Below are 112,022 nucleotides of genomic sequence, written 5' to 3' on the forward strand. Positions count from 1 at the left end.
CCGTTGACCGTACCGTCCTGGAGCATGATGTTGTACTCCTTGCCGTCGGTTTCTACCTGTTGCAGGCGGACCAGCAGGTAATCCCAGTCCTTGGCGAACCACAGCACAGTGATGCGCTTGCTTTGTGTCGGGTCGCGCACGCGTTCGACTTTGATCGCATCGATCTGGCCAGCCTTGGTCTCGACTTTTTCCGAGCCCAACACGCGGAAGTCATAAGTATCGACTTCACCGTCATCGACCACCTGATAGCTCATGGTCTTTTTGCCGGCGGCCACGTCATGCTGCAGCGCCAGTTGGTAGGTCGACTTGTCGACCATGCCACGGTTCAGCGGGATCTTCACCGCGTCGCCACGGTCGGTGCCGGTGACCATCTTGCTGGTCCAGTCGAAGTCCAGATCAGCCTTTTTCGCTTTACCCAGACCACCACGTTCGAAGTGATAGGACTGTGGCAGCAGGGTGTCCTTGTCCAGCGTCAGTGTGCTTTCTTCAGTCAGGCTGGCGATCATCATCGACGCCTTGAAGCTGAGTTTCCAGACGCCGTTGGCTTCCTTGGTCAGGCTGCGTTCGGCAGTGCCGCTCATGGGCAGCTGCTTCCAGTCGGCGGTGTAGCTAGCGGAGAACGGTTGAAGGTCTGCCGCCTGCGCGAAGGGCAGGGTGAGCAGAGCGCAAGCGAAGAGCAGGGCGCGACGCATAAAATCTCCTAGTGTCGAATCAAGTGGCCGCTGGCCGCGAGTAGCTGGCCGTCCAGTAAGGCACCTTGTTCACCGAGTACCAGTCGGCCTTCGCCAAACCAGCGTACCGCCATCGGGTAGATCAAGTGTTCCTGGACATGCACTCGCTGCGCAAGTGTCTGCGGCGTGTCGTGCAACTCTACCGGTATTACTGCTTGTACGACCAGTGGTCCACCATCGAGTTCCTCGGTGACGAAGTGCACAGAGCAGCCGTGTTCCGCGTCGCCGGCCTCCAGCGCGCGCTGATGAGTGTGTAACCCTTTGTATTTGGGCAGCAGCGACGGGTGGATATTGAGCAGGCGACCCTGGTAGTGACGCACGAAGTCAGCGCTGAGAATGCGCATGAAGCCGGCCAGCACCACGAGTTTCGGTTTGAATTCGTCGATCAGTTCGATCAGGGCGGCATCGAAGGCCTCGCGACCTTCGAAGGCCTTGTGATCCAGCGAGCGGGTGGCGATACCCGCGTCGCTGGCGCGTTGCAGGCCGTAGGCGTCGGCACGGTTGGAAATCACCGCAGCGATGCGGACCGGGCTGTCGCCGGTCCGCGTGCTGTCGATCAGAGCCTGCAAGTTACTGCCGGTGCCGGACAACAGCACCACGACATCACAGGTTGCGGACATTAATGAGCCTTAAGGTTCTGCAGATCAACCTGAGCAGCGCCTTCGGCAGCGGCAGCGATCTGGCCGATGACCCAAGGCTGCTCGCCGGCATCACGCAGGGTATTCAGGGCCACTTCAACGTGCTCCTGAGCCACGCAGATGACCATGCCCACGCCGCAGTTCAGTACGCGGTGCATTTCGGTCTCGTCGACGTTGCCTTTCTCTTGCAGCCAGTCGAAGACCGCCGGGCGAGTCCAGCTGGCCACGTCAACCACGGCCTGAGCGCCTTTTGGCAGAACGCGCGGAATGTTGTCCAGCAGGCCGCCACCGGTGATGTGGGCCATGGCTTTGACCGCGCCGGTGTCTTTGATCAGCTTGAGCAGCGGCTTCACGTAGATGCGGGTCGGGGCCATCAGCAGTTCGGTCAGCGGCTTGCCGTCGAGCTGAACGGTTTCAATGTCGGCACCAGACACTTCGATGATCTTGCGGATCAGCGAGTAGCCGTTCGAGTGCGGGCCGGACGATGGCAGGGCGATCAGCGCGTCACCGGTGGCGACCTTCGAGCCGTCGATGATTTCGGCTTTTTCCACGACGCCGACGCAGAAACCGGCCAGGTCGTAGTCTTCGCCTTCGTACATGCCAGGCATTTCAGCGGTTTCGCCGCCGACCAGGGAGCAGCCAGCCAGTTCGCAGCCTGCACCGATACCGGTGACCACGGTGGCAGCTACATCGACGTTCAGCTTGCCGGTGGCGTAGTAGTCGAGGAAGAACAGCGGTTCTGCGCCGCATACCACCAGATCGTTGACGCACATGGCGACCAGGTCCTGGCCGATGCTGTCGTGCTTGTTCAGGTTCAGCGCCAGGCGCAGCTTGGTGCCGACGCCATCAGTACCGGAAACCAGCACCGGCTGTTTGTAACCGGCCGGGATCTCGCAGAGGGCGCCGAAACCGCCCAGGCCGCCCATGACTTCCGGGCGCGCAGTGCGCTTGGCGACGCTCTTGATGCGTTCGACCAATGCTTCACCGGCGTCGATGTCTACACCGGCGTCCTTGTAGCTCAGGGAGGGTTGCTTGCTCATGATCCAGGCCTTTAGGGGAGGGGATTCAGGGGTAACGACCGAGTTCAGCGGGAACGCCAAAAGCGGTGGGGCGATAGCCTCACGCGAATTTCGGGGTGCCCGGCTGTTGCCGGTCTGCGAAGGCGCGCGATTTTATCAGGCTTGAGGGGCAGCGGCCATCCTCGCGCCGACGGGCAGGGGCATAATCGACTGAAATTTTTTGCAATTGTGCCGGGCGGCTGCCTGTATAAGGTGTGCCGATTAACCGTCTATCGTTATCACTGTGCAAAAACTTACCGCTAGCGTGTGAATGTTTTGCGATGGCAGATTGTCACAGCCTTGCTAAACCGGTTCACGCGGCCTGTTCCAGCCGCTCCTGTCGACAGGAATTTTCCATGCGTTTTTGTAAATTGTTGGTTGTGGGTTGTTTGTCGTTGGTCAGCCTGGCGAGTCATGCCGAAAACCTCAAGGGTCTCTATCAAGTGCGCCAGCCAGTCAGCAGCCAGGCGCCGGAAGAGCGTGATCGCGCCACGCAGGCGGCGCTCGATACGCTGGTGTTGCGCCTGACCGGCGACCCCAAGGCGCCGCAAAATCCCGGGCTGGCGGCGATTCGCAAGGATCCGCAGCAGATCATCAGTCAGTTCGGTTTCGATGCCGGGCCGCCGGAGGTGCTCAAGGTCGATTTCGATCCGGCCACCACCGAGCAGGCGCTACGTCGGGCCGGACTGTCGTTGTGGGGGGCGAGTCGGCCGTCGATTCTGAGCTGGTGGCTGAACGATTCGACTGAAGGCTCGAGTCTGATCGGCGACGGTCAGGCAGCGGCCGCACCACTGCGGTCTGCGGCTCAGCATCGCGGCTTGCCGCTGCGTCTGCCACTGGCGGATCTGAGCGAACAGCTGGTGGCCACCGCGCCAGTGCTGGATGGCAGCGATCCCGCGCCATTGCGCGGTGCTTCTGAGCGTTACGGCGCGGATGCCTTGTTGGCGGTGCATGCGCACGAAGAGGGTGGGCAGTGGCAGGCCAAGTGGCGTCTGTGGCTGGGCGATCAGAAAGAGGCCGGCAGTGTGCAGGGAACCGATCAGGCTAGCGTGGCCGATGCGGTGATGCTGGCGGTGGCCGAGCGTCTGGCGCCACGCTTTGTCGCCAGACCTGGCGCTTCGGGCCAACAGACCCTGGAAGTGCAGGGCATGAATCTTGAGCATTACGCGGCGCTGCTGCGGTTACTCGAACCGTTCGGTGTGCGTCTGCAAAGTGTCGATGGTGATCGCATCGTGTATCGGGTCAACGGCAGTGCCGATCAGTTGCGTGCGCAGTTGTCGCTGGCGAAGTTGCAGGAGTTGCCGGCTGAGGCGCCGACCCCGGTGGCCGCGCCGCAGCCTGCAGTGGCAGGTGCAGCGCCTGTTGCAACACCGGCGCCTGCACCGGTAGCACCTTCGTTGCGGTTTCACTGGTAAGTCTTTCCTTATATAGAAGCAGTAGGAGTGGTACATGGCCGATACGCGGCGTTGGTTCTGGCTCGGTGGGGTAGTCCTGCTTTGCGCGTTTGTGTGGTTGCTGCACCCGATCCTCACGCCGTTTCTGGTGGCGCTGCTGCTGGCGTATCTGTTCGATCCGCTGGTGGATCGCCTGGAACGGCTGGGCCTGTCGCGCACTTGGGGCGTGATCGCAGTGTTTGCCTTGTTCACCCTGATCGTCACGGCGCTGATGCTGGTGCTGGTGCCGATGCTCGCCAAGCAGTTGCTGCGCTTGTACGAGCTGGCCCCGCAAATGCTCGACTGGTTGCAACACACGGCGGTGCCGTGGGCGCAGTCGAAATTGGGTTTGTCTGACGGTTTCTGGAAGTTCGACAAGGTCAAGGCGGCGATCAGCGAACACATGGGGCAGACCACTGACATCGTCGGTGTGGTGCTGAGTCAGGCTACGGCATCGAGTCTGGCACTGATCGGCTGGCTGGCGAACCTGGTGCTGATCCCGGTGGTGAGTTTCTACCTGCTGCGCGACTGGGACGTGATGATGGCCAAGATCCGCAGCCTGCTGCCGCGTGATCGTGAAGAAACCATCGTCTCGCTCGCCGGTGAGTGCCACGAGGTGCTTGGCGCGTTCGTGCGCGGGCAGTTGCTGGTGATGCTGGCGCTGGGCGTGATCTACGCCGCGGGCCTGATGATTGTTGGTCTGGAGCTGGGGCTGTTGATCGGCCTGATCGCAGGTCTGGCGGCCATCGTGCCGTACATGGGCTTTGTGATCGGGATTGGCGCGGCACTGATTGCCGGGTTGTTCCAGTTCGGTGGCGATCTGTATCCGATGATCGGGATTGTCGCGGTGTTCATGGTCGGGCAGGCGCTTGAAGGCATGGTGCTGACGCCGCTGCTGGTCGGCGACCGGATCGGCCTGCATCCGGTAGCGGTGATCTTCGCGATCCTGGCCGGCGGCGAGCTGTTCGGCTTTACCGGTGTCCTGCTGGCACTGCCGGTGGCGGCGGTGATCATGGTGCTGGTGCGTCATGTGCACGATCTTTACAAGGATTCGGATATCTACAGCGGGGCAGATGAGCCTGAGTTGTAAACCGATCGCAGGGCGGCCCGGCATTGTGCCGGGTTGGCCCGTGTTTTGCGGCGGGGTGGTTCGATCCGCGTCAGAGAAACTGTCATAAAACCAGCGTGTTAACGCAAACCTTTGATTTTGCTTGGGGTCTGTCGCATTGTGCGCTCAGCTTCACGGGTATAAACTTCGCAAACTTTACACAGAGGCCACTAACGGTTCCTTGAGAACTGTTCAGTCAGCATGAAACCGATTCAGCTGCCCCTAGGTGTGCGTCTGCGTGACGACGCCACCTTCATCAACTACTACCCAGGCGCCAATGCCGCTGCACTCGGCTATGTCGAGCGCCTATGCGAAGCCGACGCCGGCTGGACCGAAAGCCTGATCTACCTGTGGGGCAAGCATGGGGTAGGGCGTACGCATCTGTTGCAGGCCGCGTGTCTGCGTTTCGAGCAGATGGGCGAGCCGGCGGTGTATCTGCCGCTAGCTGAGTTGATGGATCGTGGCATCGAGATCCTCGACAACCTTGAACAGTACGAACTGGTCTGCCTGGATGACTTGCAGGTGATTGCCGGCAAGCCGGACTGGGAAGAGGCGATGTTTCATCTGTTCAACCGCCTGCGTGACAGCGGACGGCGCTTGCTGATTGCTGCTTCAACTTCGCCACGCGAACTGCCGGTGAAACTGGCTGACCTCAAATCGCGCCTGACCCTGGCGCTGATTTTCCAGATGCGTCCGCTCTCCGATGAAGACAAATTGCGTGCTCTGCAATTGCGCGCGTCGCGTCGCGGCCTGCACCTGACCGATGAAGTCGGACACTTTATTCTGACTCGCGGCACCCGCAGCATGAGTGCATTGTTCGACTTGCTCGAACAGCTGGATCAGGCCTCGCTGCAGGCGCAACGCAAGCTGACGATCCCGTTCCTGAAAGAAACTCTCGGCTGGTAGCCAGCCCTTGAAATACGCGGCTTTGACCGCGTTTCGACATATTTCAGACGTCAGAAAATCCGCTTTTCCGCAACGTGTACAGACCGCGTATCGACTCAAATGGGCTTAAGCGCTTAGATGTAAACGAGAAACCGGGAAGTCACAAAAGGATCGATTGAATTTGCAAATGAGGCCGATAGCGGGCATAGTCTCGGCTTCTTTACAACTTCAGCCACGGTCGTGCCCATGCTAAAGCGCTTCGCACCCCTCGTGCCTCTCGCACTCGTCACCCTGTTGTTCGGTTGCGCTGCTCATTCTCCAGTTCAAGAGCAGCCTCAACAGGTTAAAAATTCTGCAACTGCCCAGTCTTCCGTTATTTACCAGGAAGAGCTGGACACCGAAAAAGAACTCTCGGACTTCAACAAGAAGCCGTACGAGCTCCCGGTTCTGGCCGACAGCATCCTCGAACGCGGCATGTCCCTGATCGGTACCCGTTACCGTTTCGGCGGTACCTCTGAAGCCGGTTTCGACTGCAGCGGTTTCATCGGTTATCTGTTCCGCGAAGAAGCCGGCATGAATCTGCCGCGCTCCACCCGCGAAATGATCAACGTCGATGCTCCTCTGGTCTCGCGCGGCAACCTTGAGCCGGGCGATCTGCTGTTCTTCGCCACCAATGGTCGTCGCGGTCGTGTAAGTCACGCCGGGATCTACCTGGGTGACAACCAGTTTATCCATTCCAGCAGTCGTCGCAGCGGCGGTGTTCGCATCGACAGCCTGGGTGACAGCTACTGGAGCAAGACCTTCATCGAAGCCAAGCGCGCCCTCGCGATGGCACCGACCGTGGTCACTGCTCGCAAGTAATTCCCCCGTTGTCGCCACGTTCGTGGCGACAAAAACGGTTCCGGCAGGGAAGTAGACCTAGACTTTACAAGGTGAAGTTAAAGTCTTACTTGAAGTTTGCCGCGTAGCCGCTAGAATCCTGTATCTATATTGATGGCAAACCGCCTGCGTGCTGCGCAGGCGGTTTTGTTTCTGTCCATTCGGCAGAGAAAGCCGCAGCCAGATCAGGATGTTCTGCTTATGACGATGTCGGCCCGCCTCACGTTGATCTTCTTCGCAGCGCTGCTCAGCGCCTGCGCCAGCCGCACTCCGCCGCCTGCGCCCGTCGTACGCGCTCCGGTGGTGTTCGGGCCTTCCCAAGCTTTTTCGCCGGCTGCTGAAGACGTGCTGTTTCGCGCGCTGGGCCTGGTCGGCACACCTTATCGTTGGGGCGGCAACACACCGGACTCCGGGTTCGATTGCAGTGGTCTGATCGGTTTCGTCTACCGCGATGCGGCCGGCATCAGCTTGCCGCGTTCGACGCGCGAGATGATCGTGATGCAGGCGCCGAATGTCGGCAAAGAGGGTTTGCAGACCGGCGACCTGATCTTCTTCGCTACCAATGGCGGCTCGCAGGTCAGCCATGCGGGGATTTACGTTGGGGAAGGGCGCTTCGTGCATGCGCCGGCAACCGGCGGCACGGTGAAGCTGGACAGCCTGTCGAAGGCGTACTGGCAGAAGGCGTATCTGAGTGCCAAGCGGGTGTTGCAGCCGGAGCATCTGGCGCATAACCCGTAACCGCTGAAGATTTAAATGTGGGAGCGGGCTTGCTCGCGAATGCGCTGTGTCATTCAACTACGATGTTGAATGACTTGACGCTTTCGCGAGCAAGCCCGCTCCCACAGTTGTTTTAGGGTGTGTCAGATTATTTGGCGGACGACACTCGCCAAACCTTGTTCCCCACATCATCTGCCACCAGCAAACCACCTTGCTGGTCGATCACCACGCCCACCGGGCGGCCAAGTGCGTTTTCGTCCTTGTCGAGGAAACCGGTCAGCACATCCACCGGTGCTCCGTTCGGCTTGCCGGCGGCGAATGGTACGAAAATCACTTTATAGCCACTGTGCGGTTTGCGGTTCCACGAGCCGTGCTGGCCGATGAACGCGCCCTCCTTGAACTGCGCCGGCAGGCTGTTGCCTTCAGCGAAAGTCAGGCCCAGCGACGCGGTATGCGGGCCGACGGCGTAGTCCGGGGCGATAGCTTTGGCCACCAGATCCAGATTCTGCGGCTTCACCCGCACATCCACGTGCTGACCGTAGTAGCTGAATGGCCAGCCATAGAAGCCACCGTCCTTGACCGAGGTGATGTAGTCCGGCACCAGGTCGCTGCCGATCTCGTCACGTTCGTTGACTGCTGTCCACAGCGCGCCTGTGGTGGGTTCCCACGCCAGGCCGTTGGGGTTGCGAATGCCTGAGGCGAAGATCCGGTGGTTGCCGGTGGCGCGATCCACTTCCCAGATCGCCGCACGTCCTTCTTCTTTATCCAGACCATTCTCGCCGACGTTGCTGTTCGAGCCGACGGTGACGTACAGCTTGTTGCCGTCCTTGCTGGCGATGACGTTCTTGGTCCAGTGATGGTTCAGGGTGCCGCCCGGCAGGTCGGTGACTTTGATCGGCTGCGTCTTGATCTCGGTCGCGCCTTGCTCGTAGTGGAAGCGCAGCAGGCGATCGGTGTCGGCGACGTACAAATCGTTGCCGACCAGGGTCATGCCAAACGGCGAGTTGAGATTCTGCAGAAACACCGTGCGGGTCTCGGCCACGCCGTCGTGGTCGGCATCGCGCAGCAGGGTGATGCGATTCGGGCTCGGCACACCAGCGCCGGCCTTGCCCATGACTTTCTTCATCACCCAGCCGCGAACACCACTGCTGTCATCCGGTTTGGGCGGGGCGTTGGTTTCCGCCACCAGCACATCACCGTTGGGCAGTACGTAGAGCCAGCGCGGGTGATCGAGGCCTTCGGCGAATGCCGCGACTTGCGTGCCGGCCGCAGCAGTCGGTTTGCCGCCCGCAGGCCAGCCGACCGCCGGGGCGATGTTCACCGTCGGGATCAGGGTTTTGTTCGGTTCAGGCAGTTTCGGTGACGGGCCGGTGCCGTCAGAAACTTGCAGGCTGGAGGATTCACCGCAGGCGGCGAGCCCTCCGGCGAGGGCGATGACGAGAGCGAGTTGGGTTTTGCGCATTACTGATCTTCCCTATGAATGCTTGCCTAATCATAGAGGAGCTTGCGCACCCGATGGTTCAACCGCTCAACCGCGGGCCTCTTTGAACAGCACGGCGACGCCCGGGTGATAGTTGCCCGCTTCGCTGCGCAACTTGCGGTAGGCGTAGGGGAAATACCAGGCCACCGCGCAGCAGTGTTCCTTTTGCAGGTCGTCGACCATGTCCTGCAGTTCTTCGGGGCTGGCGCTGTGCTGGGCCTTTTGCGGGGCGACGAACAGGCAGCCGAGTTTGAGATCGCTGGCGAAGCTGATGCGTTTGGCATCGCTGGTGATGTCCAGCAGGGCCTGGGTCAGATTGAGGTTGTTGACCCGTGGCCAGCGCTGGGTGGCCTGGAGGTAGGCGCGGTCTTCGGCGCCGGCGATGAACAGGTCGGCGCGGGCATTGCGTTCGCCTTCCTCATTCTGTTTACGGGTGGGGGTGTCGCAAAGGGTTACCAGTTCGGCCATCCATGCCGCAGCGGAGAGCAATCCGAGATTGGCTTTCTCGTCATGCCAGTAAGGGGTGTCGTTGTCGCCGCGAATGGCGTTGTAGCGGTCGATACAGTCAAACCAGCGTTCAAGCATCGGGCGCAGGAATTCCAGGCGCGGGTTGCTGATGATCATGCCTTGCATCGTCATCATCCTTATTGTTGTAGTGTGCTTTTTCAAACAAAAGCATGGCTCTTTGATATCACTTGTCTCAGTTTGGCACAAGATTGGCGTCAGTTAATTGATCGACGGCAGTTATTCGCCCGCCGGCCCCCTCTTTAATTGACGCTCCACCCCCAACCCTCTAACCTTCGCGGCTTGTTTCAGGTGCTCTGTGACCTGTGTCGACAGAGTGAAACAGGGAAGCCGGTGAGGGTTGTCTTCAGGCGAAGAACGATCACGATCCCGGCGCTGCCCCCGCAACGGTAAATGAGTAAAAGCTGCGCCTTGAGCCACTGCCTCGACAGAAGCGGGAAGGCGCGCAGCCAGGCGATTCGCCGCTCATGAGCCCGGAGACCGGCCTGATCCATCCAGCGGCATCACGGTGGGCGATGCCAGGCTTTTTGCCGTCTATTCTTGTGCCTGCCCGCCGTTATCCAGCCTCAACGGAGAGCTCCCCCATGACCGATTCCCCCGAGCGCGACGAACGCCATCTGGCGCGTATGCAGCGCAAAAAAGCCGTGATCGACGAACGCATCGCCAATTCGCCTGACGAATGCGGCCTGGTGCTGGTGCTGACCGGCAATGGCAAAGGCAAAAGCAGCTCGGCGTTCGGCATGCTCGCCCGCGCCATGGGCCACGGCATGCAGTGTGGCGTGGTGCAGTTCATCAAGGGCCGCAACAGCACTGGCGAAGAACTGTTCTTCCGCCGCTTCCCCGAGCAAGTGCGTTTTCACGTGATGGGCGAGGGTTTCACTTGGGAAACCCAGGATCGCCAGCGTGACATCGCCGCCGCCGAAGCCGCGTGGGCAGTGTCCCGCGAGCTGCTGCGCGATCCGTCGATCGGCCTGGTGGTGCTGGACGAACTGAACATCGCCCTCAAGCACGGCTACCTCGATCTTGATCAGGTGCTCAGCGACTTGCAGGCGCGTCCGCCGATGCAGCACGTGATCGTCACCGGTCGCGCGGCCAAGCCGGAAATGATCGAGATGGGAGATACCGTCACCGAAATGGGCATGCTCAAACACGCCTTCCAGGCCGGCATCAAAGCGCAGAAAGGCGTCGAACTTTGAATCAACCACGTCACTGCCCGGCGGTACTGATTGCCGCGCCGGCCTCCGGTCAGGGCAAGACCACCGTCACCGCCGCGCTCGCTCGCTTGCATCGCAACCAGGGGCGTAAGGTGCGCGTGTTCAAGTGCGGCCCGGACTTCCTCGACCCGATGATCCTCGAGCGCGCCAGCGGTGCGCCGGTGTATCAACTGGACATGTGGATGGTCGGCGAGCAGGAAAGTCGCCGTCTGTTGTGGGAAGCCGCCGCCGAAGCCGATTTGATCCTGATCGAAGGCGTGATGGGCCTGTTCGACGGCACGCCATCGAGCGCTGATCTGGCGCGGCATTTCGGCGTGCCGGTGCTCGGCGTAATCGACGGCACCGCCATGGCCCAGACCTTTGGCGCCCTGGCACTGGGTTTGGCGAAGTATCAGCCGGACCTGCCATTCGCCGGCGTGCTGGCCAACCGTGTCGGCACCTTGCGTCATGCACAGTTGCTCGAAGGCAGCCTCACCGAAGGTCTGCGCTGGTACGGCGCGCTGTCCCGCGAGACCGGGATCGAGTTGCCGAGCCGGCACCTCGGTCTGGTGCAGGCCAGCGAACTGAATGATCTCGACCTGCGTCTCGACGCCGCCGCCGAAGCCTTGGCCAGCAGTTGCGAGGTAGCGCTGCCACCGGCCGTGGAATTTGCCGCACCTGAAGTGATCCCTGCCGAACCGCTGCTCGACGGCGTGCGCATCGCCGTCGCTCGCGATGAGGCCTTTGCCTTCACCTACGGCGCCAGTCTCGACCTGCTACGGGCGATGGGCGCCGAGTTGAGTTTCTTCTCGCCGATCCGCGATACGCAATTGCCCGAGGCCGACAGTCTGTATCTGCCCGGTGGTTATCCGGAATTGCACCATGTCGCGTTATCGCAAAACACCGCGATGCTCGATGCGATCCGTGCGCACCACGCCGCCGGCAAGCCGTTGCTCGCCGAGTGCGGCGGCATGCTCTACCTGCTCGACGCGTTGACCGATGTCGACGGCACCCGCGCCGAACTGGTCGGGCTGCTGCGCGGTGAGGCGGTAATGCAAAAACGTCTGGCGGCACTGGCACTGCAAGCGGTGGATCTGCCGGAAGGTTCGTTGCGCGGCCACACCTATCACCATTCCCTGACCACCACTGAGTTGACGCCGATCGCCCGGGGCCTGAGCCCGAATGGCGGACGCGGAGCCGAGGCGGTATATCGGGAAGGTCGGATGACGGCGTCGTACGTGCATTTCTACTTTCCGTCGAATCCTGCGGCTATCGCGGCACTGTTTGTGCCAGATCTTGAGGCCGCTTTCGCGAGCAAGCCCGCTCCCACATTGGATCACCTAACCCCTGTGGGAGCGGGCTTGCTCGCGAAGAGGCCATGACCGACAACGCATTCACTGAAGCCGAGCGCACAGCGGTTTATAAAGCCATCGCCGAACGCCGCGACATGCGCCACTTCACCGGCGGCACGGTCGAGGCGGAGCTGCTGCGCCGCCTGCTCGAAGCCGCGCATCAGGCGCCCAGCGTCGGCCTGATGCAGCCATGGCGTTTCATCCGCATCAGCGATCGCGGCTTGCGCGGGCAGATCCAGAACCTCGTCGAAGAAGAGCGCGTGCGTACCGCCGAAGCCCTCGGCGAGCGCAGTGACGAGTTCATGAAGCTCAAGGTCGAAGGCATCAATGACTGCGCCGAAGTGCTGGTCGCGGCACTGATGGACGATCGTGAAAAACACATTTTCGGCCGTCGTACGCTGCCGGAAATGGACATGGCCTCGCTGTCCTGCGCGATTCAGAATCTGTGGCTGGCCTCCCGTGCCGAAGGACTGGGCATGGGCTGGGTGTCGCTGTTCGAACCGCAGGCACTGGCCGATCTGCTGCGGTTGCCGGCCGGGGCCAAGCCGCTGGCGGTGTTGTGCCTGGGGCCGGTCAAGGAATTCTATCCGGCGCCGATGCTGGTACTCGAAGGGTGGGCGCAGGCGCGGCCGCTCAATGAGTTGCTGTACGAAAATTTTTGGGGAGTGAATCAATGAGTGTGGCGTTGTTGAGTGTCGCCGCGGTCGCGCTGGATGCGCTGCTGGGTGAACCGAAACGCTGGCATCCGCTGGTAGCGTTCGGCAATTTTGCCGGGCGCATCGAGTGCCGTTTAAATGCGGGCGGGCGTGGCTGGCGCAGTCACGGGGTCACCGCGTGGGTGATCGCGGTGCTGCCGCTGACCTTGCTCGCCACCGCGTTTTCCTGGACGCCTTACGTGGGCTGGATCGTCGAGATTCTTGCGCTGTATTGCGCCCTCGGCATGCGCAGCCTCGGTGAGCATGTCGCGCCGGTAGCCGCCGCCTTGCGCGCCGATGATCTGGAAGAGGCGCGCAAACGCGTCGGCTATCTGGTCAGTCGCCAGACCAGCGAACTGGACAGCACCGCGGTCGCCCGTGCCGCCACCGAATCGGTGCTGGAAAACGGCAGCGACGCGGTGTTCGCCGCGCTGTTCTGGTTTGTCGTGGCCGGCGCGCCGGGCGTGGTGCTCTATCGCCTGAGCAATACGCTCGACGCGATGTGGGGTTACCGCAACGAACGCTTTGAGCGATTCGGCTGGTGCGCGGCAAAAATCGACGACGTGCTCAACTACATTCCGGCCCGTTTGGTGGCGCTGACCTACGCGCTGCTGGGCAACACCCGGCTCGCCTGGAAATGCTGGCGCAGCCAGGGCCCGCAATGGGACAGCCCGAATGCCGGCCCGGTGATGGCGGCCGGTGCCGGTGCGTTGAATGTCGAACTGGGCGGCCCGGCGATCTATCACGGTGAACTGCATGAGCGTCCGCAACTGGGCGAAGGTCCGCCGGCGGATGCCGATTCGATTGATCGCGGCTGGCAATTGGTTCAGCGCGGGGTATGGTTATGGCTGCTGATTCTCTGCGTGGGGGCTGAATTCTATGCTTGAGCACGGTGGCCGGCTGCGCAAGGCTGCACTCGATTACGGGATTGCCGAGGCTGACTGGCTGGACCTCTCCAGCGGCCTTGCGCCGTGGCCGTTTCCGGTCCCGGAGATTCCGCTGCGCGCCTGGGCACGCTTGCCGGAAACCGATGACGGGCTGGAGCAGGCCGCGTGCGATTACTACGGCGCCTCGCAGGTGCTGCCGGTGGCCGGTTCGCAGATGGCGATTCAGTTGCTGCCGCGTTTGCGCCGCGCCGGCAAGGTCGGCGTGTTGTCGCCGTGTTATGCCGAGCACGCCGAAGCCTGGCGCCGCAGCGGTTACATCGTGCGCGAAGTGCTGGAGCAGGAAGTCGAATTCTTCCTCGACAGCCTCGACGTGCTGGTGGTGGTCAATCCGAACAACCCCACCGGCCTGAGCCTGACCCCGGCGCGGCTGCTCGACTGGCACGCGCGGCTGGCTCAGCGCGGCGGTTGGCTGGTGGTCGATGAAGCGTTTATGGACAACACGCCGCAGTTGAGTCTGGCGTCGCAGACCCATCAAGTTGGCCTGATCGTGTTGCGCTCGTTCGGCAAGTTTTTCGGTCTGGCCGGGGTGCGTCTGGGCTTTGTGCTGGCCGAGCGCAAATTGCTCAGATTGCTCGCGGAGCAGGTCGGACCCTGGGTGGTCAGCGGGCCGACGCGGGTGCTCGGTCAGGCGTGTCTGCAAGACACCGAAGCGCACACCCGGCAACGCATTCGCAGCGATGAAGCCAGTGAACGTCTGGCTTTGCTGCTGGAGCGCTACGGCTTCAAACCCCACGGTGGTTGCGCGTTGTTCCAGTGGCTGATCACCGAGCGCGCGCCTGTGCTGCACGAATTCATGGCCCGACGCGGCATCCTCCTGCGCATCTTCACCCACAACAGCAGCTTGCGTTTCGGCCTGCCTGCCAACGCCGCTGAAGAAGCGCGTCTCGAACAAGCGCTGCAAGCTTTCGCCAAGGAAAACCAATGACAACCTTGATGGTTCAAGGCACCACGTCCGACGCCGGTAAAAGCACGCTGGTGACGGCGCTGTGCCGCTGGGCCACCCGTCAGGGCGTGGCGGTGGTGCCGTTCAAGCCGCAGAACATGGCGCTCAACAGCGCAGTGACCGCCGACGGCGGCGAGATCGGCCGGGCGCAAGCGGTGCAGGCACAAGCGGCGCATCTCGAACCACACACCGACATGAACCCGGTGCTGCTCAAACCCAACAGCGACACCGGCGCGCAGGTGATCATCCATGGCCGCGCGGTCACCAGCATGAACGCGGTGGCGTATCACGACTACAAAGCCATCGCCATGCAAGCGGTGCTCGCGTCGCACCAGCGACTCAGCGCGGCGTATCCGCTGGTCATGGTCGAAGGCGCTGGCTCGCCGGCCGAGATCAACCTGCGTGCCGGTGACATCGCCAACATGGGCTTCGCCGAAGCGGTGGATTGCCCGGTGCTGCTGATCGCCGACATCAATCGCGGCGGCGTTTTCGCGCATCTGGTCGGCACGCTGGAGTTGCTGTCGCCGAGCGAACAGGCACGGGTCAAGGGCTTCATCATCAACCGTTTTCGCGGTGACATCGCCTTGCTGCAACCGGGCCTCGACTGGCTGGAACAGCGCACCGGCAAACCGGTGGTCGGCGTGTTGCCGTATGTGATGGATCTGCATCTTGAGGCCGAGGACGGCATCGATCAACGTCAGACCGACAAGGCCGAGCAAGTACTGAAAGTGGTGGTGCCGGTGCTACCGCGCATCAGCAACCACACGGACTTCGATCCGCTGCGACTGCATCCGCAGGTCGATCTGCAATTCATCGGCCCGGGGCAGGCTATCCCTGCCGCCGACCTGATCATCCTGCCCGGCTCGAAAAGCGTGCGCAGCGACCTCGCGTATTTGCGTGCTAATGGCTGGGACACGGCGATCAATCGGCACCTGCGTTATGGCGGCAAGTTGCTGGGGATCTGTGGCGGTCTGCAGATGCTCGGTGAGCAGGTGCACGATCCGCTGGGCCTCGAAGGCGCGCCTGGTTCCAGTGCCGGCCTGGGTTTGCTGGCATTCGAAACCACGCTGGAAGCCGAGAAGCAATTGCGCAATGTGCGCGGACGTCTGGCGCTGGAAAACGCCGAGGTCAGTGGCTATGAAATCCATGCCGGCGTGACGGTGGGGCCGGCGCTGGAGAATGCGGCGGTGCATCTGGGTGACGGTCGTTGCGACGGCGCGCAGAGTCTGGACGGGCAGGTGTTCGGCACTTATCTGCATGGCTTGTTTGAATCACCGCAAGCCAGTGCCGCGTTGCTGCGCTGGGCCGGGTTGAGCGCTGTGCAGGAGGTGGATTACCACGGCTTGCGCGAGCGCGATATCGAGCGGCTGGCGGATCTGGTGGAGAAGCATCTGGATACCGATTTGTTGCGTCAGCTCTGCGGGATTTGAGGTGGATTCATCGCGAGCAGGCTCACTCCTACAGGGGAATGCGATCTTCTGTAGGAGTGAGCCTGCTCGCGATGACTGAAGTCGGTACACCGCTAATTTGAAGGAATGAACCATGCTCCAACTGATCCTCGGCGGCGCCCGCTCCGGCAAAAGTCGCCTGGCGGAAAAACTCGCCAGCGACAGCCATCTGGCGGTCACTTACATCGCCACCAGCCAGCCGCTGGACGGCGAAATGAACGAGCGGGTCGCCCATCACCGCGCCCGGCGTCCGGCCGAATGGGCGCTGATCGAAGAGCCGCTGGAACTGGCCCGCGTCCTGCGCGAGAACGCCAGTGCCGAGCGTTGCCTGCTGGTCGACTGCCTGACTCTATGGCTGACCAATCTGCTGATGCTCGATGACGCCGCGCGTCTCCCCGCTGAGCGTGAAGCCCTGCTGGACTGCCTGGCGTCATTGCCGGGGGAAATCATTTTTGTCAGCAACGAGACCGGAATGGGTGTCGTGCCGCTGGGCGAATTGACTCGCCGCTACGTCGATGAAGCCGGTTGGCTGCATCAAGCTCTGGCCGAGCGTTGTCAGCGAGTCGTCCTGACGGTCGCCGGCCTGCCCCTGACCCTGAAAGGACCTGCGTTATGACTCAAGCGTGGTGGTTGAACCCGTGCCAATCCGTGAATGCCGAGATCGTTGAACAGGCGGCGGCGCGCCAACAGCAACTGACCAAACCGGCCGGTTCCCTCGGTCGCCTCGAAAGCGTGGCGGTGCAACTGGCCGGGTTGCAGGGGCAGATCAAGCCGACCCTTAAGCAGGTCTGGATCGCGATTTTTGCCGGTGACCACGGGGTGGTCGCGGAAGGCGTTTCGGCGTTCCCGCAGGAAGTCACCGGGCAGATGCTGCTCAACTTTGTCAGCGGCGGTGCGGCAATCAGCGTGTTGGCGCGGCAGCTCGATGCGCAGCTGGAAGTGGTTGATCTGGGCACTGTGACGCCGTCGTTGAATCTGCCGGGCGTGCGCCATCTGAACATCGGCCCGGGCACGGCGAATTTCGCCAAGGGCGCGGCGATGACCCAGGTACAGGGCGAACTCGCCTTGCAGGCCGGTCGTGATAGCGTGCTGCGCGCCAAAGCGGCCGGCGCACAGCTGTTCATCGGCGGCGAAATGGGCATCGGCAACACCACTGCCGCCAGTGCGCTGGCGTGTGCCTTGCTCGATTGCCCGGTGGTGCACCTGACCGGTCCCGGCACCGGGTTGAATGCCGAAGGCGTCAGCCATAAAGCGCAAGTGATCGAGCGCGCACTGGCGCTGCACGCGGCGCAACGTGGCGATGCGCTGCAAACGCTGTTCAACCTCGGCGGTTTTGAAATTGCCGCATTGGTCGGCGCGTATCTGGCCTGTGCGCAGGAAGGCGTCGCGGTGCTGGTCGACGGCTTTATCTGCACGGTCGCTGCGTTGGTCGCGGTGCGGCTGAATCCGGCCTGCCGCGAGTGGCTGCTGTTCGGTCATCGTGGGGCCGAGCCAGGCCATCGCCATGTGCTGGAAACCCTCAATGCCGAACCGCTGCTGGAACTCGGTTTGCGTCTGGGCGAGGGCAGCGGGGCGGCGTTGGCCGTGCCGCTGTTGCGTCTGGCCTGCGACCTGCACGGGCAGATGGCGACGTTCGCCGAAGCCGCGGTGGCGGATCGTCCGGCATGACGTTGCGTCTGGATCTGCTGCGCCACGGTGAGACTGAACTGGGCGGCGGTTTGCGCGGCAGTCTCGATGATGCGCTCACCGAAAAAGGTTGGGCGCAGATGCGTGCCGCCGTGGTCGCGGGCGGGCCGTGGGATCGGCTGATCAGTTCGCCGCTGCAGCGTTGCGCACGGTTCGCCGCAGAGCTGGGCGAGCAACTGAATCTGCCGGTGCAGCTGGAAAATGATCTGCAAGAACTGCATTTCGGGGCCTGGGAAGGCCAGAGCGCAGCGGCATTGATGGAAACCGATGCCGAGGCGCTGGGGTTGTTCTGGGCCGATCCGTATGCGTTCACGCCGCCGCAGGGTGAGCCGGTCAGTGAGTTTGCGGCCCGTGTGCTGGGCGCGGTTTCACGGTTGCATCAGGCCCATGCCGGTGAGCGCGTTCTGCTGATCAGTCATGGCGGCGTGATGCGTCTGTTGCTGGCGCAGGCCCGTGGTTTGCCGCGTGAGCAGTTGCTCAATGTCGAAGTCGCGCATGCTTCGCTGTTTGCGCTGAGCGTCGAAGCCAATGGCGTGCTCAAGGAAGGTTACTGACATGCTGCCACTGTGGATCGCCCTGCAATTTCTCAGCAGTTTGCCGATTCGTCTGCCGGGGATGCCGGAGCCGCAACAGCTGGGGCGTTCGCTGTTGTTTTATCCGCTGGTGGGGCTGCTGTTCGGGGGGATCCTCTGGGCATTCAACCTGGCGTTGGCCGGCGCGCCGTTGTTGCTGCATGCGGCGCTGTTGCTGACGGCGTGGGTGCTGCTGAGCGGCGCGCTGCACCTCGACGGACTGGCCGACAGCGCCGATGCCTGGCTCGGTGGTTTCGGTGATCGCGAGCGCACGCTGATGATCATGAAGGATCCGCGCAGCGGGCCGATTGCCGTGGTGACGCTGGTGCTGGTGTTGCTGCTGAAGTTCTGCGCGTTGCTGGCGCTTATCGAGCAGGGGCACGCAGCGTTTTTGATCATCGTGCCGTTGTTGGGGCGTGCGGCGCTGCTGGGGCTGTTTCTGACCACGCCGTATGTGCGGGCGGGAGGGTTGGGGCAGGCGTTGGCTGATCATCTGCCGCGCCGGGCCGGTTGGTGGGTGCTTGGGGCGAGTGCGCTGGGTTGTTTGTTGATCGGTGGGGTGAAAGCGATTGTAGCGCTGGTTGTCGCGTTCGTCGGGTTTGTCTGGCTGCGGCGGGTGATGATGCGGCGGTTGGGCGGGACTACGGGCGATACGGCGGGGGCGTTGCTGGAATTGCTGGAGATGGCGGTGTTGGTGGGTGTGGTGTTGGTCTGAGATATTGTGTTGCCTGTTCTGGCTCCATCGCGAGCAGGCTCACTCCTACAGGGGAATGCGGTCAATTTGTAGGAGTGAGCCTGCTCGCGATAGCGGTCTGTCCGGCACCGGAACTACTACTGAAAAAACACATGTAACTTGATTTAACACAGTCGCGGGTATATACACGCATCATGCTTCCTTCTCAGTGTTTGTGCACCAACCTGCGTCGCGCCGCTCGTGGCGTCAGCAGGCATTACGACGGCGCTCTCGACGGCTTCGGGATCAACGTTGCCCAGTATTCTTTGCTGTGCAATCTGCAGCGTCTGGATCAACCGAGCATCTCGGAGCTGGCCGAAGCCATGGGGCTGGATCGCAGCACCCTGGGGCGCAACCTGCGGGTGCTCGAAGGCGAGGGCCTGGTGGCGCTGGCCGAGGGCGAGGACATGCGGAACCGCATCGTCCGGCTCACCGAAACCGGTGCACAGCGCCTTGCGGCGGCGCTGCCGGCCTGGGAAGCGGCGCAACAGCGATTGATTGATCGTCTGGGCGCCGAGAAGCGTGAAACCTTGCTGCGACTGTTGGACGAACTGGCCTGAGGGCCGGTTTTTCCGGTTTTAAGCGGGTATATACCCGCGAACGGAGAATAACAATGACATCGATGTGGCGTACGTGCGGTTGGGTGTTGCTGGGAAGTGCGCTGATTCTGGCGTTGTCATTGGGCGTACGGCACGGCTTCGGCCTGTTCCTGTCGCCGATGAGTGCGCAATTCGGCTGGGGGCGCGAAGTGTTTGCCTTCGCCATCGCTTTGCAAAACCTGATCTGGGGCCTGGCGCAGCCGTTTACTGGTGCGCTGGCTGACCGCTTCGGGGCGGCGAAAGTGGTGCTGGTAGGCGGGGTGCTGTATGCCGTGGGTCTGGTGTGCATGGGCCTGTCCGATTCGGCGCTGACCTTGTCGCTCAGTGCTGGTCTGTTGATCGGTATCGGTCTCTCCGGCACTTCGTTCTCGGTGATTCTCGGCGTGGTCGGTCGTGCCGTGCCGCCGGAAAAACGCAGCATGGGCATGGGCATCGCCAGCGCCGCCGGCTCATTCGGTCAGTTTGCGATGTTGCCGGGCACGCTGGGTTTGATCGGCTGGCTCGGCTGGTCGGCGGCGCTGTTGGTACTCGGTTTGCTGGTGGCGCTGATCGTGCCGCTGGTGAGCATGCTCAAGGACAAACCGCTGCCGGTACTGGGTCATGAACAGACCCTGTCCGAAGCGCTACGCGAAGCCTGCTCCCACTCGGGGTTCTGGCTGTTGGCGTTCGGATTTTTCGTCTGCGGCTTCCAGGTGGTGTTCATTGGCGTGCATCTGCCGGCCTATCTGGTCGATCAGCATCTGCCGGCGACGGTCGGCACCACGGTGCTGGCGTTGATCGGGCTGTTCAATATCTTCGGCACTTATACTGCCGGCTGGCTCGGTGGGCGCATGTCCAAGCCGCGTCTGCTGACGGCGTTGTACTTGCTGCGGGCGGTGGTGATCGTGCTGTTTTTGTGGCTGCCGGTGACCACCACATCTGCCTACCTGTTCGGCATGGCTATGGGCTTCCTGTGGCTGTCGACGGTGCCGTTGACCAACGGCACGGTGGCGACCTTGTTTGGCGTGCGTAACCTGTCCATGCTCGGCGGTATCGTGTTCCTCTTTCATCAGATCGGCTCGTTCCTCGGCGGCTGGCTGGGCGGGGTGGTGTATGACCGTACCGGGAGTTATGACTTGATCTGGCAAGTGGCGATTCTCTTGAGCCTGCTGGCGGCCGCGCTGAACTGGCCGGTGCGCGAGCGTCCGGTAGCGCGTCTGCAGCCGGCGGTTGGCGCGGTATGAAGCGCTCCTGGCCGCGAATCGCCTTCGCCACACTCGGCGTGCTGTTGCTGGCGCTGGTGTGGTGGGGCTGGCATCAGGGCGGGCTGGCGCTGATGCAGTTGGGCATGGGTGCTTGCTAGACCGGCGGGAGGGCGAGTAACGTCGGGGTCTGATGACTGCTCAAGGATGCCCCGACATGCTCATGCGCTGGTGTGCTGTACCCGCGTTGCTGATGGCGTTGACCGGACTGGCCCAGGCCGCTGATTGTCCGGAGGCGCTGCAAGGTTCGTTGCCCAAGTTGCGCGCCAAGGAATCTGTCGATCTGTGTCAGCGCTACGCCGACAAACCGCTGGTGGTGATCAACACGGCCAGCTTCTGTGGCTTCGCGCCGCAGTTCGAGGGCTTGGAGGCGCTCAATCAGCGCTACAAGGCCCGGGGCCTGGAAATGCTCGGTGTACCCTCCAACGACTTCAAGCAAGAGTCCAAGGACAGCGCCGAAACCGCCAAGGTCTGCTACGCCAACTACGGCGTGACGTTCACCATGACCGAACCACAGAAGGTGCGAGGCGACGACGCGACTCACTTGTTCCAGGTGCTGGCCAAGCAGAGCAGCGCGCCGAAGTGGAATTTCTACAAATACGTCATCGACCGCCAAGGCAAGGTGATCGCCAATTTCTCCAGCCTGACCAAGCCGGATGATCCAGAGTTCATTGCGGCAGTTGAAAAGGCCATCGCCTCAAAACCGCTCAACTGATAACACACGCTTTTTGCGGGAGCGGGCTTGCTCGCGAAGGCTGCGGATCTTTCAGCACTTGTTTTGAAGGTCAGACCGCATTCGCGAGCAAGCCCGCTCCCACATTTGATCTGTGGTGTTTGAACAGGCACAAAAAAGCCCCGCTTTCTGCAAAGAGAGCGGGGCTTTTTTGTGGGCGAGGGTTTAGCCTCGCCGTACAGCATCAGAAGCGATAGGTCGCGCCAACACCGAAACCGTTTGCCGAGTTTTCATACTTGGCGTCGTAGCTCTGGCCACGATTGTTTTCGTTGCGAATCTTGACCGACTCTTCCTTCAGGTACGAGTAAGCCACGTCGATGGTCAGGTCTTCGGTCGGGCTCCAGCCGGCGCCGAGGCTGAAGATCGTGCGGTCGCCAGTTGGAATGCGTGGCGAACGGTCGACGTTATTGGTCGGCGACTGGTCGAAGGTCAGACCGGTACGCAGTACCCATTCCTTGTTCAGCTGGTACGAAGTACCCACGGCGTAAGCCCAGGAGTCGTGCCAGTTCTGGTCTTCGGTGATCTCGCCAAACTGACCGGCCAGCAGCGGCTGCACGCCGGAGTTCTTGACGGTGATCTTTTCCAGCTGGCTCCAGCGGGTCCAGGTGCTACCGGCGTAGACGTTCCAGCGATCGTTGATCGCCTGAGTGACCGAGAAGTCCACGGATTCAGGTGTGGTGATCTTCAGCGAAGCGTCGTACTTCTGGCTGGCGCCCAGGCCAACGGCAGCCAGTGCGCCGTAGTTGACCTTGGTGTTGCCTTCGAGCTTGTAGTCGACTTTCGAGTGGTAGGTCAGACCCAGGCGGGTGGTGTCGGTGGCTTGTACCAACACACCGATGTTGTAGCCCAGTGCGGTGTCGTCACCCTTGATCTTGACCTTGCCGTCCGGCGCCAGCTGAGTCACCGATAGGTTGGACTCGAGGGTGCCATCGATGCGGTTGATGGTCGGACCGAAACCGATCGACACCACGTCGTTGAACTTGTAGCTGACAGTCGGCTGGAAAGTGATGACTTGTACTTCCGACTTGCTGCCGAAGTAGCGGCCGGCGAAGCCGTTTTCGTAGTCGGTAATCAGGCCGAACGGCACGTAAACGCCGAGGCCGAATGCCCAATGCTCGTCGATCGGTTTGACGTAGAAGCCCATAGGTACGGAGGTGAAGGGCACCATGTCGCCTTTGTTGCTGCCGCCGTTAGGGCTGGAGCTGGCGTCGCTGATATCGGTCTTGGCATCGAGAAATGCAACACCGCCAGTCACTTGTTCGCGCGTGAGGCGCGACATGCCGGCAGGGTTGCCATAAACAGTGCTTGCGTCGTCGGCAGAAGAAGATCGCCCGGCATAACCAGTACCCATCCCGCTGATGCTGTGTTCGTTGATGGCAAAGCCAGCTGCGAAGATCTGGGTGGATGCCATGGCAACGGCGAGGCTAAGGGTGGTTTTGAGCATGACTTTTTTCATTATTAGAACTCCTGGTGATCACCGGGGCGAAAATTACCAACATTTTCGCCCCAGCGCTATAGTCCGTATGCCTTGAGTTAGAGCGGTTTTGTAGGACAATCCGACCAGATTCGCGACCTGTTGAGCGATCTTCTAAAACTCGCCAGTCAACACGCGACCTGATTCATCGGTGAAACACAGGTTTGCCAGGCGCAGGTGAAGTCGCGCAGACGTCCCTGAGGCTGGAAGGTCTGACGCCAGATTCGCGCCATGCCCAGCAGATCGTCCGGGGCGGGGAGGGTGGGGTGTTGTTCCTCTACCAGCAGCCAGGCGATGGCAGTGGCGTAACGCAGGTTGACGGTCAATTCCAGGTGCGGGCCACTGAGAAAGGCATGCTGGCTGGCGAGGCCGCGGACCAGGCTGGCACGCTCAGGATCAAGCGCCAGATAGTGATCCCAAAGGGCCTGGTGACGGTGCTCCGCAATCCGGTAGAGGCCGTGGCCCCGGCGGTCATGCAGGGCGGAACCGAGGGCGGACTGGCTGGCCGCTATCCCCAGCAGCAGGGATTCGGCGGTTGCGCAGTGGCGTCCCAGATAGATCAGTGTGGGACGGATCACATAGCGGCACAGTTCGCTGGCAGCGATACCCATAAAACCCTCGGATCTTGTAATGGGGCGGCGATACCTGAAGGGGCCTTGGCAGCGGTGGATCGACTCAGGCTCGCCGGAAGCGGATCAAGCCGCTTGAGTTGAAGTGTAGTGTCATATTTACGACGTAAAGGCCTGTTTTTAAAATATTTCCGGCAGCGAGCCGCAGCCTTTATATCCGAAAGCGCTTAGGCATGAAGGGTTAAAAGCGAAACATCAGGCAATAAAAAGCCCCGCATTGTGTGCGGGGCTTTTGCTTTTGCAGCCTTTTCGGCTCTCAGGCAATCAAGGCCTGACGCGTACGATCAATAATTGCCTGCAGCGGTTCGGCGCTGGAGTATTGATCGGGGTACAGACGCTCGCTGTGGCGGGCGATCCCGTGTTCATTGACCACGGTGAAGCTGAAGCAGCCTTTGCGAGCGGCCATGATCAGGCAGTTCATAGGGGCAAAAGCGTTGGTTAGGGTGCGAATGGCATCCTGAGTCTGGATTTGAGTAGACATAGTTATTAGGTGTTCCTACAAATGACACGGATAAGAACCGTGCAACGTTAAAACGTTCCAGTAATGTCGACCACCATTGGTCGAACAAAGAACCCGACTGGAACAAAGCAGCCAGTTTGAAGCGCTATTAAGTTGGCGCGCTTGGGCTGGCAGGTAGGTACTTAGGAGGACAGGCAACACATCGAGGGCAAAGGTTCTGGGCCCGGGGTGAAGATCCTGATCAATTTGCAGGTTGGTTCGGTCAGAGTAAGTGGTCTTCGCAACACCCTTTGCATTCATTCAAAGGCAGTGTCGGCGCAAGATTTACCTGGAAACCATCGAGGGGTCGTTCCCGCTTTTTTCGGTGAAGGGCTTCTGGGAAGAAGGTTGACCGTGGGGATGTGTCGACCGGAATTGACTTTCAGCTTGGTACTAACGCCGCGGATAGTAACGGAACGTTCTGGGCAATGCAAACCCCGTCGTAAAAAAGATTTCGTGAGTCGCCAAGCATTGAGGTGGTGTCCCGCTTCTTCGCGAGCAGGCTCGCTCCCACATGGGAAACACCATCCAGTGTGGGAGCGAGCCTGCTCGCGAAGGGATCACCCTGATCAACCGCCGGTCGCCACAAAAGCGTGCAGCCATGCCCATCGCCAACCCGCTTATCCTCAGTTCGAGGCGCAAAACGAGCCAAAAAAGCGCATCGATATAACCGGGTAACAGGTACTTGTGCACATTAGTTGCGCAAGCTGTAACCACACTGTCATACCGATCCTGACTCGCATGGCTGCCTGTATCAAAAGTTTAAGTCAATGAAAAATATCGTCTTTTTTTGTTGGTGAAAAAATCGTCAGTTTGACTGCGAGCCCCATTCCACAAGGCTTTGCGGAGGTTCGGGAGCGGTTGTCCACTGAGTTATCCACAGCTTCTGTGGATTGTCCCTAGCGCTTGCTCTAGGACGGGCGTGCCGGGTTTTTTTCGACTTTACCTGTACCAAAAAGAGAGTAGAGTGGCGCGCCTTCCGATCTGTCCCACAGTGTTTTATGAAGTTTCGCTCAGTATCAGACTCTGTTACCTCCGAACACCCTCGTGTTACCTCCCCCAAGCGATTTTCCGTGCGTGTGGCCGAATGGCTGCTCGACAGCCCGCGTCTGGGCGATAGCCGTAATGCCAAGCATCTGGCGGGGCGTCTGCTCAAGCAACCGGCGCGCGAAGGCGTGGTCGCGGCGCAAAGCCGTCTCGGTCAGTTGATGTGCCGCGAGTGTGGCAACGCCCGGGACCGGCGTATCGGGCAGGATCTGCTGCGCCAGGCCGCGCGGGCCGGTGATCGACGTGCGCAACAGGAACTTGGTCTGCTCGAAGACTGAGCTGTCCAACGCCTCACGCCTTGGTTAACCTTCAGGCTTTATCGAATTGGCAGGAGTGGCTATGGCTATGGACTTGACCAGCGTGTTGCTGGGTCTGGCGGGCGCGGGATTGCCGCTGCTGGCGCTGGCCTGGCAACTGCAGCGGCGGGCCAGCGACCGGCAAGCCGAGGTCGCCTTGCTCGAAGAGCGCCTGGCCATGGCGCAACTGGCGCAGGACGGACTCAACGCCCAGCTTGAAGCCAGCCGTGATGAAACCGTCGATCTCGCTCAGGCCAACGCCGCCAAGCAGGCTGAACTGGCGGCTCTGCGCCGCGAAGTCGAGCTGCTGCAGATCGAGCGCGATGATGCCCGTGACGCTTCCCACGCCTGGAACATCGAGCGTGCCAACAAAGAAGCCGAATTGCGTCGCCTCGACGCCCAGGCCGCGTCGCTCAACGCCGAATTGCGCGAGCAACAGGAAAGCCATCAACAACGCCTCAACGACCTGCAAGGCTCGCGGGATGAGCTGCGCGCGCAGTTCGCCGAGCTGGCAGGGAAGATCTTCGATGAGCGTGAACAGCGCTTTGCCGAGACCAGTCAACAGCGCCTCGGGCAGTTGCTCGATCCGCTGAAAGAACGCATCCAGTCCTTCGAAAAACGTGTGGAGGAAAGCTATCAGGCCGAAGCCCGCGAGCGCTTCTCGCTGGCCAAGGAACTGGAGCGTCTGCAAGCGCTGAATCTGCGCCTGAGTGACGAAGCGACCAACCTGACCCGCGCCCTCAAAGGCCAGAAGACTCAGGGCAACTGGGGTGAACTGATTCTAGAGCGGGTGCTGGAACACGCGGGCCTGGAGAAGGGCCGCGAGTACCAGACCCAGGTCAACCTCAAGGGTCCGGATGGCGAGCGCTTCCAGCCCGACGTGATCATCTACCTGCCGGGCGACAAGCAGGTGGTGGTCGACTCCAAAGTCAGCCTCACTGCCTATCAGCAGTACGTTGCCGCCGAAGACGACAGCATCGGCCAGATCGCGATCAAGCAGCACGTGCTGTCTCTGCGCAGCCACGTCAAGGGCCTCGCCGGCAAGGATTACAAGCGTCTGGAAGGCCTGCACAGCCTCGATTTCGTCTTGCTGTTCGTGCCGATCGAAGCGGCGTTTTCGGCCGCATTGCAGGCCGAGCCGGCGTTGTTCCAGGAGGCGTTCGACCGCAACATCGTGATCGTCAGCCCGACCACGTTGCTGGCGACATTGCGGGTGATCGACAGCCTGTGGAAGCAGGAGCGGCAAAGCCAGAACGCCCGGGAAATCGCCGAGCGTGCCGGCTGGCTGTACGACAAGTTCGTGCTGTTCATTCAGGATCTGGACGAAGTCGGCAATCGCCTGCAGCAGTTGGACAAGGCCTACAGCTCGGCGCGCAACAAACTCACGGAAGGCCGCGGCAATCTGGTCAGCCGCAGTGAGCAGCTCAAACTGCTTGGCGCGCGGGCGAGCAAGAGTCTGCCGGCGGATCTGCTGGAGCGGGCGATGACCGATGTCGATGGCCTCGTCGAAATCCCGGAATAACCCGAAGAGCTTCGCGAGCAGGCTCGCTCCCACAGTGAAATGCATTCCAAAGGTGGGAGCGGGCTTGCTCGCGAAGGCGTCAGTGGTAGCGCTGCGACATTCAAGTCAAACGGTTACAGCGGCACATACCGACTCAACAACGCCCGCAACGCCGCCGGTTTCACCGGTTTGGCCAGATAATCCAGCCCCGCCGCATGCACCTGCGCCACCGTCTCCGGGCGACCATCGGCACTGATCACCACCCCCGGCACCGGCTCACCCAGCGTGGTGCGCAACCACGCCATCAGCTCGGTTCCGGTATCGCCGTGGTCGAGGTGATAGTCGACCAATGCCAGTTGCGGCCGCACACCCTCATTCAGCAACGCCGCGCATTCCTCGCGATTACGCGCCGTCCACACCTGGCAGCCCCAACGGGTCAGCAGGCTGTTCATGCCAATCAGAATGCTGTCTTCATTGTCGATGCACAGCACTCGCGCGCCGCTGTGCAACTTGCCATTCAATTCTACCGCAGCGTGCACCGGCACCGACTGCGCCCGGGCCAGCGGCACGCTGACACTGAACACGCTGCCACGCCCCGGCCACGAACGTACGCGCAGGGTATGGCCGAGCACGCGACATAAACCGTCGGCAATCGCCAGGCCCAGCCCGAGGCCTTTTTCGGCGCGGGTCTGATGGCTGTCGAGGCGCTTGAACTCCTCGAAAATCACTTGTTGCTTGTCTTCCGGAATCCCCGGCCCGCGATCCCACACTTCCAGACACAGCTCGCCGCCGCGTCGGCGCACGCCCAGCAGCACCGGGCCCTTGGCGTAGCGGAAAGCGTTGGTGAGGAAGTTCTGCAAAATTCGGCGCAGCAGCTTGATGTCGCTGTCGATGCGCAACTGGCTGCCGCGCACACGGAAGGTCAGACCTTGTTCCTGGGCCAGCGCCTTGAATTCGGCGCCGAGCGTATCGAATAGCTCATTGAGCGCGAACGGCTTGCGATCGGGGTTGATCTTGCCGTTTTCCAGACGGGAAATATCCAGCAGGTCGCTGATCAGGTCTTCTGCCGAACGTAGCGAACTGTCGAGGTGTTGCACCAGTTTCTGCGCCTCGCTGCTCAAGCCGTCGTCCTGATGGGAGAGGGCGGCAGAGAACAGGCGCGCGGCGTTCAGCGGCTGCATCAGGTCATGGCTGACGGCGGCGAGGAAACGGGTTTTCGACTGGTTGGCGGCCTCGGCATGGCCCTTGGCTTCGGTCAGTGCGACGTTGAGCTGCGACAGCTCCTGCGTGCGCTCGCTGACCCGTTGCTCCAGGCCTTCGTTGGCCTCGGTCAATGCCTGCTCGGCTTCGCGGAACGCGGTGATGTCGGTGAAACTCATGACGAAACCGCCGCCGGGCATCGGGTTGCCGATCAGCTCGATTACCCGGCCGTTGGGGAACAAACGTTCGGAAGTGTGCGCACGGCCCTGACGCATCCAGTGCAGGCGCCGGGCGACGTGGACTTCCGCTTCGCCGGGGCCGCACAAGCCGCGTTCGGCGTTGTAGCGGATGATGTCGGCAATCGGTCGGCCGACGCTGATCAAACCGTCCGGGTAGTTGAACAGTTCCAGATAGCGGCGGTTCCAGGCCACCAGTTTCAGCGACTGGTCGACCACGCTGATGCCCTGGGTGATGTTCTCGATCGCGCCTTGCAGCAAAGCGCGGTTGAACTGCAGGACTTCCGAGGCTTCGTCAGCGATACGGACGACGTCCTCCAGCTGCATTTCCCGGCCTTCAATCGCGGCTTTTACCACTGCGCGCGTCGACGAAGCGCCGAGCACGCCGGCCAGCAGACGTTCGGTGTGGGCGATCCATTCGCCGTCAGCATTCTGGTTCGGGTTGAAGCCTTTGCCCTGGCGGTAGGCGAAACGAATGAAGCTCTGCCGCGCGCGTTCTTCGCCGACAAAGCGTGCCGCCAGTTGCAGCAAGTCGTCGATCTGCACTGCGAGCATCGAACGCGCACTCGGCCGGGCGCTGATTTCCTGACCGATGAAGCGACCGGCCTGCCAGTGTTCCGAGACTCGCGTGCGCGACAGCACCGAGACCCAGGCGAACAACGTGAAGTTGCCCGCCAGCGACAGCACCACGCCTTGGGTCAACGGAGTGATCGGCAGGTTCAGCGGGTTGCTGTGCAGCCACGCCAGACCCGGGAAGGTGCTCAGCGACCAGCCGAGGCTGTGCGCGGCAATCGGCAGGACCAGCGTGTAGAACCAGAGAAAAGTACCGGCGGCCAGACCGGCAAACACTCCACGGCGGTTGGCCTGTTTCCAGTACAGCGCGCCGAGCATCGCCGGGGCCAGTTGGGTGACGGCGGCGAAGGCGATCTGGCCGATGGTCGCCAGGCTCGCGGTGGAGCCGAGCAAGCGGTAGCTGACGTAGGCCAGCAGCAGAATCAGCACGATGCTCACCCGGCGCACTGAGAGCATCCACTGGCGAAACACTTCGAACGGGCGCTCGGCGTTGTTACGGCGCAACAACCACGGCAACAGCATGTCGTTGGAGACCATGGTCGACAGCGCCACGCTCGCCACAATCACCATGCCGGTGGCCGCCGACGCACCGCCGATAAACGCCAGCAATGCCAGGGCCGGATGGGCCTGGGCCAGCGGCAGGCTGATCACGAACGAGTCGGGCAGTACGTGACTCGGCAGCATCATCTGCCCGGCAAGGGCAATCGGCACCACGAACAGCGCGGCCAGCGCCAGATACGCCGGGAACACCCACTTGGCCAGGCGCAAGTCCTGCGGGTCGATGTTTTCTACCACGGTGACGTGAAACTGCCGTGGCAGGCAGATGATCGCCATCATCGCCACCCCGGTCTGCACCACCATCGACGGCCAGTTGATGGTTTCCTTCCAGTATTCCTCAAGCCGTGGCGCGAGCATCGCCTGATTGAACAGGTCGTCAAAACCGTCGTACAGCCCGTAGGTCACGAACGCGCCAACGGCGAGGAAGGCGAACAGCTTGACCAGCGATTCAAACGCAATCGCCAGCACCATGCCGCGGTGGTGCTCGGTAGCATCAAGGTTGCGCGTACCGAAGACGATGGTGAACAGCGCCAGCACCAGCGAGACGATCAGCGCGGTGTCCTGGGCGCGGGTGCCCATGGCGTCGGCACCGGCGCCGATCAACAGGTTCACGCCGAGGACGATGCCTTTGAGTTGCAGAGCGATATAGGGTAGGACGCCGACCAGACAGATCAGCGCCACCACCACCGCCAGCGATTGCGATTTGCCGTAGCGCGCGGCGATGAAGTCGGCAATCGAGGTGATGTTCTCCTGCTTGCTGATCATCACCATTTTCTGCAGAACCCACGGCGCGCCCAGCAACAAAAGGATCGGCCCGAGGTAGATCGGCAGGAATGACCACAGCTGTTCGGCGGCCTGGCCGACTGCGCCGAAGAATGTCCAACTGGTGCAATAAACCGCCAGAGAGAGGCTGTACACCCACGCGCGCACCCGCGGCGGCAACGGCGCGCTGCGACGGTCGCCGTAGAAGGCGATGGCGAACATGATGGCCATATAGGCCAGGGCGACGGCGGCGATCAGCCCGGTGGACAACGACATGCAACACTCCCGACAAAAGACTCCCCGGCAGTCCTGCCCGGGCGGACAGTCTCGCATGAGTATGGCGGTTAGTCAGTGTCGACCAAGGTCGTGGCGTGGCGGGGTGTCGCAGGTTTGAAACCGGGTGGTTTTATGGTGACTCATCAGGCCCCATCGCGAGCAGGCTCACTCCTACAGGTGGAACGCATTCCAATTGTAGGAGTGAGCCTGCTCGCGATGGCGTCACTCCTGTTGCAGTGCGATATCAATCAACCGATGCAGCTCATCCACCTCCAGCGCCGCCGCCGAAAACAGAATCCGGAACACCACCGGCGCCACCACCAGGTTGATCAGATGATCAACGCTCGGCGCCGTTTCATCCGGGTAGCGGTCAATGATGATCTGCAACTGCGCGCCAAGGATCGTCACGCAATATCCCGGCGTGGCACTGGCCTGCACATCGCGCATCATATTGCGCCCCGGCTCCGAACTCATTTCGTCCAGATATTGCTCGGCCCAGGCGCGAATATCACCGCGCAGGTCACCGGTCACCGCCGGTTCGCTGTCCGGGCGCATGCGGGCGAGGGCGACGTCTGCGAGCAGCGCCGCCAGATCACCCCAGCGTCGATAGATGGTCGACGGCGTAACCCCGGCCCGCGCCGCAATTTGCGGGACGGTCACGGTGCTGCGCTCCTGTTCTTGCAGAAGTGCGCGGACTGCCGAATGAATCGACTCTTGCACCCGGGCACTGCGGCCACCGGGGCGTAAACCTTCTTTAATAGCCATGCGTCAGACCTTAACACAAAGAATTTGCTTTAAGCCAAAGCCGAGAGCACACTCCGCAAAAGCAAAAAATTAGCTTTTGCGGAGTGTGCCCATGACCAGCCTTGCTTCCAACCGTGGCAGCCTGATTTTTCTGGCGATCACCTTACTCAGTTTTCTCGCCGCTTCTACAGCGCCGACGCCGTTGTATCACCTGTATCAGGATCAATTGCACTTCTCGGCAGCGGTGCTGACCCTGATTTTCGGCGTGTATGCGCTGAGTCTGCTGGCGGCGCTGCTGACGGTCGGCTCGCTGTCCGATCATTTGGGACGCAAACCGGTGATTTTCACGGCAGTACTGCTCAATGCACTGGCGATGTTGCTGTTTATCGGCGCCGACAGTGTTGCCTGGCTGATCAGCGCCCGCGTGCTGCAAGGTTTCGCCACCGGCATGGCCACCGCCGTTTTGAGCGCGACGCTGCTCGACACCGATCGCCAGCAAGGGCCGTTGATCAATAGCGTCGCTCCGTTGCTCGGCATGGCGCTGGGCAGCATGGGCTGCGGCTTGCTGGCCGAGTTCGCCCCGGCACCGTTGCAACTGACTTACTGGCTGCTGCTGGCGCTGTTTGTGTTGCAGGCGGTGTATGTCTGGCGTCTGCCGGAAAGCGTCACCCCGCAAGCCGGGGCCTGGGCTTCGCTGCGGCCGACCCTGCATGTGCCGGTTCAGGCGCGTTCGACCTTGTGGCGTGTGCTGCCGCTGAACACCGCGACCTGGGCCCTCGGCGGCTTTTTTGCCTCACTGGCGCCGTCGCTGGTGCGCACCGCCACCGGCTCGACTTCGAACCTGATCGGCGGCGCGACCGTCTCGGCGTTGACCGTGACCGGAGCGCTGATGATCTTCACTTTGCGCAATCGTCCCGCCGGCAAAGCCCTGCAAATCGGCGCCAGCCTGCTGCCTGTCGGCGTGCTGCTGATTTTGCTTGGCGTGCACAGTGCCAGTCTGGCGCTGTTTTTCCTCGGCACACTGGTCGCCGGTTGCGGCTTTGGCTCGGGTTTCCTCGGCGCGGTGCGCAGCCTGGTGCCGCTAGCCCTGCCGCATGAGCGGGCCGGTTTGATGTCGGCGTATTACGCGCTGAGTTATCTGGCGTTCTGCTTGCCGGCGTTGCTGGCTGGGCATTTGACCCGCACCTACGGCTTGCTTTCGACCACCGACGGCTACGGCGCCGGATTGATCGTCCTGGCCGTCGCCGCGCTGTTGCTCAGCCTGCGCCCGCAAACGGTCAAAGCTTGCAGCGCTCCATAAACGCCTTGGTTTCAGTTACCTTTGGCCGGCCTTCTTTTCACGGATCGACCGATGAAGATTATCCGCAGCAAATCATTCACCGCCGAGCGTGCCTGGGGCGCGCTGGACATCGCCAACATGAACGGCATCACCACGCGCCTGCACTGGACTGATCAGCCGTACAAATGGCACGTCAACGATGGTGAAGAAGTGTTCGTGGTGCTCGATGGTCAGGTGCAGATGCGCTATCGCGAACAGGGTGAAGAAAAGCAGGTGCTGCTTGAGGTTGGCGATATCTTCTACGCCTCGGTCGGCACCGAGCACGTGGCGCATCCGCAGGGCACGGCGCGGATTCTGGTGATCGAGAGCGAAGGCAGCGTTTGACTGCTTATCTGTAAAATAGATAACAGATAGAGAAATTACCCGTTATATAGATATTCGATTCGGTTCTACCATGGGCTCAACCTCACCAGAGGACAGGAGTTCATGATGACTTGCCCCAACTTAGCCAAACCCGGCATCAAGCCGTTCAGCCAGCTTCAGCATCCGCGTGAAGTAATTCGTCAATTCACCCCGAACTGGTTCGCCGCGACCATGGGCACCGGAGTGCTGGCTCTGGCGCTGGCGCAACTGCCGGTGGCAATCCCCGGGTTGCACGCCGTGGCCGAAGGTTTGTGGCTGTTCAACATTCTGTTGTTCGCCCTGTTTACCTTCGCTTATGCCGCGCGCTGGATTCTATTCTTCGATGAAGCGCGGCGGATCTTCGGTCACTCCACCGTATCGATGTTCTTCGGCACCATTCCCATGGGCCTGGCGACCATCATCAACGGCTTTCTGCTGTTCGGTCTGCCACGCTGGGGCGAGGGGGTGATTCATCTTGCCGAAGTACTGTGGTGGCTCGACGTGGCGATGTCGCTGGCCTGCGGTGTGTTGATCCCTTACATGATGTTTACCCGCCAGGAACACAGCATCGACCAGATGACGGCGGTCTGGCTGTTGCCGGTGGTGGCGGCGGAAGTGGCGGCGGCCAGCGGCGGCTTGCTCGCGCCGCATCTGGCCGATGCCCACGCGCAACTGGTGGTGCTGACCACCAGCTACGTGCTCTGGGCATTTTCCCTGCCGGTGGCGTTCAGCATTCTGACTATCCTGTTGCTGCGCATGGCCCTGCATAAACTGCCTCACGAAAACATGGCCGCTTCGAGCTGGCTGGCCCTCGGTCCGATCGGTACCGGTGCGTTGGGTATGTTGCTGCTGGGCGCTGATGCACCGGCGATCTTCGCCGCCAACGGCCTGCCGGGCATCGGTGAAATCGCTGCGGGGCTGGGGCTGGTCGCCGGTATCACGCTGTGGGGCTTCGGCTTGTGGTGGATGTTGATGGCGCTGCTGATCACCGCGCGTTACCTGCGTGACGGCATCCCGTTCAACCTCGGCTGGTGGGGTTTTACCTTCCCGCTGGGCGTGTATTCGCTGGCGACCCTCAAGCTCGCCAGCACGCTGAACCTCGGTTTTTTCAGCGTGGTCGGCTGCATGCTGGTGAGCCTGCTGGCGATGATGTGGCTGATCGTCGGTAAACGCACCGTGCAAGGCGCGTGGCGCGGGGAGTTGTTTGTCTCACCTTGTATTGCAGGGTTGAAGAAATAACCTGAAAAGTTTAGGTAAGGTGTGGCCTGGATCGCCGATCGAGATTCCAATAAGCAGATCCAGGCCATTCTCTACCGACCTCAGGGAAACACGGAAGATGAGTCACCCCTCACAGTTCAACCTGCTTCGCACCCGGCGCTTCCTGCCGTTTTTCATCACGCAGTCGCTGGGCGCGTTCAACGATAACGTGTTCAAGCAGTCGCTGATCCTCGCCATTCTGTATCGGCTGACCATCGAAGGTGATCGCTCGATCTGGGTCAACCTGTGTGCGCTGCTGTTTATCCTGCCGTTCTTTCTGTTCTCGGCGCTCGCCGGGCAGTTCGGGGAAAAATTCGCCAAGGACGCACTGATCCGTCTGATCAAACTCGCGGAAATCGCGATCATGGCCGTAGGATCGATCGGCTTTCTGTTCGATCACCTGTCGCTGATGCTGGTGGCGCTGTTTGCCATGGGCACGCATTCGGCGCTGTTCGGGCCGGTGAAGTATTCGATCCTGCCGCAAGCGTTGCGTGAGGATGAACTGGTCGGCGGCAATGGGCTGGTTGAGATGGGTACGTTTCTGGCGATCCTTGCCGGGACCATCGGCGCCGGGATCATCATGTCCTCGACGCATTACGCGCCACTGGTGTCGATCGCGATTATCGGCATTGCGGTGCTCGGTTATCTCGCCAGTCGCAGCATTCCGCGCGCTGCCGCCGCATCGCCGGAAATGCGCCTGAACTGGAATATTTTCAGCCAGTCCTGGGCCACGCTGAAGCTCGGGCTGGGCCAGACGCCTGCGGTGTCGCGCTCGATTGTCGGCAATTCGTGGTTCTGGTTTGTCGGGGCGATTTATCTGACGCAGATCCCGGCCTACGCGAAGGAATGGATGCACGGCGACGAGACCGTGGTGACGCTGATTCTCACGGTGTTCTCGGTAGGGATTGCGCTGGGTTCGATGCTGTGCGAGAAGCTCTCCGGGCGCAAGGTCGAGATCGGTCTGGTGCCGTTCGGTTCGTTCGGTCTGACTGTGTTTGGCCTGCTGCTGTGGTGGCATTCCGGCGGAATCCCAGAGAGCGTCACCGGCCACAGCTGGATCGAAGTGCTGGGCTTTGCGCATACCTGGGCGGTGCTGGTCGACATTCTCGGCCTCGGCATTTTTGGCGGTTTCTATATCGTGCCGCTGTACGCGCTGATCCAGTCGCGCACCGCCGAAAACGAGCGGGCGCGGGTGATTGCCGCCAACAACATTCTCAACGCCCTGTTTATGGTGGTCTCGGCGATCGTTTCGATCGTGTTGCTGAGTGTGGTCAAACTGTCGATTCCGCAGTTGTTCCTGGTGGTGTCGCTGCTGAACATCGGCGTCAACGCCTACATCTTCAAGATCGTCCCCGAGTTCAGCATGCGTTTCATGATCTGGCTGCTCAGCCATTCCATGTACCGCGTCGAGCACCGCAACCTCGAGGCGATCCCGGACGAGGGCGCGGCGCTGCTGGTGTGCAACCACGTGTCGTTCGTCGATGCGCTGCTGATTGGCGGTGCGGTGCGTCGGCCGATTCGCTTTGTCATGTACTACAAAATCTACAACCTGCCGGTGCTGAACTTTATCTTCCGCACGGCGGGAACAATTCCGATTGCCGGACGCAACGAAGACATCCAGATCTACGAAAAGGCCTTCACCCGGATTGCCCAGTATCTGAAGGACGGTGAGCTGGTGTGCATCTTCCCCGAAGGCAAGTTGACCACCGATGGCGAGATCAACGAGTTCAAGGGCGGGCTGACGCGGATTCTCGAAGAAACCCCGGTGCCGGTGATTCCGCTGGCGTTGCAGGGGTTGTGGGGGAGTTTCTTCAGTCGCGATCCGAACAAGGGCTTGTTCAAACGGTTGTGGTCGCGGGTGACGTTGGTGGCGGGTTCGGCGGTCGAGGTTGAGGCGGCGCAGCCGGCCAAATTGCAGGGGATGGTGGGGGCGTTGCGCGGGGCAGTCAGATAGTCGCTGACTTCAAGGGACCCTTCGCGAGCAAGCCCGCTCCCACATTTGAAATGCATTCCAATGGGGGAGCGGGCTTGCTCGCGAAAAAGCGGTAGCGGCCTAAGCGCTGACCTTGAGCCCGATCAACCCGGTAATGATCAACGCCACACTAGCCAGCCGAATCAACGCCATCGACTCGCCAAACAGGATGATCCCGGCAATCACCGTGCCCACGGCACCGACCCCGGTCCAGATCGCATAAGCCGTACCCAGCGGCAATTCCTTCATTGCCAGACCCAGCAGGCCAAGGCTGATGGCCATGGCCGCAACGGTCAGGACGGTGGGGAGCGGGCGGGTGAAGCCGTCGGTGTATTTCAGGCCGACGGCCCAGCCGACTTCGAACAGGCCGGCGAAAAACAGAATGATCCAGGACATGAGAGACCTCCATCGATTGACGGGGCCGTCCCCGGATTGATAACTCGATCGAGCCGCAGGGTCGTCCCCGCGTAGCGCAACAGTCTGCCGAGCATCAATCCGGGGATCAAGTTTCCCGCTCAGTCTGCCGGCTGCTGTGCCAGCGTTTCACGGTCTTGTTTCTCGCTCATGCGCCGGAACCAGGTCGAGAGCAGCGCTCCGGAAATATTGTGCCAGACACTGAACAGCGCGCTCGGCACTGCCGCCAGCGGCGAGAAATGTGCACTGGCCAGCGCGGCGCCCAACCCCGAGTTCTGCATGCCGACTTCCAGCGCCAGCGACTTGCGCTGCGCCAACGGCAACTTGAACAGGCGTCCGGTGAAGTAGCCCAGCAAATACCCGAAGCTGTTGTGCAGCATCACCACGGCCATGATCAGCAGGCCGGATTCGGCGATCTTCGTCTGACTGGCGGCCACCACGGCGGTGACGATGATCACGATGCTGACCACCGACACCAGTGGCAACACGTCCACCGCGTGGCGCACCTTGTCGCCGAGCAAGCGTTGCGCGACCACGCCGAGCACGATCGGCAGCAGCACCACTTGCAGAATCGACCAGAACAATTCCATGAACGACACCGGCAACCACGCCGAAGCCAGCAGCCAGATCAGCGCCGGGGTCAGCAGCGGGGCGAGGAGGGTGGTGACGGCGGCAATCGCCACCGACAGCGCCAGATCACCGCGGGCCAGCCAGGTCATGACGTTGGAAGAGGTGCCGCTTGGGCAGCAGCCGACCAGAATCACCCCGACCGCGATTTCCGGTGGCAGATGGAAGATCTGGCAGAGCAACCACGCCACACCGGGCATGATCACGAAATGTGCGACCACGCCCAACGCCACACGCCACGGATGGCGGGCGACGGCAGCGAAGTCATCGAGTTTGAGGGTCAGGCCCATGCCGAACATCACCAGCCCCAGCAGCGGCACGATCGCGCCCTTGAGGCCGAGGAACCACGCCGGTTGCAGAAACGCGATCACGGCGAAAATCAGAACCCAGTAAGCGAAGGTATTGCCGACAAAGCGGCTCAGTGCAGCCAGTGTGCGCATGGCCTGTTCCTTATTATTAAATGAGCACCACAAAACAACTGTAGGAGTGAGCCTGCTCGCGATAGCGGTTGTTCAGTCAACATTTGCGTTGAATGTCAGTTCCTCATCGCGAGCAGGCTCACTCCTACATTTTGTACATCACAGGTATTTAGATCCCCTGCGGCGTCTCTTCACCGCCCAACGCTTCCACCAGTGCCGGCAGGAAGTCGCCGAAGGTCAGCATCATCAGGGTGAAGCTGGCGTCCAGTTGGCCCAGGGCCTCGTCGCCACCGTCCTGTTCCGCCTGATCCTGCAGCAGGTCTTCGAACTTCAGGCGTTTGACGGTCATCTTGTCGTCGAGCATGAACGACAGCTTGTCCTGCCAGGCCAGCGACAATTGGGTGACCACTTTGCCGGTGCTCAGGTGCAACTGGATTTCTTCGCTGGTCAGGTCCTGACGCTTGCAACGCACAATGCCGCCGTCTTCGTGGGTGTCGCGCAACTCGCACTCGTCCAGCACGAAGAAGTCCGGGGCGGCTTGCTGGGTGGTGACCCACTCGGTCATCACCGCGGTCGGTGCGGTTTTCACGGTCAGCGGACGCACGGGCAGGGTGCCGAGCACTTCACGCATTGTGGAAAGCAGGTCTTCGGCACGTTTCGGGCTGGCCGAGTTGACCAGGATCAGGCCCTGTTTCGGCGCGATCGCGGCGAAGGTCGACGAACGACGGATAAAGGCGCGCGGCAGGAACGCCTGGATGATTTCATCCTTGATCTGATCGCGTTCCTTCTTATAGACCTTGCGCATCTGCTCGGCTTCGATCTCTTCGACCTTTTCCTTGACCGCGTCGCGCACGACGCTGCCCGGCAGAATGCGTTCTTCTTTACGCGCAGCGATCAGCAGGAAGTCACCGCTGACGTGCACCAGTGGCGCATCTTCGCCTTTGCCGAACGGCGCGACGAAACCGTAGGTGGTCAACTCCTGGCTTGCACATGGACGCGCCAGTTTGGTGGCCAGTGCAGTTTCCAGCGCCTCGGCATCGACAGGCAGGTCTTGGGTCAGGCGATAGATAAGCAGGTTTTTGAACCACATGGGGTGAGTCTCTCCTTTATACAAAGGGGGGCATTATTGTCTTCGCCGGGTCATAGGCCAACCCTTCTCTAAGCCTTTGGAAGGCCTGAGAAAATTAATTAAAAAAGTGCTTGCCAGAGGTTGGGTCGCTCCGTAGAATGCGCGCCACACCGAAGCGAAGGGTGATTAGCTCAGCTGGGAGAGCGTCTGCCTTACAAGCAGAATGTCGGCGGTTCGATCCCGTCATCACCCACCATTCGTTTCAAGTGTTTAGCGCAGCGGTAGTTCAGTCGGTTAGAATACCGGCCTGTCACGCCGGGGGTCGCGGGTTCGAGTCCCGTCCGCTGCGCCATATTCGGTAACCTGGACCACTGAACGCCAGGTCACTACGGAAAAACCCGCTAAAGCGGGTTTTTTTCTGCCTCACGTTTGTACCTTGTTCCATCGGGGTTGTGTCGTTTCACTGGTTTTCGGATTTTTTTGAAAAAACTTCAATTAAATCAACACATTACGAAAACTTGTGGCATAATGTGCCCCGTAACGAAGCGAAGGGTGATTAGCTCAGCTGGGAGAGCGTCTGCCTTACAAGCAGAATGTCGGCGGTTCGATCCCGTCATCACCCACCATTCGTTTCAAGCGTTTCGCGCAGCGGTAGTTCAGTCGGTTAGAATACCGGCCTGTCACGCCGGGGGTCGCGGGTTCGAGTCCCGTCCGCTGCGCCATATTAGGTAACCTGGACCCACTGAACGCCAGGTCACCACAGAAAGCCCGCCAAGTGCGGGCTTTTTGCTGTCTGCGATTTGATAATTTCTGCAATGCCTCTGTGGTGAGGGGATTTATCCCCGATGGCCTGCGCAGCAGGCCCAAAGTCTTTAAGCTGGGGCTGCTTCGCATCCCATCGGGGATAAATCCCGTCACCACAAATCATCTTCTCGTCTTCTCACTGTTCAGCATTGCGGCTATGCCGATAATCGCTCACCGCCTCATACACCGCTTTGCGCAAGCGGTTGATCCCGCCAATTGGCCGATGCGCCTCGATACCAAACCACGGGTTGAACGACAGGTTGTCACACGCCAGATTCAATGCCGGTGTGTCGAAGTCCTGCGCAGGCAGGGTAGTCCGCGCCACGGTTTCGAACGGTGAATCCTGCTCGCGCCATTCGATGCTGGTGTCCTCAATCGGCATGTACTTGTTCGCATCCTGACGCTGAATCTGCAGCACAAAACACGCCGGTACTCGATCCGTCGATAGTTGCTGGTTCAAGGCGCTGCGTAGGAAATTCGGCAGGTCGTGGTTTTGCGGGGGCAGGGCATATGCCGGGCAATTGTCCGGATCCGGCGCAACGCGAAACTTTGCATTGGCCTCACCGAACTTGTAGGGCGATACCGAAAAGTACGTAGTCCCGGTCGGGCTGTCCGGCGCTGGCGACAGGGTCGCCAAGGCGATGAACAGGTGGCGGATTTGCCAGGTGCGCGGATCCCAGCCAGGAAAGAACGCCATGATCTTTTTGCCATCAGCCTGAGCCGCCACATTCTGACGATACTCGGCGACATCGCTGACAAAGAAATTCGGGTGGCTGAACATCACGAAGTCTTGCTCGTGGCGCTGCTGACGGTCGCCGAGCAATGGTTTGCCGGGCACATCGAGCAGTTTGATCGCCATGCCCCGAGCGTCGCGGATGCTGTCGAACTGCGGGTAGGCGTTGCCATTGGACAGGCGAATCATCGCCTGCCAGGTTTTGCCCGGTTCGCTGAACACCCCTTGGCGCAGCGCTGGTGCCAGTTCCGGCAACACCGTCACTTCGGCTTTCACGCAACCATGGGCCTTGGCATGCGCGTCACGCAGATAGCGCGTGCCTTCGCGGTGCTGATCGACGATGCGTACGGCGGTCTGGATCACGTCCTGGGTCATCGCCGCTTCACCGGCGGGAATCTGTTCCTGCGCCGACACCGGACCACGCTGCTGCCAGGCGAACCACGCGCTGGCGATGGCCCAGCCCAGCAGGCCGACAATCAGCAATGCCAGCAGGGCTTTGCCCAGCAGGCGCCCCAGCCATAACCAGACGCGGGCGAACATCGACGGTCTTTTGTACGGGTTGATCATCATGGCAATTGCGCCTCCAACGGTCCGCCCAGTACTTTCAGGTATTCCAGCAAGGCCCAGCGCTCCTCTGGTTGCAGCAGTCGGCCGATGACCCCACTGCCGCGCTCGCCGGCGCGGAATTCGTGACCGCTGTTGTGGTTGCCGCTAATCCGTGTGTCGAACAGAAAGCCATTAGTAAAGGCTTCGGTGCGATACCCCAGATGGCGCGGGTCGTATTCGAACGAACCTTTATAGAACGTCGTGGCGCGCTCATCCTGCGGTGACAGCAGTTGATAAATACTCGGTACCGAACCGTTGTGCAGAAACGGCGCGGTGGCCCAGATGCCGGCCAGCGGCCTGGCCTTGTACGCGACCTTTTCGCGCACGCCGATCGGCAGGCCGAAACCGTCGAGTTGTGGCTTTTCCTGCGGGGTGACGCCAGCCTCGCGATAGGCGCGGTTCTCGACGAACGCGGTGACGTAGGCCAGGCCCTTGGCGACCGATAACTGGCTCAGATTCAGTGGTTCGGTGGGCGTCGGATGCAACTTCACATCCATCTGCTCCAACTCCTTCAGGTCCCATTGCAGCGGCGACAGGTCGAAACGGTGGGTGGCAATGTTGGTCGCGGCATTCGGATCGGTGCCGATCACCTCCACCGGCAGCATGTGCAAATGCTGCACCCAGCGCTCGCCCTCCTGAGTCTTGCGCGGCACGTGGCAACCGGCGCAGTTCTCGGCAAACAGCGCGCGGCCCTTGGCGGCCAGCGGTTTGTCGATGGCGCCCAGGACATCCTCCGGCCAGGCCGGAGGTTGCAGGCGTTGCAGGGTTTCTTCGATTTTATGCAGATCGCGCACGCGCACACTTGAGGCATAACGCGCATCGCCCTGCAGTGGCTGGCCGTTGCTGTCGAAGAAATTCAGCGTGGCGCCGACCCCCAGTGCCTCACCGATATTGCGCGCCATCGGTTGCTGCGCCGAGCCGTTCCACTGCACCCAGTCGAACGTCCACATGTCCCACAGTTGCGGGTAGTCCACCGGTGCGTTGGCCACGCGGTAGTTCGCGGGGGAGATCGCGTCGCCGAAGGTGGCGTTGGCGATGCGGCCGAACGCATCGGTGCGCCCCGGGCCTTCTTCGGTCGGGTAGAGGCCGCGATGTGTGTCGTTCCATGCGACTTTGAGGAAGGTGTTCAGCGATTGCTTGAAGTCTTTGCGCAGTTGCTCGTGGCGTTTCTCGTAGTCATCGCCCAGAACATTTCTGGCGAAGCGCTCGAATTTCCACGGGTTGTAGTAAGTCGAGGCCAGACTCGCGACCAATGCCTGTCCGAAACTGCCACCGCGTAATGTAGGAACACTGGAAGGCAAGACATGCTGCGCCGAACCGCCGTCAATTCGTACGGCCTGGCCGTTGAAGCGCAATTCGCCGGTGTGACAGGCGGCGCAGGTGATATCGAGATATTGCTCGGTGCCACCGGGATTCGCGTGGCGGGCAAAGCCGACCGGCAGATTGCCGGGGTTGTTCGACGTAGCTTTCTGCTGTGGATCAACCAGAAAACCGAAGCGTGCGAGGTATTCCGGGGACGCGAAACGCTGCTGCGAGAAGGGCAGTTCCAGCGCCTGGAACCATTCGTAGCGCAGGCCTTTGACCTGCGTGCCTTGCGGGGTGAAGTAGTAGGTCTGGCGTTCCTCCTCGCTCCACTGCTGCAGGTAATGCACCTGTTGGGCGGGGGTGTAGAAGGGCAATTTCGGATTGGCGACGTAGTACAGAACCACTGCCAGGGCGAGGCCCAGCAGCACAATGAACAGTGCCAGCACACGGTATAAGAGGCGCAAGATAAACATCCTTGTCGAGTTGTTGCCTTGTTATGCCTCAGCTATTGCTGGTGCGGCAAGTGGCCATTACGCCAACTGTCGTAGGAAGTCTCATCAGTCGTTGTCAGCTCCAGATGACAGAAGCTTCATCGTCCCTTGGCCCGAATGCGTTTTAATCCCTGAACTTATCAGACATTTCCTGCTCTCATGCCGGTAGCCATTGGTCGTGGCGGCCTGATAAGCTCGCGGCTTTACTCGATTGCCCTTTCGGCGCATGAACAAGGAAATAGCATGAAACAGCATCGGTTGGCGGCGGCGGTAGCCCTGGTTAGCCTGGTCCTCGCGGGTTGTGATTCGCAGACCAGCGTAGAGCTGAAAACCCCGGCGCAAAAAGCTTCCTACGGTATCGGCCTGAACATGGGCAAGAGCCTTGCTCAGGAAGGCATGGATGATCTGGACTCCAAAGCGGTAGCCCAGGGCATCGAAGATGCCGTTGGCAAGAAAGAACAGAAGCTGAAAGACGAAGAACTGGTTGAAGCCTTCGCCGCGCTGCAAAAGCGTGCTGAAGAGCGTATGGCCAAGATGAGCGAAGAGTCGGCAGCCGCCGGCAAGAAATTCCTCGAAGAAAACGGCAAGAAGGCCGGCGTGACCACGACTGCTTCCGGTCTGCAGTACGAAGTGGTCAAGAAAGCCGACGGCCCACAGCCTAAGCCTACCGACGTCGTGACTGTTCACTACACCGGCAAGCTGACTAACGGCACCGTGTTCGATAGCTCCGTTGAACGCGGCAGCCCGATCGATCTGCCGGTCAGCGGTGTGATTCCGGGTTGGGTTGAAGGTCTGCAACTGATGCACGTTGGCGAGAAGTACAAACTGTACATCCCTAGCGATCTGGCTTACGGCGCGCAATCGCCTAGCCCGGCAATCCCGGCCAACTCGGTTCTGGTCTTCGACCTGGAACTGCTGGCCATCAAGGATCCAGCCAAAGAAGACGCCGCCGCCAAGTAATCGGCTGTAGCTTCGACGACAACGCCTCGCTTATGCGGGGCGTTGTTGCATCTGGACGATGCTGGCGGTAAACAGAGCGAACGGATGGCGCTTACAGCAGTCCTAGAGATTGAGGCCGCCAGCGCTAGACGCCCTGAGCCGCCAAGTCAATGAAATATTGGGGTTTTTTATGTGAGTAAAAAACGCCCGATCTGAGCGCGGCCCTTATAAAACGGGGCTTGCAGCGCTGAAATGCAGCTCTGTTCACAAGGTTATCCACAATTTGTGTGGATAACATTTCAACGGGAGAAATAGATGAAAGCGCCGTGGAATTTCGCCCGATTTCTGCCCCTCGCCGGTCGATTGCTGGCGCGTGGCCGTCTGCCGACTCTGTTGTTCGCGGTGGCGAGCAAAGGTGCCGCACAGGGTAATCGTCTTGGCAAACTCAAGGATGATCTGCGTTTGCTCCAGGCGCTGTGTCTGGCTTACTGGCGTGGCGAATACCGGGCGATCAGCCCGAAAGCCATCGTTTCGGTGGTGGCGGGCCTGATGTATTTCCTCAGCCCGGTGGATGCGATTCCGGATTTCATCCCGATGTTCGGTATGCTCGATGACATCGCTGTGCTGGCCTGGCTGATGAAAACCCTCGACGACGAACTCGCTGCGTTCCGCCTCTGGCGCAACCGCCAGCAGCCGGAAAAACTCGCAGTGGTCGAGCGCCTGCCTGATACCCCCGAGCAACTTCAGCTTCAGGGCCCGAAAAAGCCCTGATTCACTTCGCCTGCAGACAGATAGATACCCCCCGCGACCTTGGCCGCTGTTAGGATTACACTTCTAGGGAAAAGTGCCGACTCGCTAAGTGTTGTTGTCCTACGGGGTAGTCATGGATATTCAGATAATTGCACGCGATGGCGAACCCGAATATGCGGTTCTGCCATGGGTTCAGTATCAGGCTCTACTGAAAGCAGCAGGCATCAACGAAACACCGCAGCAGCAGGCGCCAGCGCCGGCCGCCGCAACGCCAGACCCGATTCTTCCAGGTCTGGATCAACTACGCAGTTTGCGCGAAGGGAAGGGCATCGCCATTGAGGCGCTTGCCCGCACGGTAGGCATCAGCCCGTCTTATCTGGCCATGATCGAAAGCGGCGAGCGTCAACCTGACGCCGCGATTCGTCGCAGCCTGGCCTGGGAACTGACGGTGCCGGGTTGGAGGGATGAATCGTGAGCGTACGCATCAGTCGTCAACATTGGGACGGACTGCTGGGGGAGCTGGATCAGGCGCGCAGGCAGCGCCATCTGTTGACCTATCGAGCCTTGCTCGAACGTTTGCAACTGCCGACGCCGGCGATGCAGACGCTGACCGCGGCACTTGAGCATCTGGCCGCACTCGACGCCAAGGCCGAACAGCCATTGCGCAGTTCGCTGGTAATCAGTCAGGGGGCCAGCCGCTTGCCACGTACCGGCTTCTTTGAATGTGTCGAGCGTCTTGGACGCTTTTCCGGGCCGTCCGATGGCGTTGCGGCTGCCTCCTGGCATGCGTCGGAAGTGGTCAGGGTTTTCGAATACGAGTACCCGGAATCGGCGGAGGCCTGAGTGTTCTTACGACTCAAGGCGTCGGCCAGTTACTGGTTGGCCCGTAGGCTGTTTCACTGGTCGTGGTTTGTTCGCCAGCCTAGAGGCTGGCGCTGGCTCGAGGGGCAGTTTGCGCGCATGGCCAATCTTGGCGATGTCGGCGCGCAAAGCTTTTATGGGCACATTCTGACGTTTCGCGGGGTTGGCCTGGGTGCCCGCGAAGAGGGTGTGCGGCTGTTGCGTCTGGCGGCGCTCGCCGGCGATGGCAAAGCGGCCTATCAGGTCGGCGTGATCAGCTTGGCCGGTACTCCGAGCAAAGCGCCGGACCCGGCAGAAGCGGCGCGCTGGTGGACGCTGGCCGCCAAGGCCGGTCACCCGTTGGCCGAGCTCAAGCTCAAAGAGTTGAGCGCTCGGGATTAAACCCGGTAAATCATTTTGTATCGCTCGATAAACGTGGCGTGAGGGAAACCTCACGCCACGTTTGCGTTTATCGCTATACGTTTTGTAGTAATTGGTCTTTTGCAGATTAGTCCTACAGTAAACGCCTACTCGCCTGACTTCTTTCCTGATTGATCCCCCGCAAAGTCCCCGCGCCTAATTTTTGCGCGAGGGAACGCTCATGTTTGACCCGGTTTTTCATTCCACCCCGCATCGTTGCGTGCGCTGATGGAAGCCGTCAGCCGTATCGAGCAGGAACTCGACAGCTTTCCCGACACCCTCAGCCTCTATCGCCAGCAACTTGAACACTGGCTCAGCGGAGCGGCCGACCAGGTCAGCCACGCGGCGGATCTGCCGTCGCTGATGGGCATGGAGCGGGTCATCCGCTTTGGTGAGCGCGTCACCGCGGTCAGCACGGGCGACAGTGAGTTTGCCTCCGGAGTCGTGCAGTGCCCGAAAAACGGGGTGCTGGCGATCGAGAGCAAATTCGAGTCGGTGTACGACATTCCGCTGGGCGACATCGTGGTGGATGTGGTCGCGGTGGATGATGGCCAAACCTCCCCCGTCGCACTTGATGCGCAAGGCCGGGGAACATTCAGCGGTACGCCAGGCAAGTTCTATCGCGTGCAGGTGCACAGCGACGTTACCCCGGAGCAGATCAAGGCGCTGTTCCAGTCCTACGACGGCTTGACCGGCGAGCTGGATGGCTGGCTGCGCAGCGAGTGGCAGGGGTTCAAGCCGCAGTGGTCGCAGTCGGTGGCGACGGCGGCGGGCAACGGCATGCTCGCCGGGAGCTGGGCGGCGATCGAGGGGGTGTGGGACAGCCTCGGCATGCTGTCGGAGATTCTGCAGGATCCAGGGGCGTTTGCCGATCGCCTTGGAAGCGGCGCGGCCGATCTGATCCGCCTCGCAGAATCAGCTCCGGATGTCATGCAAAAGCTGCAGTTGCTGGTCAGCGATGAGGCGGCGCTGTGTTTGCTGCTGCGCAGTGCGAGTCTCTGGCTGGAGATGCTGCCGCCCAGTCAGATCGCCGGTAAAACCGCTGAAACGGCGTCGATGATGATCGTGCAGGTGCTGATCGATGTGCTGATCGGCGTTGTGTTGACATTCGTCGGGGCTGGCGCAGGAATCGCTTATCTGACGCTACGCCTGGCGGATCGCGCCGCCCAGTTGCTCTCGGTTGTGAAACGCCTGGTCAAGGCGATGTTCGGCATCATCAACACGTTCATTCATTACGTTGACCAGTACAAAAGTGTCGCCGCGCGGGGCATTGCCGCCGGAGTGAAAAAGGGCCGCATGCAACTGCGCTGGGATGCGAAACGCAATGCCGCCCTGAAGAAAAACGAGCATCACGACGACGCTCCCGATCAAGCGCAAAACCCCAACGGCGACAGCGCCGACTGCGCGCCGCTGACCTGCACCAACGGCTGCCCGGTGTCGATGGTCACCGGCGAAGAGTTGCTGACCCTGACCGACGGCACGCTCGATGGCTTGCTGCCGTTCGAGTTCACCCGGTTGTACCGCACCAGCGCGGTGGAAATCGATGTCGGGCTGGGGTTTGGCTGGAGTCATTCGCTGGCGCATCGGCTGGAGTTTGATGGCGATGCGGTGGTCTGGGTCGATCACGAGAACCGTCGCACACGGTTTCCGTTGCCCAGCGTTGAACGCCCGGCGATTCACAACAGCCTGTCGCGGGCGGCGATTTTTCTCGGGGATGAGCCGGAGGAACTGATCCTCGCGCTGGCGGGAGATGTGGCGCGGTTTTATCACTTTCGTGCCGGGCGGTTGGTGGCGGTCAGTGATGCGTATGGCAATCGGCTGACGGTGCATCGCGATTTTTCCGAGCGTGTGCAGCGCCTGGATAACGGGACCGGGCGGTCGCTGTTGTTGCGTTACGACCGGGCGCATCTGGTCGCGGTTGATTACCAGGTGCTTGAGACTGATGGCTGGCGCACCGAGCAAACGCTGGTCAGCTTTTGCTACGACGCCCGTCAGCGTTTGTTGGCTGCGACCAACGCGGTCGGTGACAGCGAGCGTTACGACTACGACGATCAGCACGTCATCCTGCAGCGGCAACTGACCGGCGGCGCGAGTTTCTTCTGGGAGTGGGAGCGCTCGGGCAAGTCGGCGCGTTGCGTGCGCCATTGGGCGTCGTTCGCGCAGATGGACACGCGTTACGTCTGGGCCGATGACGGCAGCGTCGCGGTGCACTATGTCGATGGCAGCGAAGAAACCTACGTCCACGACGACAGCGCGCGGCTGGTGCGCAAGGTCGAGGCCGATGGCGGTGAGCACCTCAAGGCTTATGACGATCAGGGCCGGCTGATCGCCGAGCAGGATCCGCTGGGCGCGGTCACCGAATACCGTTACGACGACGTCGGACGGCTGATCGCGCTGCTTCCGCCGGACGATGAGCCAACGTCCTACGAGTACCGCAACGGTTTCCTGCACAGCCGTTCTCGCGGCGAGGCGGTGTGGACCTTTCGGCGCAACGCCGAGGGCGATGTCACCGAGGCGGTCGATCCTGACGGGCTGGTCACCTATTACTACTACGACACCCGTGGGCAGTTGCTGTCGATCCGTCATCCGGACACCAGCCGGCACATTTTTGTCTGGAACGACCTTGGCCAACTGATCGAGGAAACCCTGCCTGACGGTGGTGTGCGGCGTTTTTCCTACGATGCGCTGGGGCGGCGGACGACCACTTGCGACGAACACGGCGCGATCACCCAACAACAGTGGGACGCCGTTGGCCGACTAATTCAGACGACCTTTCCTACGGGCGCCACCCGCGCCTACAGCTACGGCGCCTACGGCCAGGTCACCGCCGAGCGCGACGAACTCGGGCACATCACCCGCTACGAGTATGACGACGACCTGCACCTGGTCTCGCGCAAGATCAATCCCGACGGCACGCGGGTGCAGTACCGCTACGACCATGCGCAGTTGTTGCTCACGGAAATCGAGAACGAATCCGGGGAAAAGTACCGACTGGACTACACGCCCACCGGATTGATCCGACAGGAAACCGGCTTCGACGGCCGACGCACCGCTTACGCCTACGACCGCAACGGGCACCTGCTGGAAAAGACCGAGTTCGGCGATGATGGCTCGACGCTGGTCACCACTTACGCGCGTGATGCGGCCGGACGTCTGCTGCTGAAAACCCTGCCCGACGGGATTGAGGTGGCTTACACCTACGACCGCCTGGGCCGTTTGACCGGGGTCGATGATGGCCAGAAACATCCACTGGCCTTCGAATACGACCTGCAGGATCGGCTGATCACCGAGCATCAGGGCTGGGGCACCTTGCGTTATGCGTATGACGCCTGCGGCCAGCTCAAGCGCCAGCGTTTGCCGGACAACAGCAAGCTCGATTACCACTACGCCAAGGGCGGCGCGCTGACCGCCATCGACCTTAATGGCACGCGGCTGAGCAGCCACGTCTATCAATCGGGTCGCGAACAACAACGCCAACAAGGCCTGCTGCTCAGCGACTATGCCTACGACGAGCAGGGCCGTTTACTCGCCCACGCTGTAGGTCATCAGCACGAATCGCTGTACCGCCGCGATTACGCCTACAGCGCCAACGGCAACCTCGAGCACATTGCCGACAGCCGTCAAGGCCAGCGCACCTACGGTTACGACGCCCTCGACCGCTTGATCCGCGTGCGCCACTCACGCGACGAACTCCCCGAATCCTTCGCCCACGACCCGGCCGGCAACCTGCTGATGCAGGATCGTCCCGGCCCGACCCGGATCAAGGGCAACCGCCTGCTGATGCAGGGCGACCGGCACTACGACTACGACGCCTTCGGCAACCTGATCCGCGAACGCCGTGGCCGCGACCAGCAACTCGTCACCGAATACCGCTACGACTGCCAGCACCGCCTGATCAGCCTGACCCGCCCCGACGGTCAAACCGCGACCTATCAATACGACGCCTTCGGCCGGCGCGTCCGCAAAACCTTCGACGGCATCAGCACCGAGTTCTTCTGGCAAGGCGACCATCTCGTCGCCGAAAGCAGCCCGAGCCACCACCGCAGCTACGTCTACGAACCCGGCACCTTCCGCCCGCTGGCCCTGCTCGACGGCAAAGGCCCGAAACGCGCCTGCCCCTTTTATTACCAACTCGACCACCTCGGTACCCCGCAGGAACTCACCGATTACAGCGGCGAAATCGTCTGGTCAGCGCAGTACGACGCCTACGGCAAAGTCGCGGCGATCACCCTCGCCGGCGAGGACTACCTGGATCAGCCGCTGCGCTTTCAGGGGCAGTATTTCGATGCGGAAAGCGGGCTGCATTACAACCGGCATCGGTATTACGACCCGAGGTTGGGCAGGTATCTGACGCCGGATCCGGTGAAGCTCGCAGGTGGGCTGAATCAGTACCAGTACACGCCGAATCCGACGGGGTGGGTGGATCCGTTGGGATTGAACTCCAATTGTCCGCCGCCGAATAAGCCAGGTTGTGAGGTGCCGGGTGGGATTGGCGGGGCTAAGGTTGATGAGGGAGAGCCTGAGCTTCCGAAGCCGAAATTAAGCGCAAGAGAGGCCGCGAAGAAAGAGGTTGAGAGGTTAAATGACAGTCAGGGGATGCATATGGTTGGTAAGCATGGCCCTGAGCTGCCAGATGAAAAATTTAAACAAAGGGCTATTGATGGAACGGACCCTATTACTGGTCAACCAAGAAGAGGTCGAAATGCTGGTGAAGGTAATCCAAGTTCCAGATTTTACAGTTGGGAAATCATGCTTGAAGCCTATGTCCTCGCAACCACCAGGGTTGAACGCGGATTTCCTCGGTACACCGGACAGGATCGGCAGGGCGCAAACGTTGTAAAGATGAGGCTTCCGGACGCAGGGGAAGGTTATAAGCCAAATAGAAGGGACAAAGAAAACCCTCGATTAATTACCAATATGGGAGGGTTCGAAATGAAGTTCGATCCCATTACAAACGTACCATTTACTCTTTATCCGACGGAGTGATTCTATGTACATTGATCCTGAAACGTCGATGCCTTATCTGCCGACTCCCGCATATTTTTTGTGTTGTTTTGATGTTTATGATCGCGAAGAAATATTGGGGGTGGAACTTGAAAAATATGATCCGAACATTGCCGTAGATAGGGAGGCGCTTATTTTAAAGTATTGCATGCCTATGAAGCGATCTTATCGGCAAAAATTCTTGCTTGTAGAGTGTCTGAAGTGCGCATTGCATGATGAGAGGTACGTTTTTAGCACTTTGTTCCAATATGATCCTGAGGCTTATTGTTCATTTCCGGATGGTTGGGATGAAATGGTCGATCCAAGAGCTTTTTTTGAAGATATATATCAAATAGCTATAGTTGAGTGGGAGGGGGAATTGAAGAAGGCTGGTTTGGAAGACCAAGCTACTTGGTAAATGCGTTTAGATTATTATGACGTTGGTGAGGAGTGATAATAGAAGATGTTTAGAGGTGTTTATAGTTCGCGGTTTTTAACTCATCGAGCGCAGCTGAATGCTTTGAACGAAGCGATGACGAGAGAAGTGAGGAAGATGTCGCGATTCACGGGAGAAGACAGCATGGGTAATTTGGTTGTGAGAATGGCAGCCGAAAATGTGGGGGAAGGGTACGAACCTAACCCATCAGATCCATCAGAACCCCGCTATATTCAAAAGATGAATGGTTTCGAAATGAAATTTGACTTTGAAACATTGCAGCCCTTCGCTCTATATCCGGTGGAGCAAGTTTAATGTTGATGCATCCCTATCTTGACGTACCATATAGTCCTAAATTGAAGCACTTTCTTGGTGGGTTTGATATATACGATCGCGAAGAGACGCTGGGCGCAGAGTTGGCGGAGTACGATCCTGAGTGTCCTTCAGATAGAGCAGAATTGATTTATAAATTTATTGTGAAAAGATTTTCGGGTTTGACTTATCGGCACAAGTTTGTCTTGTTTTTTATATTGGGTGAGGCTCTGGATGGCGAAACGAGTAAGCTCTCTGAGGTTTTTAAACATGATCCTTTTTCTCATTCATTGCTTCCACTTGGCTGGAATGAAATAAAAGATCCCAGGAGTTTTTTTGAGCATGTGTACTCTATCCTCTCCGAAGTTTGGATTGATGAGTTGTATCTCGCCAGTCAGGAAGACTGCTCCACGTGGTAGCCGGCATTAGAAGCGGAATCTTGAGTGATGCTACTGACCCCTTCGCGAGCAAGCCCGCTCCCACAGGGATTTTCGTCGTATGGGGAGTCAGCGTTGGCCAATCAGTTGCGGCAGTTGAAGGTCGGCAGCACTGAGGCTATCAATCACATGCACGCTATACCCCGGAACATTCTTCGCATGATGTTTCGCCTGCGAAGCCATCTCCGCCAGTTGACTCGCATCCAGTTCTGCGCAGGCCTCGGGTTGCAGGTAGACTACGCCGATCGATAACGATAGAAGTGGAAACTCCTGCCGCACACCCTGGCGATTCGGCGCGATGAAGCAGCCGGCCTCAAGATGCTCAGGGCGATAGAAGCGGCGGCATTGGCTCTGGAAGTCGTCGAGCAGTTGGTTGAGGCGTTTGCGCCAGTCTTCCGGGCCGAGCACCAGCAGGAAGTCGTCGCCGCCGATGTGGCCGACGAAGTCGCGGGACGGGTCGACGCGTTCGTTCAGACATTGCGCGAGGCACAGCAGGACTTCGTCGCCACGGCCGTAGCCGTAGATGTCGTTGAAGGGTTTGAAGCTGTCGATGTCGACGTAGCAGATGATTGATTCGCGGCCCTGTTGCAGCAGGCGGGTCAGGCATTGCTGGATCGGCACGTTGCCGGGCAGCAAGGTCAACGGGTTGGCGTAGCGCGCCTGCTGGATTTTCAGTTCGGTGATCAGTTTGAGCACGTCGATCACCCGGCCCAGGCCGAGATAACCGCCGTTGAGGGTGATGATGAAATCTTCTTCGATGCGCTGCCGCGCGCGGCTGGTGATCAGGCGGCTGACCTGTTGCAGCGACTGGCTCATTTCTACGGCGAGGAAGTCGTCGTTCATCAGGCGGCTGATCGGTTTGCGTGCGAACAGGTCGGTGGCGAACGGTTTGAGCAGTGCGTCGGACAACGAATGGCGATGGACGATGCCGCACGGCTGGCCCTGTTCGTCGAGCACTGCCAGTGAATTCAGATTGGCCTGGCGGCGGAAGGCTTCCAGCACCGTGGCGGTCGGTGTGTCGCGATGCACCGCCGGTTGGTCGTTGAGCAGGGCGCTGAGGTCGCTGCCTTCGTCGTTCAATGCCACGGCGCTGCTGTCGTGTTTCGGCATCAAGGCCCGGGCGTCGCGGGGTGGATGTTCCTGTGGACGACCGAGCAAGTAACCCTGCACCAGATCGACGCCCATCTCGGTCAACACTGCCAGTTCTTCCGGCAACTCGATCCCCTCGGCAATCACCTGCGCCCGCGAAGCCTTGGCGATCTGCAGGATCGAGCCGACAAACTCGCGTTTCAACGCATCCTGATGAATGCCGTCGATGAAGTGGCGGTCGATCTTCACGTAGTCCGGGCGTAGCTCCGACCACAGGCGCAAGCTTGAATAACCGGCACCCAGGTCATCCAGTGCGATGGAAAAGCCCATCGCCCGATAGTGATGCAGCGCGGTTTGCAGCAACTGGAAATCGTCGATCGGCGTCTGTTCGGTGAGTTCGATCACCACCTGGCTCGGCGGAATGCCGAAGTCCTGCAACAGTTGCAGAGTGCGCCCCGGTTGGTGCGCGGCTTCGAGCAGGGATTCCGGAGAGACGTTGAGGAACAGCTTGCCCGGCAGTTGCTGTTCGTTGAAACGACGGCAGGCGGACTGGCGGCAGGCAATTTCCAGTTCGCTCAGGCGGCCGGCCTGACGCGCCACGGCGAACAGCGCGATAGGCGAGTGCAGAGGGCTGTTGGACGGGCCGCGGGTGAGGGCTTCGTAACCGAGAATGCGACGCTCGGAGAGACAGATGATCGGCTGGAACAGACTGTGCAAACCGCTTTGAGTCAGGATCGAGCTCAAGGCACTCAGCTGTTCGGTCGTGGTCATGGCAATCTCTGGCGATAAAAAAAGGACTGGGAGCGCTCCCGATGAAGAGAGTCGCTCCCAGTCCTTTATTTCACGACAGAATGATGACTGTTTGATGACGCTCCGGAGAGCGTCAGCACTAAATTGCCATCATCTTACTTCTTGGCCACCTGATTGCTCAGCTTCAGGTAATCCAGCAGCACGCGCCCGGTTTCGCTCAGGTAGGCGTCGTCTTCTGGTTTGACCTTGTCCGGCTCAGCCGCAGCCAGCGCGTCTTCATCTTCTTTCTTCAGCTCTTTGAGCGGCTCTTCGCCTTTGGCTTTGCGACGGATGTTTTCCATCGCCAGTTGCTTGGCGTCGATGTCCGTGTGCTGGGCACGGCGGTCGGCTTCGTTGAGGCTGACGGTTTTTTCTTCCATCAGCTTCTGCGCCAGGGCCAGCTTGTCGCGGATGAACACGAACTCGGCGTCCTTGGCGGTACGAGCGTCATGCTCGGACTTGAGCTGCGCCAGGTACGGCTTGAACGGATCGGAAGCCGGCTTGATCGCTGCCTTGATGGTGTCCCACGGCATGGCTTCCGGCAGGGCGCTTTCGCCGATTTCCTTGGTGTCGATGATCGACGGGTAGTCGATGTCCGGCAACACGCCCTGATGCTGGGTGCTCTGCCCGGAAACCCGGTAGAACTTGGCCAGGGTCAGTTTCAGTTCGCCATGGTTCAGCGGCTGAATGGTCTGCACGGTGCCTTTGCCGAAGGTCTGGCCACCGATGATCAGTGCGCGATGGTAGTCCTGCATGGCGCCGGCGAAGATCTCCGATGCCGAGGCGGACAGGCGGTTGACCAGCAGTGCCATCGGGCCTTTGTAGAACGCGCCCGGATTTTCATCTTCCAGCACATCGACGCGGCCATCGGCGTTACGCACGAGGACGGTCGGGCCCTTGTCGATGAACAGGCTGGTCAGCTCGGTGGCCTCCTGCAGAGAACCGCCGCCGTTGTTGCGCAGGTCGATGACCACGCCGTCGACTTTCTCTTTCTGCAGCTCGGTCAGCAGCTTCTTGACGTCGCGAGTGGTGCTCTTGTAGTCCGGATCACCGGCACGGAACGCCTTGAAGTCGAGGTAGAACGCCGGGATCTCGATGACACCGAGCTTGTAGTCCTTGCCGTCCTGTTTGAGGTTCAGCACGGATTTTTTCACCGCCTGGTCTTCAAGCTTCACTGCTTCGCGAGTGATCGGCACGATCTTGCTGGTCTGGTCGTTCGGCGCATTGCTGGCCGGAATCACTTCCAGGCGCACCACGGTGCCTTTCGGGCCGCGAATCAGCTTGACCACTTCGTCCAGGCGCCAGCCCACCACGTCGACCATCTCTTTGTTGCCTTGGGCAACGCCGATGATCTTGTCGGCCGGTGCGACCTGCTTGGTCTTGTCGGCCGGGCCTGCCGGCACCAGACGCACGACTTTCACCTGATCGTTGTCGCTCTGCAACACGGCGCCGATGCCCTCCAGGGACAGGCTCATGTTGATGTCGAAGTTCTCCGCGTTATCCGGAGACAGATAGTTGGTGTGCGGGTCGTAGGACATGGCGAAGGTGTTGATGTACGCCTGGAAGATATCTTCCGCGCGGGTCTGATCCAGACGCGCCAACTGGTTTTTGTAGCGCTTGGTCAGGGTTTCCTGAATCTGCTTGGAGTCCTTGCCGGCGATCTTCTGCCGCAGCACTTCGTCCTTGACGCGTTTGCGCCACAGGTCGTCGAGTTCAGCGGTGGATTTGAGCCAAGGGGCGTCCTTGCGATCGATCAGCAAGGTCTCCTTGGTGGTGAAGTCCATCTTGTCGACGCCCTTGTTCAGCTCTGCAATGGCGAAGTCCAGGCGCGCCTTGACGCGATCCAGATAGCGCTTGTAGATGGTGAACCCGGCGTTGAGGTCGCCGCTTTTGAGGAAGTCGTCGAACTGGGTCTTCCACTTGTCGAATTCAGCGATGTCGCTGGCCATGAAATAGCTGCGCGACGGGTCCAGCAGCTTGATGTAGCTGTCGTAGATGATCACCGAGCGCGCATCGTCGAGCGGCGGCTTGCTGTAGTGGTGACGCTTGAGCAACTCGACGACGTTGAGGCTGGCGATCACTTCGTCGCGATCAGGCTGCAACTTGTCCCAGCTGTTGGCTGCGAATGTAGTGCCCGACACCGGCAACAAACCGATACCGATGAAAAGAGCGAGGGCGGTGCTGGGGAGCAGATGCTTCATGCTGATTCGACGCGGGGACAATTGATAACGCATATTAGGCCGTCTTTGAAGTCGCCGGTTCTACGAGAGCCGGTCGCATAATGCAAAAAGCCCGGCGCTACAGCTTCGGGCTCAGTCCAGACTCACTATGGAGGCACTGTGAAGGCATTGCAAGGCGTTGAAGGTCAAGTGGCATGGGTTGAAGAGCCGAGCCCGGCGTGTGATGTAGGACAAGTGCGCATTCGTGTGGCGGCCGCCGGCCTCAATCGCGCCGATTTATTACAGAAAGCCGGGCTTTATCCACCGCCGCCCGGCGCCAGTCAGGTGCTCGGTCTGGAGTGTTCCGGGGTGATCAGCGAAGTCGGCGCCGGCTCGTCCTGGCAGGTCGGCGATCGGGTCTGCGCCTTGCTGGCCGGGGGCGGGATGGCTGAAGAGGTGGTGGTCGACGGACGGCACGTGCTGCCGGTGCCCGAGGGCGTTTCGTTGATCGAAGCCGCGGCATTACCTGAGGTTTATGCAACGGTCTGGCTCAACGTGTTTCAACTGGCGGCGCTGAAACCGGGCGAGAAAGTTTTGCTGCACGCCGGTGCGAGTGGAATTGGTTCAGCCGCCATTCAGCTGTGCAAGGCGTTCGGCAACCCATGTTGGGTCAGCGTCGGTTCGGCCGAACGTCTGGCCTACTGCGAAGCGCTCGGCGCCCAAGGCGGCGCGGTGCGCAGCGATGATCTGGAGAGCCTGCGCGACTTCGGGCCGTTTGACGTGATCCTCGATCCGGTTGGCGGTAACTATGCAGCGCTGAACCTCAAGCTGACCGCGCTCGACGGGCGTTGGGTCTTGATCGGCCTGATGGGCGGGCGTGAGGCGAAACTGGATCTGGCACAGGTTCTGGCCAAGCGCGTGCAATTGCTTGGTTCGACGTTGCGCAGTCGTGATGATCAGTTCAAGGCGGATCTGTTGAGTGATCTGGGGCAACAGGTTTGGCCGCTGTTTGCCGAAGGGCGGTTGAGTCCGCAACTGGCGAAAGCCTTCCCGGTGAAAGACGCCGAAGCGGCGTTTGCCGAGCTGGCGAGTAATACGGTGTCGGGGAAAGTGGTGCTGGTGATTGACGACAGCCTCACCTGACACCCAAAACCCCTGTGGGAGCTGGCTTGCTCGCGAAAGCGGTGAATCAGACACGAATTTATCGACTGACACTCCGCCTTCGCGAGCAAGCCCGCTCCCACAGTTGGATCGATGTTTAGCCGGATTTTTCGGCAAGCTCCTTGCCACAGTCAATAATCCATATTTGGATCTTTGGTTATTTCCAGAGATGGATCGGCCAGCCTGCTTTTTCGGCATGCTCCAGCAGCACCGGATCCGGATTCACCACATGCGGGAAATCCACCTTCAGCAGCAACGGCAAATCATTGCGTGAGTCGGAGTAGAAACTCGCGCCTTCCAGATTCTCTTCCTCGGCGTCCAGCCATTCCAGCAGGCGAGTGATCTTGCCTTCGCGGTAGGTCAGCGTGCCGACGGTCTGGCCAGTGTAAACACCGTGCGCGACTTCCAGTTCGATGCCGAGAATTTCGTCGATGCCCAGGCGCTCGGCGATCGGTTTGACCAGGTGCGTGCCGGAAGCCGAGATCACCAGGATCCGGTCGCCGGCCTTGCGGTGAGCGGCGATGGTTTTGGTGGCGTCGCTGAAGATGATCGGTTCGATAAAGTCTTCCACCCACGGGCCGACCAGGTGTTCGACTTCTTCCGGGGTACGGCCGATCATCGGTTCAAGGCTGAACGCCATGAAATCTTCCATGCGCAATTTGCCATGGCTGTAGGCGTCCATCAGCTCGTTGTTCTTGCGCATGAACGACTCGGGATCGACCCAGCCCAGGCGCCCCATCTGCTCGCTCCAGAGGGTGGCGCAGTCGCCGTGGATCAGGGTTTCGTCCAGATCAAAAATTGCCAGGGCCATCAGTGCAGTTCTCTCTTCAACGTCAGCAAAATCATCAGGCTACCTCACACAGGGCCGTCGGATCGATGGAAAGCGCCAGACGCTGACCGTCGGGATGCAGATCCGCCGCCGAGCGGTTGAGCACGTCCACCACCAGTTCCACGCCACGCGCCTCGACTCGATAGCGGATCACGTTACCGAGCAGGCTGTGGCTGCGGATCTGCGCATCGAGTTCGCCATTGAGGCTCAGTTCGATGGCTTCCGGACGAATCGCGATGCGGTGGTTGATCGGCCGTTGCAGCAGCTTCGAGGCGCTGTCCGCGTCGAGCAGGTTGTAGTTGCCGATGAAGCCGGCGGCGAACACATCGACCGGCGCGGTGTAGAGGGTTTCGGCATCGCCGCTCTGCACGATTTTCCCTTGGTTCATCAGGAAAATCCGGTCGGACATGGTCAGCGCTTCTTCCTGATCGTGGGTGACGAAAATCGTGGTCAGGCCGAGTTCGCGCTGGATCTGCCGGATCTGTTCACGCAGGTGTTTGCGGATACGCGCATCCAGCGCCGACAGCGGTTCATCCAGCAGTAACAGGCGTGGACGGGTCACCAGCGAGCGGGCCAGGGCCACGCGCTGGCACTGGCCGCCGGAGAGCTGATGCGGATATCGGCTGGCGAAGTCGTTGAGTTCAACCAGTTTCAGCACCTCGGCGACACGTTTGTGGCTGTCGTCGGCATTGACCTTTTGCATGCGCAGGCCGAAGGCAACGTTCTGTTCGACGGTCATGTTGGGGAACAGCGCGTAGCTCTGGAACACCATGCCGATCCCGCGTTTCTGCGGACTCAGCGGCACGATGTCGACGCCATCAAGGAGGATCTTGCCGCCATCCACCGGCGTCAGTCCGGCGATGCAGCGCAGCAGGGTGGACTTGCCGCAACCCGACGGGCCGAGCAGGGTGACGAATTCGCCCTTGTTGATTTCGCAGTTGATGTCGCTGAACACGGTGGTGCCCGCGTAGTTTTTCTGCAGGTGTTGGACGCTGACATAGCTCATTCGCTTTTGTCCTTGTTCAAGATGTTGGCGATCCAGGTCAGGACCAGCACGAAAAAGAAGTACGAGATCACCAGCGCACTGGTGAAGTGGCCGCTGCTGTTGCGCATGTTGTTCAGGTACACCTGCAGGGTTTCGTAGCGCGTGCCAACGAGGATGTTGGCGAACACGAACTCACCGAACAGGAACGAGAACGACAGCAGCAACGCGACCATCAGGCCCTTGCGCAGGTTCGGCAGCACCACCAGAAATGCCGCCTGAAAGGTGCTGGCGCCGAGCAGTTGCGCAGCGTCCATCAGGTCGCGCAGGTTGATCGCCTGCAGGTTGTTGGTGATCGCCCGGTACATGAACGGCAGCGCCACGGTGAAGTAGCAACCGATCAGAATCCACGGTGTGCCGACCATCGCCAGCGGCCCGGAACCGTACAGTTGCAACAGACCCACCGACGACACCACCGGCGGCACCGCGAAGGGCAGCAGGATCAGGATGTTCATCAGCGCATCGAGTTTCGGGAAGTGGTAATGCACCACGAACAGCAGGGGCAGGATCAGCACCACTGACAGCACCAGCGCACCGACGCACACCAGCAGCGACTGGCCGAAGGCGTGCAGGAAGCGCGGATCGCTCCACAACTGGAGGTACCACTTGAAGGTGAAACCGCTGGGCAGGATGGTCGCCGACCAACTGCTGGCAATCGAGTAGATCAGCGTGCCCACCAGCGGCAGCAGCAGAATCGCGAACAGCAGATAAACCACGACGCGGTGGTAGACGCCGGCCGGGCCGGATTCAGCGCGAGACATGGTAGCTCCTCTTCAACAGCAGTTGATGCACGACGGTGACGATAGTCATCAACGCCACCAGCACCACGGCCAGGGCGCTGGCCAGATTCGGATCAAGGGAAATGTCCCCGGAAACCATTGCCGCGATGCGGATCGGCAGCACGTTGAAGTTGCCGGTGGTCAAGGCGTACACCGTGGCATAGGCGCCGAGGGCGTTGGCCAGCAGGATCACGAAAGTGCCGAGCAGGGCCGGGGTCAGCACCGGCAGACCGATGTGGCGCCAGAACTGCCAGCCGTTGGCGCCGAGCAGCGCGGCGGATTCGCGCCAGTCTTCACGCAGGGCGTCGAAGGCCGGGTAGAGCAGCAGCACGCCGAGGGGAATCTGGAAGTAGGTGTAGAGGATGATCAGGCCGGTTTTCGAGTACAGGTTGAAGTCCTGAATGATCCCGGCCTGCTTGAGCATGATCGTGATGCTGCCGTTGAAGCCGAGCAGGATGATGAACGCGAAGGCCAGCGGCACGCCGGCAAAGTTGCTGGTCATGTTGGCGAAGGCATTCACGAAGTTGCGCAGTTTCGAGTCGACCCGGCGCAGTGAATACGCACCGAGCACGGCGATGATGATGCCAAATACGCTCGACCAGAAACTGATCTCCAGGCTGTACTGAATCGCCTGCAGATAGAACTTCGAATTGAAGATCTTGCTGAAGTTGGCGAAGCCCCAGCCGAATTCTTCCGACTGCAGGCTATTGATCATCACCCAGACCAGCGGGGCGATTTCGAACACGATAAAGAACAGCGCGAACGGCACCAGACACAGGGCCGCCAGCCATTTGCCGCGAGTCATGGCATTCACTTGAGCAGCTCCCGGCACACAGGTTTGTCGTGAGGTACGCCGAGCAGTTCGCAGACCGTGCCGCAGATCTCGGTCTGCTTTGGCGCGGCGTCAGCATTCAGGCTGAAGGCGTCGCCGAGGACGAACAGCGGCACCTGGCGTTCTTCCGGCAGCAGGCCGTTGTGCGAGCGGTCGTTGTTCATGCCGTGATCGGCAGTCACTAGCACTTGATAATCTGCGTCGAGCCAGCCTTGCAGGTAGTCGGCGAGGATGATGTCTGCCGAGCGTGCGCTGTTGCGGTATTGCGCGGAGTCGAGGCCATGCTTGTGCCCGGCGTCGTCGATGTTCATCGGGTGGATCAGCAGGAAATTCGGCGCATGGCGCAGGCGCAGGTGTTCCGCGTCGGCGAACAGGTGCGAATCCGGGTAGTGATCGTTCCAGTAGAAATGCCCGTGCTGGATCGGTAGCGCTGGATCGTCGGTATGACGGTCGCGGGCCGGTACGAACGGTGAGCGGTTGTACAGCTCGCTGACCCAGTGATAAGCCGCTGCGGCGGTTTTCAGGCCGGCGTCGCGGGCGTACTGATAGATGCTGCGCTGATTGGACAGGCGCGCAACGTTGTTGTGGACGATGCCGCTGTCGATCGGCGGCACGCCGGTAAGGATGCATTCGTAAAGCGGTCGGGACAGGGCCGGCAACTCGCACTCCAACTGATAGAGCGCGGCGCGTCCTGCGCCAACGTAAGCCTGCAGATGCCCCATGGCGTGACGCGCGACCTCATGGCTGAGGCCGTCGAGCACGACAAGGATGACGTTGTGCTTCATAGGGGCAAAAACTCCGCGAAAACAGGAAATGTCAGATTCAACCTTGATCCCCTGTGGGAGCGGGCTTGCTCGCGAAGGCGCAGTGTCAGTCGATAGATTCTTGACTGATCCACCGCATTCGCGAGCAAGCCCGCTCCCACATTTGGATCTCCAATGGATCCCGAATCGGGATCTACAGGATTACTTCATCTCGACGATGACTTCTTCGTTCCACTTCTGCGGCAGGGCCTTGGAGGTTTTTTCCCAGGCATCGGCGTCCTTGATCGGCGTGACCTTTTTGTACTGCTCGTTCGGCAGCAGCTTGGCCTTCACGTCTTCCGGCAGTTGCAGGTGTTCGGCACGGATCGGACGAGCGTTACCGCGTGCGAGGTTGGTCTGGCCGGCATCGCTGAAGATGTATTCGCGGGTCAGCTTGGCGGCATTCGGGTTTTTCGCGTATTTGTTGATGATCGTGGTGTAGCCGGAAATCACCGAGCCGTCGGACGGGATCAGCACCACGTAGTCATCCGGGTTGGCCATCTTGGCCTTGTAGCTCAGGCCGTTGAAGTCCCAGACCACGCCGACTTCGATCTCGCCTTTTTCCATGGTGGCGATGGTCGGGTTGGCCATCGACAGGCGACCCTGCCTGGCGATGTCTGCAAACAGCAGCAGGGCCGGCTGGATGTTCTTCTCGTCGCCACCGTTGGCCAGGGCAGCGGCCAGTACGCCGTTGGCGGCTTGCGCGGCGGTGCTCACGTCACCAATGGAAACCTTGTACTTGCCGCCCTTGAGGTCAGCCCATTTGGTTGGTACTTCGGAGCCGTGCAGCAGCTTCTTGTTGACGATGAAGGCGATGGTGCCGGTGTAGGCCAGTGCCCAGTTGCCGTCCTTGTCCTTGGCCCAGTCCGGGACTTGATCCCAGGTGCTTGGCTTGTACGGCTGTACCACGCCTTGTTTGACCGCGATCGGGCCGAAGGCCGCGCCGACGTCGCCGATGTCGGCAGTGGCGTTGTCTTTTTCGGCGGCAAACTTGGCGATTTCCTGGGCCGAGCTCATGTCGGTGTCGATGTGTTTCAGGCCGTAGGTTTTGGCCAGGTCTTCCCAGGTGCCTTTCCAGTTGGCCCAGTCATCGGGCATGCCGACGCTGTTGACGGCGCCTTCCGCTTTCGCAGCGGCTTCGAGGGTTTTCAGGTCGGTACCCGCCGCCATGGCGCCGGTGCACATTGCAATGGTCGAGCCTAACAGTGTTGCCAGGAAAAGCTGTTTCATTCCGAAGCTCCTTGGTCGTGTTCAACGCTGCGATTGCGGTTTGTGTTGGTCTAGGTCAGCAATACCTGAGCCAATTTAAGGGGGCTGGATGACACTTTGATGTCGGTGCTCGCCCGGCAGGCCTTTTATTGGCCCGGTTTCGGCGCTTGCCGGGTAAGCGTAGACCAAGGTCAAAGCCCCGACTGGCAAGGGACTTGGCCGATGTATTGCAAGTCGTGAGGACGACCGTCGGGCGGGTTTGTCATCTCTCGGTCATCTGCACTGCCTAGGCTTGCAACACATGGAAACGGCTTGCAGGCCGTGCGATTTTTGCCCCGAAACAGTGCTGGTCTAGTCCAGATAGGTAACGTTGATGCGCGATGAGGCAACAAAAGCGGTGACAGCGATTGGTCAGGTGCTGCAGGAGCAACTTGATCACGGTCTGCTCGCGCCCGGGAGCAAGTTGCCGGCCGAGCGCAAGCTCAGTGAGTTGTTCGGTACTACGCGCATTACGGTGCGTGAGGCCTTGTTGCAGCTGGAGGCGCAGGGGCAGATCTATCGCGAGGAGCGCCGTGGCTGGTTCGTTTCACCGCCGCGTCTGGCGTACAACCTGATGCAGCGCAGTCACTTTCACGCGATGGTCAGTGCGCAGGGGCGGGTGCCGTCGACCGAGGTGATTTCGGCGCGCCTGCAGCCGGCTTCGGCGGCGGTGTGTGCGTGGTTGCAGTTACCGGCGTTGTCGAGCGTGATTCAGATTTGTCGGTCGCGGCGGATTGATGGGCGGCTCGTTCTGTATGTGGAGCATTATCTGAATCCGCAGTATTTTCCGGGGATTCTGGGGTTTGATTTGAATCAGTCGATGACCGAGCTTTATGCGCGGCATTACGATTTGCACTATGGGCGGGTGCGGTTCGAGATTGTGCCGACGTCGTTGGCGGTGGATGCGGCGGCGGCTTTGCGGGTTTCTGTCGGGAGCCCGGGATTAAAAATTGCTCGGGTTAATTATGATCAGCATGAGCGGTTGATTGATTGTGATCTTGAGTTTTGGCGGCATGATGCGATTCACGTTGGTGTAGATGTTGTTTGAGCTTTTGGCCTTGGCGGCCTCTGGGCCGACCAGGCTGTTGGGTTCTGTGTGAATATCCGTTTCTTCGGGTGCTGCCGCTGACGGTTTCGCTCTTACAGCGAGTCACTTTGGCAAACGCCCCAAAGTAACCAAAGGTCTTGGCCCCGGCGTACGGCCCTCGCTTAGGCTCGGGTACCTTCGTTACGGGGTTCATCCGGGGGCATCGCCTCCGGTTTGCTTCGCTGCACCTCCTCTCGATGTGTTTGGCTGCGCCAAACGGTCGCTGCGCTCCCACCCCCGGATAAACCCCTCCACTCAGCCTGCCGAAGGGGCCGGCACGGCAAGATCAAGAGCTGCAGCCGAGCTTGCGCTCATCCTGTTGAGTGGTGAAAAGCGTGCGGTCGGCTTTGCTTTTCTGTAGGAGTGAGCCTGCTCGCGATGGCGGCCTGACAGCCGACCAATCTCCCACTGCCTGCACCCAATCCCAGTGTGGGAGCTGGCCCGCCAGCGATAGCGGCCTGAAAGCCGACCAATCTCCCACTGAATACACCCAATCCACTGTGGGAGCGGGCTTGCTCGCGAAGGCGGCCCCACAATCACCCCATTTCTATCTGGCCACCTCAGCATTTCCATACAAATAATCCGTCGCCAACGACGCCATCGTCCTCACCCCAACCACCAGCGCCGACTCGTCCACAAAGAACCCCGGATTGTGATTCGGCGCGGCCTTGCTCATGTCCTGATCCCGTGGTGTCACCCCGAGGAACACAAACAGCCCCGGGACTTCCTTGGCGAAGAACGAGAAGTCTTCCGCACCGCCCACCAGCGGTGCGTTGACCACGTCATCCTTGGCTGCCCACTTCAACGTCGGCAGCATTTTTTCCGTCAGTGCCGGGTTGTTGATGGTCGGGTCGTATTTTTCGATGATGGTCACGTCGGCTTTCGCGCCGCCGCTTTCGGCGATTTTTTCGATGGTCTGGCGCACATCGGCGTGAAGTTTCTGGCGGATGCCGTAGTCGTAGGAGCGGATGGTGCCGCTCATGTCGACGGATTCGGGAATGATGTTGTAGCGGGTGCCGCCGTTGATGGTGCCGATGCTGACCACCGACGGGTAGGACGAAATGTCGGTGCGGCGGCTGACCACGGTTTGCAGGCCGACGATGGTTTGTGCACCGACGGTGATCGGGTCGATGCCGTCCCATGGGCGGCCGGCGTGGGTTTGTTTGCCGAGGATTTTGATGCGCAGGTCGTCGGAGCTGGCCAGGGTGGCGCCTGGGCGGTAGGCGATCTGGCCGGCGGGGACGCCGGCCCAGACGTGGAGGCCGAAGACGGCGTCGGGTTTGGGTGATTTCATCACGCCTTCCTGCACCATCATTTTCGCGCCCCAGGTGTTTTTGCCATCGGGGATGAAGTCGCTCGGGCCTTCTTCGGCGGGCTGGAAGTAGAACACCACGGTGCCGGGCAGGGTGTCGCGCATGCCCGTGAGAATTTTCGCCGTGCTCAGCAGGATCGCGGTGTGGGCGTCGTGGCCGCAGGCGTGCATCACGTCGACTTCTTTGTCGAGGTAGGTGCCTTTGGCTTTCGAAGCGAAGGGCAGGTCGGCGACTTCCTTGACCGGCAGCGCGTCCATGTCGGCGCGCAAGGCGACGGTCGGGCCGGGCAGGGCGCCTTTGAGGATGGCGACCACGCCGGTGCGAGCGACGTTGGTTTTGACTTCCAGGCCCAGCGCCTTGAGCTGCCTGGCGACCAGTTCTGACGTGCGTTTTTCGCTGTTGCCCAGTTCCGGGTGGGCGTGGATGTCGCGGCGGGTTTCCAGCAGTTCCGGTTCAAGTGCCTTGGCTTGCGTGGCGATCTGTTCGCGGGTGCTGTCCAGGGTGGCGGCGCTGGCGGTGCCGGCCAGCAGGGTAAGCAGAACGGTCTGGGCGATACGTGTCAGCTGCATCGGGTGTCTCCATGGTTTTTGTTTTTCTGGCTTCCCTGCCTGTGACCCGAGTGTCTGCGCGAAGTGCTATTCCTTCGGCTGGCCACCGCCGGCAGTGATGACCTGCACGCTCATGCGCGGCGTCGCCAGATCGAGGCCGGCTTCGTCCAGATGGCGCTTGAGCGACAGGTTGAACGCTCGGGAAACTTCCCATTGTTTGATCGGCGCAGTCTTGAACCGGGCGCGCAGAATCGCGCTGCCGGACTCGAAACTTTCCACGCCCTGAATCTCCAGTGGCGACCAGATGTTCCGGCGTTGCAGCGGGTCGGTGCGCATTTTCTGGCCGACGTCGCGCATCAGTTTGATCGCGTCGTCGATTTCCATGTTGTACGGCACCGCCACGCGGAAGATCGCGTAGCCGAATTCCCGGGAGTAGTTCTTGATGCTTTTGATTTCGCTGAACGGGATGGTGTGGACGATGCCGTCGATGTCACGCAGGCGCACGGTGCGGATGGTCAGGCCTTCGACGGTGCCGAGGTGGCCGCCGACGTCGACGTAGTCATCAATGGCCAGCGAGTCTTCGATGATGATGAACAGGCCGGTGATCAGGTCCGCCACCAGCGACTGTGCACCGAAACCGATGGCCAGACCGATCACACCGGCACCGGCCAGCAGTGGCGTGACGTTCATGCCCATGTTCGCCAGGGCGACGATCAGCGCGATGATGAAAATCGCCACGAACAGCACGTTGCGGATTAGCGGCATCATCGTTTGTGCGCGGGCATTCGCCAGGCCTTTGCGCGAGCGGGTGAGGGCGTGGTGCACGGCGGTGTCGGCGAGGATCCAGATCAGCCAGGAGAAAATCAGCGTACCGATCAGGCTGAACAGTTTGACGCTGACGTCATGCCCTTCGCCCTCGGCAAACCCGATCAGCGACTTGCCCCATACGCGCAGGCCGAGTTCGATGAAGATCAGCCACACCAGCAGGTGGGCGAGGGTGTAGAAGAAGCTTTTCAGACGCTCCGAATACAGCGCATGACGCTTCGGCCCGCGTTGCGGTTTGAGTGAATGACGGCGCACGAGGCCGTTGATCACCATGCACATCACCAGCAGCACCGTGCAGATCAGTGACTGGCGCAGGGCGGTGCTGGTATCGCCGGCGGAGACGAAGGTGGCGAACAGCGAGATCCCGACCAGCACCAGCGCCGGCACGTACCAGAAGGTGCCGAGGATATCGATGGTGTCGCTGAGGGCGCGGCGGGTCAGGCGGCGGGACAACGGCTGGTTGCGGATCAGGTGCGCGATCGGCCGGCGGAAACGCAGAATGAACAGCCCGGTGAACAGCGCCGCGAGCACGTTGGTGATGGTCGCGGTGGTGTGCGCCAGGTGCACGCCGAGGCCTTCGACCAGGCGCGGGTCGCTCAGCGCTTCACCGAATGCGGCGAAGCTGCCGATCAGCCACAACGGACGGAAGGCCTGATGTCGCAGGATGTACAGCGCCCGGTGCCGGTGCGGGCCGTCGAGCAGCGAGAAGGCAATCACGCAAATCGCCGAGAAACAGGTGCCGACCACCAGTGCATAAGCCAGCACCATCGCCAGGCTCTTGCCCAATGACGACGGCAGCGCGTAGCTCATGTAAACGGTGATGACCAACGCAATCAGCCACGGCCCGAGCTTGCGCAGGGCGAAACGCAGCATGTCGAGGGCCTTGGGATGCTGCGGCAGTTCTTCGGTCAGGCCGAAGCGCATGCGCACCCGGTGACCGAGCCAGATCAGCGCGGCGGCGAGCAGGCTCCAGACCATCAGGATCACCGCGAAGCCGAAGATGATCGGCAGCCATTCGCTGGCCGGCAGCATCAGGTTATCGAGTTCGTCTTTGGCCAGATCGAACTCGTCGGACCAGCGGGTCAGCGGGCTGTCGTCACCGGAGAACTGTTTCTCGAAACTGGCCAGCGTACCGCCGATCAGCCCCAGCACACCTTCTTCCGGTGAAGCCTGGGCTTTCTTGGTGGCGTCGCGCAGCTTTTTCAGATCGCTCAGCAATTGCGCGCGTTGCTTGTCGTTTTCCAGCGACTTGATGACTTCATCCAGCGACTGGCCCAGTGGCTCTTGTGCCTCCGGCTGCGTCTTGGTGGTGTTGAGCAGGCCCGGCAACCCGACCGCCTGGGCAGGGGCCAGCGGCAGCAGCGTCATCAGGCAGACAAGGAACAGACAGGGCAGAGCAAACAGACGAGCGAACACTAGGCGGTCAACCTCGCAAAGGGGCGAATTGAGCGAGTGTACGAGGCAGCCAGAATCAATGCGAGCCGGGCGCGGATTTATTCGTTGAGTTTGGCGAGGATCTTGTAGACCACAGTCGCCAGGATCATCAGCATGCCGACCCACATGGCAAACACACCGGCGTTCTTGTCGCGGAAGTTGAAACCGATTGCCAGCAGGATCATCCCCGACAGGATGGGAATGAGCATGGCGTGGAAGGAGGACATCGAAATCATGGTGACTGCCTTGTCGAAGGGGATGATTTAAGTCTAGGTCGCTTTCTGCAGCGAGGAGTGATGTGTATCAGGAATGATTCGGTTCTACGATGAATCTTTGTTGTCTGCACGGGCGCTTTCGCGAGCAAGCCCGCTCCCACAGGTTGAAACGCATTCCAATGTGGGAGCGGGCTTGCTCGCGAAGCTTTTCAGCTTTTAAGGCAATTCACGGGAGGCGTAGAACGCGCTCAGCACTTTGACCAGGTGCGCCAGATCGTGGCTGCCGCACAGTTCGCGGATCGAGTGCATGGCGAAGGTCGGCAGGCCGATATCGACGGTGCGCACGCCCAGGTGACTGGCGGTGATCGGGCCGATGGTCGAGCCGCAACCCATGTCGCTGCGCACCACGAAGCTCTGCACCGGCACTTCTTCGGCCATGCACAGGTGGCGGAAGAACCCGGCGGTTTCGCTGTTGGTGGCGTAACGCTGGTTGCTGTTGACCTTGATCACCGGGCCGGCATTGAGTTTCGGGCCGTGATTGGCGTCGTGCTTCTCGGCGTAGTTCGGGTGCACGCCGTGGGCGTTGTCAGCCGAGACCAGCAGCGATTTCTGGATGGTGCGGACGAACTCGTCACCTTCCGGCAGCAGGCGGCGCAGGGTCTGTTCGAGCATCGGGCCGTCGGCACCGCACGCCGAGCAGGAGCCGACTTCTTCGTGGTCATTGCACACCAGCACACAGGTTTCTTCGGTGTCGGCGGTGAGCAGGGCTTGCAGGCCGGCGTAGCAGGACAACAGGTTGTCCAAGCGCGCACCAGCGATGAAGTCGCCATGCAGGCCGATGACCGCCGCGCTCTGGGTGTCGTAGAAGCTCAGCTCGTAATCCAGCACCACGTCGGCGTTCAGACCGTGTTCGCGGGCCAATTGATCGGTCAGTACAGCGCGGAAGTCGACGCGCTCGTCACCGGCAAACTGCGCGAGGATCGGTGGCAGCTCGGTCTGCGCGTTGATCGCCCAGCCCTGATTGGCTTCACGGTTCAGGTGAATCGCCAGGTTGGGAATGATCGCGATCGGCGCCTTGAAGTCGATCAGCTGGCTTTCGACCTTGCCATCACGGCGGAAAGTGACGCGGCCGGCCAGCGACAGGTCGCGGTCGAACCATGGCGCCAGCAGCGCGCCGCCGTAGACTTCAACGCCCAGTTGCCAGAAGCCCTGACGTTGCAGTTCCGGTTGCGGCTTGACCCGCAGACACGGGCTGTCGGTGTGGGCGCCGACCAGACGGATCCCGTCGTGCAGTGGCGAGTTGCGGCCCATTTTGATCGCGACGATCGAGGAGTCGTTGCGGGTGACGTAGTAGCGGCCGTTGGCCTCGGTGGTCCACGGCTCGCGCTCGTCGAGGCGCACGTAACCGGCGGCCTCCAGACGCTGAACAAGGCTGGCGGTGGCGTGGAACGGGGTAGGGGAGGCCTTGAGGAAGTCGATCAGGCCTTGGTTCAACTCTTCGCGCATAAGAAGCTCCAGACAGCAATGGGCGCGAGTTTAACGCATCGGCCTGGGAATTGAATCCGGACAGGATCGGGGTGGGAGCGGGCCTGCTCGCGAAAGCGGTGGGTCAGATGCAGATTTTTTGGATGACACACCGCTTTCGCGAGCAAGCCCGCTCCCACAGGGGATGGTGTGGATCAGCGGGCGGCTACGCGTTTTTTCAAGTAGTTCATGATGACTTTTTCATCTTCCGGTTTATCCGGACGCGGCAGCTGTTGCGGCCAGGATTTCTGGCTCAGCAGTTTTTTCTGCCGGCTTTCGTCCCAACGCAGAATTTCCCGCGAGGCGCATTCCCACCATTCGTGTCGGCAAACGCTGTAGTACGGATCTTCCGGCGCGGCGCTGCCGTACAGCAGGTCACGACCGACCTTGCGCAGGGCACCTTTCTGGTGGCGCAGCTTCCACTTGATTTTCAATCGGCGCCAGGCCGACGGGAACGGTTTGACCCGCGGCACGTCGCTGCACAGATCCACCAGGCGCTGACTGAACTGCTCACCGTGCTGGGAGAAGAAGTACGTCTGCATCGCGTGGAAGAAACGTTTTTCCGCGAAGTAGTGGTAGACGTGTTTGCGCGCTTCCACCACCTGACGCTCGCGCATGGCGTACGACAGGGCGATCTGCTCGATGGTGTGGATTTCGAAACCGCCGAGTGTCCATTCATCGATCAGGCGGATCGACTCTTCGAACAGCGCCGAGTCCTTGTCGGTGACGCCGCACAAACCGCTGTTGTAGAGCTTGAAACCGTTATCCGGCGTCACGCCCTGGTTGCGCAGGTCGCGACCGAGTTTTTGATAGTCGGCGCGCTGGTGCACATCTTTCCAGTCGTACTCGAAGCGATCCATCACCGAACGGTTCGGCTCGATGAATTTGAACAGTTGGCTCGGGTGGCGGCTGAACAGGGTGTCGGTGTCGACGAACAGGGTCTTCTCCGCCCACTGCATACCGGCGGCGATGGCGCAGGCCTTGCGGCGGTGGTGATAGCCGTGGGTGCCTTGCCAGCGGGTCAGGGTCGCGTCGTCCAGCAACACCGTGTCGACCGGCCAGCCCGCATAGTCGTCGGGGCGATCGGTAAGAATACGGATCGCCGGTCGCTCGCCGTTTTTAGCCTGGGAAAGCACGGTCAGGATGCTGAACTTGACTTCGCGCCGGTACACCTCCTGATTGCCGTAAACCAGGTAAAGCAGTTGATGCCGAACTTTCGTGAGGGGGGTTACCAGGGAATCCATACAACTCATCCGAAAACAGAAACCTTGTCCAAATAAACCGCGCTGCCCATCAGGCAGCGCTTAAAACGGTGCCTGACATTCGAAGCGCAAACGCTCGCCGGTTTGCGGGTGGGTGAAGCTCAACATGCTCGCGTGCAGGCACAGACGCGGCCAGGCCGCCAAGGCCTGCTCATGGGCGTACAGCCCGTCGCCCAGCAGCGGGTGACCGATGGACAGCATGTGCACACGCAACTGGTGCGAGCGCCCGGTGATCGGCGTCAGTTCGACGCGGCACCAGTCGCCACAACGCTCCAGTACGCGCCAGAAGGTCAGTGCATGTTTGCCGAATTCATGGTCGACCACGTGCCGCGGTTTGGTCGGCGGATCGTAGCGCAGCGGCAGGTCGATGCTGCCGCTGTCCAGTTCCGGCTGACCCCAGCAGAGCGCAGTGTAGGCTTTCTCTGTTTCACGATCGTGAAACTGCCGCGACAGTTCGCGGTGGGTGTCAGCGTCGCGGGCCAGCAGAATGATGCCGGAGGTTTCCCAGTCCAGGCGATGGACGATGCGCGCTTCCGGGTAGCCGTTTTCCTGCAGACGGGTGATCAGGCAGTCCTTGTTGTCGTCGGCGCGACCGGGCACCGAGAGCAGCAACGTCGGTTTGTCGACCACCAGCACGGCGGCGTCCTGATGGATGATGCGGATGTTGGACAACGGCATTAAAACAGCCTCGTAACAAATGCCAACGGCGGCTCAGGGCCATTCCGCGATGGGAATGGCCCTGAGCCGCCGTCGTTCCTGCCGGATCGACTCAGCGATCGGGCAGGGTGATGTTGAGTTCCAGAATCGAGCAACTGCCCTGGCTTTCCAGTGCAACATGTACGTCGTCGTTGCCGATGTTGACGTACTTGCGGATCACATCGACCAGTTCCTTCTGCAAGGCTGGCAGGTAATCCGGCGTGCTGCGCTGGCCGCGCTCATGCGCCACGATGATCTGTAGACGCTCTTTCGCTACCGAGGCGGTACTTGGCTTTTTGTTGGCACGAAAGAAGTCAAAAAGGTTCATTACCTACCTCCAAACAGGCGCTCGAAGAATCCCTTCTTCTCGACATCGAGGAAACGGTGGGCTTTTTCTTTGCCCAGCAAACGGTCGACGGTATCGCTGTACGCCTGACCGGCATCGCTCTGGTCGTCAAGAATCACCGGTACACCCTGGTTGGATGCCTTGAGCACCGCCTGGGACTCCGGGATCACGCCAAGCAGCGTTACCGAGAGGATTTCCTTGACGTCTTCAACGCCAAGCATTTCGCCCTTTTCAACACGCTCTGGATGGTAGCGAGTGATCAGCAGGTGTTCCTTGATCGGGTCTTCGCCACGTTCGGCGCGGCGCGATTTGCTCGCCAGCAGGCCGAGCATGCGGTCCGAATCTCGTACCGAGGACACTTCCGGGTTGGTCACGACGATCGCTTCGTCGGCGAAGTACATGGCCAGGTGCGCGCCTTTTTCGATGCCCGCCGGGGAGTCGCAGACGACGAACTCGAATTGTTCCTTGAGCTCCATCAGGACTTTTTCCACGCCTTCGACAGTCAGCGCGTCTTTGTCGCGGGTCTGGCTGGCGGCCAGCACGTAGAGGTTTTCCAGGCGCTTGTCTTTGATCAGGGCCTGCTGCAGGTTGGCTTCGCCGTTGACCACGTTGACGAAGTCATACACCACGCGGCGCTCGCAACCCATGATCAGGTCGAGGTTACGCAGGCCCACGTCGAAGTCGACGATCACTGTTTTGTGGCCGCGCAGAGCGAGGCCGGTACCGATAGCGGCGCTGGTGGTGGTCTTACCCACACCACCCTTGCCGGATGTAACCACGAGAATCTTGGCCAAGGTGTTTCACCCCTAAGGAAGAAGGACTTTTTAGCCCCTGAAAAACATCTCTTGAAAACTACTGCAGTCGGACAGCCTTGGCTGGAATTCGGCGTTGAGCCTTTTTCCTACTTCGTTTGAGCCGTTTTCGCTACGTTTTAGAGATGCTTGGAAAATGCGGCAGTATCCGTTAAAGCCGAATGATGTTCAACACGTCGGCCGACAGGCTGACCTGGACGCCGGAGCCCCACAGTGGATCGCGGCGCAAATCTTCGGAAACCTTGTAATGCCCGGCGATGGAGATCAGTTCAGCGCTCAATTGCTGACAGAAAATCCGGGCCTTGGTGTCGCCTTTGACGCCGGCCAGTGCGCGACCGCGCATCGGGCCGTATACATGGATGTTGCCATCGGCCAGAAGTTCCGCCCCCGGACTGACCGAGGAAACCACCACCAGATCGCCACCCTGGGCATATATCTGTTGGCCGCCACGTACTGGCGTGGTGATGACGCGGGTCGGTTTGACCGTCGGCTCCGGCGGCTTTTCCGGCTTCTTTTTGATTTCCGGTTCCGGCGTTTCCAGCGGTCGCTCACGGGCGCCGGACGGCGGCAGCACCGGGATGTCGATGGCGATGGCGGCGGCGATGTCTTCGATACGGCTGGCGCGGATCGCCAGGGTGCGCAGGCCATGCTGGCGGCAAACGCGCATCAGGCCGGGCAGATCGACCGCGCCTTCGCCGGGCGGCAGTTTGTCCAGCGCCAGGACCAACGGTGCATTGCTGAAGAAATTCGGCGCCTGGGCGACTTTGGCGGCCAGTTGCCGATCAAGGCTGTCGAGGTCGTTGCGGGACAGTTCCAGCACCGTAATGGCCAGCATGCTGCCCTTCAACTGGAACACGGGATCTCGGTCTGGCGATTCGTTTTGGCTCATATCGGCATACAACGGCTTGTCACTAAAAGTGCCGAGACTTATAACGAGAACGCCCGCGAGCCGCAAGCCGGGTCGAACGATGTAGAATGCGCGGCCACTGAATTTACGGAAGCTTTAATGGATCGCCCGCGTTTTCGAAGAGCCTATCTTTCTCCCCGCTTCTGGCCGCTCTGGTGCGGTCTGGGGCTGTTGTGGCTGGTCGTGCAGTTGCCGTATGCGGTTTTACTGACGATCGGTCGTGTTTTGGGCGCATTGATGTATCGCGTGGCCGGCGACCGGCGGCGCATCGCCAAGCGCAATCTCGAGCTGTGCTTCCCGGAAAAATCCGCCGCCGAGCGTAAACGTCTGCTCAAGGAAAACTTCGCCTCCACCGGCATCGCGTTTTTTGAAATGGCGATGAGTTGGTGGTGGTCCCGTGAGCGTCTGGCCAAACTGGCCCACGTCGAAGGCCTGGAGCATCTGCAAAAGGCCCAGCGCGAAGGCAAGGGCGTAATCCTTATGGCCGCGCACTTCACCACCCTGGAAATCGGCGCCGCGTTGCTCGGCCAGCAGCACACCATCGATGGCATGTACCGCGAGCACAAAAACCCGTTATTCGACTTCGTCCAGCGTCGGGGCCGCGAGCGGCACAACCTCGATTCGCTGGCGGTGGAGCGTGACGACGTGCGCGGCATGCTCAAGCTGCTGCGTTCGGGCCGGGCGATCTGGTACGCACCGGATCAGGACTACGGCGCCAAGCAAAGCATCTTCGTGCCGCTGTTCGGCATTCAGGCGGCGACCGTGACCGCGACCACCAAGTTTGCCCGTCTGGGCAAGGCGCTGGTGGTGCCGTTTACTCAGGAGCGTCTGGCCGACGGCAGCGGTTACCGGTTGGTGATCCATCCTCCGCTGGAAGACTTCCCGGGTGAAACCGAAGAGGCCGACTGCCTCCGCATCAACCAGTGGGTGGAAAGTGCGCTGCGCGCCTGCCCTGAGCAATACTTGTGGGCGCACCGCCGCTTCAAGAGCCGTCCACCGGGCGAGCCGAAGCTTTACCCGAAACGGCGCGGCTGATTCACTCACCCTTTCAAGCACCATGGAGCGTTGCGATGAGCCCAGCGGAACCGGTCACAGGTTTGATTCTTTCCGGCGGCGGGGCTCGGGCGGCGTATCAGGTGGGGGTGCTGGCGGCGATTGCCGAATTGCTGCCGCTGGGCGCGGACAATCCGTTTCCGGTGATCGTCGGCACCTCGGCCGGGGCGATCAATGCGGTCAGCCTGGCCAGCGGCGCCACCGATTTTCGCGCCGCCATCGAACGCCTCACGTTGTTCTGGCAGGGCTTTCGCAGCCATCGGGTGTTGCGCAGTGACTGGCCGGGGGTGATCCGTCAGGCCAGCCGCTTTGTCAGTCACAGCCTGCTCGGCATCGGTCGGCAACTGCCGGTGGCGCTGCTCAACAGTTCGCCGCTGCGCGACCTGCTCAATGAAAAACTGCACATGCCCGGTATCGCCGAATCCATCGCGCGCAAGCAATTGCATGCGGTGGCGGTGACCGCGTTCGGCTACGAATCGGGCCAGGCGGTGACCTTCTATCAGGGCGGCGGCACGATCGATGCGTGGTTGCGCCATCGGCGGATCGGCGTGCCGGCGCAATTGTCGGTGGATCACCTGCTCGCCAGTTCGGCGATCCCGTTGCTGTTTGCCCCGGTGAAAATCGGTGAGGAATATTTCGGCGACGGTGCGGTACGCCAGTCGGCGCCGATCAGCCCGGCGCTGCACCTGGGTGCGAGTCGGGTGCTGGTGGTGGGCGTCAGCGGCAACCCGCGCGGGTTTGATCCGCAGCAGCCGCTGGAGCGCGCCTACACCGGTCAGCAACCAACGCTGGCGCAGATCGGCGGGCACATGCTCAACAGCACGTTCATTGACAGCCTGGAGAGCGACATCGAGTTGCTGCAGCGTCTGAACCAGTTCAGTCGACTGATGCCCGAGGGCGTGCCGACTCGTGAGTTGGGTGTGGCGCCGGTGGAGGTGCTGGTGATTGCGCCGAGTCAGCCGATCGACGAGATCGCGGCGCGGCATCGCCAGGAGTTGCCGGCGGCGTTGCGTCTGTTCTTGCGCGGTTCGGGTGCGACCAAGACCAGTGGGGCAGGGGTGCTGAGTTATCTGCTGTTCGAGGCGGGGTATTGCAGCGAATTGATCGATCTGGGACGGCGCGATGCGTTGGCCAAGCGTGAGGAGTTGTGCCGGTTTTTGGGGATCACCGAAGCGCTCGTTCCGGCCTGATATTTGTGCTGAAGCCATTCGCGAGCAAGCCCGCTCCCACATTGGTTTTGTGACCGACACAGAACCAATGTGGGAGCGGGCTTGCTCGCGAAGGCGCCCTTGCAGACGCCACTGATACCAGGATCAGAAGTGGAACTTCACCAGGAAGCTTGTGGTGCTCTGATTGGTCTTGAACGCACCGGTGTCGTCGATCCCGTACTTGTCTTTCCAGTAATCGTATTCAACACCGACATACAACTGCTTCTCGCCAAAACTCAGCGCCTTGCCCAAGTCGTATTTGATCTGCGGGTTGAAGTGCAGGTTGGCGTGGTATTCGCCCTTTTTGTTGGTGTCGTTGTCGGTGACCCAGTCCATGAAACCGTCGATCAGGATGTCCGACTTGCCGACCGGGATGGTGTAGGACCAGACCGGAGTGATCTGCCAGACGTTGTCACCGGCGCGCGAGCCTTCGGTGTGGCGCTGGTAGAAGTTCAACTGGAAGTAGTCGAAGCCCGGAATCGCGAGGTCGAAGCCTGGGCCGATCAGGTACGACTCGGTGTCACCTTCGCCGAACTCGTAAGTCATCGCCAACAGCACGTCTTTGATCGGGCCGAATTCGATCTTCTGGTCGAGCACTTTGCCCAGCGAGATGCGCGGGCTGAACTCACCGTAGTAGGTGTTCGGGCCGTTGCTGAAGTCCTTGCCACCGTTGTAGAAGATCTTGTCGAGGAAGAAGAAGTTATCCCCGTACTTCCACGCATCGGCGTGCTCGAAGGTGACGGTCTGCTGAATGCGCGGATTGACCTGGAAGTCCTTGCCATACAGGTAGGTCAGGCTGTTGTTCTGCCATTGCAGCAGGCCCTCGGCCATGGCCTGGCCGCCGGCCAGCATCGATCCCGCGAGCATCAGGCTGGTGCACATACGTTTCATTCGGTTGCTCCCAAAGTAGGTGTTCCACGTTTATTTTTTTTAAGATCGGCGCTCTGGTGTGGCGCCTTTTTTCGTCGCTGCAAAAGTCATCCGATCGGTCAGCTTCGCTGGTGATAGCAAGAGCTGGGCCAACGCTTTCGAAAAGCAAAAAAACACCCGTTCGGCTGCTGAAAAACAGTCGATTGCGCGTGTTTTCGGGATGCCTCGGTACTGACCGGGGCCGGGATAAGTTGGCTCGTCGGTCAGGAATTAAATTCGGGCTTTTTTTTAGACCGAATTCAAGAGGCCGCGGAGAATACTGACTCCTCGGCCAGCTCTCAAGTGCCCCGCAACAGAGCACCGACGACAGGTATGGGGCACGGTTGCGGGCCATCTCAGAAGTGCACCTTCACCAGCAGGCTGGCGGTGTTCTGATTGGTGTCGAAGTTGTGGCTGCTTTCGACGCCATATTTGTTCTTCCAGTAGCTGTATTCGGTGCCGACGTACAACTGCTTGTGGCTCCAGCCGAGGGCTTTGCCGAGGTCGTATTTGATCTGCGGATTGATGTGCAGGTTGGCGTGGTAGGTGCCGCGCGAGTTCTGGTCGTTGTCGACGACCCAGTCCAGATAGCCGTCGATCAGCAGATCGGAATTGCCCAGCGGCACGCTGTACGACCAGCCCGGGGTGATCTGCCAGACGCCGTCGCCAGGGCGCGGTCCTTCGGTCTGGCGGCGGAAGATGTTCAGGGTCACGTAGTTGAAGCCGGGTACTTTCAGATCGAAGCCGGGGCCGATCAGGTAGGCCTCGCTGTCGCCTTCGCCGTACTCGTAGGTCATCGCCAGCAGCACGTCCTTGATCGGGCCAAACTCGATTTTCTGGTCGAAGATCTTGCCGAACGAGAAGCGCGGGGTGAATTCGCCGTAGAAGGTGTGCGGGCCTTTGTTGCGGTCTTCCTGGCCGTTGTAGAAGATCTTGTCGACGAACAGGAAGTTGTCGCCGTACTTCCATTTGTCGGCGTGTTCGAACGTCACCGTCTGCTGGATCGACGGGTTGATCGCGAAGTTCTTGCCGTACAGGTAGCTCAGGCTGTTGGTCTGCCACAGCAGTAAATCGCCGGCCATGGCCTGACTCGCGGCCAGCAGGCCGCCACTCAACAGAACGCTGGTTTGCGTGCGAATCATCTGTTGCTCCCTCTTGTTTTTATTGTTGAGGCAGGGTGTTGCATAGTCCCTGTGGGAGCGGGCTTGCTCGCGAAGGGGGCGTGTCAGTCGATACAAATGTTGAATGACATACCGCTTTCGCGAGCAAGCCCGCTCCCACAGGTTTTGTGGTGATTCCGTTAATGCTGATGCGCGTGGCAGTCGTTGATCGCTGCGCGTTCTTTGCCGCCGAGGATGTTGAACAGCAGGTTCAGGGTCAGTGCGCTGAGGGTGGCCATGGCGATGCCGCTGTGGGTGATCGGGCTCATCCACAGCGGTAGATGTGCGAAGAACTCCGGACGCACCACCGGGATCAGGCCCATGCCGATGCTCACCGCCACCAGCAACTGGTTGCGCCGGTCACCGATGTCGGCTTCTTGCAGGATCTTGATGCCGGTGGCCGCGACCATGCCGAACATCGCGATCGCCGCACCGCCCAACACCGCCGGTGGAATCGACGCCACCAGAAATGCCGCTTTCGGCAGCAGGCTCAGCACGATCAGCAAACCGCCGGCGACGATGGTCACCGAGCGGCAGCGCACGCCGGTCATCTGCACCAAGCCGATGTTCTGTGCGAATGAGGAGTGAGTGAAGGTGTTGAAGAAACCGGCGACGAACGAAGCGCCGGCATCGCACAGCAGACCGCGCCGCAGCATGCGCGGGCAGACTTCCTGACCGGTGATTTTGCCCAGCGCCAGAAACATCCCGGTGGACTCGACGAAGATGATCACCACCACCAGGCACATCGACAGGATTGGCGCCAGTTCGAATTTCGGCATGCCGAAGTGCAGCGGGGTGACGAACTGAACCCATGGCGCACTGGCCATGCCGCTCAGGTCGACCATGCCGATGGCGCCGCAGAGCACGTAGCCCAGGCACATGCCGATCAGCACGGAAATATTGACCCAGAACCCGCGCATGAAGCGGTGGATCAGCAGAATGGTCGCCAGCACCAGAGCGGCGATGGCCAGGTAAATCGGCGAGCCGAATTGCGCCGCGGCGGCACCGCCACCGGCCCAGTTCACGGCCACGGGGAACAGCGACAGACCGATCGAGGTGATGACCGTGCCGGTCACCAAAGGCGGGAAAAAACGTACAACCTTGGACATGAACGGCGCGATGAGCATGCCGAAGAAACCGGCAGCGATCGTTGCACCGAAGATCCCTTGCAGACCGATACCGGGCATGCCGGCCATGGCGACCATACTGCCGACAGCGGCAAAACTGGCGCCCATCATCACCGGCATGCGGATGCCCATCGGGCCGATACCCAGCGACTGAACGATGGTGGCGATACCGGCGACCAGCAGGTCGGCATTGATCAGGAAGGCAATTTCTTCACGACTCAGGCCAGCGGCCTGTCCGATGATCAACGGCACCGCGATGGCACCGCCGTACATCAGCAGAACATGTTGCAAACCGACCAGGATCAGTTGCAAAAGGGGCAAACGCTGAATGGCGGGTGCGTCGGGGATGCGCGCTTTGGACAGCTCGGACATGCAACACCTCGGATCTTTTTTATTCTTGTGATTGAACAGCTGCCGGGTGGCTCACAGCTGTCCTTTTGCATCATTGATATTTGTGGCTGCAGAGCTTGTTTGTGGCGAGGGAGCTTGCTCCCGCTGGACTGCGCAGCAGTCCCTGCTCTTCAGGCAAAGAGAGGGGCCGCTTCGCGACCCAGCGGGAGCAAGCTCCCTCGCCACAAAAGCCTGCTTTTACACAGGCTTTTGTCTGGCTCAGTTGGTCTGGGCTCCCTGGGCGATCCATGCACCGATCAGGTCACGTTCCTGCTGGGTCATCTGGGTGATGTTGCCCAGTGGCATGATCTGTGTGGTGATGGCTTGCGCCTGGATCCGCGCCGCGTTCTGGCGGATCTGCTCAGGGGTATCGAGCATCACCCCGGCCGGGGCGGCGCTGAACAGCGGGCTGGTCGGTTTCGCCGAGTGGCAGACCGCGCAGCGTTCCTGGATCACGTTATGCACCTTGTCGAACGCAGGACCGGCGTTGGACGCCTGAGCCGGAGCAGCGGCCGGTGCAGCAGGGGCGGCTGGTTGTGCAGCTTCAGCCGGTTTCGCGCCACCGCCCAGTGCCGTTTCCGGCAATGGCTGGTACTCGATTTTTGCTGGCGCCTTGGCCACGTCCGGTGCGGTCGGCATCGGCGCAGGGCCGGTGACGTACGCCAGGGTGATCATGCCCACCGCTGCCACCGGCAGGGTCCAGGCAAACTTGTGGCTGTCGTGACGGGTGTTGAAGTAGTGACGCACCAACACCGCCAACACCGCGATCCCGGCCAGGATCAACCAGTTGTACTGGCTGCCGTAAGTGCTCGGGAAGTGGTTGCTGATCATGATGAACAGCACCGGCAGGGTGAAGTAGTTGTTGTGACGCGAACGCAGCAAGCCTTTGGCTGGCAGCGCCGGATCGGGCGTGCGGTTCTCGGCAATCGCCGCGACCAGTGCGCGCTGCGCCGGCATGATGATGCGGAACACGTTGCCGACCATGATGGTGCCGATGATCGCGCCGACGTGCAGGTACGCACCCCGACCGCTGAACACCTTGCTGAAGCCATACGCCGCGCCGATGATCAGCACGAACAGGATGAAGCCGAGCAGGGCGGGTTTCTTGCCAAGGGCCGAATCGCAGAGGAAGTCGTAGATGAACCAGCCGGCGATCAGCGAACCGATGCCGATGGCCACGCCTTCAGGGCCGGTCAGGCCGCTGCCGGGTGCCACGAGGTAGAGCACGGGGTTGGAATAGAACACCACGCACAGCAGCGCGATCCCCGACATCCAGGTGAAGTAGGCTTCCCATTTGAACCAGTGCAGGTTCTCCGGCATCGACGGTGGGGCCAGTTTGTATTTTTCCAGGTGATAGATACCGCCGCCGTGGATCGCCCACAGATCACCGGCCAGACCGGTTTTCGGGTTGACGCGGTTGAGGTTGTTCTCCAGCCAGACGAAGTAGAACGACGCGCCGATCCAGGCCACGCCAGTGATCATGTGAACCCAGCGCACGCTCAGGTTCAGCCATTCCAACAGATGTGCTTCCACAGTCTTTACCTCTCGCCCGTCACTCTTGTTGTCGAGTGATCGGACCTTCTCTTATTGGTGGGGGGCGAGGATCAAACGCTCATCCTCTTTGAAAAAATGCTCATCGCAGTTATTGCCTGTGCCACTGCGATCAACCACCAGGAAGTCATCCCGCTTTTCGATCGTCAGCACCGGGTGGTGCCAGACGCCGCGATGGTAATTGATGCCCTGCCTGCCGTTGGTGACGAAGGCGCGGACCAAGCCTGATACAGGTACATCGCCAAGTGGCGCGACCACGATCAGAAAGGGGTTGCCGAGCAGCGGAATGAAAGCCTGGCTGCCCAGCGGATGGCGTTCCAGCATGCTCACGGTCAGCGGCATGTCCTGCGCGTCGGCGCGGAAGATGCTGATGATCGCGTTGTCCTCAGGCGTAGCGGTTTCGACCGTCGCCAGTTTGTGGAAGCGCATGGTCGAACCGTTGTTGATCATGAAGTGGTCGCTGCCGTCGGTTTCGATCACGTCACCGAAGGGGGCGAAGGCTTCTTTGGTCAGCGGTTCAATCTGTAGTGTGCGCATGCTGTTCTTCTTATCCGAATTCTGTGTTGACTGTTCTGACGCCTTCGCGAGCAAGCCCGCTCCCACATTTGGAATGCAATCCCCTGTGGGAGCGAGCCTGCTCGCGAATGGTTTCACTGCTTATTTAGTGACCTTGCCGAGAACGCGCAGGCGACTCACACCACCGTCCGGGAACACGTTCAGACGGATGTGGGTGATCGGGCCCAGCGCCTTGATCTGCTCGACGAAGGTGTGTTCGGCGTGCATTTCCAGCTTCTGGCTCGGCAGCAGTTCACGCCAGAACAGCGACTGGGTTTCGATCTGGCTGTCGGTGCCGCCCTTGACGAACGCGCCCTGGATCGAGCAGGTGTCCGGGTAGTTGCCCTTGAAGTGCAGGGTGTCGACGATGATTTTTTCGATCTCGCCCGGGTGGCCCAGCGCGACGATCACCCAGTCATTGCCCGGGGTACGACGACGTGCGGTTTCCCAGCCGTCGCCCATGTTGATGCCACGGCCCGGGTTGAGAATGTTGCTCATGCGGCCGAAGTGTTCGTCGGAGCAGGCGAGGGCGCGGCCACCGTTGAGGGCAGCAGCCAGGTCAACCTGTTCGTTGTCGCCCACAGCGGACCAGTCGCGGAACGGAATGCCGTACACGCGCAGACGGGCCACGCCGCCGTCCGGGTAGATGTTGAAGCGCAGGTGGCTGAACGCTTGGTCGTTGCTGATTTCGTGGTAGTGGTGGCTGTTGCCTTGCAGCTCGACGGCCGACAGCACTTCAGTCCACTGGGTGTTTTCGTCCGGCTCGCCCGAGGCCAGGAAGCACGCTTCCAGCGAGGCCGATGGCGGGTAGTTGCCGGTGAAGAATGAAGTGTCGATGTCCACGCCCTTGATCGAACCCGGTACGCCCAGGCGGATTACCGCGCTGTCGTAGCCTTCGAAGCGCTTGCGACGCGATTCCCAGCCGTCCATCCACTTGCCGTTGTCGTCGAACACCCCCTCCTTCCACACGGCCGGGGTCGGCTGAAACAGACGATTGGCGTCTGCGAACCAGTCATCGGTGACCGAGATGATTTTGGTGCCCAGACGGGCATCGGCCAGGTTGACGAACTTCTCGAAAGGTACGGCGTAAGCTTTCATTCTTCTTGTCTGCCTTTAAATAAGTGGCTGGGGATGCTTGCAAGGCCCTGGGTGCTCTCCGCGTTTGACGCACTCGGGCCAGGCTTCGCTAGAGAGTCAGTAAACGGAACAGGGCGATCTTGTTGATCTCCGCCAGCGCGCATTTGAATTCGGTGTCGACCGAGTTGTGAATGCGCGTTTCGAACGCCGCGAGGATCTGATGCCGGTTGCTGCCTTTTACCGCCATGATGAAGGGAAACTTGAACTTGGCCTTGTAGGCGTCGTTCAGCTCGGTGAAGCGCTGGAACTCTTCGGCCGTGCATTGGTGAATACCGGCGCCAGCCTGTTCATTGGTGCTGGCTTCGGTCAATTGGCCCTGGACGGCAGCTTTGCCGGCCAGGTCCGGGTGAGCGTTGATCAGTGCCAGTTGACTGGCGTGATCGGCGCTCAACAGGATGTCGCTCATGCGCTGGTGCAGGGTTTCGATCTCGTCGATCGACGCGTCCGCGCCCAGGTCGTAGGCCTTTTCGGCCACCCATGGCGAATGTTCGTAGATGTCGGCGAAGGCTTTGACGAAAGCGTCGCGGCTCAGGGTCGACGGTTGCAGGGTTTGAAAGCGGCTCATTTGGCGGCCCCTTGGTACGGGTGGGTTTCGTGCCAGTGACGCGCGATGTCGACGCGACGGCTGAACCACACCTGTTCATGACTTTTGGCGTATTCGATGAAGCGCTTGAGCGACGCCAGACGCGCCGGGCGGCCGATCAGCCGGCAGTGCAGACCGATCGAAAGCATCTTCGGCGCTTCGGCGCCCTCGGCGTAGAGCACGTCGAAAGCGTCTTTGAGGTATTCGAAGAAATCGTCGCCCTTGTTGAAACCCTGCACCTGGGTGAAGCGCATGTCGTTGGTGTCGAGGGTGTACGGGATCACCAGATGCGGCTTGCCGGTCGGGTTGTTCGGTTCCCAGTAGGGCAGGTCGTCGTCGTAGGTGTCGCAGTCGTAGAGGAAACCGCCTTCTTCCATCACCAGGCGCCGGGTGTTCGGGCCAGTGCGGCCGGTGTACCAGCCCAGTGGGCGTTCGCCGGTGAGTTCGGTGAGGATGCGGATCGCTTCGAGCATGTGCTCACGCTCCTGCGCCTCATCCATGTACTGGTAGTCGATCCAGCGGTAGCCGTGGCTGCAGATCTCGTGACCGGCTTCGACCATCGCGCGGATCACATCCGGGTGGCGCTGGGCGGCCATGGCCACGGCGAAGATGGTCAGCGGAATGTCGAATTCCTTGAACAGTTTCAGGATCCGCCAGACGCCGGCGCGGCTGCCATACTCGTAAAGCGATTCCATGCTCATGTTGCGCGCGCCTTGCAGCGGCTGAGCAGCGACCATCTCGGAGAGGAAGGCTTCGGATTCTTTGTCGCCGTGCAGGATGTTGCGCTCGCCGCCTTCTTCGTAATTGAGCACGAAGGACAGGGCGATGCGCGCGTTGCCCGGCCAGTGTGGGTGAGGAGGGTTACTGCCGTAACCGATCAGGTCGCGTGGGTAGTCAGCGCTCACTGCAGTCTTCCTTCTTATTCGTTGACAGGTTTGTGTAACGGCCTGCACAGGCTGGCGTCACAGCGATGGGCTGATTGTATACAACTTTATTCGCAATTTGTAAGCCTGAATTTTCGCATTTTTCACCGACTGTCATCTTTTGCTGGTAATGGCGTAAACCTGCAAGAAACCTGCCTGATCAGTCAGCTAATGGCTGCGAGGTTCAATAGTCAGGCGCTTTTGGGGCAGATCGGCAGTAAACGCCCGAATGGCGGGGGTGAGGTGAAAAATGTCGTTTTTATTGTGTACAATTTTTTTGAAAAATGTCTTAATCAGTCGCTCGCCGCAGCTTTTCGTGCTCCGAATCGGTGCGGTCTCCTTTTTACCTGACTTCGGGAGGCGCGAAGTCTGACTGCTCTTTGCGGCCAGGCGCGCAGAATCAATGGGACGTTTGACAACACACGTTTTGGACGCTGCACACGGTTGCCCGGGCAGCTCGATCAAGGTCGAGCTGTACCGCGTTGAAGGTTCGCACCTGGAATTGGTCGCCAGTGCGCTTACCAACAGCGATGGCCGGGTCGATGCGCCGCTGCTGCAAGGCGATGACTACCGTACCGGTGTCTATCAGGTTCAGTTCCACGCCGGCGATTACTACCGCGCCCGTGGCGTGCAACTGCCGGAACCGGCGTTCCTCGACGTGGTGGTGCTGCGTTTCGGCATCTCCGCCGAACAGGATCACTACCACGTGCCACTGCTGATCTCGCCTTACAGCTATTCCACCTACCGGGGCAGCTGACCCCAAGCAGCTGCCCCTACCGGGAAGCGACTGCGCATATAGCTTCTTTGGTCTTTCGCCCGCTCACACTGCGGGCTTTTTTTCGCCTGGAGGAAAGTGTCGCTTGGTCTGACGCCTTCGCGAGCAAGCCCGCTCCCACATGGGAATGCATTCCAAATGTGGGAGCGGGCTTGCTCGCGAAGCTTTTGCTGTCAGCGGCTTAGCAGCGACGCAGCACCGGCACCACTGAACAATCCGGCACTCACCCGGTTGAACCAGCTCTGCCCCTTGCCGCTACGCAGATAGCGCGCCGCGCCATGCGCACCCAGCCCGTAAGCCAGCTTGCAGCACAGGTCGAGCACCACCCAGGTCGCGATCATGATCAGTAACTGCGGGAGGAACGGCTGCTCCGCGCTGAGGAACTGCGGCAGAAACGCGGCGAAAAACAGAATGTCCTTCGGATTGCTCGCGCCCAATACAAAAGCCCGGCCGAACAGGGTGCGAAAACGCGGCAGCGGTGCGGCTTGCGGCACTTCGGCGCCGACCGCTGGCTGACGCGATTGCTGCCAGCTCTGCCAGGCGAGGTAGAACAGGTACAGCGCGCCGACGATTTTCAGGGCGCTGAACAGTTGTTCCGAGGCCAGTAGCAGGGCGCCCAGCCCCAGCGCCGATGCGCTGAGCAGGCAGATCGAAGCGATCACGCCGCCGAGAAACGCCGGGTAAGAGCGGCGCAAGCCGTAGTTCAGACTGTTGCTGATCATCAGCAATGACAGTGGCCCTGGAATCAGGATCACCACCAATGCCGCGCCGCTGAACAGCAGCCAGGTTTCCAGACTCATCACTTTGCTCCTTTTTTTGTTGTACTCAAGAATGTGCAAAAGCCCCACCCGCGAGGGTGAGGCTGGTTTGACGCTTGAACCGCGTGACGCTTACAAGAAGATGAACTTGGCGATGAAAATCGCGCAGAGCACCCACAGGCTGACGGAAATTTCCTTGTACTTGCCGGTACCGGCCTTCAACGCCACGTAGGTGATGAAGCCCAATGCAATGCCGTCGGCGACCGAGAAGGTCAGCGGCATCATGATCGCGGTGACGATCGCCGGGATGGCGTCAGTGGCTTCATCCCATTCGATATGGGCCATGCCGCCCATCATCAGCATCGCGACATAAATCAGCGCACCGGCGGTGGCGTAAGCCGGAATCATCCCGGCCAGCGGTGCGAAAAACATCGCCGCTATAAATAGCACACCCACGGTGACTGCGGTAAGACCAGTCCGACCACCAGCCGCTACACCTGCGGCACTTTCCACATAGCTGGTGACGGGCGGAACGCCGACCACCGCGCCGAAGACGCTGGAGGCGCTGTCGGCTTTCATGGCGCGGGAAAGGTTTTCGATACGCCCGTCCGCGTTGACCAGATTGGCGCGCTGGGCCACACCCATCAGGGTGCCGGCGGTGTCGAACATGTGCACGAAGAGGAAGGCCAGCACCACGCTGATCATGCTGACGTTGAACACGCCCGCGACGTTCATTGCCATGAAGGTCGGTGCCAGGCTCGGCGGGGTCGACATGATCCCTTCGTAGTGCACGATGCCCAGGCCCCAACCGGCGAGGGTCACGGTGATGATGCTGATGAGGATCGCACCGAAGACTTTGTGGTAGCTGAGGATCGCGATCATCAGGAAGCAGATCGCCGCCAGCAGCGGGCCGGGCTCGCGCAGGGAGCCGAGTTTGATCAGAGTGGCCGGGCTGTCGACGACAATGCCGGCGGTTTTCAGGCCGATCAGCCCCAGGAACAGGCCGACGCCAGCGCCCATCGCATAGCGCAGGCTGACCGGGATGCTGTTGAGCAGCCATTCGCGAATCCGCGAGAAGGTCAGGATCATGAACAGCACACCGGAAACGAACACCGCACCGAGCGCGGTTTCCCAGTTGTAGCCCATGGTGCCGACCACGGTGTAAGTGAAGAAGGCGTTGAGGCCCATGCCCGGCGCCAGACCCACCGGCCAGTTGGCGTACAGGCCCATCAGCAGGCAGCCGAGTGCGGCGGCGATGCAGGTGGCGACGAAGGCTGCACCGTGATCGATCCCGGCATCGGCCATGATGTTCGGGTTGACGAAGATGATGTAAGCCATGGTGATGAAGGTTGTCAGACCGGCAATCAACTCGGTCTTCACCGTGGTGCCATGCAAGCTGAGTTTGAAGATGCGCTCCAGCACGCCTGTGCGTAAGGGCGGCGAGAGTTCCAGCGGCGATGCTTCGGATTTGCGGCTTTCCACAGCGAGTACTCCTCAAGAGTTTTATTGTTATTTCCAGGGCCGGACCCATGAGGGGTGGCAGCAGCCCTTTGAGGCATACGCGAATTTGTTGACCATGCGGTCAGGAACTCGCACGCAGTGGATTATGCTTTTGTGTACAAATAAAGCAAATATTGTTTTTGATTTTGTTTACGAAAGGTCAGGCCATAGGGATATATCGCCTGTTCTGGCCTCTTCGGGAGCAAGCCCCCTCCCACAGGGTTCTGCGGTTACCCATTATTCGGGTCCACTGGAGATCCACTGTGGGAGGGGGCTTGCTCCCGAAGAGGCCAGTCCAGTCAATCAAGATGTGACTGGGCGCTCCCAAGCGCCATATTCACCGCCAACCACCCATTCACCGCCGCCTCCCCAGCTTCAGCAAACACCCGCTCGAGCAATTTCACCTGCTCACGCCGTAACGCCTGCTCAAACTTCGCACCTTCAGCAGTCAGCTCCAGCAGGCGCTTACGCTTGTCAGTCTCGGAGGCCACGCTCTGCACCAGATGCATTTCCTGCAGCTGGCGCAACGGCATGTTCAGCGCCTGCTTGCTCACGCCGAGCAAGCCCAGCAATTCCTTCACGCTCAAATTCGGATAACGCGCGATGAAAAACACAATCCGCTGATGCACCCGGGACAGGCCGCGCCGCTCGAGCATTTCATCCGCTTTGGCGGTGAACGCCTGATAGCCGAAGAAAAACGCTTCCATCGCCTGTTGCTGGCTGGCGGGATTTTTAAGGTCAAGCATGTTGACGTACTCGCTCAAGCTGTCGTAGTTTCAGTCAACCAGTTTGACTTATTTTTCCCAGGCCTCGCTACCGGTGACTCCCATGGCTTTTTCCGAACGTGTTTCGCGCCTTAAAAGTTCTCTGATCCGTGAAATCCTCGCCGCCGCCCAGCGCCCGGAGGTGATGTCGTTTGCCGGTGGCCTGCCGGCCGAAGCCATGCTGCCGAAAGTCGAATGGGCGGACATGCCGCTGTCCATCGGCCAATACGGCATGAGCGAGGGCGAGCCGGCGCTGCGTGAAGCGTTGGCGGCGCAGGCGCGAGCGTTGGGTCTGGAGTGCACGGCGAGTCAGGTGCTGGTGGTCAGCGGTTCCCAACAGACTCTGGATCTGGCAGCCAAGTTGTACATCGACAAAGGCACCGAAATCCTGCTGGAGGCGCCAACCTACCTGGCCGCGCTGCAGATCTTCCAGCTGTTCGGCGCCGATTGCCTGACCGTGCCGCAAGAGGCTGACGGCCCGAATCTGGCGCAACTGCGCAGTCGTCTTGAGCAGCATCGCCCGGCATTCATCTACCTGATCCCGACGTTCCAGAATCCATCCGCCGTGCGCTACAGCGAAGCCAAGCGCGCGGCCGTCGCCGCATTGCTGGATGAATTCGGCGTGACCCTGATCGAAGACGAGCCGTACCGCGAACTGACGTTCGACGGCGGCAGCGCCAAACCGATTGCCGGGCGCCTGCAGAAAGCCAGCTGGATCTACACCGGCACCGTGTCGAAAACCTTGCTGCCGGGTTTGCGCGTCGGTTACCTGATCGCCAGCCCGGATCTGTTTCCGCATTTGCTCAAGCTCAAGCAATCGGCGGATCTGCACACCAACCGCATCGGCCAGTGGCAGGCGCTGCAATGGATCGGCAGTGAAAAATATCAGCAGCACCTGAGCGAACTGCGCGGTTTCTACCGGCAGCGCCGCGATGCTTTCCAGTCGGCGCTGGAAACGCACTTTGCCGATCTGGCGGACTGGAACATGCCGCAGGGCGGGCTGTTTTTCTGGCTGACGCTCAAGCAACCGCTGGATACGCGCACTTTGCTCAACGAGGCGCTGGCCAATGACGTGGCATTCATGCCGGGCGAGCCGTTCTTTCCCGAGCCGGATAAAAACCTCGGGCACCTGCGTTTGAATTTCAGCCACATCGACCCGGCGCGGCTGGATGAAGGGTTGAAGCGGTTGGCGGCGGTGGTGAGGCAGGCGCAGATAAATAAAGCGGCGTGAAAAACAAATAAACCGGCTCGAGGGCCGGTTTATTTTTGTCTGGGGTTTATGGTGCCCTCAAGTGCCTCATCGCGAGCAGGCTCACTCCTACAGGAGAACGCATTCCAATTGTAGGAGTGAGCCTGCTCGCGATAGGGCCTTCAAATGCACCCAAAAAGACTCAGACCGCCGCGAAACGCTTATCCAGATAATCAATAATTACCTTGGACTCATACATCCAGGTCGTCTGCCCATTCTCTTCAATGCGCAGGCACGGCACCTTGATCTTGCCGCCCTGATCCAGCAGGGTCTGGCGATCCTGTTCATTGTTCTTCGCGTCCTTCAGTGCGACCGGCACATTCAGGCGACGCAGAGTGCGGCGGGTTTTCACGCAGAACGGGCAGGCGTGGAACTGATACAGGGTCAGACCTTTGGCGGCGGCGTTGACTTGCGCCTGTACCTCGGCGGGGCGCTGTTTCTTGCCCGGGCGGGTGATGAAGTCGATGAAGATGATCAGTTGGCCAAGGCCGACACGAAGCGCTTTTACGAACACGTTGAAAGCCTCACGGTGCAAAGAGAGAAGGGCGCGCAGCTTACCCGATTTTTCACGGGCGAAAAAAAACCGGCGATCAACGCCGGTTTTTTTCTGCAGCCGATTACTTGATCAGGCTGAGGAACTCGCTGCGAGTCGCCGCGTTTTCGCGGAACTCACCGAGCATCACCGAAGTGATCATCGACGAATTCTGTTTCTCGACACCGCGCATCATCATGCACATGTGCTTGGCCTCGATCACCACGGCCACGCCCAGCGCGCCGGTGACTTGCATCACTGCATCGGCGATCTGGCGGCTGAGGTTTTCCTGGATCTGCAGGCGGCGGGCGTACATGTCGACGATCCGCGCGACCTTCGACAGGCCCAGCACCTTGCCGCTCGGGATGTACGCAACGTGCGCCTTGCCGATGAACGGCAGCAGGTGGTGTTCGCACAACGAGTACAGCTCGATGTCCTTGACCAGCACCATTTCGCTGTTGTCGGAGCTGAACAGGGCACCGTTGGTGACCTCTTCGAGCGTCTGTTCATAACCGCGGCAGAGGTACTGCATGGCTTTGGCGGCACGCTTTGGCGTGTCGAGCAGGCCCTCGCGGGACACGTCCTCGCCCAATTGGCCGAGAATCGCGGTGTAATTCTGTTCCAGGGACATGAAACTACCTGTGGGGATTTTCGCAAAGGGCAAGGGTACGGTGGCGGACACAACCCTGCAAGTTCGGTGTAACGCGATTATTCGTCGCGGCCTTCCATCATGGTGCGTTTGAGCATCACGTACACCGCGCCGGCACCGCCATGCCTGGCCTGGCACGAGCAGAAACCGAGCACTTGCGGATGCTGGCGCAGCCAGGTGTTGACGTGGCTTTTGATCATCGGCCGCTTACCGTCCAGGCGCACGGCCTTGCCGTGGGTGACGCGCACGCAGCGGATTTCGAATTTGGTTGCTTCAGCGAGAAAGGCCCAGAGGGTCTCACGGGCTTTTTCTACGTTCATGCCGTGCAGGTCGAGGCTGCCTTCGAACGGGATCTGGCCGATCTTGAGCTTGCGCATCTGGCTTTCCTGCACCCCGTCGCGGGCCCACATCAACTCGTCTTCGGGGCCGACGTCGATCACGAACTGATCGGACAGGCCATCCACGGTGGTGGTGTCGGTGCGCACAGTGGCGGACTGGCGCAGCTTGGCGATTTGCGCGCGGTCAGCCTTCGGTTTGCCGGTGTCGGCGCGGTCGTGCTTGATCGGCTTGACGCCTTGGATCGCACTTTTGAACAGGGAAAAATCGTCGTCTTGCATGTCAGCCTCCGCGAAGGGCGGCCAGTTTACCCAAGTCGAAACAAAACGGCCCGGCAAAAAGCCGGGCCGTGGAGTCAGTCGTGTTTTTTCATCAGGTGCGGGGACATGTTCAGTTCCCGCGATTGCCGGGCGCGCCGCCGGCATCGACGCCACAGGGCCACACCGAAATACAGGAACAACAAGCCGACCGCGAGAATGATCGCCGAACCCGTCGGCGTGGCATTCAAGTCGCCGAGCGCCGGTGGGCGCCCCAGCAGGCTGGCGGCACCGGCCATCGCCAGCAGCACACCGAACGTCGCCAGAATGGCGGCGATCGCTGCGCCGAATCGAAAACGCCAGTTGCTTTGGCCTTTGGGCCGCAAGCGGCGTGCGTCAAATCCATCGGATAACTTCATTCCGACCTTCCTCAATGGGTATCGGCCCTTCGACCGGGAGTTGACCGGGTTGTTCCTGAGGCTAAGGCAATTGAAGCAAATGCGAGGCTTTTGCGGATGAGCGGCGCGGTGAGCCGCTCATCAGTGCAGATCAGATCAGATCAGATCTTGCGTCAGGGCGAGGGTGGCGAAGTTGTCGGCCATGATCGCCATTTCCGCTTCCTGCACCACGGCGGCACTGAGCACGCGGCCCTTGAACGGCAGGTCACGGGTGGCGCAGGCGTCTTCGACCAGCGTGCAACGGAAGCCCAGGTTCTTCGCCGCGCGCACGGTGGTGCTGACGCTGGAGTGGCTCATGAAGCCGCAGACGATCAGATCCAGCGAGCCAAGATTCTGCAAACGGTCGAGCAGTTCGGTGCCGTGGAACGCGCTCGGCAGCAGTTTGCCGATGATGGTTTCATCACCCTGTGGCTCAAGGCCGGGGATGAACTCGCCGCGTTCGCCCTGCGGGTCGAACAGGCCACCGACGGTGCCGAGATGACGCACGTGCACGATCGGCCGACCGGCTGCACGGGCCGCGGCGACCAGTTGTTTGATGTTCGCGACGGCCGCGTCCAAGCCGCTCAGGGCCAGCGGGCCACTGAGGTACTCTTTCTGGGCATCGATGATGACCACGGTGGCATGGCTCAGTGTGGCCGCTGCGTAACCGCGGCCGCTGAGTTGAAACATCGTTTTTGGAACGGACATTCGGGGCTCCTTGGGGTGGGGCTTTTGCGGCATTGTCCTCTGGCTGAGCGGTTCTGTGAACCGCTACCATCGTAGGCAGCGTCGTTATTGGCCTGCAGCCTTGTCAAGTTACACGTTCTGTTCAATAGCTGATGCAAAAAACAGAAAAGTCCTACTGTCGGCGGCGAATGTTTCCCGCGTCGTCGTGACGCGTTTTGGCTGGTAGAATCGCCAGTCGTTTTTTCTGGAGTTCTGCCCCGTGATCACTTCCCGACTTCGTACCCTGCGCGACCACATCCGTTGGGCCGTCAGCCGCTTCCATGGGGAGGATCTGTTTTTCGGCCATGGCACCGACAACGCCTGGGATGACGCCCGGCAGTTGGTGCTCGGTGCCTTGCACCTGCCGTGGGAGATCGCCGACAGCTACCTCGACTGTGCGCTGGAAGACGACGAACTGGTCAACCTGCAACGCCTGCTCAAGCGCCGCATCGAAGAGCGCATCCCGACGGCGTACCTGCTGGGCGAGGCGTGGTTCTGCGGCATGTCGTTCATCGTCGACGAGCGTGTGCTGATCCCGCGTTCGCCGATTGGCGAGCTGATCGAAAACCGCTTCGCACCGTGGATCGGCGACGAGCCTGCACGCATCCTCGATCTGTGCACCGGCTCGGGCTGCATCGGGATCGCCTGCGCCTACGAGTTCCAGAACGCTGAAGTGGTGCTGGCGGATCTGTCGTTCGAAGCGCTGGAAGTGGCCAACCAGAACATCGAGCGCCATGGCGTCGATGAGCGCGTGTACACCGTGCAGGGCGATGGTTTCGATGGCTTGCCGGGGCAGCGTTTCGACCTGATCGTGTCGAACCCGCCGTATGTTGACGCAGAAGATTTCGCCGACATGCCGGACGAATACCAGCACGAACCGGAGCTGGGCCTGGCCTGCGGTGATGACGGTCTGAACCTGGTACGGCGGATGCTCGCCGAAGCGGCGGATCACCTGACCGAGAAGGGGCTGCTGATCGTTGAGGTGGGCAATAGCCAGGTGCACGTCGAAGCGCTGTACCCGGAAGTCGATTTTGCCTGGCTCGATTTCGAGCGCGGCGGACATGGCGTGTTCATGTTGACCGCAGAACAGTGCCGCAATCATCAGGCCCTGTTCGCTTCCCGCGTCTGACCTGACTGACTTCTGTGGCGAGGGAGCTTGCTCCCGCTGGTCTGCGAAGCAGACTCAAAACATGCAATGACGGTGCACCAGACATACCGCATGTGCATGATTTACGACTGCTTCGCAGCCGAGCGGGAGCAAGCTCCCTCGCCACAGGGCAGCGCTGATTTCAGCGGTGCGTGGCAATCCAGATCAACAACCCCGCCTGAAACACCGCAAACGCCACCAGGCAGGTAATGGTGAAACGCAAACCGGCGTCTTCACGTTTGAACTTGCTGACTTTGTCTTCCTGCTTTTTCAGCTTCACTTCCTGCTCGGCGAGGTTCTGCTCGGCCTGTTGCAGCATCTGCGCCGCTTCAAGAATCTCGACGATCTGCAGCTTCTCGCTGTTCCAGTCGCCCAGCAGGTCACCGACTTGCACCTCTTTGACGCTGCCCTTCAAATGCTGGGCGTCGGCGTAGACCACGTCAAAACCATGCACGCGCAAGAAGTGATCGCGACGCAGGCGGGTGTCTTCGTTCAGCGCGTCCTTGTTGTTCAGGTCCATGCCGTCGACGGTGTAGGTCGGCCAGCGTTTTTTCGCCCAGTTGATACCTTGCGCAGCCATGAAACGGCCGATCCCACGGTTCAGCGGTTCGATTTGCAAGCCACTGTCGGGGCCGAAATGCACACGTTTGCTGGTGTGATCGACCCACACATCGAGGTGGTTCTGTTCTTTGCGCACACGCTGGCTTGGCAGTTTGATCGCCATGCGCATCAGGCTGTGTTCTTTGCTGTTGCGCTCGGCATAGCCGAATTCGACAAAGCGCAATGGCCGGCCACCGGTGTTACGGTCAGTCTGCAACGGGGCCAGACGGAGCATCTTGTGGTGCTCGACGCTGACGTCCGCCCAAGGCAGCTCGACCGCTGGCGGTGCGTCTTTTTCAGCGGTGGTGTCGGGTGAAGTCTGGGTATCAGTCATAACGGCGAGATCCTGTCCAAGCTCTGCTTGTCGCCAGCCGGTACGCTGGCGACAAAGGCTTATCGGCCGTTTCTGCCAAGACTAGAGGGCAAACTACGGTTAACGGGTGCGAAGTCCGTCAATAAACTCAATGATCTTCGCGCCGAGTTCCGCAGCCAGCGGCAAATTCGGATCCTTGTACGAAGCCAGTTGCCGCTTCATATCGTTGTGGACGATGCGCATGACGTGGTTCATGCCGTCGATCACTGCCAGTTCGGCATCGGGTTTGGCGGCTTTCAGCGCCTGCGCATCGCCAACGCCAACCTGCATGTCGTTGCTGCCCTGAACGATCAGCGCCGGCATCTTCAATTGCGCGAAGGCTTTCGCCGGATCCTGACGGAACAGCGAAATCAGATACGGCTGCACGCTCGGACGGAAAATCACCTGCAGCGGTTGCGGCACATTGTCGTCAGTGTGGCCGGCCTTGAGGCTGTCGAGCAGTTGATTACTGCGCAGCATCAGCGGCGGCGGCAGGCTGCGGGCCAGTTGCTCGCGGATCACCTGATCGACCGGGCGGGCGCTGCCGGACAGGGAAATCACCGCAGCCGCATCGACTTTCGGCGCGGCGAGGCTGGCAATCAGCGCGCCTTCACTGTGGCCCAGCAGGATCAATTTGCCGAAACGTGGATCGGCCTTGAGCTTCTGCCCCCACGCCACCGCGTCTGCCGCATAGGCCTCCACCGACAAATTGCGCTCATCGGGCGTCGCAGCGAGGCTTGCCGCAACACCGCGTTTGTCGTAACGCACGCTGGCGATGTTGTGTTTGGCCAGTACCCACGCCAGGCGCTTGAGGCTGTCGTTGCGCCCGCCGTCGGGGTTGTTTCCGTCACGATCCGTAGGACCGGAGCCAGAAATAATCAGGACAACCGGCACCGGGTTGTCAGATTTCGGCAGCAGCAGCGAGCCGAAAAGCTCACCGGTGCCGGTATCCAAAGTGACCGGGCGTTGTAGGACCGTCGCTTGGGCAAAGCCCGTAATCAGGGTAAGACTCAAGATCAAAACTCGCAGCATCATCACGCCATCATTCGCCAAGGTGCCGGTTGGACTCGCCAGCACCACTAAGGTTCGAGGATGAACTACTCGGTTAGCCTGCGTATACTGGCGCGCATCACGAATTCGGGTTTGATTTCACGGAGCGTCCTGCATGTCCGGCAATACCTACGGCAAGTTGTTCACTGTCACCACCGCTGGCGAAAGCCATGGTCCGGCGTTGGTCGCCATTGTCGACGGCTGCCCGCCGGGCCTGGAGATCTCCCTCGACGACCTGCAGCGCGACCTCGATCGGCGCAAGCCAGGCACCAGCCGTCACACCACTCAGCGCCAGGAGGCCGACGAAGTCGAAATCCTCTCCGGCGTGTTCGAAGGGCGCACCACCGGTTGCTCGATCGGCCTGCTGATCCGCAACACCGACCAGAAGTCCAAGGACTACTCGGCGATCAAGGATCTGTTTCGCCCGGCGCACGCCGACTACACCTACCACCACAAATACGGCGAGCGCGATTACCGTGGCGGCGGCCGCAGCTCGGCCCGCGAAACCGCAATGCGCGTGGCGGCGGGTGCGATTGCCAAAAAGTATCTGGCCAGCCAAGGCATCGTCATTCGCGGCTACATGAGCCAGCTCGGTCCGATCGAAATCCCGTTCAAGACCTGGGATTCGGTGGAAGAGAACGCTTTCTTCAGCCCGGATCCGGACAAGGTGCCGGAGCTGGAAGCCTACATGGATCAATTGCGCCGCGACCAGGACTCGGTCGGAGCCAAGATCACCGTAGTCGCCGAAGGCGTGATGCCGGGCCTCGGCGAGCCGATTTTCGACCGCCTCGACGCTGAACTGGCGCACGCGCTGATGAGCATCAACGCGGTCAAGGGCGTGGAAATCGGTGCCGGTTTCGCCTGCGTCGCCCAGCGCGGCACCGAGCATCGCGATGAACTGACCCCGGAAGGTTTCCTCAGCAACAACGCCGGCGGCATTCTCGGCGGGATCTCGTCCGGGCAGCCGATCGTCGCGCATCTGGCGTTGAAACCGACGTCGAGCATCACCACCCCGGGCCGTTCGATCGACATCCACGGCAACCCGGTGGACGTGATCACCAAGGGCCGTCACGACCCGTGCGTCGGCATCCGCGCCACGCCGATTGCCGAGGCGATGATGGCCATTGTGCTGATGGATCACCTGCTGCGTCACCGTGGGCAGAACGCCGACGTGCGCGTCAGCACCCCGGTGCTGGGTCAGCTTTGATGGTTGATCGCCAAGCCGTCGCGGTCTGACCGTGGCGGCGCTCCCGTACTGGCGGCTGTCCAGTTTCTATCTGTTCTATTTCGCCTTGCTCGGTTCGACAGCGCCGTTTCTGGCGCTGTACTTCGATCATCTCGGCTTCAGCCCTGCGCGCATCGGCGAACTGGTGGCGATCCCGATGCTGATGCGCTGCGTGGCGCCGAACATCTGGGGCTGGCTCGGCGACTACACCGGCAAACGCCTGGCCATCGTGCGCTTCGGTGCGGTGTGCACGTTGCTGACGTTCTCACTGATTTTCGTCAGCAAGACCTACGCCTGGCTGGCGATGGTCATGGCGTTGCACGCGTTCTTCTGGCACGCGGTGCTGCCGCAATTCGAAGTCATCACCCTCGCGCATCTGCAGGGGCAAACCTCGCGCTACAGCCAGATTCGCCTGTGGGGCTCGATCGGTTTCATCATCACCGTGGTCGCGCTGGGCCGACTGTTCGAATGGCTCAGCCTCGATATCTACCCGGCAGCGCTGGTGCTGATCATGGCCGGCATCGTCCTCAGCAGCCTGTGGGTGCCGAATGCGCAGCCGCCGCAGGGCAATCGGCCGAGCGGGGAAGGCTTTCTCACGCAACTGCGCAGCCCGGGTGTGTTGGCGTTTTACGGCTGTGTTGCGCTGATGCAGATGAGCCACGGCCCGTATTACACGTTTCTGACTTTGCACCTTGAGCGACTCGGTTACAGCCGTGGCACGATCGGCATGCTCTGGGCCGTGGGTGTGGTCGCCGAAGTGCTGATGTTCATGGCCATGAGCCGGATTCTCGCGCGGTTTTCCTTGCGTCGGGTGCTGATGGCGAGTTTTCTGCTGGCGGCGCTGCGCTGGTTGCTGCTAGGTTCGTTCGCCGAATTCCTCTGGGTGCTGTTGTTCGCGCAGGTGCTGCACGCGGCGACTTTCGGCAGCTTTCATGCGGCTGCCATCGCCTTCGTGCAACGTAGTTTCGGTGCGCGTCAGCAAGGTCAGGGCCAGGCGCTGTACGCCGCGCTGGCCGGTACTGGCGGCGCGCTGGGCGCGTTGTATTCCGGTTACAGCTGGAATGCCCTCGGCGCCACATTGACCTTTAGTATTGCCAGTCTCGCGGCGCTCGCTGCTGCCGTTATCATTGCCACACGTATGCAAGAGGACAGGCCATGAGCCTTACGCGTGAACAACTCGCCCAGCAAATCGTCGACGCCGGGCGTTTTCTTTATGGTCGCGGCTGGTCGCCGGCCACCAGCAGTAATTACTCGACGCGCCTGTCGCCGAGCGAAGCGCTGTTGACCGTGTCCGGCAAGCACAAAGGCCAGTTGGGCCTGGACGACGTGCTCGCCACCGACCTGTCCGGCAACAGTCTTGAGCCCGGCAAAAAACCTTCCGCCGAAACCCTGTTGCACACCCAGCTCTACAGCTGGCGCCCGGAGATCGGCGCGGTGTTGCACACCCACTCGGTGAACGCCACGGTGTTGTCGCGCCTGACGCCGGAAGACTTCATCGAGTTCGAAGACTACGAACTGCAAAAAGCCTTCAGCGGCATCTCGACCCACGAATCGCGGGTGCGCGTGCCGATCTTCGACAACGATCAGGACATTGCACGCCTCGCCGCCAAGGTGCAGCCTTGGCTCGACGCCCATCCCGATTGCGTCGGTTATCTGATTCGCGGCCACGGCCTCTACACCTGGGGCGCGCAGATGAGCGATGCGCTGCGGCAGATCGAGGCCTTTGAATTTCTGTTTGAATGCGAGTTGAAAACCCGCAGCGTCATGAACCGCCAAGGCTGACTTCACCAGAAGCCGCCCATTTGCCTGATGAAATGCACTGCCCGACCGGTCTGCAAGCACCGGACGGCACGGCCGATACCGAGGAATTGCCCATGAGCAGCCTGTCTGTCTATCACGTATCCAGCCCCGAGATTCCGAACAAGGTGCTGACCCATTTCGAAGACATCGCCTCGACGCTCGCCGAGCAGGGCGTGCGCTTCGACCGCTGGCAAGCCGCGGCGAAGATCCAGCCCGGTGCCAGCCAGGAAGAAGTGATCAGCGCCTATCAGGAGCAGATCGACAAACTGATGACCGAGCGCGGCTACATCACCGTCGATGTGATCAGCCTCAACAGCGATCACCCGCAAAAAGCCGAACTGCGCGCCAAGTTCCTCGAAGAACACCGCCATGGCGAAGACGAAGTGCGCTTTTTCGTCGCCGGTCGTGGCCTGTTCACCCTGCACATCGATGATTATGTCTACGCCGTGCTCTGCGAAAAGAACGATCTGATTTCGGTGCCGGCCGGTACCAAACACTGGTTCGACATGGGCGAGAACCCGCACTTCGTGGCGATTCGCCTGTTCAACAACCCGGAAGGCTGGGTCGCCAACTTCACCGGCGAAGACATCGCCGGGCGCTTCCCGCGTCTGGAGGACTGAGCCGATGTCGATCAAAGTCATCCTCACTGACATCGAAGGCACCACCAGCGCGGTGAGTTTCGTGTTCGACGTGCTGTTCCCTTACGCCGCCAAACATTTGCCGGACTTCGTGCGGCAGAACGTCGAGCGCGCCGATGTCGCGGAACAAATCGCCGCCGTGCGCCGCGACAGCAATGAGCCGCAGGCCGACGTTGAACGGGTGGTTGAAATCCTCCTGAGCTGGATCGCCGAAGACCGCAAGGCCACGCCGCTCAAGGCACTGCAAGGCATGGTCTGGGAGCAGGGCTATCAGGCCGGGCAGTTGAAAGGCCACGTCTACCCGGATGCCGTTGACGCGCTCAAGCGCTGGCATCAGGCCGGTTATCAACTGTTTGTCTATTCGTCGGGCTCGATCCAGGCGCAGAAACTGATCTTCGGCTGCTCCGAGGCGGGGGATCTGACACCGCTGTTCAGTGGGTATTTCGATACCACGTCTGGGCCAAAGCGCGAGGCGCAGTCTTACACTAATATTCAACAAGCGATTGGCGTCGAGCCGCAGGACATTCTGTTCCTGTCGGACATCGTTGAGGAACTGGATGCCGCTCAATCGGCAGGCCTGCAGACCTGCGGTCTGGCTCGCGAGGGCGGGGAGCTAGGAAGCCATATCACCGTCGACAGCTTCACCGGCATCGAACCCGAAGCCTTTTAAACACCCTCAATCCAATGTGGGAGCGGGCTTGCTCGCGAAAGCGGTGTGTCAGTCAAAAATATTTGGCTGACACACCGCTTTCGCGAGCAAGCCCGCTCCCACACGGAGTTTTGCATCAGCCAAAAAAAACAGGCCGGACAGTGAAAGCTGCCCGGCCTGTTTTTGTTTAAAGCTGTTTAAAGCTGTTTAAAGCTTCGAATCAATTACAGCGAGTGATACGTCGGCAGAGCAAAGCGCTGCTGGCTTTGCAGCATCGCAATCTGCGGCAGCTCACTGGCTTCTTCCGCCAGGTCACGACGAATCGCGCTGATCGCCCACGACAGTTGGTCGGCGTTGTGCATTTGCTGATACGTCAGGGCGCGTTTGAACACTTTGCCTTCACTGCTGCGCAAGGTCAGCAGAATCCCGCCATCGGGACGTGGCGCAGTGGTGACGTTGAAGTTGGAGAACAGCGAGGTAAATTTTTCTTGGATCAGGCTCATGTCTTTCAGCTCCGTATGCACTTGAATGGCAAGCATGCAGAGGAGGTTGCAGCGATTGTGCCAGCACGCGAAAAAATAAAAATGCTTATAAATCAATAAGTTAAAAATCGTGAAATTTGCAGGCGTCGTGCAAACTGCATGAATGGCCATCGTGCATCCTGCATTTTGCGGGATTCTCATGAGTTGAACGGAACCAAACGGCAAAGGCGCAATCACTGCCGCCAGGCGTGACAGGGCGGATACAAAACATTGCAAAAACCGCGTGTACAGGCCGCGAAGCGCTGACGTATTTTCGATCTCGACCTTGCCCACCACGCAGGTCATGCCCACAGCCCGAACAATAAAAAAACGGCCGACCAGGCCGACCGGGGAGCAGCCATGCGTCACGCGTCGAGCGACACGATTACCTGGGGCATGATGCTCCGCAAACTGCCGACCATCGCCAAAACCATTCCACGGGTGGTCAAGGGCATGAAAGTCGCCAATGTCACGGATCCGACCCAAACGTGTGGCCTCGGCTGGACCTTCGAGCAAGCAACCCTGCGCAACCCCGAGGGTCTGGCGATCTTGCAGGACAATGTCTTGCTGACCTATACGCAGGTCAACCAGTGGGCCAATCGCATCGCCCACTATTTGAGCGCGCAGGGGATCGGCAAGGGCGATGTGGTCGCGGTGTTTATCGAAAACCGTCCCGAGCTGCTGGTGACCATTCTGGCGCTGGCCAAACTCGGCGCGGTCAGTGCGCTGCTCAATACCTCGCAGACCCGCGACACGCTGATCCACAGCGTGAACCTGGTGGCGCCGGTGGCGATTGTGCTTGGCGAGGAACTGCAGCCAGCGTTTGCCGCAATCCGCGAGCAGGTGTCGATCGCCGCGTCGCGCACCTGGTTCATCGCTGACCGTGACACCTATAGCCACCCGGGTATTGCGCCCGAGGGCTACATCAACCTGATCAGCGCCAGTGCCGACGCCTGCGCTGAAAACCCGCCCAGCAGCGGCGAAGTGTTCTTCAACGATCCGTGCTTTTACATCTACACGTCGGGTACCACCGGCCTGCCCAAGGCCGGGGTGTTCAAGCACGGCCGCTGGATGCGCAGCTCGGCCAGCTTCGGCATGATCGCCCTGAACATGAGCCCCGACGACGTCGTCTATTGCACCTTGCCGCTGTACCACGCCACCGGCCTATGCGTGTGCTGGGGCTCGGCGATCAACGGCGCCTCCGGGTTCGCGATCCGTCGCAAGTTCAGCGCCAGCCAGTTCTGGAATGACGTGCGCCGTTATCGCGCGACCACCATCGGCTATGTCGGCGAGCTGTGCCGTTATCTGGTCGATCAACCGGCCAGCGCCGACGACAGCCGTCACCCGGTGCGCAAGATGATCGGCAACGGCTTGCGTCCCGGCGCCTGGGCCGAATTCAAGACCCGGTTTGCCGTCGAGCACATCTGTGAGCTGTACGCGGCAAGCGACGGCAACATCGGCTTCAGCAACATTCTCAACTTCGACAACACCATCGGTTTCTCGCTGATGGCCTGGGAGCTGGTGGCGTACGACCACGACAGCGGTGAGCCGCTGCGCAGTGCCGATGGCTTCATGCGCAAGGTCGGCAAGGGCGAGCAGGGCTTGCTCCTGGCGCGGATCGACGATAAAGCCCCACTGGATGGCTATACCGACCCGCAGAAAACCGCCAGGGTGGTACTGCACGACGTGTTCAGCAAGGGCGACCGCTTCTTCAACACCGGCGATCTGCTGCGCAATATCGGCTTCGGTCATGCGCAGTTCGTCGATCGCCTCGGCGATACCTATCGCTGGAAGGGCGAGAATGTCTCGACCACTGAAGTGGAAAACCTCTTGCTGCAACATCCGCTTATCTCCGAGGCAGTCGCCTACGGCGTGGAGGTGCGCAACACCAATGGCCGCGCCGGCATGGCCGCAATCACGCCCGCCGAGTCGCTGGCGACCCTGGATTTCGCTGAATTGCTCGCGTTCGTTCGACAGCGCCTGCCGGCCTATGCGGTGCCGCTGTTCTTGCGGGTGAAGGTGAAAATGGAAACCACCGGAACGTTCAAATACCAGAAGACCCGGCTGAAAAACGAAGGCTTTGACCCCGGTCAGACGGGCGATGACCCGATCTACGCATGGCTGCCCGGCACCCAGACTTACGTGCAGGTGACGGACGAAATTCTGGCCGATATTCATCAAGGCAAATACCGCTATTGAGATTGGCTATGGCATGACTTGAGAAAAAGGGGGTGACAGCCATCGTCGCGCTCGGGAAACTGTCGGCTTTGCGAATAACCGAAAGTGGAGTTGCCCTATGTCTGACCAGAGCCGCCAGATGACCCCTGAAGAAGCTGCCGAATTCACCGAGCAGGTTTTCAACAAGGCGCGCGAGGGTGATGCGCTGATGCTTGATCGGCTGATCAGCGCCGGTTTGCCGGTGAACCTGAAAAACAGCAAGGGCGACACGCTGCTGATGCTCGCCAGCTACTATGGCCACGTCGACGCCGTGCAGGTGCTGCTCAAGCACAAGGCCGACCCGGAAATGCGTAACGGCAACGGCCAGAGCCCGATTGCCGGCGCCGCGTTCAAGGGCGATCTGGCGGTGGTCAAGGCGCTGGTGGAAGCGGGCGCCGAGATCGAAGGTTCGTCCTTCGACGGCCGCACCGCGCTGATGATGGCGGCGATGTTCAACCGCGTTGAAATCGTTGATTACCTGATCAGCAAAGGCGCCAACCCGCAAGCCAAGGATGCCAACGGCATCACCGCGCTGGACGCGGCCCGCACCATGGGCGCAGTCGATACCACGGCGCAGCTGGAAAAACTGCTGGCCTGAGGACTGTCGAGATTCTGTGGCGAGGGAGCTTGCTCCCGCTCCAGTGCGCAGCGCTGGTAAAAATGGTGAATTCACTGTTTGGGGGCCGCTTCGCGCCCCAGCGGGAGCAAGCTCCCTCGCCACAGATGTTCTGTGTGCAGCCTGAGGTTGCAATGCGCTATCCTCCGCGCCCTCAAATTCAACCTTCCACAGGATCCGCCCTCATGAAAGCCGCACTCGTCGAACTCATCAGCAAAATCAGCTCCGGCTGCATGGGCGAGGACGAGATCCTGAACGTGGCGGACGAAGCGGCGCAGGCCTACGCCGATGCCGATGCCTTTCTGGCAGCCAACCCGGACATCAACTACGACGACACCTTCCCGATTCCGCTGGGCGAATGGGTCGTGGTCGGCAGCCTGCCGGAAACCGTGCTGTTCCAGGCTGATACTTACGTTGACCTGTTCGCGCAGATCGTCGCTTCGTTCGGCGCGGGCGTCGATTTCAACCTCAAGCCCAAGCAACTGGCCAAGACCGAAGCGCTGACTGCACTCAACCGCATCCAGGTGCAGATGAGCAGCCTGAACAAGGAAAACGGCGGTTACACGCTGATGAACTTCAGCCAGTTGCTCGACGATGAGCTGCAAGTGGTGCTGGTTTACGGCAACGACGTGCCGCGAGTGCTGGAGCTGTGCGCCGAAGTCGGCATCGCGGCCGCGCCGTCGCTGGAAGCGCTGAAAGTCGCCGTTCACGTCTGAACGCAATAAAAGGGAACCCTGCGCGCGACCGTCTATCCTAAAAGTGCATGCCACTATTCTGGAGCGACACTATGGGTTCCACGTTCAACGGTCTGATCGGCCTGATCATTCTTGCCCTCGACATCTGGGCCATCATCAATGTGCTGAAAAGCGGCGCGACCACGGGGATGAAAATCGTCTGGGTGCTGCTGATCATCCTCCTGCCGGTACTGGGCCTGATCATCTGGGCGATTGCCGGGCCGCGGGGCAATGTGCGGATCTGACACTTGCCCAAAAACACGCTGATCCCTCTGTGGGAGCGGGCTTGCTCGCGAAGGCGATTGTTCAGTCGAAACACAGGTTGAATGACACTCCTCTTTCGCGAGCAAGCCCGCTCCCACATTGGTCTTGCGTTACCTCCAGAGTGTGCTCTGTCGGAGGAAGGTTCGACCTGTCATCTTCGGCAACGTAGAATGCGCGCCTTTCCCGGGCAATCGTCCCCCACGATTGGCGCCCGCGCATTCATCGGAGCACTTGACCATGACCGTCACCAAAACCAGCGAGTACCTGGAAACCCTCTACGAAGGCTACGGCCAGCGTTTTCGCATGGAAAAACTGCTGCACGAAGTGCGCACCGAACACCAGCACCTGGTGATTTTCCAGAACCCGCGCATGGGCCGGGTGATGGCGCTGGACGGCGTGATCCAGACCACCGAAGCCGATGAATTCATTTACCACGAAATGCTTACTCACGTGCCGATCCTCGCTCACGGCACCGCCAAGCGCGTGCTGATCATCGGCGGTGGCGACGGCGGCATGCTGCGCGAAGTGACCAAGCACGCCGGCGTCGAGCACATCACCATGGTCGAGATCGACGGCACCGTGGTCGACATGTGCAAGGAATTCCTGCCGAACCACTCCAAGGGCGCCTACGACGATCCACGGCTGAACCTGGTGATCGACGACGGCATGCGTTTCGTCGCCACCACCACGGAAAAATTCGACGTGATCATCTCTGACTCCACCGACCCGATCGGCCCGGGCGAAGTGCTGTTCTCGGAGAACTTCTATCAGGCCTGCCACCGTTGCCTGAACGAAGGCGGGATCCTCGTGACTCAGAACGGCACGCCGTTCATGCAGATAGACGAAGTCAAAACCACCGCTGGTCGCCTGCGCAGCCTGTTCCCGGACTGGCACTTCTATCAGGCAGCGGTGCCGACCTACATCGGCGGTTCGATGACCTTCGCCTGGGGCTCGACCAACCCGGCCTACCGCAAGCTGAGCCGTGAAACCCTGCAACAGCGCTTCATCGGCAGCGGCATCGTCACCCGCTACTACAATCCGGAAATCCACATCGGCGCATTTGCGCTGCCGCAGTACGTGTTGCAGGCGATCAACAAGCCAAGCAACGACTAAAAGAACGCTGCAAAACCCCTGTGGGAGCGGGCTTGCTCGCGAAATCGATGTGGCATTCAACGAAAATGTTGCCTGACACACTGCTTTCGCGAGCAAGCCCGCTCCCACTTTTGCCTGGCCGTGCGCTAGATGTCGTTTTGTTCATCTCTGCCCGTTGTAATCCTTTTGAACCAACTTTCGGCGTACACAGTCGAGATAGATGTAAGCCCATTTGCGGGTTTGATCGAGGAGGCACCGATGCAAAAGTGGAAAGTCACTTTCGTGGATGATCATGGTGAAATCGTTGATGAGATCTTCGAACGTGAGGAATGCCCGTCCGATGATGAAGCTGCACGGCTGATCAAGGAGCGGCTTCTTCCGGTCGCCGCCCAACTGGATCTGAACGATCTGGAAGGACGCACCGCCGATGCCGGGGTGAAAAACCTCAAGACCCAGAACGGCATCGAAATCCGCAGCATCACACCTGTCTGAACACTTCCTGTCATCTTGTAAACCAGGCCTTGGCAGCAGCTCTATCTTGGGGCTACTCTGCAAGCGAGATCAGCGAACGAATCGCTAAGGTCTGGTCTTGTCAGCTACATGCTTGTTTCCCGCCGGCAACCTGTTTGCCGATGTACTTTTGGCCTGTAAGGCCCGGGGCGGGAATACGGAAAGTCTATCCATCTATCCGAGGGGGACGATTCATGAGCACAGCCTATCAAGAAGACATCAGCAGCAATGTTCTGCGCCGCATGAAAGAAGGCGGTTTCGACTTTTCCCGATTCCATCCCATCGAGTTCTACGCCATTTTCCCGGACGAGGAGCGGGCGCGCAGGGCGGCAGGCAAATTTCGTGGTGAATCCATCAATGCCCAGGTCAGCGCGCGCGACGATGGCGCCTGGTCGCTGGAATTGAGCAAAGTGATGTACGCGACCTATGACGACATTGGCGATTTCGAGCAGGGTTTCTCTGCCGTGGTCGAGCCTCTGGGCGGCATCATCGAGGGCTGGGGCGTCAAGCAGGAGGTGCGTAACCGCCATCGTCTGAATTGATCTCTGGTTTCAGGTATTGAGCAACGGCTGACCTTCGGGTTGGCCGTTGTCGTTTCAAAGAGCAAAAGATCGCAGCCTTCGGCAGCTCCTACAGGTGATTGGTGTAGGAGCTGCCGAAGGCTGCGATCTTTTGCTTTTGCTTTCAAAACATTTCAGAAAGGCAAAAAAAAGCCACCGGAGAGGGTGGCTAAAAGGGAAGACCGATAAGGAGCGGAAACCGGTCAGGGTTAAGGCCTGCGGGGACTGCGCGGGCAGTCCGGATCAGTGGAGCTGAAACCTTCACCGGGGGGAAGTTTTCAGCGGATGCGGCGATTATCCGCAGCTCCGTGCGAGCGGTGAAATCAACTCTGACTATGCTGGTGATAGGCGATGCAATGCGTCGCAATGAAGCGGGGGCAATCCGGTTGGGGCAATTGCCGCACAGGAATGGTGCGGTGCTGCTGGCGTGATTATCCAACCGATTGAAATCAAAGCGTTTATGCCGATGGCACGGGCCTTGCGAAGGCCTGTAGGTCCGGGTGACAAGGAGTACGGCATGATCCGCACCTATTTTGATGAAATGTACGATGCCGGCGGCCAGGTCCGCCCGCATTACCGGGAGTTCGCCCGCTGGCTGGCCGACACGCCTGACGAGTTGCTGGCACAACGGCGACGCGAGGCCGATCTGCTGTTCCACCGGGCCGGGATCACTTTCACGCTCTATGGCGACGAGCAGGGCACCGAGCGCCTGATTCCGTTCGACACCATTCCGCGCAGCATTCCCGCCAGCGAGTGGCGGATCGTCGAGCGCGGCTGCATCCAGCGGGTCAAGGCGTTGAACATGTTCCTCGCCGACCTTTATCACGAGCAGCGCATCATCAAGGCCGGGATCATCCCCGCCGAACAGGTGCTGGCCAACGAGCAGTACCAGTTGGCGATGCAGGGCCTGGATTTGCACCGCGACATCTATTCGCACATCTCCGGCGTCGATCTGGTGCGCGACGGCGACGGCACCTACTACGTGCTCGAAGACAACCTGCGTACCCCGAGCGGCGTCAGTTACATGCTCGAAGACCGCAAAATGATGATGCGCCTGTTCCCGGAGCTGTTCGCCGCTCAGCGCATCGCGCCCATCGATCACTACCCGAATCTGTTGCTCGACACCCTGAAAAGCTCCAGCCCGATCGACGACCCGAGTGTGGTGGTGCTGACGCCGGGGCGCTTCAACAGTGCGTTCTTCGAACATGCCTTCCTCGCACGAGAAATGGGCGTTGAACTGGTGGAGGGCGCCGACCTGTTCGTGCGTGACGACAAGGTCTTCATGCGCACCACCGACGGGCCGAAAGCGGTGGACGTGATCTACCGCCGTCTCGACGACGCGTTCCTCGATCCGCTGGCATTCAACCCCGACTCGATGCTCGGTGTGCCGGGGCTGCTGTCGTCCTATCGCTCGGGCAACGTGGTGCTGGCCAATGCCATCGGCACCGGCGTGGCGGATGACAAGTCGGTGTACCCGTTTGTAACCGAGATGATCCGTTTCTACCTCGACGAAGAACCGATTCTGAAGAACGTGCCGACCTGGCAGTGCCGCAACCCCTCGGAACTTTCCCATGTACTGGCCAATCTTCCGAATCTGGTGGTCAAGGAAACCCAGGGCTCCGGTGGTTACGGAATGCTGGTGGGGCCGGCGTCAACTACGGCGCAGATCGATGCGTTCCGTGAGCGGATCAAGGCCAAGCCCCACGCCTACATTGCGCAACCGACGCTGTCGCTGTCGACCTGTCCGACCTTTGTCGAAAACGGCATTGCGCCGCGCCATATCGACCTGCGTCCGTTTGTACTGTCTGGCCGCGAAACCCGGGTCGTGCCCGGTGGTTTGACCCGTGTCGCCCTGCGTGAAGGCTCCCTGGTGGTGAATTCCTCCCAGGGCGGCGGAACCAAGGACACCTGGGTGGTCGAGGATTGAAGGAAGCTTGCCATGTTAAGTAGAACTGCCTCGGATCTGTACTGGATGTCGCGTTACCTGGAGCGGGCGGAAAACCTCGCACGGATGCTCGATATCAGCTATTCGCTGTCGCTGATGCCGCAGGACGGTCGCGGCGACGGTTTGCACGAACTGGCCATGCCGCTGTTGATCACTGGCACCCTCGATGATTATCTGGAGCGTCACGGCGAACTGCATGCCGAACGCCTGCTGCACTTCTTCGCCCTCGATGCGGCCAACCCGGCGAGCATCTACAGCTGCCTCGGCGCAGCGCGGGCCAGTGCGCATGCGGTGCGCGGGCGTATCACCGCGGACATGTGGGAGAACATCAACGCTACCTGGCTGGAAATTCGCGGCATTGCCGAACAGGGCCTCAGTCGTTACGGCATGAGCCGTTTCTGCGAGTGGATCAAGGAGCGCTCGCACCTGTTCCGTGGCGCGTCCTACGGCACCATCATGCGCAACGATGCGTTCCGTTTCATTCGTCTGGGCACGTTCATCGAGCGTGCGGACAACACGCTGCGCCTGCTTGATGCGCGCTATGAAATGGCTGGCGATCAGGCCGAAGCGGTCAGTGACGGCACCGCCCACGCCTATTACCAGTGGAGTGCGCTGCTACGGGCGTTGTCATCGTTCGAGGCCTACACCGAGATCTATCGCGACGCACCCGGCGCCCGGCATGTCGCCGAACTGCTGCTGTTGCGTGCCGATGTACCGCGCTCGCTGCGCGCCTGCACCGAGGAAATCGACCAGATCCTCGCCCAGTTACCGGGTGCCAATGGCCGTCCGGCACAGCGCCTCGCCGCTGAGATGGACGCACGCCTGCGCTACACCGGCATCAACGAAATCCTCGCCGAAGGCCTGCACGCCTGGCTTACCGAATTCATCCCGCTGGTACGCCAGTTGGGCAACGCGATTCACAGTTCATACCTGGAGGCTGCATGAGACTTTCCATAAGCCACGAGACCACCTATCACTACGAAGATCAGGTGCGGGCGAGCATCCAGTATTTGCGCCTGACCCCGCACGACAGCGAGCGTCAACACGTATTGAGCTGGCAACTCGACCTGCCGCGTCCGGTGCGCGCCCAGCTCGATCCGTTCGGCAACATTCTGCATGTGCTGACCATGGACGAGCCGCACGAAGCGATCATCATCGGCGCTCGTGGCCAGGTCGATATCGACGAATTGCGCGAGGCCGAGCATGAGAGCCAGTCGGCGCTGCCGTTTCTGCGTTTCACCCGGCTGACCGAGGCGGACGAAGCACTACGGGCGTTTGCCGAGAGATCCTGCAAACAGCGGCGCGATCGCACTGCGCTGATCGACCTGATGCACGGTTTGAACCAGCACATCAGCTACACGCCGGGTTCGACTGAGGTCGACACCAGCGCCGCCGAAGCCTTCGCCGGGCGCGCCGGGGTTTGCCAGGATCACACCCATGCCTTTCTCGCCTGTGCACGCAGCCTGGGGATTCCGTCGCGCTATGTGTCGGGCTATCTGTACAGCGAGGACGCCGAGCACCTGGCCAGTCATGCCTGGGCCGAAGCGTGGCTGGATGACGCCTGGTACAGCTTTGACGTGACCAACCAATTGGCCCGGCCTGAGCGCCATCTGAAACTGGCGGTGGGCCTGGATTATCTGGACGCCTGCCCGGTGCGCGGCATGCGCCGGGGCGGTGGTTGTGAGCAGATGCATGCGAAGGTGTTCGTGTCGCCGACGCCAGTCATTTCCGTGCAACAACAATAACGGGTTCACACGTAACCCTTGTAGGAGTGAGCCTGCTCGCGATAGCGGTCGTCAGTTTAAGGATCAGTGACTGACACTCCGCTATCGCGAGCAGGCTCACTCCTACAGGGGAATGTCGTCAGGGCTTCACCTTGCGCCCAGCCATGTGCTGCAAATAGCCGATCAACAACTGCAAATCCCCCTCCGGCAACACATCCGCGGAAAAACCCGGCATTTTCGCCTGCGGCCACTGGCGCAAACTCTGCGGATCGCGAATGTAGCGCTTGAGGAAGTCCGCGCCGAAATACTCGGTCGGGTTGTACGGAATATTCAGATCCGGCCCGAACTGCGCATCCCCCGCACCGTTCAACCGGTGGCAGGCCAGGCAGTTTTTCTGAAACAGCGCAAAACCCTGATTCACCGGGTCATCCGCTTTCAGCCTGGGATCCGGTAACAGGGCAGGGAAGCGCTCGGCCACCGGCGCCATGCGCTTGATGCTCGCCACTTCGAATGGCCATTGCTCCGGGCTGATGTTGCCGGCCTGCGGGTCAGTCCACACCAGATAGAACGGCCCGGCGCTGTGTTTGCCTTCGGACAGCGGCGGCCACGGTTGCGTCGGATCCTCGATCGCCAGCCACGCCCGTGCGCCGTTGGTATTGAGCAGCGGTGCAGCGTTCAGTTCGGCGGCAAACCCGTCCAGCGCCACTGCTTGCAGGTGATCGTCCGGTTTGATCCCGGTGAGCAGCGCCGCCACGGGTACGGCGCGATAAGTCATGTCCTTCTTGTAGGAGACATCGTTCTTGATGGTGAGGGTTTGTACCTGAGGATGCTTGAGCAATTCCTCGGTCTGCCAGGTGCGACTGGTTGCGCCCAACTGCAGCTCCAGCTGTGCGGCAGACAAGGGCATGCTCAGCAGCAAAGCCCCGAACACAATGAGCGTTTTCAAATGATCGCCGTCCATGTCGTGGAAGTGCGCAAAGGTTGGCACAGCCACGCTGGCCCGGGTAGCGGGCCAGTCATATTTTTGCTGGCGATAGCATGCGCTTGGCCGTTGAGTCAGCCGATGACCTTGGTCAGATTCGGCAAAATCAGCAACAGCGTGGTGGCGAAAAGAATGAGCCCGGCTTGACGAACTTTCGGTTGTTTGAACATGGCTTGACCGCCTTTATTGTTATTTCCTGATGTCTGCCTGCATATCCATGACGGCAAACGCTGCACTTCCTGTTGAAGAACATCGGCCCCGGCAAAACCCGACGACCCTGACGTACATGTACTACCTTAGAGCCCGCGTCACGCGCGACTTAGATCCATTTCGTATGTATTTGCTGCTTATAGCGATAAAAAAGGCATGAGGCGAATTGCCAGCTTCTTCGCCGCCCGCTTGCTAGACAACTCGCTGACCTGAACCGGTTCACCTGCGGGTGAATGACCGTCCGTCTGAGCGTGCGCGTCAACGTCATTGAGCGCTGTGGTCATTGAATCCTCGACGGCACGGGACAACAGTGACACCACGAATTTCACTCACCGCACAGGTTCGAGGCCGTCATGACCCAAGCTTTGATTTTCGATGCGTTACGCACGCCCCGCGGCAAAGGCAAAGCCGATGGCGCGCTGCACAGCGTCAAACCGGTGAATCTGGTCGCGGGGTTGTTGACCGCACTGCAGAGCCGCACCGCGCTGGACACCAGTCAGGTCGATGACGTGGTGCTCGGCTGCGTCACGCCGATCGGCGATCAAGGTTCCGACATCGCCAAGACCGCGGTGCAGGTGGCGGATTGGGACGTCAGCGTCGCCGGCGTGCAGATCAATCGCTTCTGCGCCTCGGGTCTGGAAGCGGTCAACCTCGGCGCGATGAAGGTGCGCTCGGGCTTCGAGGATCTGGTAGTAGTCGGTGGCGTCGAGTCGATGTCGCGGGTGCCGATGGGCAGCGACGGCGGTGCCTGGGCGCTGGATCCGCAGACCAACCTGCACAGCCATTTCACCCCGCAGGGCGTTGGTGCGGATCTGATCGCCACCCTGGAAGGTTTCAGCCGTGAGGACGTCGATGCCTACGCGTTGCACTCGCAGCAAAAAGCCGCACGGGCGCGGGCTGACGGCTCGTTCAACAAATCGCTGGTGCCGGTGCAGGATCAGAACGGCATCATCCTGCTCGATCACGATGAGTTCATTCGCGCCGGATCGACGATGGAAGGTCTCGGCAAACTCAAGCCAAG

Annotated in this window: 109 protein-coding genes, 4 tRNA genes and 1 riboswitch (2 of these 114 cut by a window edge); of the genes, 61 read left to right on the top strand and 52 right to left on the bottom strand. The window is 60.5% G+C overall.

The features are described 5' to 3' along the window. The 3 genes in view from AC1RBR_RS08385 to purM are tightly spaced (at most 8 nt apart) and all read right to left on the bottom strand, a layout consistent with a single transcriptional unit that may run on beyond the window. Positions 1-692 carry the 5' portion of a DUF3108 domain-containing protein gene (locus tag AC1RBR_RS08385; protein WP_492563806.1) on the bottom strand. The gene continues 22 nt to the left of window position 1, outside the view, so 692 of the gene's 714 nt are visible here — the first part of the coding sequence; it begins with the start codon at positions 690-692; its stop codon lies beyond the left edge, outside the window. A gap of 8 nt (positions 693-700) precedes the next feature. Then, the gene (gene purN, locus AC1RBR_RS08390) at positions 701-1,351 is read right to left on the bottom strand and encodes a phosphoribosylglycinamide formyltransferase (protein WP_095139428.1); all 651 of its coding nucleotides are present in this window, start codon (positions 1,349-1,351) and stop codon (positions 701-703) included. Then, complete coding sequence (gene purM / locus AC1RBR_RS08395) at positions 1,351-2,409, bottom strand: phosphoribosylformylglycinamidine cyclo-ligase (protein ID WP_027614051.1); 1,059 nt, start codon at positions 2,407-2,409, stop codon at positions 1,351-1,353. Before purM ends, purN begins: the two co-directional genes overlap by 1 nt. Before the next feature lie 374 nt (positions 2,410-2,783). On the opposite strand from purM, the gene AC1RBR_RS08400 reads away from it, so the two are divergent. The 5 genes from AC1RBR_RS08400 to AC1RBR_RS08420 all read left to right on the top strand — a co-directional run bounded on the left by AC1RBR_RS08400 (position 2,784) and on the right by AC1RBR_RS08420 (position 7,470). Next, entirely contained in the window at positions 2,784-3,842 is a 1,059-nt protein-coding gene (locus tag AC1RBR_RS08400) for a DUF2066 domain-containing protein (protein ID WP_492563808.1), read from the top strand. A 34-nt stretch (positions 3,843-3,876) separates the two neighbouring features. Beyond that, positions 3,877-4,950 (top strand): AI-2E family transporter, encoded by a 1,074-nt coding sequence (locus AC1RBR_RS08405; protein ID WP_095139430.1) that lies wholly within the window; start codon positions 3,877-3,879, stop codon positions 4,948-4,950. A gap of 219 nt (positions 4,951-5,169) precedes the next feature. After that, entirely contained in the window at positions 5,170-5,874 is a 705-nt protein-coding gene (hda, locus tag AC1RBR_RS08410) for a DnaA regulatory inactivator Hda (protein WP_025111852.1), read from the top strand. Between the two features lie 225 nt (positions 5,875-6,099). Further along, positions 6,100-6,714: a C40 family peptidase gene (locus tag AC1RBR_RS08415; RefSeq protein WP_095139431.1), complete on the top strand. Its 615-nt coding sequence runs from the start codon at positions 6,100-6,102 to the stop codon at positions 6,712-6,714. A gap of 219 nt (positions 6,715-6,933) precedes the next feature. Then, a complete protein-coding gene (locus AC1RBR_RS08420) occupies positions 6,934-7,470 on the top strand; it encodes a C40 family peptidase (protein WP_034156233.1) in 537 nt (178 codons plus the stop codon). A gap of 127 nt (positions 7,471-7,597) precedes the next feature. Here AC1RBR_RS08420 and AC1RBR_RS08425 read toward each other — a convergent pair whose 3' ends face one another. Together AC1RBR_RS08425 and AC1RBR_RS08430 are read right to left on the bottom strand one after the other, a co-directional pair. Further along, positions 7,598-8,911, bottom strand: a complete 1,314-nt coding sequence (locus AC1RBR_RS08425; RefSeq protein WP_492563811.1) for a PQQ-dependent sugar dehydrogenase — start codon at positions 8,909-8,911, stop codon at positions 7,598-7,600. A gap of 66 nt (positions 8,912-8,977) precedes the next feature. Next, positions 8,978-9,562: a hypothetical protein gene (locus tag AC1RBR_RS08430; RefSeq protein ID WP_095139433.1), complete on the bottom strand. Its 585-nt coding sequence runs from the start codon at positions 9,560-9,562 to the stop codon at positions 8,978-8,980. Between the two features lie 164 nt (positions 9,563-9,726). Further along, positions 9,727-9,957, top strand: a riboswitch (cobalamin riboswitch). Between the two features lie 81 nt (positions 9,958-10,038). On the opposite strand from AC1RBR_RS08430, the gene cobO reads away from it, so the two are divergent. The 14 genes from cobO (at position 10,039) to AC1RBR_RS08500 (ending at position 21,578) form a co-directional block, all read left to right on the top strand. Next, entirely contained in the window at positions 10,039-10,650 is a 612-nt protein-coding gene (gene cobO / locus AC1RBR_RS08435; protein ID WP_003223053.1) for a cob(I)yrinic acid a,c-diamide adenosyltransferase, read from the top strand. Continuing rightward, entirely contained in the window at positions 10,647-12,029 is a 1,383-nt protein-coding gene (locus AC1RBR_RS08440) for a cobyrinic acid a,c-diamide synthase CobB (RefSeq protein ID WP_095139434.1), read from the top strand. Before cobO ends, AC1RBR_RS08440 begins: the two co-directional genes overlap by 4 nt. Then, on the top strand, positions 12,026-12,676 hold the full coding sequence (gene bluB, locus AC1RBR_RS08445) for a 5,6-dimethylbenzimidazole synthase (RefSeq protein WP_492563815.1): 651 nt from the start codon (positions 12,026-12,028) through the stop codon (positions 12,674-12,676). Before AC1RBR_RS08440 ends, bluB begins: the two co-directional genes overlap by 4 nt. Next, entirely contained in the window at positions 12,673-13,581 is a 909-nt protein-coding gene (cbiB, locus tag AC1RBR_RS08450; RefSeq protein ID WP_492563817.1) for an adenosylcobinamide-phosphate synthase CbiB, read from the top strand. Before bluB ends, cbiB begins: the two co-directional genes overlap by 4 nt. Beyond that, entirely contained in the window at positions 13,574-14,566 is a 993-nt protein-coding gene (cobD, locus tag AC1RBR_RS08455) for a threonine-phosphate decarboxylase CobD (RefSeq protein WP_492563819.1), read from the top strand. The genes cbiB and cobD overlap by 8 nt, the downstream gene beginning before the upstream one ends. Then, positions 14,563-16,014, top strand: coding sequence for a cobyric acid synthase (locus AC1RBR_RS08460; protein WP_492563821.1), 1,452 nt, complete (start codon positions 14,563-14,565; stop codon positions 16,012-16,014). Before cobD ends, AC1RBR_RS08460 begins: the two co-directional genes overlap by 4 nt. A gap of 112 nt (positions 16,015-16,126) precedes the next feature. Beyond that, positions 16,127-16,648, top strand: a complete 522-nt coding sequence (gene cobU / locus AC1RBR_RS08465; RefSeq protein WP_492563823.1) for a bifunctional adenosylcobinamide kinase/adenosylcobinamide-phosphate guanylyltransferase — start codon at positions 16,127-16,129, stop codon at positions 16,646-16,648. Continuing rightward, positions 16,645-17,700: a nicotinate-nucleotide--dimethylbenzimidazole phosphoribosyltransferase gene (gene cobT / locus AC1RBR_RS08470; protein ID WP_492563825.1), complete on the top strand. Its 1,056-nt coding sequence runs from the start codon at positions 16,645-16,647 to the stop codon at positions 17,698-17,700. The genes cobU and cobT overlap by 4 nt, the downstream gene beginning before the upstream one ends. Beyond that, positions 17,697-18,272, top strand: a complete 576-nt coding sequence (gene cobC, locus AC1RBR_RS08475) for an alpha-ribazole phosphatase family protein (RefSeq protein ID WP_492563826.1) — start codon at positions 17,697-17,699, stop codon at positions 18,270-18,272. The genes cobT and cobC overlap by 4 nt, the downstream gene beginning before the upstream one ends. Before the next feature lies 1 nt (position 18,273). Then, a complete protein-coding gene (locus AC1RBR_RS08480; protein WP_492563828.1) occupies positions 18,274-19,005 on the top strand; it encodes an adenosylcobinamide-GDP ribazoletransferase in 732 nt (243 codons plus the stop codon). A 173-nt stretch (positions 19,006-19,178) separates the two neighbouring features. Beyond that, positions 19,179-19,583 (top strand): MarR family winged helix-turn-helix transcriptional regulator, encoded by a 405-nt coding sequence (locus AC1RBR_RS08485; RefSeq protein ID WP_007950413.1) that lies wholly within the window; start codon positions 19,179-19,181, stop codon positions 19,581-19,583. Between the two features lie 53 nt (positions 19,584-19,636). Further along, the gene (locus tag AC1RBR_RS08490) at positions 19,637-20,845 is read left to right on the top strand and encodes an MFS transporter (RefSeq protein ID WP_492563830.1); all 1,209 of its coding nucleotides are present in this window, start codon (positions 19,637-19,639) and stop codon (positions 20,843-20,845) included. Then, positions 20,842-20,964: a hypothetical protein gene (locus AC1RBR_RS08495; protein WP_262924680.1), complete on the top strand. Its 123-nt coding sequence runs from the start codon at positions 20,842-20,844 to the stop codon at positions 20,962-20,964. Before AC1RBR_RS08490 ends, AC1RBR_RS08495 begins: the two co-directional genes overlap by 4 nt. A gap of 56 nt (positions 20,965-21,020) precedes the next feature. Beyond that, positions 21,021-21,578 (top strand): glutathione peroxidase, encoded by a 558-nt coding sequence (locus AC1RBR_RS08500; RefSeq protein ID WP_492563832.1) that lies wholly within the window; start codon positions 21,021-21,023, stop codon positions 21,576-21,578. A gap of 202 nt (positions 21,579-21,780) precedes the next feature. Here the strand turns inward: AC1RBR_RS08500 and AC1RBR_RS08505 are convergent, their stop codons facing one another. From AC1RBR_RS08505 to AC1RBR_RS08515, 3 genes are all read right to left on the bottom strand, one after another. Then, a complete protein-coding gene (locus tag AC1RBR_RS08505; RefSeq protein ID WP_095139443.1) occupies positions 21,781-23,052 on the bottom strand; it encodes an OmpP1/FadL family transporter in 1,272 nt (423 codons plus the stop codon). A 146-nt stretch (positions 23,053-23,198) separates the two neighbouring features. Then, entirely contained in the window at positions 23,199-23,681 is a 483-nt protein-coding gene (locus AC1RBR_RS08510; RefSeq protein WP_095139444.1) for a hypothetical protein, read from the bottom strand. 274 nt (positions 23,682-23,955) lie between these two features. Further along, complete coding sequence (locus AC1RBR_RS08515) at positions 23,956-24,180, bottom strand: hypothetical protein (protein ID WP_007962908.1); 225 nt, start codon at positions 24,178-24,180, stop codon at positions 23,956-23,958. A gap of 1,019 nt (positions 24,181-25,199) precedes the next feature. Here AC1RBR_RS08515 and AC1RBR_RS08520 point away from each other — a divergent pair. Then, positions 25,200-25,523, top strand: a complete 324-nt coding sequence (locus AC1RBR_RS08520; protein ID WP_115987168.1) for an SEL1-like repeat protein — start codon at positions 25,200-25,202, stop codon at positions 25,521-25,523. 175 nt (positions 25,524-25,698) lie between these two features. Beyond that, on the top strand, positions 25,699-27,063 hold the full coding sequence (locus AC1RBR_RS08525) for a DNA recombination protein RmuC (RefSeq protein WP_178083343.1): 1,365 nt from the start codon (positions 25,699-25,701) through the stop codon (positions 27,061-27,063). 113 nt (positions 27,064-27,176) lie between these two features. Here the strand turns inward: AC1RBR_RS08525 and AC1RBR_RS08530 are convergent, their stop codons facing one another. Beyond that, positions 27,177-30,647, bottom strand: a complete 3,471-nt coding sequence (locus AC1RBR_RS08530) for a hybrid sensor histidine kinase/response regulator (RefSeq protein WP_492563835.1) — start codon at positions 30,645-30,647, stop codon at positions 27,177-27,179. Positions 30,648-30,869: 222 nt separating this feature from the next. Then, complete coding sequence (locus AC1RBR_RS08535) at positions 30,870-31,412, bottom strand: TetR/AcrR family transcriptional regulator (protein WP_492563837.1); 543 nt, start codon at positions 31,410-31,412, stop codon at positions 30,870-30,872. Between the two features lie 91 nt (positions 31,413-31,503). Between AC1RBR_RS08535 and AC1RBR_RS08540 the strand changes: the two genes are divergently transcribed. From AC1RBR_RS08540 to AC1RBR_RS08555, 4 genes are all read left to right on the top strand, one after another. Beyond that, a complete protein-coding gene (locus AC1RBR_RS08540; protein ID WP_492563839.1) occupies positions 31,504-32,691 on the top strand; it encodes an MFS transporter in 1,188 nt (395 codons plus the stop codon). A gap of 51 nt (positions 32,692-32,742) precedes the next feature. Next, complete coding sequence (locus AC1RBR_RS08545; protein WP_253148960.1) at positions 32,743-33,054, top strand: cupin domain-containing protein; 312 nt, start codon at positions 32,743-32,745, stop codon at positions 33,052-33,054. A 105-nt stretch (positions 33,055-33,159) separates the two neighbouring features. Next, complete coding sequence (locus AC1RBR_RS08550; RefSeq protein WP_492563840.1) at positions 33,160-34,311, top strand: TDT family transporter; 1,152 nt, start codon at positions 33,160-33,162, stop codon at positions 34,309-34,311. Between the two features lie 97 nt (positions 34,312-34,408). Beyond that, positions 34,409-36,283: an MFS transporter gene (locus AC1RBR_RS08555; protein ID WP_492563842.1), complete on the top strand. Its 1,875-nt coding sequence runs from the start codon at positions 34,409-34,411 to the stop codon at positions 36,281-36,283. Between the two features lie 99 nt (positions 36,284-36,382). Here AC1RBR_RS08555 and sugE read toward each other — a convergent pair whose 3' ends face one another. The 3 genes from sugE to rdgC all read right to left on the bottom strand — a co-directional run bounded on the left by sugE (position 36,383) and on the right by rdgC (position 38,851). Beyond that, positions 36,383-36,697, bottom strand: a complete 315-nt coding sequence (gene sugE / locus AC1RBR_RS08560; protein ID WP_003223093.1) for a quaternary ammonium compound efflux SMR transporter SugE — start codon at positions 36,695-36,697, stop codon at positions 36,383-36,385. A 119-nt stretch (positions 36,698-36,816) separates the two neighbouring features. Then, complete coding sequence (locus AC1RBR_RS08565; protein WP_492563844.1) at positions 36,817-37,782, bottom strand: bile acid:sodium symporter family protein; 966 nt, start codon at positions 37,780-37,782, stop codon at positions 36,817-36,819. 148 nt (positions 37,783-37,930) lie between these two features. After that, positions 37,931-38,851 (bottom strand): recombination-associated protein RdgC, encoded by a 921-nt coding sequence (gene rdgC / locus AC1RBR_RS08570; RefSeq protein ID WP_003223096.1) that lies wholly within the window; start codon positions 38,849-38,851, stop codon positions 37,931-37,933. Positions 38,852-39,010: 159 nt separating this feature from the next. On the opposite strand from rdgC, the gene AC1RBR_RS08575 reads away from it, so the two are divergent. From AC1RBR_RS08575 to AC1RBR_RS08590, 4 genes are all read left to right on the top strand, one after another. After that, a tRNA-Val gene (locus AC1RBR_RS08575) sits at positions 39,011-39,086 on the top strand. 19 nt (positions 39,087-39,105) lie between these two features. Continuing rightward, positions 39,106-39,182: transfer RNA gene (locus AC1RBR_RS08580), tRNA-Asp, on the top strand. Positions 39,183-39,380: 198 nt separating this feature from the next. Further along, a tRNA-Val gene (locus tag AC1RBR_RS08585) sits at positions 39,381-39,456 on the top strand. A gap of 19 nt (positions 39,457-39,475) precedes the next feature. Next, positions 39,476-39,552 (top strand) — tRNA-Asp (locus tag AC1RBR_RS08590). A 218-nt stretch (positions 39,553-39,770) separates the two neighbouring features. On the opposite strand, the gene AC1RBR_RS08595 is transcribed toward AC1RBR_RS08590, so the two are convergent. Both AC1RBR_RS08595 and AC1RBR_RS08600 read right to left on the bottom strand, forming a co-directional pair. Then, positions 39,771-40,937: a catalase family protein gene (locus AC1RBR_RS08595; RefSeq protein ID WP_492563846.1), complete on the bottom strand. Its 1,167-nt coding sequence runs from the start codon at positions 40,935-40,937 to the stop codon at positions 39,771-39,773. Continuing rightward, positions 40,934-42,742 carry a di-heme-cytochrome C peroxidase gene (locus AC1RBR_RS08600; RefSeq protein ID WP_492563847.1) on the bottom strand — a complete coding sequence of 603 codons (1,809 nt, stop codon included), beginning with the start codon at positions 42,740-42,742 and terminating at the stop codon, positions 40,934-40,936. The genes AC1RBR_RS08595 and AC1RBR_RS08600 overlap by 4 nt, the downstream gene beginning before the upstream one ends. A gap of 270 nt (positions 42,743-43,012) precedes the next feature. On the opposite strand from AC1RBR_RS08600, the gene bamJ reads away from it, so the two are divergent. The 9 genes from bamJ (at position 43,013) to AC1RBR_RS08645 (ending at position 51,868) form a co-directional block, all read left to right on the top strand. Beyond that, entirely contained in the window at positions 43,013-43,729 is a 717-nt protein-coding gene (gene bamJ, locus AC1RBR_RS08605; protein ID WP_007950433.1) for a BamJ family beta-barrel-assembly machinery protein, read from the top strand. 294 nt (positions 43,730-44,023) lie between these two features. Then, on the top strand, positions 44,024-44,479 hold the full coding sequence (locus AC1RBR_RS08610; RefSeq protein WP_095139456.1) for a YkvA family protein: 456 nt from the start codon (positions 44,024-44,026) through the stop codon (positions 44,477-44,479). Positions 44,480-44,591: 112 nt separating this feature from the next. Further along, positions 44,592-44,933: a helix-turn-helix domain-containing protein gene (locus tag AC1RBR_RS08615; protein WP_027613366.1), complete on the top strand. Its 342-nt coding sequence runs from the start codon at positions 44,592-44,594 to the stop codon at positions 44,931-44,933. Then, positions 44,930-45,301, top strand: a complete 372-nt coding sequence (locus AC1RBR_RS08620; protein ID WP_003223109.1) for a hypothetical protein — start codon at positions 44,930-44,932, stop codon at positions 45,299-45,301. Before AC1RBR_RS08615 ends, AC1RBR_RS08620 begins: the two co-directional genes overlap by 4 nt. Further along, on the top strand, positions 45,302-45,700 hold the full coding sequence (locus tag AC1RBR_RS08625) for an SEL1-like repeat protein (protein ID WP_098967903.1): 399 nt from the start codon (positions 45,302-45,304) through the stop codon (positions 45,698-45,700). Between the two features lie 246 nt (positions 45,701-45,946). After that, positions 45,947-50,704, top strand: coding sequence for an RHS repeat-associated core domain-containing protein (locus AC1RBR_RS08630; RefSeq protein WP_492563850.1), 4,758 nt, complete (start codon positions 45,947-45,949; stop codon positions 50,702-50,704). 4 nt (positions 50,705-50,708) lie between these two features. Next, the gene (locus AC1RBR_RS08635; protein WP_492563852.1) at positions 50,709-51,119 is read left to right on the top strand and encodes a hypothetical protein; all 411 of its coding nucleotides are present in this window, start codon (positions 50,709-50,711) and stop codon (positions 51,117-51,119) included. Positions 51,120-51,281: 162 nt separating this feature from the next. Beyond that, on the top strand, positions 51,282-51,452 hold the full coding sequence (locus tag AC1RBR_RS08640) for a hypothetical protein (RefSeq protein ID WP_492563853.1): 171 nt from the start codon (positions 51,282-51,284) through the stop codon (positions 51,450-51,452). After that, entirely contained in the window at positions 51,452-51,868 is a 417-nt protein-coding gene (locus AC1RBR_RS08645; protein WP_492563855.1) for a hypothetical protein, read from the top strand. The genes AC1RBR_RS08640 and AC1RBR_RS08645 overlap by 1 nt, the downstream gene beginning before the upstream one ends. Positions 51,869-51,955: 87 nt before the next feature. Here the strand turns inward: AC1RBR_RS08645 and AC1RBR_RS08650 are convergent, their stop codons facing one another. Beyond that, entirely contained in the window at positions 51,956-53,746 is a 1,791-nt protein-coding gene (locus AC1RBR_RS08650; RefSeq protein WP_492563856.1) for a bifunctional diguanylate cyclase/phosphodiesterase, read from the bottom strand. A gap of 134 nt (positions 53,747-53,880) precedes the next feature. Then, positions 53,881-55,965, bottom strand: a complete 2,085-nt coding sequence (locus tag AC1RBR_RS08655; RefSeq protein ID WP_166495534.1) for a carboxy terminal-processing peptidase — start codon at positions 55,963-55,965, stop codon at positions 53,881-53,883. A gap of 138 nt (positions 55,966-56,103) precedes the next feature. Here AC1RBR_RS08655 and AC1RBR_RS08660 point away from each other — a divergent pair, with 138 nt between their 5' ends. After that, the gene (locus AC1RBR_RS08660; RefSeq protein ID WP_492563858.1) at positions 56,104-57,066 is read left to right on the top strand and encodes a zinc-binding dehydrogenase; all 963 of its coding nucleotides are present in this window, start codon (positions 56,104-56,106) and stop codon (positions 57,064-57,066) included. A gap of 175 nt (positions 57,067-57,241) precedes the next feature. Here AC1RBR_RS08660 and AC1RBR_RS08665 read toward each other — a convergent pair whose 3' ends face one another. The 6 genes from AC1RBR_RS08665 to AC1RBR_RS08690 form a co-directional block, all read right to left on the bottom strand. After that, on the bottom strand, positions 57,242-57,895 hold the full coding sequence (locus AC1RBR_RS08665) for an HAD family hydrolase (RefSeq protein ID WP_095140008.1): 654 nt from the start codon (positions 57,893-57,895) through the stop codon (positions 57,242-57,244). A 34-nt stretch (positions 57,896-57,929) separates the two neighbouring features. Next, positions 57,930-58,919, bottom strand: coding sequence for an ABC transporter ATP-binding protein (locus AC1RBR_RS08670; protein ID WP_401068698.1), 990 nt, complete (start codon positions 58,917-58,919; stop codon positions 57,930-57,932). After that, entirely contained in the window at positions 58,916-59,716 is an 801-nt protein-coding gene (locus tag AC1RBR_RS08675; protein WP_007965346.1) for an ABC transporter permease, read from the bottom strand. Before AC1RBR_RS08675 ends, AC1RBR_RS08670 begins: the two co-directional genes overlap by 4 nt. Further along, positions 59,703-60,539: an ABC transporter permease gene (locus tag AC1RBR_RS08680; RefSeq protein WP_164747927.1), complete on the bottom strand. Its 837-nt coding sequence runs from the start codon at positions 60,537-60,539 to the stop codon at positions 59,703-59,705. Before AC1RBR_RS08680 ends, AC1RBR_RS08675 begins: the two co-directional genes overlap by 14 nt. A 5-nt stretch (positions 60,540-60,544) precedes the next feature. After that, positions 60,545-61,351 (bottom strand): alkaline phosphatase family protein, encoded by an 807-nt coding sequence (locus AC1RBR_RS08685; RefSeq protein ID WP_492563860.1) that lies wholly within the window; start codon positions 61,349-61,351, stop codon positions 60,545-60,547. A 180-nt stretch (positions 61,352-61,531) separates the two neighbouring features. Further along, on the bottom strand, positions 61,532-62,599 hold the full coding sequence (locus tag AC1RBR_RS08690; RefSeq protein ID WP_095140005.1) for an ABC transporter substrate-binding protein: 1,068 nt from the start codon (positions 62,597-62,599) through the stop codon (positions 61,532-61,534). Positions 62,600-62,951: 352 nt separating this feature from the next. Between AC1RBR_RS08690 and AC1RBR_RS08695 the strand changes: the two genes are divergently transcribed. After that, positions 62,952-63,665, top strand: coding sequence for a UTRA domain-containing protein (locus AC1RBR_RS08695; RefSeq protein ID WP_095140004.1), 714 nt, complete (start codon positions 62,952-62,954; stop codon positions 63,663-63,665). 586 nt (positions 63,666-64,251) lie between these two features. Here AC1RBR_RS08695 and AC1RBR_RS08700 read toward each other — a convergent pair. The 9 genes from AC1RBR_RS08700 to minC form a co-directional block, all read right to left on the bottom strand. Continuing rightward, the gene (locus AC1RBR_RS08700; RefSeq protein ID WP_492563862.1) at positions 64,252-65,586 is read right to left on the bottom strand and encodes an amidohydrolase; all 1,335 of its coding nucleotides are present in this window, start codon (positions 65,584-65,586) and stop codon (positions 64,252-64,254) included. A gap of 66 nt (positions 65,587-65,652) precedes the next feature. Continuing rightward, positions 65,653-67,806, bottom strand: coding sequence for a mechanosensitive ion channel domain-containing protein (locus tag AC1RBR_RS08705; protein ID WP_492563864.1), 2,154 nt, complete (start codon positions 67,804-67,806; stop codon positions 65,653-65,655). A 77-nt stretch (positions 67,807-67,883) separates the two neighbouring features. Further along, positions 67,884-68,060 carry a hypothetical protein gene (locus AC1RBR_RS08710; protein WP_007965354.1) on the bottom strand — a complete coding sequence of 59 codons (177 nt, stop codon included), beginning with the start codon at positions 68,058-68,060 and terminating at the stop codon, positions 67,884-67,886. 195 nt (positions 68,061-68,255) lie between these two features. Further along, positions 68,256-69,545: a M18 family aminopeptidase gene (locus AC1RBR_RS08715; RefSeq protein WP_047598982.1), complete on the bottom strand. Its 1,290-nt coding sequence runs from the start codon at positions 69,543-69,545 to the stop codon at positions 68,256-68,258. A gap of 173 nt (positions 69,546-69,718) precedes the next feature. Next, a complete protein-coding gene (locus tag AC1RBR_RS08720) occupies positions 69,719-70,816 on the bottom strand; it encodes a hypothetical protein (RefSeq protein WP_492563866.1) in 1,098 nt (365 codons plus the stop codon). 51 nt (positions 70,817-70,867) lie between these two features. Then, positions 70,868-71,503 (bottom strand): RluA family pseudouridine synthase, encoded by a 636-nt coding sequence (locus AC1RBR_RS08725; protein ID WP_492563867.1) that lies wholly within the window; start codon positions 71,501-71,503, stop codon positions 70,868-70,870. Between the two features lie 91 nt (positions 71,504-71,594). Next, the gene (minE, locus tag AC1RBR_RS08730; RefSeq protein WP_003223146.1) at positions 71,595-71,849 is read right to left on the bottom strand and encodes a cell division topological specificity factor MinE; all 255 of its coding nucleotides are present in this window, start codon (positions 71,847-71,849) and stop codon (positions 71,595-71,597) included. Next, positions 71,849-72,661 (bottom strand): septum site-determining protein MinD, encoded by an 813-nt coding sequence (gene minD / locus AC1RBR_RS08735; protein ID WP_007913953.1) that lies wholly within the window; start codon positions 72,659-72,661, stop codon positions 71,849-71,851. Before minD ends, minE begins: the two co-directional genes overlap by 1 nt. Positions 72,662-72,830: 169 nt before the next feature. Continuing rightward, the gene (gene minC, locus AC1RBR_RS08740) at positions 72,831-73,568 is read right to left on the bottom strand and encodes a septum site-determining protein MinC (RefSeq protein WP_095139999.1); all 738 of its coding nucleotides are present in this window, start codon (positions 73,566-73,568) and stop codon (positions 72,831-72,833) included. A gap of 117 nt (positions 73,569-73,685) precedes the next feature. Between minC and AC1RBR_RS08745 the strand changes: the two genes are divergently transcribed. Next, entirely contained in the window at positions 73,686-74,621 is a 936-nt protein-coding gene (locus AC1RBR_RS08745; protein ID WP_123586153.1) for a lipid A biosynthesis lauroyl acyltransferase, read from the top strand. 35 nt (positions 74,622-74,656) lie between these two features. Beyond that, positions 74,657-75,829 carry a patatin-like phospholipase family protein gene (locus AC1RBR_RS08750; protein ID WP_492563873.1) on the top strand — a complete coding sequence of 391 codons (1,173 nt, stop codon included), beginning with the start codon at positions 74,657-74,659 and terminating at the stop codon, positions 75,827-75,829. A 123-nt stretch (positions 75,830-75,952) separates the two neighbouring features. Here the strand turns inward: AC1RBR_RS08750 and AC1RBR_RS08755 are convergent, their stop codons facing one another. The 8 genes from AC1RBR_RS08755 to puuE all read right to left on the bottom strand — a co-directional run bounded on the left by AC1RBR_RS08755 (position 75,953) and on the right by puuE (position 84,164). Further along, positions 75,953-76,738, bottom strand: coding sequence for an outer membrane protein OmpK (locus AC1RBR_RS08755; RefSeq protein ID WP_095139997.1), 786 nt, complete (start codon positions 76,736-76,738; stop codon positions 75,953-75,955). Between the two features lie 374 nt (positions 76,739-77,112). After that, the gene (locus tag AC1RBR_RS08760; RefSeq protein ID WP_166495541.1) at positions 77,113-77,898 is read right to left on the bottom strand and encodes an outer membrane protein OmpK; all 786 of its coding nucleotides are present in this window, start codon (positions 77,896-77,898) and stop codon (positions 77,113-77,115) included. 158 nt (positions 77,899-78,056) lie between these two features. Further along, entirely contained in the window at positions 78,057-79,415 is a 1,359-nt protein-coding gene (locus tag AC1RBR_RS08765) for a nucleobase:cation symporter-2 family protein (protein WP_202371150.1), read from the bottom strand. Between the two features lie 237 nt (positions 79,416-79,652). After that, the gene (locus tag AC1RBR_RS08770) at positions 79,653-80,966 is read right to left on the bottom strand and encodes a urate hydroxylase PuuD (protein ID WP_492563876.1); all 1,314 of its coding nucleotides are present in this window, start codon (positions 80,964-80,966) and stop codon (positions 79,653-79,655) included. Between the two features lie 51 nt (positions 80,967-81,017). Continuing rightward, positions 81,018-81,521: an ureidoglycolate lyase gene (locus AC1RBR_RS08775; protein WP_041068829.1), complete on the bottom strand. Its 504-nt coding sequence runs from the start codon at positions 81,519-81,521 to the stop codon at positions 81,018-81,020. Between the two features lie 120 nt (positions 81,522-81,641). Next, the gene (gene alc, locus AC1RBR_RS08780; protein WP_095139993.1) at positions 81,642-82,637 is read right to left on the bottom strand and encodes an allantoicase; all 996 of its coding nucleotides are present in this window, start codon (positions 82,635-82,637) and stop codon (positions 81,642-81,644) included. 88 nt (positions 82,638-82,725) lie between these two features. Continuing rightward, positions 82,726-83,241: a 2-oxo-4-hydroxy-4-carboxy-5-ureidoimidazoline decarboxylase gene (gene uraD / locus AC1RBR_RS08785; RefSeq protein WP_095114340.1), complete on the bottom strand. Its 516-nt coding sequence runs from the start codon at positions 83,239-83,241 to the stop codon at positions 82,726-82,728. Continuing rightward, on the bottom strand, positions 83,238-84,164 hold the full coding sequence (gene puuE / locus AC1RBR_RS08790) for an allantoinase PuuE (protein WP_039769896.1): 927 nt from the start codon (positions 84,162-84,164) through the stop codon (positions 83,238-83,240). The genes uraD and puuE overlap by 4 nt, the downstream gene beginning before the upstream one ends. Positions 84,165-84,585: 421 nt before the next feature. Between puuE and uraH the strand changes: the two genes are divergently transcribed. After that, complete coding sequence (gene uraH, locus AC1RBR_RS08795) at positions 84,586-84,939, top strand: hydroxyisourate hydrolase (RefSeq protein WP_011333195.1); 354 nt, start codon at positions 84,586-84,588, stop codon at positions 84,937-84,939. A gap of 191 nt (positions 84,940-85,130) precedes the next feature. Here uraH and AC1RBR_RS08800 read toward each other — a convergent pair whose 3' ends face one another. From AC1RBR_RS08800 to AC1RBR_RS08810, 3 genes are all read right to left on the bottom strand, one after another. Then, the gene (locus AC1RBR_RS08800; protein WP_492563881.1) at positions 85,131-85,757 is read right to left on the bottom strand and encodes a LysE family translocator; all 627 of its coding nucleotides are present in this window, start codon (positions 85,755-85,757) and stop codon (positions 85,131-85,133) included. Positions 85,758-85,847: 90 nt separating this feature from the next. Next, on the bottom strand, positions 85,848-87,197 hold the full coding sequence (locus AC1RBR_RS08805) for an NCS2 family permease (RefSeq protein WP_095139990.1): 1,350 nt from the start codon (positions 87,195-87,197) through the stop codon (positions 85,848-85,850). Positions 87,198-87,514: 317 nt separating this feature from the next. Further along, positions 87,515-87,961, bottom strand: a complete 447-nt coding sequence (locus AC1RBR_RS08810; RefSeq protein ID WP_492563882.1) for a MarR family winged helix-turn-helix transcriptional regulator — start codon at positions 87,959-87,961, stop codon at positions 87,515-87,517. 82 nt (positions 87,962-88,043) lie between these two features. On the opposite strand from AC1RBR_RS08810, the gene AC1RBR_RS08815 reads away from it, so the two are divergent. Beyond that, complete coding sequence (locus AC1RBR_RS08815) at positions 88,044-89,210, top strand: aminotransferase-like domain-containing protein (protein WP_492563884.1); 1,167 nt, start codon at positions 88,044-88,046, stop codon at positions 89,208-89,210. 160 nt (positions 89,211-89,370) lie between these two features. Here AC1RBR_RS08815 and AC1RBR_RS08820 read toward each other — a convergent pair whose 3' ends face one another. The 5 genes from AC1RBR_RS08820 to AC1RBR_RS08840 all read right to left on the bottom strand — a co-directional run bounded on the left by AC1RBR_RS08820 (position 89,371) and on the right by AC1RBR_RS08840 (position 92,147). After that, positions 89,371-89,742 (bottom strand): glutathione S-transferase N-terminal domain-containing protein, encoded by a 372-nt coding sequence (locus tag AC1RBR_RS08820; protein ID WP_007960660.1) that lies wholly within the window; start codon positions 89,740-89,742, stop codon positions 89,371-89,373. Positions 89,743-89,845: 103 nt separating this feature from the next. Continuing rightward, on the bottom strand, positions 89,846-90,391 hold the full coding sequence (folE, locus tag AC1RBR_RS08825) for a GTP cyclohydrolase I FolE (RefSeq protein WP_003442011.1): 546 nt from the start codon (positions 90,389-90,391) through the stop codon (positions 89,846-89,848). Positions 90,392-90,468: 77 nt separating this feature from the next. Continuing rightward, positions 90,469-91,026 (bottom strand): Smr/MutS family protein, encoded by a 558-nt coding sequence (locus AC1RBR_RS08830; RefSeq protein ID WP_095139986.1) that lies wholly within the window; start codon positions 91,024-91,026, stop codon positions 90,469-90,471. 74 nt (positions 91,027-91,100) lie between these two features. Next, positions 91,101-91,421, bottom strand: a complete 321-nt coding sequence (locus AC1RBR_RS08835) for a hypothetical protein (RefSeq protein WP_003223191.1) — start codon at positions 91,419-91,421, stop codon at positions 91,101-91,103. A 135-nt stretch (positions 91,422-91,556) separates the two neighbouring features. Further along, on the bottom strand, positions 91,557-92,147 hold the full coding sequence (locus AC1RBR_RS08840) for a cysteine hydrolase family protein (RefSeq protein ID WP_492563885.1): 591 nt from the start codon (positions 92,145-92,147) through the stop codon (positions 91,557-91,559). Positions 92,148-92,385: 238 nt separating this feature from the next. Here AC1RBR_RS08840 and prmB point away from each other — a divergent pair, with 238 nt between their 5' ends. Next, complete coding sequence (prmB, locus tag AC1RBR_RS08845) at positions 92,386-93,294, top strand: 50S ribosomal protein L3 N(5)-glutamine methyltransferase (RefSeq protein ID WP_492563887.1); 909 nt, start codon at positions 92,386-92,388, stop codon at positions 93,292-93,294. A 160-nt stretch (positions 93,295-93,454) separates the two neighbouring features. Here the strand turns inward: prmB and AC1RBR_RS08850 are convergent, their stop codons facing one another. Both AC1RBR_RS08850 and AC1RBR_RS08855 read right to left on the bottom strand, forming a co-directional pair. Continuing rightward, positions 93,455-94,246, bottom strand: coding sequence for a hypothetical protein (locus AC1RBR_RS08850; RefSeq protein WP_095139985.1), 792 nt, complete (start codon positions 94,244-94,246; stop codon positions 93,455-93,457). A 99-nt stretch (positions 94,247-94,345) separates the two neighbouring features. Further along, positions 94,346-95,299, bottom strand: a complete 954-nt coding sequence (locus AC1RBR_RS08855) for an alpha/beta hydrolase (RefSeq protein ID WP_443536050.1) — start codon at positions 95,297-95,299, stop codon at positions 94,346-94,348. Positions 95,300-95,429: 130 nt separating this feature from the next. On the opposite strand from AC1RBR_RS08855, the gene aroC reads away from it, so the two are divergent. The 5 genes from aroC (at position 95,430) to mtnC (ending at position 99,647) form a co-directional block, all read left to right on the top strand. Continuing rightward, positions 95,430-96,521, top strand: coding sequence for a chorismate synthase (aroC, locus tag AC1RBR_RS08860; protein ID WP_492563889.1), 1,092 nt, complete (start codon positions 95,430-95,432; stop codon positions 96,519-96,521). A 31-nt stretch (positions 96,522-96,552) separates the two neighbouring features. After that, complete coding sequence (locus AC1RBR_RS08865) at positions 96,553-97,698, top strand: MFS transporter (RefSeq protein ID WP_115987763.1); 1,146 nt, start codon at positions 96,553-96,555, stop codon at positions 97,696-97,698. Beyond that, complete coding sequence (locus tag AC1RBR_RS08870) at positions 97,695-98,321, top strand: methylthioribulose 1-phosphate dehydratase (protein WP_085710648.1); 627 nt, start codon at positions 97,695-97,697, stop codon at positions 98,319-98,321. Before AC1RBR_RS08865 ends, AC1RBR_RS08870 begins: the two co-directional genes overlap by 4 nt. Before the next feature lie 92 nt (positions 98,322-98,413). Beyond that, complete coding sequence (locus AC1RBR_RS08875; RefSeq protein ID WP_047599013.1) at positions 98,414-98,959, top strand: 1,2-dihydroxy-3-keto-5-methylthiopentene dioxygenase; 546 nt, start codon at positions 98,414-98,416, stop codon at positions 98,957-98,959. 4 nt (positions 98,960-98,963) lie between these two features. Continuing rightward, a complete protein-coding gene (gene mtnC, locus AC1RBR_RS08880; protein ID WP_492563891.1) occupies positions 98,964-99,647 on the top strand; it encodes an acireductone synthase in 684 nt (227 codons plus the stop codon). Between the two features lie 203 nt (positions 99,648-99,850). Here the strand turns inward: mtnC and AC1RBR_RS08885 are convergent, their stop codons facing one another. Then, the gene (locus AC1RBR_RS08885; RefSeq protein ID WP_027613327.1) at positions 99,851-100,129 is read right to left on the bottom strand and encodes a DUF3509 domain-containing protein; all 279 of its coding nucleotides are present in this window, start codon (positions 100,127-100,129) and stop codon (positions 99,851-99,853) included. A gap of 378 nt (positions 100,130-100,507) precedes the next feature. On the opposite strand from AC1RBR_RS08885, the gene AC1RBR_RS08890 reads away from it, so the two are divergent. From AC1RBR_RS08890 to AC1RBR_RS08935, 10 genes are all read left to right on the top strand, one after another. Further along, positions 100,508-102,346, top strand: a complete 1,839-nt coding sequence (locus AC1RBR_RS08890) for a long-chain-acyl-CoA synthetase (RefSeq protein WP_492563893.1) — start codon at positions 100,508-100,510, stop codon at positions 102,344-102,346. 97 nt (positions 102,347-102,443) lie between these two features. After that, a complete protein-coding gene (locus tag AC1RBR_RS08895; RefSeq protein WP_492563895.1) occupies positions 102,444-102,962 on the top strand; it encodes an ankyrin repeat domain-containing protein in 519 nt (172 codons plus the stop codon). Between the two features lie 203 nt (positions 102,963-103,165). After that, on the top strand, positions 103,166-103,696 hold the full coding sequence (locus tag AC1RBR_RS08900; RefSeq protein ID WP_492563896.1) for a hypothetical protein: 531 nt from the start codon (positions 103,166-103,168) through the stop codon (positions 103,694-103,696). A gap of 71 nt (positions 103,697-103,767) precedes the next feature. Further along, a complete protein-coding gene (locus tag AC1RBR_RS08905; RefSeq protein ID WP_007914053.1) occupies positions 103,768-103,959 on the top strand; it encodes a PLDc N-terminal domain-containing protein in 192 nt (63 codons plus the stop codon). A gap of 256 nt (positions 103,960-104,215) precedes the next feature. Beyond that, complete coding sequence (gene speE / locus AC1RBR_RS08910) at positions 104,216-105,091, top strand: polyamine aminopropyltransferase (protein WP_003223223.1); 876 nt, start codon at positions 104,216-104,218, stop codon at positions 105,089-105,091. 237 nt (positions 105,092-105,328) lie between these two features. After that, positions 105,329-105,562 carry a hypothetical protein gene (locus AC1RBR_RS08915; protein WP_042608487.1) on the top strand — a complete coding sequence of 78 codons (234 nt, stop codon included), beginning with the start codon at positions 105,329-105,331 and terminating at the stop codon, positions 105,560-105,562. 212 nt (positions 105,563-105,774) lie between these two features. Further along, a complete protein-coding gene (locus AC1RBR_RS08920; protein ID WP_007960698.1) occupies positions 105,775-106,122 on the top strand; it encodes a ribonuclease E inhibitor RraB in 348 nt (115 codons plus the stop codon). Positions 106,123-106,657: 535 nt separating this feature from the next. After that, positions 106,658-108,067 (top strand): circularly permuted type 2 ATP-grasp protein, encoded by a 1,410-nt coding sequence (locus tag AC1RBR_RS08925; protein WP_492563899.1) that lies wholly within the window; start codon positions 106,658-106,660, stop codon positions 108,065-108,067. Between the two features lie 12 nt (positions 108,068-108,079). Beyond that, positions 108,080-109,030, top strand: coding sequence for an alpha-E domain-containing protein (locus AC1RBR_RS08930; protein WP_027613321.1), 951 nt, complete (start codon positions 108,080-108,082; stop codon positions 109,028-109,030). Next, on the top strand, positions 109,027-109,830 hold the full coding sequence (locus AC1RBR_RS08935; RefSeq protein ID WP_095139976.1) for a transglutaminase family protein: 804 nt from the start codon (positions 109,027-109,029) through the stop codon (positions 109,828-109,830). Before AC1RBR_RS08930 ends, AC1RBR_RS08935 begins: the two co-directional genes overlap by 4 nt. Before the next feature lie 118 nt (positions 109,831-109,948). On the opposite strand, the gene AC1RBR_RS08940 is transcribed toward AC1RBR_RS08935, so the two are convergent. Further along, complete coding sequence (locus tag AC1RBR_RS08940) at positions 109,949-110,770, bottom strand: c-type cytochrome (protein ID WP_492567223.1); 822 nt, start codon at positions 110,768-110,770, stop codon at positions 109,949-109,951. A gap of 584 nt (positions 110,771-111,354) precedes the next feature. Between AC1RBR_RS08940 and AC1RBR_RS08945 the strand changes: the two genes are divergently transcribed. After that, positions 111,355-112,022 carry the 5' portion of an acetyl-CoA C-acetyltransferase gene (locus AC1RBR_RS08945; RefSeq protein WP_204896406.1) on the top strand. The gene runs 538 nt beyond the window's last position, so 668 of the gene's 1,206 nt are visible here — the first part of the coding sequence; it begins with the start codon at positions 111,355-111,357; its stop codon lies beyond the right edge, outside the window.

This window comes from Pseudomonas sp. GW823-FHT01D03 (assembly GCF_058798255.1).

Coding starts and splice junctions, on each gene's coding strand:
- purN (WP_095139428.1), bottom strand. CDS start 1,351: ATGTCCGCAACCTGTGATGTCGTGGTGCTGTTGTCCGGCACCGGCAGT.
- purM (WP_027614051.1), bottom strand. CDS start 2,409: ATGAGCAAGCAACCCTCCCTGAGCTACAAGGACGCCGGTGTAGACATC.
- AC1RBR_RS08400 (WP_492563808.1), top strand. CDS start 2,784: ATGCGTTTTTGTAAATTGTTGGTTGTGGGTTGTTTGTCGTTGGTCAGC.
- AC1RBR_RS08405 (WP_095139430.1), top strand. CDS start 3,877: ATGGCCGATACGCGGCGTTGGTTCTGGCTCGGTGGGGTAGTCCTGCTT.
- hda (WP_025111852.1), top strand. CDS start 5,170: ATGAAACCGATTCAGCTGCCCCTAGGTGTGCGTCTGCGTGACGACGCC.
- AC1RBR_RS08415 (WP_095139431.1), top strand. CDS start 6,100: ATGCTAAAGCGCTTCGCACCCCTCGTGCCTCTCGCACTCGTCACCCTG.
- AC1RBR_RS08420 (WP_034156233.1), top strand. CDS start 6,934: ATGACGATGTCGGCCCGCCTCACGTTGATCTTCTTCGCAGCGCTGCTC.
- AC1RBR_RS08425 (WP_492563811.1), bottom strand. CDS start 8,911: ATGCGCAAAACCCAACTCGCTCTCGTCATCGCCCTCGCCGGAGGGCTC.
- AC1RBR_RS08430 (WP_095139433.1), bottom strand. CDS start 9,562: ATGCAAGGCATGATCATCAGCAACCCGCGCCTGGAATTCCTGCGCCCG.
- cobO (WP_003223053.1), top strand. CDS start 10,039: ATGACCGATTCCCCCGAGCGCGACGAACGCCATCTGGCGCGTATGCAG.
- bluB (WP_492563815.1), top strand. CDS start 12,026: ATGACCGACAACGCATTCACTGAAGCCGAGCGCACAGCGGTTTATAAA.
- cbiB (WP_492563817.1), top strand. CDS start 12,673: ATGAGTGTGGCGTTGTTGAGTGTCGCCGCGGTCGCGCTGGATGCGCTG.
- cobD (WP_492563819.1), top strand. CDS start 13,574: ATGCTTGAGCACGGTGGCCGGCTGCGCAAGGCTGCACTCGATTACGGG.
- AC1RBR_RS08460 (WP_492563821.1), top strand. CDS start 14,563: ATGACAACCTTGATGGTTCAAGGCACCACGTCCGACGCCGGTAAAAGC.
- cobU (WP_492563823.1), top strand. CDS start 16,127: ATGCTCCAACTGATCCTCGGCGGCGCCCGCTCCGGCAAAAGTCGCCTG.
- cobT (WP_492563825.1), top strand. CDS start 16,645: ATGACTCAAGCGTGGTGGTTGAACCCGTGCCAATCCGTGAATGCCGAG.
- cobC (WP_492563826.1), top strand. CDS start 17,697: ATGACGTTGCGTCTGGATCTGCTGCGCCACGGTGAGACTGAACTGGGC.
- AC1RBR_RS08480 (WP_492563828.1), top strand. CDS start 18,274: ATGCTGCCACTGTGGATCGCCCTGCAATTTCTCAGCAGTTTGCCGATT.
- AC1RBR_RS08485 (WP_007950413.1), top strand. CDS start 19,179: ATGCTTCCTTCTCAGTGTTTGTGCACCAACCTGCGTCGCGCCGCTCGT.
- AC1RBR_RS08490 (WP_492563830.1), top strand. CDS start 19,637: ATGACATCGATGTGGCGTACGTGCGGTTGGGTGTTGCTGGGAAGTGCG.
- AC1RBR_RS08495 (WP_262924680.1), top strand. CDS start 20,842: ATGAAGCGCTCCTGGCCGCGAATCGCCTTCGCCACACTCGGCGTGCTG.
- AC1RBR_RS08500 (WP_492563832.1), top strand. CDS start 21,021: ATGCTCATGCGCTGGTGTGCTGTACCCGCGTTGCTGATGGCGTTGACC.
- AC1RBR_RS08505 (WP_095139443.1), bottom strand. CDS start 23,052: ATGAAAAAAGTCATGCTCAAAACCACCCTTAGCCTCGCCGTTGCCATG.
- AC1RBR_RS08510 (WP_095139444.1), bottom strand. CDS start 23,681: ATGGGTATCGCTGCCAGCGAACTGTGCCGCTATGTGATCCGTCCCACA.
- AC1RBR_RS08515 (WP_007962908.1), bottom strand. CDS start 24,180: ATGTCTACTCAAATCCAGACTCAGGATGCCATTCGCACCCTAACCAAC.
- AC1RBR_RS08520 (WP_115987168.1), top strand. CDS start 25,200: ATGAAGTTTCGCTCAGTATCAGACTCTGTTACCTCCGAACACCCTCGT.
- AC1RBR_RS08530 (WP_492563835.1), bottom strand. CDS start 30,647: ATGTCGTTGTCCACCGGGCTGATCGCCGCCGTCGCCCTGGCCTATATG.
- AC1RBR_RS08535 (WP_492563837.1), bottom strand. CDS start 31,412: ATGGCTATTAAAGAAGGTTTACGCCCCGGTGGCCGCAGTGCCCGGGTG.
- AC1RBR_RS08540 (WP_492563839.1), top strand. CDS start 31,504: ATGACCAGCCTTGCTTCCAACCGTGGCAGCCTGATTTTTCTGGCGATC.
- AC1RBR_RS08545 (WP_253148960.1), top strand. CDS start 32,743: ATGAAGATTATCCGCAGCAAATCATTCACCGCCGAGCGTGCCTGGGGC.
- AC1RBR_RS08550 (WP_492563840.1), top strand. CDS start 33,160: ATGACTTGCCCCAACTTAGCCAAACCCGGCATCAAGCCGTTCAGCCAG.
- AC1RBR_RS08555 (WP_492563842.1), top strand. CDS start 34,409: ATGAGTCACCCCTCACAGTTCAACCTGCTTCGCACCCGGCGCTTCCTG.
- sugE (WP_003223093.1), bottom strand. CDS start 36,697: ATGTCCTGGATCATTCTGTTTTTCGCCGGCCTGTTCGAAGTCGGCTGG.
- AC1RBR_RS08565 (WP_492563844.1), bottom strand. CDS start 37,782: ATGCGCACACTGGCTGCACTGAGCCGCTTTGTCGGCAATACCTTCGCT.
- rdgC (WP_003223096.1), bottom strand. CDS start 38,851: ATGTGGTTCAAAAACCTGCTTATCTATCGCCTGACCCAAGACCTGCCT.
- AC1RBR_RS08595 (WP_492563846.1), bottom strand. CDS start 40,937: ATGATGATCAACCCGTACAAAAGACCGTCGATGTTCGCCCGCGTCTGG.
- bamJ (WP_007950433.1), top strand. CDS start 43,013: ATGAAACAGCATCGGTTGGCGGCGGCGGTAGCCCTGGTTAGCCTGGTC.
- AC1RBR_RS08610 (WP_095139456.1), top strand. CDS start 44,024: ATGAAAGCGCCGTGGAATTTCGCCCGATTTCTGCCCCTCGCCGGTCGA.
- AC1RBR_RS08615 (WP_027613366.1), top strand. CDS start 44,592: ATGGATATTCAGATAATTGCACGCGATGGCGAACCCGAATATGCGGTT.
- AC1RBR_RS08630 (WP_492563850.1), top strand. CDS start 45,947: ATGGAAGCCGTCAGCCGTATCGAGCAGGAACTCGACAGCTTTCCCGAC.
- AC1RBR_RS08635 (WP_492563852.1), top strand. CDS start 50,709: ATGTACATTGATCCTGAAACGTCGATGCCTTATCTGCCGACTCCCGCA.
- AC1RBR_RS08640 (WP_492563853.1), top strand. CDS start 51,282: ATGGGTAATTTGGTTGTGAGAATGGCAGCCGAAAATGTGGGGGAAGGG.
- AC1RBR_RS08645 (WP_492563855.1), top strand. CDS start 51,452: ATGTTGATGCATCCCTATCTTGACGTACCATATAGTCCTAAATTGAAG.
- AC1RBR_RS08650 (WP_492563856.1), bottom strand. CDS start 53,746: ATGACCACGACCGAACAGCTGAGTGCCTTGAGCTCGATCCTGACTCAA.
- AC1RBR_RS08655 (WP_166495534.1), bottom strand. CDS start 55,965: ATGAAGCATCTGCTCCCCAGCACCGCCCTCGCTCTTTTCATCGGTATC.
- AC1RBR_RS08665 (WP_095140008.1), bottom strand. CDS start 57,895: ATGGCCCTGGCAATTTTTGATCTGGACGAAACCCTGATCCACGGCGAC.
- AC1RBR_RS08670 (WP_401068698.1), bottom strand. CDS start 58,919: ATGAGCTATGTCAGCGTCCAACACCTGCAGAAAAACTACGCGGGCACC.
- AC1RBR_RS08675 (WP_007965346.1), bottom strand. CDS start 59,716: ATGTCTCGCGCTGAATCCGGCCCGGCCGGCGTCTACCACCGCGTCGTG.
- AC1RBR_RS08680 (WP_164747927.1), bottom strand. CDS start 60,539: ATGACTCGCGGCAAATGGCTGGCGGCCCTGTGTCTGGTGCCGTTCGCG.
- AC1RBR_RS08685 (WP_492563860.1), bottom strand. CDS start 61,351: ATGAAGCACAACGTCATCCTTGTCGTGCTCGACGGCCTCAGCCATGAG.
- AC1RBR_RS08690 (WP_095140005.1), bottom strand. CDS start 62,599: ATGAAACAGCTTTTCCTGGCAACACTGTTAGGCTCGACCATTGCAATG.
- AC1RBR_RS08695 (WP_095140004.1), top strand. CDS start 62,952: ATGCGCGATGAGGCAACAAAAGCGGTGACAGCGATTGGTCAGGTGCTG.
- AC1RBR_RS08700 (WP_492563862.1), bottom strand. CDS start 65,586: ATGCAGCTGACACGTATCGCCCAGACCGTTCTGCTTACCCTGCTGGCC.
- AC1RBR_RS08710 (WP_007965354.1), bottom strand. CDS start 68,060: ATGATTTCGATGTCCTCCTTCCACGCCATGCTCATTCCCATCCTGTCG.
- AC1RBR_RS08715 (WP_047598982.1), bottom strand. CDS start 69,545: ATGCGCGAAGAGTTGAACCAAGGCCTGATCGACTTCCTCAAGGCCTCC.
- AC1RBR_RS08720 (WP_492563866.1), bottom strand. CDS start 70,816: ATGAGTTGTATGGATTCCCTGGTAACCCCCCTCACGAAAGTTCGGCAT.
- AC1RBR_RS08725 (WP_492563867.1), bottom strand. CDS start 71,503: ATGCCGTTGTCCAACATCCGCATCATCCATCAGGACGCCGCCGTGCTG.
- minE (WP_003223146.1), bottom strand. CDS start 71,849: ATGAACCTTTTTGACTTCTTTCGTGCCAACAAAAAGCCAAGTACCGCC.
- minC (WP_095139999.1), bottom strand. CDS start 73,568: ATGAGCCAAAACGAATCGCCAGACCGAGATCCCGTGTTCCAGTTGAAG.
- AC1RBR_RS08745 (WP_123586153.1), top strand. CDS start 73,686: ATGGATCGCCCGCGTTTTCGAAGAGCCTATCTTTCTCCCCGCTTCTGG.
- AC1RBR_RS08750 (WP_492563873.1), top strand. CDS start 74,657: ATGAGCCCAGCGGAACCGGTCACAGGTTTGATTCTTTCCGGCGGCGGG.
- AC1RBR_RS08755 (WP_095139997.1), bottom strand. CDS start 76,738: ATGAAACGTATGTGCACCAGCCTGATGCTCGCGGGATCGATGCTGGCC.
- AC1RBR_RS08760 (WP_166495541.1), bottom strand. CDS start 77,898: ATGATTCGCACGCAAACCAGCGTTCTGTTGAGTGGCGGCCTGCTGGCC.
- AC1RBR_RS08765 (WP_202371150.1), bottom strand. CDS start 79,415: ATGTCCGAGCTGTCCAAAGCGCGCATCCCCGACGCACCCGCCATTCAG.
- AC1RBR_RS08775 (WP_041068829.1), bottom strand. CDS start 81,521: ATGCGCACACTACAGATTGAACCGCTGACCAAAGAAGCCTTCGCCCCC.
- alc (WP_095139993.1), bottom strand. CDS start 82,637: ATGAAAGCTTACGCCGTACCTTTCGAGAAGTTCGTCAACCTGGCCGAT.
- uraD (WP_095114340.1), bottom strand. CDS start 83,241: ATGAGCCGCTTTCAAACCCTGCAACCGTCGACCCTGAGCCGCGACGCT.
- uraH (WP_011333195.1), top strand. CDS start 84,586: ATGGGACGTTTGACAACACACGTTTTGGACGCTGCACACGGTTGCCCG.
- AC1RBR_RS08800 (WP_492563881.1), bottom strand. CDS start 85,757: ATGAGTCTGGAAACCTGGCTGCTGTTCAGCGGCGCGGCATTGGTGGTG.
- AC1RBR_RS08810 (WP_492563882.1), bottom strand. CDS start 87,961: ATGCTTGACCTTAAAAATCCCGCCAGCCAGCAACAGGCGATGGAAGCG.
- AC1RBR_RS08815 (WP_492563884.1), top strand. CDS start 88,044: ATGGCTTTTTCCGAACGTGTTTCGCGCCTTAAAAGTTCTCTGATCCGT.
- folE (WP_003442011.1), bottom strand. CDS start 90,391: ATGTCCCTGGAACAGAATTACACCGCGATTCTCGGCCAATTGGGCGAG.
- AC1RBR_RS08830 (WP_095139986.1), bottom strand. CDS start 91,026: ATGCAAGACGACGATTTTTCCCTGTTCAAAAGTGCGATCCAAGGCGTC.
- AC1RBR_RS08835 (WP_003223191.1), bottom strand. CDS start 91,421: ATGAAGTTATCCGATGGATTTGACGCACGCCGCTTGCGGCCCAAAGGC.
- AC1RBR_RS08840 (WP_492563885.1), bottom strand. CDS start 92,147: ATGTCCGTTCCAAAAACGATGTTTCAACTCAGCGGCCGCGGTTACGCA.
- AC1RBR_RS08850 (WP_095139985.1), bottom strand. CDS start 94,246: ATGACTGATACCCAGACTTCACCCGACACCACCGCTGAAAAAGACGCA.
- AC1RBR_RS08855 (WP_443536050.1), bottom strand. CDS start 95,299: ATGATGCTGCGAGTTTTGATCTTGAGTCTTACCCTGATTACGGGCTTT.
- aroC (WP_492563889.1), top strand. CDS start 95,430: ATGTCCGGCAATACCTACGGCAAGTTGTTCACTGTCACCACCGCTGGC.
- AC1RBR_RS08870 (WP_085710648.1), top strand. CDS start 97,695: ATGAGCCTTACGCGTGAACAACTCGCCCAGCAAATCGTCGACGCCGGG.
- AC1RBR_RS08875 (WP_047599013.1), top strand. CDS start 98,414: ATGAGCAGCCTGTCTGTCTATCACGTATCCAGCCCCGAGATTCCGAAC.
- mtnC (WP_492563891.1), top strand. CDS start 98,964: ATGTCGATCAAAGTCATCCTCACTGACATCGAAGGCACCACCAGCGCG.
- AC1RBR_RS08885 (WP_027613327.1), bottom strand. CDS start 100,129: ATGAGCCTGATCCAAGAAAAATTTACCTCGCTGTTCTCCAACTTCAAC.
- AC1RBR_RS08890 (WP_492563893.1), top strand. CDS start 100,508: ATGCGTCACGCGTCGAGCGACACGATTACCTGGGGCATGATGCTCCGC.
- AC1RBR_RS08895 (WP_492563895.1), top strand. CDS start 102,444: ATGTCTGACCAGAGCCGCCAGATGACCCCTGAAGAAGCTGCCGAATTC.
- AC1RBR_RS08900 (WP_492563896.1), top strand. CDS start 103,166: ATGAAAGCCGCACTCGTCGAACTCATCAGCAAAATCAGCTCCGGCTGC.
- AC1RBR_RS08905 (WP_007914053.1), top strand. CDS start 103,768: ATGGGTTCCACGTTCAACGGTCTGATCGGCCTGATCATTCTTGCCCTC.
- speE (WP_003223223.1), top strand. CDS start 104,216: ATGACCGTCACCAAAACCAGCGAGTACCTGGAAACCCTCTACGAAGGC.
- AC1RBR_RS08915 (WP_042608487.1), top strand. CDS start 105,329: ATGCAAAAGTGGAAAGTCACTTTCGTGGATGATCATGGTGAAATCGTT.
- AC1RBR_RS08920 (WP_007960698.1), top strand. CDS start 105,775: ATGAGCACAGCCTATCAAGAAGACATCAGCAGCAATGTTCTGCGCCGC.
- AC1RBR_RS08925 (WP_492563899.1), top strand. CDS start 106,658: ATGATCCGCACCTATTTTGATGAAATGTACGATGCCGGCGGCCAGGTC.
- AC1RBR_RS08930 (WP_027613321.1), top strand. CDS start 108,080: ATGTTAAGTAGAACTGCCTCGGATCTGTACTGGATGTCGCGTTACCTG.
- AC1RBR_RS08935 (WP_095139976.1), top strand. CDS start 109,027: ATGAGACTTTCCATAAGCCACGAGACCACCTATCACTACGAAGATCAG.
- AC1RBR_RS08940 (WP_492567223.1), bottom strand. CDS start 110,770: ATGGACGGCGATCATTTGAAAACGCTCATTGTGTTCGGGGCTTTGCTG.